We start from the raw sequence: 110,416 nt of genomic DNA, 5'->3' as shown, positions 1-110,416 counted from the left end.
CCGACGATACTGCTCGAAGCCGGCGCCTTGATCTGCTGCCATCGCTAGGGTCTTTTGTCTCATTCAATATAAACGGCCTGCCACCCTGATGCGTTGACCTTTTTCAGCATTGCCTTAGCGCCAGCGCCCCGGCGGCACTCCGAACGCGCGCTTGAAATGCCGCGTGAAATGGCTCTGGTCGGTGAACCCGCTCGCCGCCGCGACCTCCGTCACCGAAGCGCCCGCGCGCAACGCCCCTAGCGAGCGCGTGAGCCGCATCTGATTGCGCCACGCGTGAGGCGCCAGACCCGTCTCGCGCGTGAAGAGCCGCGCCGCATGAAACGTGGACAACCCGACGCTCGCCGCCAGTTCCGCGAGCGTGACGGGCGCGGTGAGATCGTCGGTGAGACGCGCTTTCATCGCTTCGACGCGCACCGCGTCGCTGCCGATTTGCCTGACCGATGGCCGCTCGCCCGCGTGCCGCGCGAGCAGTGTCGAAAGCGCGTCGAGCAGCGCGGTTTCCGCGGCGAGCGGATCGCCGCCGGCTTCGAGCGCGCGATGCGCCAAAGCCAGGCGCCGCGCGAGATCGCCGTCGCGGATGATGTCGGCCGGGAACCACGGCAGCGGCTCGGCGCGCCCCGAGACTTCGCTCGCGATCGATTGCACGAACTCCACCGGCAGATAGAACACGCGATACCGCCAGCCCGCATCGACCGCCCGCGCGCCCGTATGCAACTCGCCGGGGTTGATGACCGGAACCGAGCCCGCTTCCGCGACATAGTGCGAGCCGCGATAGTCGTAGCACTCGGCACCCGCTTCGATGACGGGTACGGTGTACGCGTCGTGCCAGTGCGGCGTGAACGAGTGGTCGTGATACTCGGCGGTCAGCATGTCCGCGCCGGGCGCGAGCGGGGAGCGCCAGTAGCGTGCGGAATCGCTGAATCGGTTGACGGTCATGGGAAAGCGCGGCGACTTTTTGAGATCGAACGAATAATCTTACACGCCGCGCGCTTTTCAGCGGCTGCCTGCAACGCGCGCCGTCATTTGACGGGGATCGTCGTGCCTTCGGGCACCGGAACGGCGGTCACGCTGTTTTTCGCGCTGCCGGTCGTGATCCGGTCGCTATAGGTCAGATAGACGAGCGTGTTGCGCTTCGCATCGACGATCCGCACGACGTGCAGTGTCTTGAAGATGAACGACATGCGATCGCTGAAGACGTCGGCTTTCTGCTTGAGCGGCTCGGCAATCTTGATCGGCGCGACCTGGCGGCACGCGATCGACGCTTCCGTCGGGTCTTCGGCGATGCCGAGCGTGCCCTTCACGCCGCCCGTGCGCGCCCGCGACACGTAGCACGTCACCCCGGCGACTAGCGGATCGTCGTAGGCCTCGACGCTCACGCGATCCGAGCCGGTGAAGCGGAAATTCGTGTTGACGCTCGCGATTTCCTCTGCTTGCGCGCACGGCGCGACAAAGGTGGCGAGCACACTGAGCGAGGCGGCGAAGCTGAGAGCGCGTTTCATCGGATTTCCTCGGGAAAAAGAAAAGGCGTCGTATTGTAACGACGCCTTTCGCGATGACGTGCTTCTTGCAACGCGTTCAATGAAAAATCAAATACAGGATCACGAGGACGATAACCGGTACGCCTAGCAGCCAGCCGAGAAGATAGGGCATTTGAAGTTCCTCCATTCGTTTTCTGATTAGACGGCTTCAGTATCGAGTCAGAACTTTCTTGGCGGTAGTCGAGGCTGTCCGAAACGCGTGTAGGTGTAGTCCTATGCGGAGTATTTTCATGCTTTGCTCATACAGAACGCGCAGTCCTGATCGGCCGCTCGCGATACAGCGTCTGCACATAATCGAGATGCGCGCCCGCCGCCTCGCGGGCGAGTTCGGAATCGCGCGCGACGATCGCATCGAAGATCGCGCGATGCTGCGCGAGGAGGTTCGCTTCGACTTCGTCGTCGTAGTCGACCAAACGGTGCGATGTCAGCATCGATTCGCGGATCAGTTCGTGCAGCCCATGCATCACGTGCGCAAGCGCGACGTTGTGCGTGGCATCGGCGATGGCCAGATGGAACGCCGCGTCCTTCTCCGCGATGCGCGTGCGCTTCGGCTCGGCAGCGGCGGACTGGAGCGCATCGAAGGCGTCGGCGATGCGTTGCAGATCAGCGTCTGTGGCACGCTCGGCGGCATAGGCCGTCGAGAGTGTTTCGAGCCCGCGCCGCAGTTCGAGCACGTCCGCGGACGCGTTCGGATGCTGCTGGAGAAGGGCTGCGAGCGGATCGGAGACGAGCGGCGCCGTCACGTCCGATACGATGAACCCGCCGCGCGCGACCGCCCGGATGAAGCCGTCGGATTCGAGCCGGATCAGCGCTTCGCGCAGCGACGGCCGCGACACGTTCAACTGCTCGGCAAGCTCCCGTTCGGCGGGCAGACGCTGGCCGGGCAAGAGCGCGCCGCTCGAAATCAGCGACCGGATCTGGCCGGAGACGACATCGGACAGGCGCACGCGCGAATAGGAATGGACGGGCTGGAAGGTCATCGATTAGACGAAGCTGGCGGATTTCCCTAGTTTGACACGAAAGAACACAAACTTTAAAGTCTTGGTCAGACCAAGCTGACCAAAGGCGTCGCGAGGCGCGTTCCCTCATATGAAAGTTGCCCTGTTCGTCCCCTGTTTCATCGATGCCTTCTATCCCGAGGTTGGCATCGCCACGCTCGAATTGCTCGAACGGCTGGGCCTCGACGTCGATTACCCGCAGGAACAGACCTGCTGCGGCCAGCCGATGGCGAACAGCGGCGCGCAGAAGGAAGCGTCCGGCGCCGAGCGCGTGTTCGCCCGCAATTTCGCGGATTACGACTACATCGTCGGGCCGTCGGCGAGTTGCGTGCATCACGTTCGCGAGCATTTCAACGCCATCGAGCAGACCGCTGCCGTGCGCAAGGTGCGGGCGAGCGCATTCGAACTAACCGAATTCCTGCACGACGTGCTGAACGTGCGCGAGTTTCCGTGGGCCGAATTCCCGCATCGCGTGGGGCTGCACAACAGTTGCAGCGCGGTGCGGCATCTGCGCGAGGCGTCGGCATCGGAGATTGCCGAGGTGCCGTTTTCGAAGCCGCGCGCGCTCCTGGAGCGCGTGAAGGGCATCGAATTCGTCTCGCCCGCGCGTCCCGACGAATGCTGCGGCTTCGGTGGCACTTTTTCCGTGACGGAGGAAGCGGTATCGGTGAGGATGGGGCAGGACAAGGTGCGCGACCACGTCGGCGCGGGGGCGCAGTACATCGTGTCCGGCGACATGTCGTGTCTCATGCACCAGCAAGGCTGCGCCGAGCGCCTGAAACTCGACGCGCGCTTCATCCATATCGCGCAGATTCTCAACGGAGCACGCGGATGACCAAGACTGTGCGGATCGATCACGCGAAAGCGGCGGGCGCGTTCCTGCAAAAGGAGGATCACGTCGCGTTCCACGACAAGCGTCTCTGGGACCTGCGCACGAAACGCGATGCGCAGGCGCACGGCATCGCCGAATGGGAGACGCTGCGCGATCTGGCGTCGGGGATCAAGGAGCACACGCTCTCGCATCTCGCCGACTACATCGAACAGTTCGTGACACAGGCGGAGAAGAACGGCGTCGTCGTGCATTTCGCGGAGGATGCGGAGGAGCACAACGCGATCGTGCATCGGCTGATGAGCGAGCGCGGCATGACGACGCTCGTCAAGAGCAAGTCGATGCTCACCGACGAATGCAAGATGCGCGAGTTCCTGGAGCCGCGCGGCATCACGGTGATGGAAACCGATCTCGGCGAGCGCATCCAGCAGCTCGATCACCAGGACCCGAGCCATATGGTCGTGCCGGCGGTCCACAAGCTGCGCGCGGACGTCGCGGAACTCTTCGGCCGCACGATCGGCACCGATCCGGCCAACAGCGACATCCACTATCTCGCCGAAAGCCAGCGCATGCATACGCGGCCGTACTTCGTGCGCGAGCAAACAGCGGGCATGACCGGCTGCAACTTCGCGGTCGCGGAGACGGGGACCGTCGTCGTTTGCACGAACGAGGGCAACGCGGATTTGTCGGCGAATGTGCCGCCGCTGCATATCGCGTCGATCGGCATCGAAAAGCTGATTCCGCGGGTGTCCGATCTCGGCGTGTTCGTGCGGATGCTGTCGCGAAGCGCGCTCGGCTCGCCGATCACGCAGTACACGTCGCACTTTCGCGCGCCGCGTCCGGGCACGGAGATGCACTACATCCTCGTCGATCACGGCCGCTCCGAGCGCCTCGCGATGGACGATTTCTGGTACTCGCTCAAGTGCATCCGCTGCGGCGCTTGCATGAATACGTGCCCGGTGTATCGGCGAAGCGGCGGTTTGTCGTACGGCGGGACGTATTCGGGGCCGATCGGCGCGATCATCAATCCGACGTTCGACCTCAAGCGCTACAGCAGCCTGCCGTTCGCCTCTACGATGAACGGCAGTTGCACGAGCGTGTGCCCGGTGCGCGTGAATATCCACGAGCAGATCTACAAATGGCGCGAGGTGATCGCCGAGCGCCACGAAGTGCCGTTCGTGAAGAAGGAAGTGCTCAAGATGGCGGGGCGGCTGCTCGCGAGTCCGACCTTGTACCGCGCGACGGTGGCGTCGCTCGGCGGCGCGCTGAAGCGCTTGCCGAACTTCGTGCTCTACAACCCGCTGAACATCTGGGGCCGTCAGCGCGATCTGCCCGACGCGCCTACTGAAACTTTCCACGAGTGGTATCGCAAAAACCGGAAGCAACCGAAATGACGACTCGCGACGCTTTTCTCTCGAAGATCCGCGCAGCGCAGCCCGCACCGCGCCCGCTTCCCGACGTGCCGCTGTTCAGCGTGCCTGAAGGCGATCGCCGCGAGCGGTTCACCGCCGCGCTCGCGCTGATGGGCGGCACGTGCGTTGAGGCCGAGCGTCTCGACGACGTGCGCGCGCTCTTGACCGGGCGCTTCGGGCCGGATGCGGTGGTGGCATCGGCGGTCGATGGGATCGAGGGCACTCGCGCGCTTGCGGCCGACACGCCGCCGGCGTCGTTGCAGGACGTCGATGTCGGTGTGGTACGGGGGCGGTTTGGTGTTGCGGAAACGGGATCGGTGTGGTTCAGCGAAGCCGAGTACATCGTCAATTCGATCGGTTATCTCGTGCAGCATCTCGTCGTGCTGCTCGATCCGGCGCAACTCGTCGATGGCTTGCAAGAGGTGTATCGACGCGACGATTTTCAGTCGGCGCGCTATGCGGTGCTCGTGACCGGGCCGTCCGCGACTGCCGATATCGAAGGCGTGCTGATTCGTGGCGCGCAGGGCGTGCGGTCGTTGACGGTTGTTTGGCTGGCGTAGAGCGGTCATTGACGATCCACGCTTTCAGCCATTTGCCGACGGTACGCACCGCACATGAATAACTCGAATCGCGATTCGGGCCTCCAGCCCGATTACCGAATTCGTTCGGCGAGGTGACACGCGATCAGGTCTGCTTGAAGGGCGGAAAGCGAAAAACGCGAGCAGAAAAGCAAAAAGCCCAATCTTTCGATTGGGCTTTTTGCTTTGAAACTTTTTGGCTCCCCGACCTGGGCTCGAACCAGGGACCTACGGATTAACAGTCCGGCGCTCTACCAACTGAGCTATCGGGGAACATCTGCAGCACAGAAATGAAATTATATGGAGCGTTTTCTACCCTGTCAACACCCCGCGTCCATCTCGATATCATTTTTTTGACCGAGTCACGCGGCACGCTGACGGCCTCAATCAGCGTTCCAGCAGATTGAGCTTTTCCTTCACGTCTTTGAACTCGTCGGCTTCGGGAAGCGGCGCTTTCGTCTTCGTGATGCTCGGCCAGCCGCGCGCGAGCTCGGCGTTCAGGTCGGTGAAATGCTGCTGGTCGCCCGGGACGTCTTCTTCGGCATAGATGGCGTTCACAGGGCATTCGGCCACGCACACGGCGCAGTCGATGCACTCGTCCGGATCGATCGCGAGAAAGTTGGGACCTTCACGGAAGCAATCCACCGGGCACACGTCGACGCAATCGGTATAGCGGCACTTGATGCAGCTTTCGGTCACAACGTGAGTCATTCAGGCTCCTGCATGCGGAATTCGTGGGGGCGGCGGCGGTGCGGCTACATGGGCCGTGAACAGGGCTTTGCACACGGGCTTGCACCTGACCATACGCTTCGCGCGCCAAAACCAATATTGTAGCGTACCGGTCAATTTCAGCGCGAGCCTTAGCCCGCGGGCTTTATATCGTTTCGTGATTTCTTTATGGGATACGGCGGGCCGCCGATCGCGGTCCGTGACGGCGCTCGCATTCGGGTAACATGAGACGCAGAAGACCCGGCGGTGCGCCCCGTTACGCGTTGGCCGCGTTTCATCGATGTTCCGACCAAGACCATGATCATCAATTCGCTGCTCGATACCGATCTGTACAAGTTCACGATGATGCAGGTCGTCCTGCATCACTTCCCGGCGGCAAACGTCGAGTACAAGTTCCGGTGCCGCACGCCGAACGTCGATCTCGTGCCGTACATCGACGAGATTCGCGACGAAGTGCGCCAGCTCTGCAACCTGCGTTTTCGGGAAGAGGAGCTCGAATACCTGCGGCGCATGCGCTTCATCAAGAGCGATTTCATCGATTTCCTCGCCATTTTTCATCTGAACGAAAGGTCGATCACGATCGCGCCGTCGGCGAAGAAGAACGGCGAGATCGACATCGTGATCGAAGGGCCGTGGCTTCACACGATCCTCTTCGAGATCCCGGTGCTCGCGATCGTCAACGAAGTCTATTTCCGCAACACGCAGGGCAAGCCCGATTACGCGATCGGCCGCGAGCGCCTGCGCGACAAGATCAAGCTGCTCGCCACACCGCCCGAATTCTCCGACTGCAAGATCGCCGACTATGGAACGCGCCGCCGTTTCTCGAAGCAATGGCACGAGGAAGTCGCGCTCACGCTGAAGGAAGGGCTCGGCGCGCAGTTCGCGGGCACGAGCAACGTCTTCTACGCGATGAAACACGGCTTGCGTCCGCTCGGCACGATGGCGCACGAATACCTGCAGGCGTGCCAGGCGCTCGGGCCGCGCCTGCGCGATTCGCAGACCTTCGGCTTCGAGATGTGGGCGAAGGAATATCGCGGCGACCTCGGTATCGCGCTATCGGACGTCTACGGCATGCGGGCGTTCCTGCGCGACTTCGACATGTACTTCTGCAAGCTCTTCGACGGCGCCCGCCACGATTCCGGCGATCCGTTCGACTGGGGCGAGCGGCTCATCAAGCACTATGAAGAGAACCGCTGCGACCCGCGCACGAAGGTGCTCGTGTTCTCCGACGCGCTCGACATCCCGAAAGTCCTGCAACTCTACGAACGCTTTCGCGGCCGATGCCAGCTCGCGTTCGGCGTCGGCACGAACCTGACGAACGACCTCGGCTACCAGCCGCTGCAGATCGTCATCAAGATGGTTCGCTGCAACGGCCAGCCCGTCGCCAAGCTCTCTGATTCACCGGGCAAGAACATGTGCGACGACAAGGCGTATCTCGCCTATCTGCGGCAGGTGTTCGGCATCGAGCAACCGGTCGAGGAAGACTTGCTTTAGCCGTTCGGCAGAGGGCTTGCCGCAGGGACCGCTGGCTATAATCGTGTCCACATCGACGAAGGCCAACGAGGACAGCAACATGGATACATCGGCTGCTCGCCGGAACATTCTCGCGCGGATTCGCAGCGCGCAGGGCCGGCCGACCGCGCCCACGGACGCCGAGCGCACCGCCGCTGATGACTACATCGCGCGTCATCCGGCAGGGCCGCGTCCCGAACTGCCATCGACGCCGGTGGAACTCGTCGCGCGCTTCACGCTCGAGACCGAGCGCCTTTCGACGACCGTTGCCGAAGTGAATGCGCTGACCGACGCGCCCGCCGAAGCGCATCGCTATCTTCAATCATTGAACCTTGGCACCGATGCCGTCGCGTGGCCGTCGCTCGGCGATCTTCCGTGGAGCGCCGCGGGTCTTGACGTGCAACTGCGCAAGCCCGCTGACGCCGATCTCGTCGGCATCACCGGATGCTTTTGCGCGACCGCCGAAACCGGCTCGCTTGCTTTGCTCTCGGGGCCCGGGACGCCTGCGTCGGGCGCGCTCTTGCCGCAGACGCACATCGCGATCGTGCCGGCATCGCGCATCGTCGCGGCGCACGAGGACGCGTTCGCGCTGATGCGCGCCGAACGGGGCGAGTTGCCGCGCGCGGTCAACTTCGTGTCGGGGCCGTCGCGTACCGGCGATATCGAACAGACCATCGTGCTCGGCGCGCATGGGCCGTATCGCGTGCATGTGTTCATCGTGCGCGGGGCGTGAGCACGATGCGGCGTTTGTTATCAGGCGGCGCGCTCGCTGCGCTGCCGATCGGCGCATCGGCCGCGACGCTCGACGGCGCCACTCTCTCCGCGCCGTGGAGCATCCCGTTCGCGGGCATCCTGCTTTCCATCGCGGTGTTTCCGCTCGTCGCGCCGGCGTTCTGGCATCACCATTTCGGCAAGATTTCGGCGGCGTGGGCGGTCGCGTTCCTCGTGCCGTTCGCGCTGGCGTTCGGCGTGGGCACGGCCTTTGGCGCGTTCGTCCACGCAATGCTCGAAGAATATCTGCCCTTCATCATCCTGCTGGCGACGCTCTATACCGTGGCGGGCGGCATCTGCGTGCGCGGCAACCTGCACGGCTCGCCGCGCCTGAACACGGGGCTGCTCGCGCTCGGCACCGTGCTCGCGAGCATCATGGGCACGACGGGCGCCGCGATGCTGCTGATCCGCCCGCTCCTGCGCGCGAACGACAACCGCAAGCACGTCGTTCACGTCGTCGTGTTCTTCATCTTCCTGGTGGCGAACGCGGGCGGGTCGCTGTCGCCGCTCGGCGATCCGCCGTTGTTTCTCGGCTTCCTGAACGGCGTCAGCTTTTTCTGGACGACGGTCCATCTCGCCCTGCCAATGCTCTTCATCTGCGCCGTGCTGCTCGCGCTCTTCTACGCGCTCGACAGCTACTATTTCCGCGTGAAGGAAGAGGCGCGCGCCGCGTTCCTCGATCCGACGCCCGACACGCCGCCGCTCGGCATCGACGGCAAGGTCAACTTCCTGCTGCTCGCGGTGGTGATTGGCCTCGTGCTGATGAGCGGCATCTGGAAGCCTGGCGTTCAATTCGACGTCGTCGGCACGCACGTCGCGCTGCAGAACGCCGTGCGCGATTTGCTGCTCGTCGCGGTGGCGCTCGCGTCGCTCGCACTCACGCCGAAGAGCGCGCGGGCGGGCAACGCGTTCAACTGGGCGCCGATCGAGGAAGTCGCGAAGCTCTTCGCCGCGATCTTTATCACGATCGCGCCGGTCATCATGATTCTGCGCGCGGGCGAAGCGGGCGCGTTCGCGGGCGTCGTGCATCTGGTGACGGACGCCGAAGGCAGGCCGATCGACATCGCGTACTTCTGGGCGACGGGCCTGCTCTCGTCGTTCCTCGACAACGCGCCGACCTACCTCGTGTTCTTCAACCTGGCAGGCGGCGATGCGCAAACACTGATGACGACCGGCGCCTCGACGCTCGCCGCGATCTCGGCGGGCGCCGTCTTCATGGGCGCGAACAGTTACATCGGCAACGCGCCGAATTTCATGGTGAAGGCGATCGCCGAGTCGCGCGGCGTCCGCATGCCGGGCTTTTTCGCCTATCTCGGCTGGGCGGCGGTCGTGCTCTTGCCGATTTTTATCGTCACCGGCTGGCTTTTTTTCTAGGAGCAATCGATGAAGAAGGTTTTCGTTTCGCGCCCCATCTTCCCCGACGTGATCGAGCGGCTGAAGCAGTATTTCGAAGTTGATGCCCACGACGGCCCCGCGCTCCCCGCCGACAAGATCGCCGAGCGTCTCGCCGACAAGGACGGCGCGTTCATCGCGGGTGACCCCGTCGGCGCGAAGGCGATCGAAGGCGCGCCGAATTTGAAAGTGGTGTCGAACATGGCGGTCGGCTACAACAATTTCGACATGCAGGCGTTCAACGCGCACGGCGTGCTCGGCACCAACACGCCTGACGTGCTGAACGAAACCACCGCCGACTTCGGCTGGGCGCTGATGATGGCGACCGCGCGCCGCATCACGGAATCCGAGCATTACCTCCGCGCCGGCAAGTGGCAGGAATGGTCGTACAACGCGTTCACCGGCTCCGACATCCACGGCTCGACGCTCGGCGTGATCGGCATGGGACGAATCGGGCAGGCGCTTGCACGGCGCGCGCGCGGCTTCAACATGCGCGTGATCTATCACAACCGATCACGCGTCGCGCCGGAGATCGAGGCGGAACTGAACGCGGAATATGCGTCGAAGGAAGACTTGCTCGAGCGCGCTGATCACGTCGTGCTCGTCGTGCCCTACAGCCGCGCGAGCCATCACACGATCGGCGCGGCCGAACTCGCGCTGATGAAGCCGAGCGCGACGCTGACCAACATTGCGCGCGGCGGAATCGTCGACGATGCGGCGCTCATCGACGCGCTGCGGCGCGGGCAGATCGCGGCCGCCGGCCTCGACGTGTTCGAAGATGAGCCGAATTTCAATCGCGATTTTCTGACGCTCACAAATGTCGTGCTCACGCCGCACATCGCGAGCGCGAGCGAAGCGACGCGCCGCGCAATGGCGAACCTCGCCGCCGACAACCTGATCGCCGGTTTGGGCGAAGGTCCGCGCGCCGGCAACCCGCCGAATCCAATCAACCCGGACGTTCTCAAGAAATGACGATGCTGTTACCCGGCGCGGTCGCGTTGCTCGCGATCGCGCTTTTGATTGCCCTCATCGTATTGTTCGCGCTGGTGCGCCGTCATGCGCGCGACGACGTCGAGCAGGAATTCGCCGCGCTGACCGACCGCATCAACGACATGGGCGAGGCGCACGCTCGCGCGCAGGAGCGGCTCGAACGCGGCCTGCGCGGTGACATCACCGAAAGTTCGCGCGCGTCGCGCACCGAGGCGAGCAGCGGCTTCGCGCAATTCCAGCAGACGCTCGCGACGCAGCTCGCCAGCATGGCGACCGTACAGAACGCGCAGATCGAAGCGTTTTCGCAGCAACTCGTGAAGCTGACAGAGAGCAACGCGCTGCAACTCCAGCACGCGCGCGACGAGCAGGGCAACGCGCTCAAGCGCTTCGGCGACGCGCTGGCGCTGCAGCTCGCGCAACTCTCGGAGACGAACGACCGGCGCCTCGGCGAAGTGCGCGAGACGCTGGAAGCACGGCTGAAGGACATCGAGTCGAACAACGCGGCGAAGCTGGAAGAAATGCGCCGCACCGTCGATGAAAAGCTCCACGCGACGCTCGAACAGCGCCTCGGCGAATCGTTCAAGCTCGTGTCGGACCGGCTGGAGCAGGTGCATCGCGGGCTCGGCGAAATGCAGACGCTCGCGGCCGGCGTCGGCGATCTGAAGAAGGTGCTGACGAATGTTAAGACGCGCGGCACCTGGGGTGAAGTGCAGCTCGAATCGCTGCTCGAACAGGTGCTCACGCCCGATCAGTACGCAAAAAACGTGGCGACAATTCCAAAGAGCAACGAACGCGTCGAGTTCGCGATCAAGCTTCCCGGTCGTCACGACGCGCCGGGCACGGCCGGCAGCATCGCGACGCCGGTGTGGCTGCCGATCGACGCGAAGTTTCCGCGCGAGGACTACGAGCGCCTGATCGATGCGCAGGAACGCGCGGACGTGGTCGCGGTGGAGGAGGCGTCGCGCGCGCTGGAAGGGCGCGTGCGCGCGGAGGCGAAGGCGATCGCGGAGAAGTACGTCGCGCCGCCGCACACGACCGATTTCGCGCTGCTTTTTCTGCCGACCGAAGGCTTGTACGCCGAAATCCTCCGTCGGCCGGGCCTGACCGATCTTTTACAGCGCGAGTACCGCGTGAGCATCGCCGGGCCGACTACGCTGACCGCGTTGCTCAACAGCCTGCAAATGGGGTTCAGGACGCTCGCGATCGAGAAGCGCTCGAGCGAGGTGTGGCAGGTGCTGGGCGCGGTGAAAACGGAGTTCCGCAAATTCGGCGATGTGCTCGCGAACACAAAACGCCAGCTCGAGACCGTGACGCGCTCGATCGAAGCTGCCGAGACGCGCACGCGTCAGATGAGCAAGAAACTGCGCGACGTGGAAGCGTTGCCGGGCGAGCAGGCGGCGGGGTTGCTCGGGGCGTCGCCGGGGGACGATCCCGACGAGGCGTGAGCTTCAGCTTTGGTGCGCCAGCTTGTCGAGCGACTCGCCGGTGATGCGCACGATGCGCCAGTCGGGCAGCACGGTCGCGCCCATCTTTTCGTAGAAATCGATGGCCGGCTGGTTCCAATCGAGCACCGACCACTCGAAACGGCCGCACCGGCGTTCGATCGCGAGCGCCGCCAGCGTGCGCAGCATCTTCGTGCCGAGGCCGCTGCCGCGCAGCGTCGGGCGCACGTACAGGTCTTCGAGATAGAGGCCGCGCTTGCCGAGGAACGTCGAGTAGTTGTGAAAAAAGAGCGCATAACCGACGATCTGGCCGCTTTCTTCCGCAACGAGCGCTTCCGCAGCCGGGCGCGGGCCGAACAGCGCGTCGCGCACGCCGTCCTCGGTCGCGATGAACAGATGCGTGAGCTTCTCGAACTCGGCGAGCTCCATCATCAGCCTGAAGATCGCGCTGATATCGGCGGGTGCGGCGGCGCGGATCGACGTGCTCATCACGCTTCCTCCGGCGCGTCGGACAGCACGATCTCAATGCCGCCGAAGCGCGACGCCACCCAGTTGTACGCGTGGCACGCGATCCACAGCAGCACGAAGCCGAGGATCGCGTTGAGCAGCAGCGCGCTCGTCACCGTGCTGAGCTCGACGGAGCCGAATCGGAAGAACGCGACCAGCACGCCGATCAGCACGATCGGCACGCTGAACGTCAGGTACACGAGGATCAGCGCCTTGGCCGTCTGACCCGGCGCGATGAAGGAAATCTGCTTTTTCATTGAAGGAAAATCCCCTGCTGTCGATGTATCAAATGCGTTGCTGCGTGGTTCAGATCAGTCCGGCAAACGGCACGATGCGGACCTCGTCGCCCGCGTCGATGTCGCCGCGCTCGTGCTCAAGCACGATGAAACAGTTCGCTTCGCTCATCGAACTCAGCACGCCCGAGCCTTGCGGGCCCGTCGTGACGACGGTGAAGCGCCCGTCCTCGCCGCGGTTCGCGATGCCGCGCTGGAATTCGGTGCGGCCCGCGCGTTTTTTCAGCGGCTCGGTGCTCACGGCTTCGATCACCGGCAGCGCCTCGCGTGCCGCGCCCGACATCGCGAGCAACGCCTCGCGCACGATGAAGTAGAACGTCGCCATCACCGCGACTGGGTTGCCGGGCAAGCCGAAGAAGAGCGCCGATTCGCCGTCGCCCGGGCGCGGACCGGACCACAGCCGGCCGAAGGCGAGCGGGCGGCCGGGGCGCATCGCGATCTTCCAGAATGCGACGTCGCCGAGCGAATTCATCAACTCGCGCGTGAAGTCGGCATCGCCGACGGAGATCCCACCCGAGCTGATGACGACGTCGGCGGCCTCGGTCGCGCGGCGCAGCGCGATCTCGAGCGACGCGCGATCGTCCCGCACGATGCCCAGATCGACCGGCTCGACGTTCAGCCGCCGCAGCATCGCGTAAAGCGTGTAGCGGTTGCTGTCGTAGACACAGCCTGGCGCGAGCGTCTCGCGGACCGAGCGCAACTCGTCGCCCGTCGAAAAGAACGCGACCCGCAGACGCCGCCGCACCGAAACTTCCGCGATCCCGAGCGACGCCAGCAAGCCGAGATCCGACGCGCGCACGATGCGTCCCGCGCGAAGCGCCGGCCGGTCTTTCGCGAGATCTTCTCCCGCGAGGCGGCGGTTTTGTCCTTGACGCAGCGCGCTCGCCGCGAACCGAATCGCGTCGCCTTCGCGCTTGACGAGTTCTTGCGGCACGACCGTGTCGCAGCCGGGCGGAATCAGCGCGCCCGTCATGATGCGCACGCATTGCGCGGTACCCGGCGCATTCGGGTACGGCTGGCCCGCGAGCGCCGTGCCGATCACCGTCAAATCGACTTCCCCCGCGCTTTCGAGCACCGCGCCCGCGAACGCGTAGCCGTCCATCGCGGAATTGTCGTGCGCAGGCACGTCGATCGGCGAAATCACGTCTTCGGCCAGCACGCGATCGAGCGCATCGAAGAGGCTCACGCGCTCGGCTGGCGCGGGTCTCCTTGGCGCGGCCCACTGGCGCACGATTTCCTGCGCCGCGCTGACGGGCAGCGCGTTCGGATCGAAATGGGCGACACAATCGGGAAACGGCCTGGACGTGGTCATGAATCGGGAGGGTCGCGACTGAAGTCGGGCGATTGGATCAGGTGTCTCGCGACGCCGGGTGCGCTCGTCGCGGGCGGGTCGGGAGGAGAAGGCGCTCGGTGAAAACCGGCGTCACTGGAGCGGATGACTACCGGCGTTCCAGCTCGGCGAGCTGCTGCAAATCATTGACATTGTAAAACGCGTGCACATTCGCGAACGCCACTTCCACCGTCCTGTGGCGCGCGTACCACGCGCGCACCTTGCGCTCGCCCGCCCGCAGACTGGCTTCCAGGTCATCGGCGAGCGACGCGCGCAAGAGCGCAAACACGGGATGCAGATCGCGTCGGCCGTTCGCTTCGACGACGGCGGTCGCGATATCGGCGTCGTGCGCGATGAGGGCATCGGCCAGCGTTTGCGCGAGGTTTTCGTCGAGGAAGGGCGCGTCGCAGGGCGCGGTTAGCACGTAGTCGGTCGGCGCGGCACGCATCGCGGCGACGATACCGGCGAGCGGGCCGGGGAAATCGGGCAGCGTATCGGTGACGACTTTCGCGCCGAACGGCTCGCCGAGGCACGCGTACTCATCGACGCTGCGATTCGCGCTGATCAGCATCGCACCGGCCTGGGGCGCGAGGCGCCGCAGCACGTGGAGCGCGAGCGGCGCGCCGTCGAACGGCTGCATGCCTTTGTCGATGCCGCCCATGCGCGACCCGCGTCCGCCGGCGAGCACGACGCCGGTGATGTCCTTGCGGCCGACGCGCGAATGGCCGACGTCAGCCACCTCAGCCGCCGATGTAGGACATCTCGACGCGCGGCGCGTCGGGATCGGCTGCGGGCAACGCGTTGCTGCCGCGCAGTTGCGAATAGCGGTCGGTGCGCCGTTCCCAGATGCGCGCGACGGCGGTCGCGATGGTTTCGTCGCCTGCGCCGCTTCGCATCAGGCCGCGCAGGTCGTGGCCGTAGCTCGCGAAGAGGCAGAGGTAGAGCTTGCCTTCCGTCGATAGCCGCGCTCGCGTGCAGGTGCCGCAAAACGCGCGCGTCACGCTCGAAATCACGCCGATTTCGCCGCTGCCGTCCGCGTAGCCCCAGCGCTGCGCCGTTTCGGCGGCCGAGTGCGCTTCGAGCGGCGCGAGCGGAAAGTGCCGGGCGATGCGCGCGACGACCTCGGCGGAAGGCAGCACTTCGCTCATGTTCCAGCCGTTCGACGCGCCCACGTCCATGTATTCGATGAAGCGCAGCACCGTGCCGCTGCCTTTGAAGTGGCGCGCCATCGGCAGGATTTCGCCGTCGTTCGTGCCGCGCTTGACCACCATGTTGACCTTGAGCGGCGCGAGGCCGGCGGCGTGCGCGGCATCGATGCCTTCGAGCACGTCCGCGACGGCGAAATCGGCGTCGTTCATGCGGCGGAAAAGGGCGTCGTCGAGGGCGTCGAGGCTGACCGTCACGCGCGACAGGCCCGCATTCTTCAGCGACTGCGCCTTGCGCGCGAGGATCGAGCCGTTGGTGGTGAGCGTGATGTCGAGCGGCCGGCCTTCCGGCGTATGCAAGAGCGCCAGGCGTTCGATCAAAAATTCGATGTTCTTGCGCAAAAGCGGCTCGCCGCCCGTCAGCCGGATTTTCTCGACGCCATGCGCGACGAAAATTCGCGCGAGCCGCTCGATTTCCTCGAACGACAGAAGCGCGGCGTGCGGCAGGAACTGATAGTCCTTGTCGAAGACTTCGCGCGGCATGCAATAGACACAGCGGAAGTTGCAGCGATCCGTCACCGAAATGCGCAGGTCGCGCAGCGGCCGCGCAAGGGTATCGGTGAGGAGGCCCGACGGCGTCGTCGCGATCCCCGAGAAATCCGGAATCGTGCTGACATCGGCAACGGGAATGATGCGTCGGGACATGGCGGGTCTTTATATGGTTTTGTGTCGGGCTGCAACGAGTATTTTAGCCCGACGCGGCCGCTAGGGCGCTTATACCTTTTGGTAAGGCTGTCCTACCTATTTGTGCCTTATTCCCAAGAAAAAAGCGCCACGCGGCGTGAGCCGGTGGCGCTTCGTCGTCCCGCTTGGTTCCTGCTGCCGCGCCTAGTGCGCGTCCTTGCCCGTTTCGACTTGCTGCATCGGCGCGGCGTCGAGCGGCGGGAGCGGCTTGCGCTCACGCGGCGCGCGCTTCGGCGCTTCCGCCTGCTCGGCGGCGCTGGCTGCGCGCAGCTTGTCAGCGTCGGTGTTCACCCAGACGAGACCGGCCGTTTCCAGCATCGGCTGCAGGGCTTCTTCCTTTAGCGGCGTCGGCTGGATCGGCGTCTGCGTCGCGACCGGTTCCGGTGCGATTGTCGCCGTCGGTTCGAACGTTTTTACCGGCTCCGATTCGACCAGCGTGGGCGCGGGCGCCTGCGTCACGAGCGGCTCGGCGACAATGTCCGACTCAGGCGTCGCGGCGACTGCAGCCGTTTTCAGAGGCTCGGCTTCAACTGCCGGCTCGGCGACGACTACCGGCGTTTCGGCCGGCCGCTCCGCTTGCGCTGCGACCGTCTCGACCGCCTCGGCCGCTTGCTCTACGGCCTTAGGCGCTTCGTGCCCGACCGGTGCGAAAGGATCGACAGGCTTCGCTTCAGCGAGTTTCGGCTCTGCGCCGAACGGATTCTCGGCGGGCTGCGGCGCGGCAGGCTTTGCGAACAGATCGGGCGTCGGCGCGGCGACTTCCGGCGACGTTTCCGCCTGGACGGCTTCCGCAGGTTGCACCGGTTGCACCGGCTCGACCGCTTCCGCTCGGATTTCCTCGCGCAATTCCGTCACGCTGACCACAGCAGCCGCTGCGACAACCGGCACGGCGACCGCCGCTGCCTCGACAGGCGCAACCGGACGCGTTTCGCGCCGTTCGCCCGATTCCTGCGACGAGCCCGTATCGAACACGCCCGCCTGCGCCGGCATGCTTTCCGCCGAGCCTTCGCTTTCGGCGACATCGGCGGCGTGGTTCACGCCTTCCTCGTCGCGCTCGCGACGTCCGCCACGACGGCCCCGGCGACGGCGGCGGCGTTCTTCACCGTCACGCGCTGCGGCGGCCTGATCGGCGGGCGAGAGAGTCGGATCGATCGTTTCGATCTGCGCATCCGCATTGGCCTGCGCGTTTTCGACGATATCCGATGCCGCCGTTTCGCCCTGCGTCAGTGCTTCGGCGGCTTCCGGCTGCGGCTTCCGGCGTTCACCGCGCTCCGGCCGTTCGCGACGCTCCTGGCGCTCCGCTTCCGGACGCTCGGCGCGCTCGCCACGTTCACGATTCTCACGCGGTTCGCGCGCTTCACGGGGTTCACGCGGCTCGCGAGTTTCACGCGGCTCACGGCCCTCGCGCGGTTCACGCGCCTCACGCGGTTCCCGACCCTCGCGCGGCTCCCGGCCTTCGCGCGTCTCACGTGCCTCGCGCGGTTCACGGCCCGGACGCGCTTCACGCGGCTCCCGTTCCTCGCGACGGCTGCCCGGACGGTCACCCGCGCTCGCGCCATTCGCGCCATTGGCGCTCGCCGGCGCACCGTCGCGGGCGGCTGCACCGCCCCGGCGATTCCGATTCCGATCCCCGCCTGGACGCTCACCGCGTTCCGAGCGCTCGCGCACCGGCCGTGCCGGCGGCGTCGCTTCGACAGGAGCCGGCGCCGGCTTCACTTCGGGCTGCATGCCGAACAGGTTCTTCAACCAGCCGATGAACCCGCCCGCAGCCGGAGCTGCCGCTGCGACAGGCGCGGCCGCCGACGCTTCGACCGGAGCCGGTTTCACGGGCGCGCTCGGCGCCGGGGAAGCCGGCGTGATGCCCTTGACCGCCGCTTCCTGCTTCGGCTTCACTTCTTCGGTGCGCTTGCTGTAGCCCGTCTCCGATTCCATCTCGGTCGCGGCTTCCACGGCCATTTTCCACGAGGCGCGCGGGTCGTCGAGGCGCGCGTCGTCGTGGCGCAGGCGCTCCAGCTTGTAATGCGGCGTCTCGAGGTGCTTGTTCGGAATCAGCACGACGTTGACCTTGAACCGCGACTCGATCTTGTTGATTTCCGAGCGCTTTTCGTTCAGCAGGAAGGCAGTCACTTCGACCGGCACCTGGCAATGGATCGCCGCGGTGTTTTCCTTCATCGCTTCTTCCTGAATGATCCGCAGCACTTGCAGCGCGGACGATTCCGTATCGCGAATGTGACCCGTGCCGTTACAGCGCGGGCAGGTCACGTGGCTGCCTTCGGAGAGCGCCGGACGCAGACGTTGACGCGACAGTTCCATCAATCCGAAGCGCGAAATCTTGCCCATCTGGACGCGCGCGCGGTCGTGCTTGAGCGCATCTTTCAGGCGCTGCTCGACTTCACGCTGGCTCTTGGCTGATTCCATGTCGATGAAATCGATCACGATCAGCCCGCCCAGATCGCGCAGACGCAACTGCCGCGCGACTTCATCGGCGGCTTCGAGGTTCGTGCGCGTGGCCGTTTCCTCGATGTCCGCGCCCTTGGTCGAGCGCGCCGAGTTCACGTCGATGGCGACGAGCGCTTCCGTGTGGTCGATCACGATCGCACCGCCCGAGGGCAGCGGTACCGTGCGCGAGTACGCGGTTTCGATCTGATGCTCGATCTGGAAGCGCGAGAAGAGCGGCACGTCGTCGTGATAGCGCTTCACCTTCGGCAAGTTGTCGGGCATCACGATGTCCATGAAGGCGCGCGCCTGGTCATGGATTTCGGTCGTATCAATGAGAATTTCGCCGATATCCGGCTGGAAATAGTCGCGAATCGCGCGAATGACGAGGCTCGATTCGAGATAAATCAGCATCGGCGTGCCGGCGACGCCGCTCTGCGACGCCGCTTCGATCGCGCGCCACAGTTGCATCAGGTAGTTCAGGTCCCACTGGAGTTCTTCGGCCGAGCGGCCGATTCCCGCCGTGCGCGCGATGATGCTCATGCCGTCGGGCAGGTCGAGCTGCGCCATCGTTTCGCGCAATTCCTGCCGCTCGTCGCCTTCGATCCGGCGCGACACGCCGCCGCCGCGCGGGTTGTTCGGCATCAGGACGAGATAGCGTCCGGCGAGCGAGATGAACGTGGTAAGGGCCGCGCCCTTGTTGCCGCGCTCTTCCTTCTCGACCTGGACGATGAGTTCCTGGCCTTCGCGCAGCGCGTCCTGGATGCGGGCGGAGCGCATGTCGACGCCGTCACGGAAATACTGGCGGGCGACTTCCTTGAATGGCAGAAAACCGTGGCGGTCTTCGCCGTAGTTGACGAAACAGGCCTCGAGCGAGGGCTCGATGCGGGTGACGACTCCTTTGTAGATATTGCCTTTGCGCTGTTCGCGCCCGGCGGTTTCGATGTCGATGTCGATGAGTTTTTGCCCATCGACGATGGCGACGCGCAGCTCTTCCTGCTGCGTCGCATTAAACAGCATGCGTTTCATTGAACGGCTCCAGAGCGGCTCTGCCGTCCCTCATTCAGCGAATTCGCGCGGTTGTCAGGCGCGCAAAGCGGGAGGGCGGGCATGCCGCGCTTATTGTGTGTGTTGTCACAAAGCACGCTGGAGCGGGAGTTCTGGCGGGGAGAATTGCCTGGAGAGAGACTTCGGCCACCACTCGCGACGAAACGCGTCGCGGCGGCCAAGCCCCGGGGGCACATGCGAAAACGGCTTCGACACGCCGTGAATCAGACGCGGCTCGCGGCTCGAACGGCACGGTGGGTGACCGCGCGCGTCCGTGACGACCAGACGCGCCGGACCGCCGGGCGCGAAAAGAGCCGTGTTCCTCCTGATGCGGCTTCGCCGTTGGCGGTCCGCGCGAAAACGGCGCGAATACTCAGTGACCGATGACGTCGAAGCAGCGGCCAGGCCGCGGCGACAGATCGTGGGCGTCGAAAGCTCCCGGTGACCTGCCTTGGGTGTCTCGCCTCATTTGCGACGGTCTTCGCGCTTCGCACGTTTCAGCGCAGCAGCGTTTCCCGTCGACGTTGTTCGCAATCGGCGAGCTTCGATTTTCCGTCCCGCTCGATACCTCTGGATACCCGAGCCGGGTGGGAATGACATCCGGTTTTAGACCGGACGCCTCGCATCTCGCCGATAAAATTCTTGGACCAAAAATCCGTTACCGATCAGCGATCGACCCGACCGAACGCGCCTGTGGGCACCGTCCCTGCCACGCGATATCGCCGTGCGTGCAACTCGTTGCTCGTTTCCCGGGTGAGCAACGGACCCTGGGCGCAAGTAAAATGATGGTTTATCGCTTGCACCTGTACAGTCTGATAAATCGCGACGAAGTTTTTTCGTCTTTTCAGATTGCTCGCAAATTATATTCATAATGAATGAGTTAGGCAAAACATCCCAGAAAAAGGTCGCAAGCGAGCAGGTCTCGATGATCGAAATCGATGAAGGCTCGACCGGTCAGCGAATCGACAATTTCCTCCTGCGCGTCTGCAAGGGCGTGCCCAAGAGCCATATCTACCGGATTTTGCGCAGCGGCGAAGTACGCGTGAACAAGGGCCGTATCGATGCCGCGTATCGCCTCGAACTCGGCGATCTCGTGCGCGTGCCGCCGATTCGCGTCGCACAACCGGATGAAATGCATGTTTCGTCGAACGCGCCCGCCGCCGAATTCCCGATTCTCTTCGAAGACGACCACTTGATCGTCATCGACAAACCGTCCGGCGTCGCCGTGCACGGCGGCAGCGGCGTGGCGTTCGGCGTCATAGAACAGTTGCGCAACGCGCGGCCGCACGCGAAGTTTCTCGAACTCGTGCATCGGCTGGATCGCGAGACATCCGGCGTGCTGATGCTCGCGAAAAAGCGCTCGGCGCTGGTGAACCTGCACGAGCAGATTCGCGAGAATCGCGTCGAAAAGCGCTATTACGCGGTCGGTTACGGCGACTGGGCGAGTGACTGGGGCCGCCGGCGCATCGTGAAGGCGCCGCTGCACAAATACGTCGCGGGGGACGGGGAACGCCGCGTGCGTATCCAGGAAGACGGGCTGCCGTCCCACACGGTGTTCAACCTGCTCGAGCGCTGGGACGACTACGCGTGGGTCGAGGCGGAACTCAAGACGGGGCGCACGCATCAGATTCGCGTTCATATGGCGAGCATCGGCCTGCCGATCGCCGGTGACGCCAAGTACGGCGACTTCGCGCTGAACAAGGATCTGGTGCGTCCGAACGCGAAACCGTCGCTCAAACGCATGTTTTTGCACGCATATCGGCTGAAACTAACGCATCCGGCAACCGGCGACGTGCTCCAGATCGACGCGCCGCTGCCCGCCGAATGCAAACGCTTCATCGACCAACTCAAGCAGCTTTCGAACGAGACCCAATAAATGGCGCGCCAGCAATTCGATCTGATCGTCTTCGACTGGGACGGCACGCTGATGGATTCGACGGCGCACATCACGCGCAGCATCCAGGCGGCCTGCCGCGATCTGGGTCTTCCCGTGCCCTCCAACGAATCGGCCAGCTACGTGATCGGCCTCGGCCTGCGCGATGCGCTGCAGATCGCCGCGCCTACGCTCGATCCTGTCGATTACCCGCGTCTCGCCGAGCGCTACCGCTTCCACTATCTGGTGAAGGACCAGCAGACCGAACTCTTTGACGGCGTGCGCGGCATGCTCCAGGAATTGCGCGACGAGGGATATCTGCTGGGCGTCGCGACGGGGAAAAGCCGCGTGGGCTTGAACCGCGCGCTCGACCAATCACGGCTCACGAGTCTTTTCGACGGCACGCGCTGCGCCGACGAAACCTTCTCCAAGCCCCATCCCGCGATGCTGCACGAACTTACGCGTGAACTGGGGCAGGATCTCGGCCGGACGGTGATGGTCGGCGACACGACGCACGACCTGCAAATGGCCATCAACGCGGGCGCCGCGGGCATCGGCGTGGGCTATGGCGCCCATCCGGCGGATTCGCTCGTGGCGCTCCAGCCGAAATTCTGCGCCGACAGCGTCGCGTCGCTACTCGGCTGGCTGCGGGAGCACGCATGAGCGACGCGGCGGTCCGGATCTGCGCGGCGAGCGATCTCGTCGACGGCGGGATGGGCGTGCGCCGCGATGCCGTCGAAAAGTCGGGCGGGGAATCCGTCGTGTTTTTCGTGCGGTACGAAGGCAAGCCGTACGGCTATCTCAACCGCTGCGCGCACGTCTCGATGGAACTCGACTGGAATGAGGGCCAGTTCTTCGAAAGCTCGGGCCTATACTTGATGTGCGCCACGCACGGCGCGATCTACGAGCCGGACACCGGCAAATGCGTTGGCGGCCCGTGCCGCGGCGCGCGCCTGCGGCAGGTGCAGGTCGAGGAGCGCGACACGCCGGAAGGCCGCGCCGTCTTCTGGGTCCCGGACGACGCGCTGCGCCCCACCTGATTCCTTCCTTCATCCCTAACACTCCAAAAGCAGACCCCGCATGTCCGATCAATTCCCGAACGATCCTTCCGATTCGAAACGCCCGCCTGTTGAGAACTGGGAGCGCGCTGCGCTCGAACGCATCGCGCTCGCGGCGATCACTGAGCAGCGCGCCGCGCGCCGCTGGCGCATCTTCTTCCGCTTCGTGGCGCTGGCACTGGTGGCGCTGGTCGTCTGGGGCCTGTTCGACTTCACCGGCGAAAAGGTGTCGAAAACCACGCGCCATACGGCTCTGGTCGAACTCGAAGGCGAAATCGCCGCGAACAGCAACTCGAGCGCCGACAACATCAACGCGGCGCTGCAAAGCGCGTTCGAGGACGACGCCACCGCAGGCGTAATCCTGCGCGTGAACAGCCCGGGCGGGTCGCCGGTGCAAGCAGGCATCATTTATCGCGAAATCAGGCGCTTGCGGGCTAAATATCCATCGAAGCCGTTGTACGTGGTCGTCGACGACATGTGCGCATCCGGCGGTTATTACGTGGCGGCGGCGGCCGACAAGATCTACGTCGACAAGGCGAGCATCGTCGGCTCGATCGGCGTGCTGATGGACGGCTTCGGCTTCACGGGGCTAATGGACAAGCTCGGCATCCAGCGGCGAATTCACACGTCGGGTGAAAACAAGGGCGCATTCGATCCTTTTTCGCCCGAAACACCGCAAATGACGGCGCACGCCCAGGAAATGCTCGACCAGATCCACACGCAGTTCATCGACGCCGTGAAGCAAGGGCGCGGCGCGCGTCTGAAGAACGATCCGGAACTCTTCACCGGCATGTTCTGGACGGGTGAAAAGGGTGTGGCACTCGGTCTTGCCGATGGCTTCGGCGACGCCAATTACGTCGCGCGCGAGGTGATCAAGCAGCCGGATATCGTCGATTACACGCAGAAGGAGAGCATCGGGGAGCGCGTGGTGCGCAAGTTCGGCGCGGCGGTGGGCAATGCCGCCGTCCATACGATGATGCTTGACGGGAAGATGCAGTTGCGATGATTTTCGGCGGTTGGCGTAGCAAAGGCGCTTAACCGAAGATTTCACGCGCCCAGCAGTAGGAAAATCGCCGGCCGCTTGTGCAAATCAGGCGCCGGCTTTTTTTTCCACTCCGCGACAGTCCGTGTGACGATTGTCTCGGCGGGCAATGTCAGATCGACGGCCACGCACACGAGTGTCGATGGCGCGCACGTCGCGATCAGCGTGTCGAGCAGAGCGCGGTTGCGATACGGCGTCTCGATGAAAATCTGCGTCTGATTCCCCTTGCGCGACACCTGCTCCAGTTCGCGCAGACGCTTCGCGCGCTCACCGGGATCGACGGGCAGGTAGCCGTTGAACGCGAAACTCTGCCCGTTCATGCCCGACGCCATCAGTGCAAGCAAAATCGAACTCGGCCCGACGAACGGCACCACCTTGACCCCGCGCTCATGCGCGCGGCGCACGAGCAGGGCGCCCGGATCGGCGACGGCGGGGCAGCCGGCCTCCGACACGAGGCCCGCGTCGGTGCCCGCGAGGATCGGCGCGAGCAGCTTTTCGACTTCGCCGGGCGGCGTGTTCACGTTCAGCTCGCGAACCTCGATTTCCTGGATCGGCCGCTCGGTGCCGACTTTCTTCAGGAACGCGCGCGTCGTTTTGGCGTTCTCGCCTATGTAATAGGCAAGGGCGGCGGCGCGCGCGCGGACCGGCTCGGGCAGGACTTCGGCGAGCGTGGCGGCGTCGCCGTCGCCGAGCGTGTTCGGGATCAGGTACAGGACGCCGCTCATCGCGCCTCCAGCAAGGGAAAGCCGGCGCGTCGCAACATGCGCGACAGTTCGATCAGTGGCAGGCCGACGAGCGCGGTCGGATCGTTCGAATCGATCGCTTCGAGCAGCGTGATGCCTAAACCCTCGGATTTGGCGCTCCCGGCGACGTCGTAAGGCGTTTCGGCGCGCAGATACGCTTCGATCTCGGCATCGGACAGATCACGGAACTGCACGCGCGTGACGATATCCGCCGATTGGACGCTATCCGTCCGGCTATCGAAAAGACATAGGGCGCTGTGGAAATCGACGCTGCGCCCGCGCATCGACTGCAATTGCGCGACCGCTTTTGCGTGTGTGCCGGGCTTGCCGATCTGCCGGCCGTCGAACGTTGCGACCTGATCCGAGCCGATCGCGAGCGCGCCTGGCGCCTTGACGGCGGCCGCGCGCGCCTTTGCGATCGACAGTCGCACGGCCGTCGCTTCGGGCGTTTCGCCGTCGAGCGGCGTTTCGTCGATGTGGGGCGCGATCACGTCGAAGGAGATGCGCAGGCGTTCGAGCAGTTCGCGTCTATAACGCGAACTCGACGCAAGAACGAGGCGCGGCGGGCTGTTTGGGACATCGGGCATGAGGAAAGTCGACTGAGAAAGCGGTGGCAGGAAGGCGCGGCAGGAACCGTCCCTTAAGTGTTTGACGCGTAAAGACAAAACCGATATAGTTTTGGGCTTTTCATCGGTATGTATCGCTGTAGGGAAAAGCTGTAAGCAAGCCGGCAGTCGTGAACCCCGCGAGCAGAAATGCGGGCAAACCACACCAGCCGGAGCGCAGCGCGCAGTGCATACTGGCGAATCCTTGGCACATGCAGGAAGCGCACATGACCCAAAATCCTGGCAAACCTGCGAGCCCCGCCGATCTGCGCGCGCTCGACATCTTCGAATTCGCCCAGAGCGGAAGGCAGGCGGCCGGCGCCGTGCGCGTCTCGCAACTGCCGCGCATGTTAAACGAAGTCCCGGCGGATGCGCCAGACCGCGACACCGCGTTCACCTGGCAGGGCGAAGGGTCCACGCAGCCCGAGCTGCAGGACGACGGTGCCGAGGCGCCGCAGCCGTATCTAAGGTTGGCGGTACACGGTTCAGTTTGGATCGAGTGTCAGCGCTGCCTTTCGCCGTATTCGCAGCATCTCGATGTCGACGCAACTTATCGCATCGTGAAAACGGAAGAAGAAGCCGACGAGTTTCCGCTCGACGACGATGAAGTCGAAGTGATTGTTGGCTCGCGCCAGTTCGATCTCGTCGACTTGATCGAAGAGGAGTTGTTGTTGTCTTTGCCGCTCGTGCCCAAGCACGAGGTGTGTCCTGAAGTGCACGAGAGCCTGGTTTCGGGCGCCGAAGGCATCGAAGGCGAGCCCGTCGAGGGGAATGGCGAAGGCGCAGCGGGTGACGAACCCGCGCGGCCCAACCCGTTCGCCGCGCTCGAAAAGCTCAAGCAGGGCGGCCCCGGCGACAAGAAGCATTAAATCAGTTGGCGCGACGCGCATTTGGCACCGTGACTGGCCTTTAGGCCTTGGGTCGCCGGCATGTCGAGCTGTGTTAGAATTCGCAAAATTTTTCTGGAGTTATCATGGCAGTTCAGCAAAACAAGAAATCGCCGTCGAAGCGCGGCATGCATCGTTCGCACGACCACCTCACCGCAGCGCCGCTGGGCGTTGAGCCGAGCACGGGTGAAGTGCATCTGCGTCACCACGTGAGCCCGAACGGCTACTACCGTGGCAAGAAAGTCATCAAGACGAAGAACGACTAAGCGTACGACGCTTGCTGCGTCTCGCGTCACCGTCTTGAATTACGGTCGCTCGCGCTTGACATTTCCTCGGTACGACAAGAAGGCGGCATTTCACTGCCGCTTTTTTGTGCCTGAAATTCGTCGCACTCCATGACTGTAAAGATCACCATCGACTGCATGGGAGGCGACCACGGCCCGGCCGTGACGGTTCCCGCTGCCGTCAATTTCGTGCGTTCGCATCCGGACGCGCATCTGCTGCTCGTGGGCATCGAGCCCGCGATCCGCGCGCAACTCAAGAAAAGCAAGGCCGTCGACGAACCGCGCCTGACCGTCGTCCCCGCGAGCGAAGTCGTCGCGATGGACGATCCCGTCGAGGTCGCGCTGCGCAGGAAAAAAGATTCGTCGATGCGCGTCGCGCTGAACCTCGTCAAGGAAGGTGAGGCTCAGACCTGCATCTCCGCCGGCAACACCGGCGCGCTGATGGCCGTTTCCCGTTACGTCCTGAAGACGCTTCCTGGCATCGAGCGGCCGGCGATCGCCTTCGCAATGCCGAGCCAGCGCGGCTACACCACCGTGCTCGATCTCGGCGCGAACGTCGATTGCGAACCGCAGCATCTTTTGCAGTTCGCCGAGATGGGCCACGCGCTCGTGTCCGCGATCGAAGGGCGCGAGCGGCCGACCATCGGTTTGCTCAACATCGGCGAAGAAGTCATCAAGGGCAACGAAACCATCAAGCGCGCTGGCGAATTGCTGCGCGCGAGCACGCTCAACTTCTACGGCAACGTGGAAGGCAACGACATCTATAAAGGCACGACCGATGTCGTCGTGTGCGACGGTTTCGTCGGCAATGTCGCGCTGAAGACGTCGGAAGGGCTCGCGAAGATGCTCACCGACATGATCAAGGAAGAGTTCGGCCGCTCGTTCGCGACGAAGCTGATGGCGCTCGTCGCGATGCCGGTGCTCAAGCGCTTCAAGCGGCGCGTCGATCCGGCGCAGTACAACGGCGCCGCGTTGCTCGGCCTGCGCGGGCTCGTCATCAAGAGCCACGGATCGGCCGAGGCCTACGGGTTTGAGTGGGCCATCAAACGCGGGTATGATGCCGTCAAAAATGGCGTGCTCGAACGCCTCGTGCGCGCGATGGAAGAAAACGCCGCGCCCATGCGGCAGGCGGCACTCGAAGCCGGTCGCGCGAACGGCGCCACCGGATCCGACGCGGTACAGCCGCTGCAAGACGGCGTCGCCGCGAGCCGCACCAATCCGCCCCCGCCGGGCGAGCCCGGCGCCGCGCTACCCTCGAAGGCATAATGGCTCAATCCAATCTCTACTCACGCGTGCTCGGCACGGGCAGCTACCTGCCGGCGGACCGCGTCACGAATCAGGATCTGGCAGACCGTCTCGCAAAGCAGGGCGTCGAGACGAGCGACGAATGGATCGTGGCGCGCACCGGCATCCATGCCCGGCACTTCGCCGCCGCCGACCAGACCACGAGCGATCTTGCGCTGTTCGCCTCGAATAACGCGATCGAAGCCGCGGGCATCGATCCGCAATCGATCGATCTGATCATTGTCGCCACCTCCACGCCGGACTTCGTATTTCCCAGCACGGCGTGCCTGCTCCAGAACAAGCTCGGCATCAAGAACAACGGCGCGGCGTTCGACGTCCAGGCAGTCTGCTCGGGCTTTGCCTACGCTGTCGCGATCGCCGACAGCCTGATTCGCAGCGGCGCGCATCGCACGGCGCTGATCGTCGGCGCGGAAACCTTCTCGCGCATCCTCGATTTCAACGACCGCACGACCTGCGTGCTGTTCGGCGACGGCGCGGGCGCCATCGTCATGCAGGCGTCCGATGAGCCGGGCGTGCTGGCAAGCGCGCTCCACGCTGATGGCAGCTATTCCGACATCCTCTGCACGCCGGGCAACGTGAACGGTGGCGTGGTCGCGGGCAGTGCGTTCCTGCACATGGACGGCCAGGCAGTCTTCAAACTCGCCGTCAACGTGCTGGAAAAAGTCGCGGTCGAAGCGCTCGACCGTGCGCAACTCACCGCAGAAGACATCGATTGGCTGATCCCCCATCAGGCCAACATTCGCATCATGCAGAGCACCTGCCGCAAGCTGCGCCTGCCGCAGGAGCGCATGGTCGTGACGGTCGGTGAGCACGGCAATACGTCGGCGGCGTCGATTCCGCTCGCGCTCGACGTCGCCGTGCGCGACGGCCGCATCAAGCGCGGCCAGAACGTGCTGATCGAAGGCGTCGGCGGCGGCTTCACCTGGGGCGCGTCGGTTTTCCGCTACTGAGCGAAACTGACCGAAGCAGGGCGCCGTCGCGCGCGCTCTGCTGCGCCCGCTTCAGCCTTCCCAATTCATCGAGGACGATATGAAATTTGCGTTCGTTTTTCCCGGACAGGGTTCGCAATCGGTCGGCATGCTCAACGCATTCGCCGATCACGCCGTGGTGCGCGAGACCGTCCAGCAGGCGTCCGACGCGCTCGGCCAGGATCTCGCGAAGCTGATCGCGGAAGGCCCGGCGGAAGAACTCAATCTCACGACCAACACGCAGCCCGTCATGCTGACGGCCGCGTACGCGATTTATCGCGTGTGGGAGCAGGAAGCGGGCGTGAAGCCGGCAATCGTCGCGGGTCATAGCCTCGGCGAGTACACGGCGCTGGTCGCGGCCGGCGCGCTCGCGTTCGCCGATGCCGTCCCACTCGTGCGCTTTCGTGCGCAGGCGATGCAAAGCGCCGTGCCGGTGGGCGTTGGCGGCATGGCAGCGATCCTCGGTCTAGACGACGACACCGTGCGCGCGGTCTGCGCGGAAGCGTCGGCGGCGGGCGTCGTCGAGGCGGTCAATTTCAACGCGCCAGCGCAAGTCGTGATCGCGGGCGCGAAGGCGGGCGTCGAGAAGGCGTGCGAAATCGCCAAGGCGAAAGGCGCGAAGCGCGCGCTACCGCTGCCGGTATCGGCGCCGTTCCATTCGTCGCTGCTCAAGCCCGCGTCGGACCAGTTGCGCGACTATCTTGCGAAAGTCGACGTGAAAGCGCCGCAGATTCCGCTGATCAATAACGTCGACGTCGCGATTGTCTCCGATCCCGCCGCGATCAAGGACGCGCTCGTGCGCCAGGCGGCGGGCCCGGTGCGCTGGGTCGAATGCGTGCAAGCGATGGCGCGCGACGGCGTCACGCACGTAATCGAATGCGGCCCGGGCAAGGTGCTCGCGGGCTTGACGAAGCGGATCGACGGCTCGCTCGTCGGCGCGTCGGTTTTCGATCCGGCTTCGCTCGACGAAGCGCGCAAGCTGCTCACGGCGTAACCAGAAGGACGACAACATGAACTTGGACAAGCAGGTAGCCATCGTCACGGGCGCATCGCGTGGCATCGGGCGCGCGATCGCGCTGGAACTCGCGCGCCAGGGCGCGACCGTGATCGGCACGGCGACGAGCGAAAGCGGCGCCGCGGGCATCACCGAAGCCTTCGGGCAAGCGGGCCTGAAAGGACGCGGCGCGGTGCTGAACGTGAACGACGCAGCCGCCGCCGACGCCTTCATCGACGCCACCGTGAAGGAATTCGGCGGGCTGAACGTGCTGGTGAACAATGCCGGCATCACGAAAGACCAGCTCGCGATGCGCATGAAAGACGAGGAATTCGACGCCGTCATCGATACGAACCTGCGCGCCGTGTTCCGCCTCTCGCGCGCGGTGCTGCGCCCGATGATGAAAGCGCGCGGCGGACGGATCATCAATATCACTTCGGTGGTCGGCTCGTCGGGCAATCCGGGGCAGGCGAACTACGCGGCCGCGAAGGCGGGCGTCGCCGGCATGACGCGCGCGCTGGCCCGCGAGATCGGCAGCCGCGGGATTACGGTGAACTGCATCGCGCCGGGTTTCATCGATACCGACATGACGAAGGTCCTGCCCGAAGAGCAGCGCACGGCGCTGACCGCGCAGATACCACTCGGCCGACTGGGCAGCCCCGACGATATCGCGCATGCTGTGGCTTTCCTCGCGTCGCCGTTCGCAGGCTACATCACCGGGACGACGCTGCACGTGAACGGCGGCATGTACATGTAATAGGCGTTCGTTTAATATGCGCGCCGCGGGCGGCGCGCAAAATGCTTGCAAGCATCGCGCTGGCTCCGGATTGGCGCTGTAATGAAGAAGTCAACGGATCGCGCGTGACCGGCTTCGCGCTTGGTTGCACGCGGTGAAAGCATGAACTCGAAGTGCCGCTTTTTACAGTTGCAAACCTGATAAAATGCGCGCACTCGCAACTTTGAACCTAATTTCCCTCGGAGGGCTGCATGGACAATATCGAACAGCGCGTGAAGAAGATCGTCGCCGAACAACTGGGCGTCGCCGAAGCTGAAATCAAGAACGAAGCTTCGTTCGTCAACGATCTGGGCGCTGACTCGCTCGACACCGTCGAACTGGTGATGGCACTGGAAGACGAATTCGGCATGGAAATCCCCGATGAAGAAGCCGAGAAGATCACGACGGTTCAGCAAGCGATCGACTACGCTCGCGCGAACGTCAAGGCCTAAGGCCCGGACGCGCCAGCGACCTTTCGCACTCGAGCTTGACGCTCTGTCGCGACCGAGACCGATATAACAGCCACAGGGCTAACAGGGCAGTTTCCTGTGGCCGCTGTGGCTTTCGCATTTTTGTCATCTATGGATAAGGGGTTACCGTGAGCCGTCGTCGAGTCGTTGTTACAGGCCTTGGGCTGATTTCGCCTGTTGGCAATACCGTTGCCGACGGCTGGGCCAATCTGCTGGCGGGCAAATCCGGCATTGCCGAGATCACGAAGTTCGACGCGTCGAACTTCTCCACCCGCTTTGCCGGCGAAGTGAAGGGCTTCAATGTCGAGGAATACATGCCCGGCAAGGAAGCGCGCCATATGGATACCTTCATCCATTACGGCATCGCAGCGGGCGTGCAGGCCATGCAGGACAGCGGCCTCGAGATCACCGAGGAAAACTCGGAGCGCGTCGGCGTGGTCGTAGGTTCGGGCATCGGCGGCCTGCCGATGATCGAAGTCACGCAGACCGAGTTGCTCAACCGTGGTCCGCGCCGCATCTCGCCGTTCTTCGTGCCGGCGTCGATCATCAACATGATCAGCGGGCATCTGTCGATTCGCTTCGGTCTGAAAGGCCCGAATCTCGCGATCGTCACCGCGTGCACGACGGGTCTGCATTGCATCGGCGAGGCCTCGCGCCTGATCGAATACGGCGACGCCGACGTGATGATCGCGGGCGGCTCGGAAGCCACTGTGTCGCCGCTCGGCGTGGGCGGGTTCGCGGCGGCGCGCGCGCTGTCGCAGCGCAACGACGACCCCGCGACGGCGAGCCGTCCGTGGGACAAGGATCGCGACGGCTTCGTGCTCGGCGAGGGCGCCGGCGTGATGGTGCTCGAAGAGTACGAGCACGCGAAGGCGCGCGGCGCGAAGATCTACGCGGAAGTGTCGGGCTACGGCATGAGCGGCGACGCGTACCACATGACCGCGCCGCCCGAAGACGGCGACGGCGGCCGTCGCAGCATGATCAACGCGATGAAGAACGCGAAGGTCAATCCGGACGAAGTGAACTACCTGAACGCGCACGGCACGTCGACGCCGCTCGGCGACATCGCCGAGACCACCGGCATCAAGCGCGCGTTCGGCGATCACGCGAAGAGCATGGTCGTGAATTCCACGAAGTCGATGACCGGGCACTTGCTCGGCGGCGCGGGCGGGCTTGAATCGGTGTTCACCGTGCTGGCGATCCACCATCAGGTATCGCCGCCGACCATCAACATCTTCAACCAGGACCCGGCCTGCGACCTGGACTACTGCGCGAACACAGCGCGGGAGATGAAGATCGACGTGGCGCTGAAGAATTCGTTCGGTTTCGGCGGAACGAACGGCACGCTCGTTTTCAAGCGTCACTGAGCGGCAGGCGCTCGGCATCGTAGGGGGAAGGCTTTGCCGGGCGCATTCGACTACCACGACACCTTTGCACTTCGTCCTTCGCGGATGCTGTTCGGCGCGACGCTCGGGTTTATCGGTGTGGCGGTAGCGGCGGTTTCAGTGCGTCGCGCCCAGATCGGGGTTTTTCGATGGCGGTGTCGCGGCGTCGATGTGCCTCGTCGCATTGAGCGCTTGTGCCCACGCGTGGCAGCGCAAGCAGCCGGTCGCATTCCGGCTCGGCGCCGACGGCATCACCACGTGGGACCGTTCGGGCATAGCGCACTATCGGCGGATCACGGGCTGTGCTCAGTGGAGCAACCAACTGCTCGCCCTGACCCTGCTTTCGGCCGACGGTCGCGCGAGCCATCTCCTCTTCGCCGCCGATGCCGTCGAGCGCGACGTCTTCCGGGAACTCGCCGTGCGGGCCCGGCGCGGCGCCCAGGCCTATCTGTAAAGACTGTAACGGCTCATGAGCACCGGAAGTGGTGCATCGGCGGGAACGCTACAATAGCCGTCCGCGTAGCACCCCCAAAGTTAACGGATTTCCCAGGTGAGCGAAAAAGAAATCGACCAGGTTCTGGTCGAACGCGTGCAGAAAGGCGACAAGGCAGCGTTCGAGCTACTGGTTGCCAAATACCACCGCAAGATCATTCGACTGATCTCGCGCCTCGTGCGGGACCCCGCCGAGGTCGAAGACGTCGCCCAGGACGCCTTTATCAAGGCTTACCGCGCGTTGCCGCAATTTCGCGGCGAATCGGCGTTTTATACGTGGCTTTACCGGATTGCGGTCAACACCGCGAAGAACTACCTTGCCACGCAGGGCCGCCGCGCCCCAACTTCTACCGAAGCTGACGCAGAAGAAGCGGAAACTTTCTCCGACGCGGACCAACTAAGGGATATCAACACGCCTGAATCGATGTTGATGAGCAAGCAGATCGCACAGACGGTCAATGCTGCGATGGCGGTTTTGCCGGAAGAGCTGCGCACCGCCATAACCCTTCGAGAGATCGAGGGACTGAGCTACGAGGAAATCGCCGAAATGATGAATTGTCCAATCGGGACCGTCAGATCGAGAATTTTCCGTGCTCGCGAAGCCATTGCGGCAAAATTGCGTCCGTTGTTGGACACTCCTGAAGGCAAGCGCTGGTAAGCGGCGAGAATGCGCGGGACAGGGACGCAATATCTGGGTTAGTTGGTGTCACTACGGGGTGTAGTCAAGATGGGGAGCATCATGGGGTCGGTCTCGATGCAATCGCAAGCGGGCTCGCGCAGCGAGCGTATGTCGGCGTTCGTTGACGGGGAATCGCTCGACGAGCTTGGGAACATCAGTCAGTTTCTGGCGGATTTGAAGAATCAGGACCGCGCGCAGTGGTCCGAATACCACCTGATCGGCGACGCGCTGCGTTCCGACGATCTGGCGGTCAGTCCCGCCACCAGTAGCGCGTTCATGGCGGCGTTCACGCGGCGCTTCGAATCCGAGGTGCATGTGTTCGCGCCCGCCGCGCTGCCAGCAGCGGCGGCGAAGCGCCAGGGCGTCATGCGCCGGCGCGTCATGCCGGCGTTCGCGGTCGCGGCTGCTGCGGCCACGCTCACGTGGATCGTCGTGCCGCAGTTGCAGGGCGTCGATAGTCGCGGCGGCGTGCAGGTCGCGAGCGTTTCGACGGATTCGATGCAGCGGGTGGCGATGGCGTCGATTCCGGCTGCCACGGCGCGCCCGGTGCTGACCGAAGCGAATATCATCCGCGATGCGGACCTCGACCAGTATCTCGAAGCGCATCAGCAGTTCTCGCAGCAGCCCGTCGTGCCCGGCTCGATGCCTCTGATTCGCGCAGCCGCCACCTCGCAAGGCCAATAATCGATGCAGAGATTGCGGTTGAACAAAACGGCGTATTGGGGGCGGCTGCCGGCATTGATGTTCTGTGCAGCCGCGTTGTTGACCGCAGCATCTGGTGCTTTTGCGCAAGGCGACGATCCCGTTGCCGCGCGCCGCGCCGCAGCAGAATTGCTCAACCGCATCCATCTCGCGGCTCTGCAGCAGAATTACGAGGGCACGTTCGTTTATCAGCGTGGCGCGACGGTGCAATCGTCGCGGATCACGCACGCGGCGGCACGCGGCGACGGCGAGTACGAGTCGCTCGAAAGCCTCGACGGCAAGCCGCGCAGAATGCTCCGCCACGACGACGACATGTTCACGTTCGTTCCCGAGCGGCATTTGTGCGTCGTCGAAAAGCGGCAGAACAAGGATTCGTTCCCGGCGCTGCTCGCCACGAGCGGCGATCAGGTTCTTTCCGTCTACGAGCCGAAAATGCTCGGCACGGACCGCGTCGCGGGCCTGGACAGTCAGGTCATCGAGCTCGATCCCAAAGATTCCTATCGTTTTGCCTATAAGCTCTGGGCCGATGCCAAGACCGGCCTGCTTCTGCGCGCCCAGACGCTCGATCCGGACGGCCAGGTGCTCGAGCAGCTATCGTTTTCACAGGTGCGCATCGGCGGCCCGGTCGACAAGGCCGCAATCGCCAACGGCATCCGCAACACGTCGGGCTGGACGATCGTGCGTCCGCCGGTCCAGCCAGTCGACATGGAAGCGCAGGGCTGGCAGTTGACGCCGAATATCGCCGGATTCAAAAAGATTCGCGAACTGCGCCGCCCGATGGCGTCGCGCGAAGAAGGCCAGCCGCCGATTCCCGTCGATCAGGCCGTGTTCTCCGACGGTCTCGCCACCATCTCGATTTTCGTCGAGCCGGTGGAAAAGAATTCGCGCAAGGAAGGCGCGGGAAATACCGGCGCCACGCACGTGCTCGTGAAGCGCCGTGGGGATTTCTGGATTACTTTGCTTGGCGAAGTGCCGCAAGCCACGTTGCAGCAATTTGCTTCTGCCATAGAATACAAGCCTTCCAAGTAATCCCTCGGCCCTCTTGATATGAGCAATTCCTCGCTGCGCAAGTTTTTCGCGGCTGCGGCGCTTGCCGTGTGTCTGCCGTTCGTTTCGAGCGCGGCTGCCGCGGCAACACCAGTAGTGAACTTGCCCGATTTCACGACCCTCGTCGATAAAGTGGGGCCGTCGGTCGTCAATATTCGTACGACCTCGCGCGTCGGCACGAGCAGCGATCTGCGCGGTCTGCCGCCCGGCCTCGACGAAGGCGACATGTCCGAGTTCTTCCGGCGCTTCTTCGGCATTCCGATGCCGGGTCAGCCGGGCGCGCCCCGTGGCGGCGGGGGCGGAGGCGGAGGCGGCGGTGGAAGCGACGGCGGCAAGGGCGGCGGCGGACGCGGCGCGCTCCCCGACGACAGCCAGGACAACTCCGAGCAAAGCAGCGGCGTCGGCTCAGGCTTCATCCTCTCGACGGACGGCTACGTGATGACGAACGCCCACGTCGTCGACGACGCCGACACCATCTACGTCACGCTCACCGACAAGCGCGAGTTCAAGGCGCGGCTCGTCGGCGTCGACGAACGCACGGACGTCGCGGTCGTGAAGATCAACGCGTCGAACCTGCCGGCGATCACCATCGGCGATTCGAACAAGGTGCGCGTCGGCGAATGGGTGCTCGCGATCGGCTCGCCGTTCGGGCTCGACAACACGGTGACGGCCGGCATCGTCAGCGCGAAAGGGCGCGACACGGGCGATTACCTGCCGTTCATCCAGACCGACGTCGCGGTGAACCCGGGCAACTCGGGCGGCCCGCTCATCAACATGGCGGGCGAGGTGATCGGCATCAACTCGCAGATTTATAGCCGCACCGGCGGTTTCATGGGCATCTCGTTCGCGATTCCGATCGACGAGGCGATGCGCGTCGCCGATCAGCTGAAGACGGTCGGCAAGGTCGTGCGCGGCCGGATCGCGGTCGCGATCGGCGAGGTGACGAAGGACGTCGCCGATTCGCTCGGCCTGCCGAAGGCGCAGGGCGCGCTGGTGTCGAGCGTCGAAGCAGGCGGTCCGGCCGACAAGGCGGGCATCCAGCCTGGCGACATCATCCTGAAATACAACGGTCACGACGTCCAGACCGCGACGGACCTGCCGCGCATGGTCGGCGACACGAAGCCCGGCTCGAAAGCGACGATCACCGTGTGGCGCAAGGGTCAGACGCGCGACCTGCCGATCACCATCGCCGAAATGCAGCCGGACAAGGTCGCGAAGACCGAGCAGAAGAAGGCGCCGGTGCCGAAGGAGCGCGCGAGCAACGCGCTCGGCATGGCCGTCAGCGACATTTCCGCCGAGCAGAAAAAGGCGCTGAAGCTGACGAACGGCGTGATGGTCGACGCGGTGGAAGGGCCGGCGGCGCGAGCGGGCTTCCAGAAGGGCGACATCATCCTGCGCATCGGCGACACGGACATCACGAGCGCAAAGCAGTTCGAGGCGGTCGCGCAGAACGTCGATGCGAGCAAGATGGTCGCCGTCCTCGTGCGTCGCGGCGACAACACGCAGTTCGTGCCGCTGCGTCCGCGCGCGCAGCCGCAAAAGTAAGCGCGAGATGGCACCTTTCACGCTCTACGGGCGGGCATGGTGCCATCTTTGCGACGACATGAAGGCCGAACTTGAACCGCTTGCGGCGGAGTTCGGCGCGGACATCGAGTGGATCGACATCGACACGGATCCCACGCTCGAAGCCCGCTACAACGAGCGCGTGCCGGTGCTGGTGCTCCACGGCACGGAGTTGTGCCACTACCGTCTCGACGCCCCCCGCGTGCGCGCAGCGCTCGAAGCGCGCGCCGCGTCATCCTGAAAAAGCGCCCGCCCGCGGGCCCCTGCCGCAAAAAACGCCGGGCAGACCCCGTTTCGGCTAAAATGCTGGGGTTTTTCCCCTATTTTCAAGGCGTGTCCCGCGTTTCGTCAGGGCGCGCCTTTTTTGCTTGATCGGCACTGAATGAATCATATTCGCAACTTTTCGATCATTGCGCACATCGACCACGGGAAATCGACCCTGGCCGACCGCATCATCCAGTTGTGCGGCGGCTTGTCCGACCGTGAAATGGAAGCGCAGGTTCTCGATTCGATGGATCTGGAGCGTGAACGCGGCATCACCATCAAGGCGCAGACCGCGGCGCTCACCTACAAGGCCCGCGACGGCCAGGTCTACAACCTCAACCTGATCGATACCCCGGGCCACGTCGACTTCTCGTACGAAGTCAGCCGGTCGCTGTCGGCGTGCGAAGGCGCGCTGCTCGTCGTCGACGCCAGCCAGGGCGTCGAGGCGCAGACCGTCGCCAACTGCTACACCGCGATCGAACTCGGCGTCGAAGTCGTGCCGGTGCTGAACAAGATCGACTTGCCGGCGGCCAATCCCGAAAGCGCGATCGAGGAAATCGAGGACGTGATCGGCATCCACGCCACCGACGCCACGCGCGTCAGCGCGAAGACCGGCTTCGGCGTCGAGGACGTGCTCGAAGCGCTGATCGCCAAGGTGCCCCCGCCGAAGGGCGACCCGGACGCGCCGCTGCAGGCGCTCATCATCGATTCGTGGTTCGACAACTACGTCGGCGTCGTGATGCTCGTGCGCATCAAGAACGGCACGCTGCGCCCGAAGGACAAAATCAAGATGATGGCGACCGGCGCGCAGTATCCGGTCGAGCATCTCGGCGTGTTCGCGCCGAAGGCGACGAATCTGGCTTCGCTGTCGGCGGGGCAAGTGGGCTTCATTATCGCGGGCATCAAGGAGTTGCAGGCTGCGAAGGTCGGCGATACCGTCACGCTCGCGGCGCGCCCGGCGCCCGAACCGCTGCCGGGCTTCAAGGAAGTGAAGCCGCAGGTGTTCGCGGGGCTTTATCCGATCGAGGCGAACCAGTACGACGCGCTGCGCGAATCGCTCGAAAAGCTGAAGCTGAACGACGCCTCGCTGCAGTACGAGCCGGAAGTGTCGCAAGCGCTCGGCTTCGGGTTCCGCTGCGGGTTCCTCGGGCTCTTGCACATGGAAATCGTGCAGGAGCGACTGGAGCGCGAATTCGACATGGACCTCATCACGACCGCGCCGACCGTGGTCTACGAGGTCCTCCAGCGCGACGGCACGACGATCCAGGTCGAGAATCCGGCGAAGATGCCAGAGCCTCCGAAGATCGAGGAAGTGCGCGAGCCGATCGTCACGGTGAACCTGTACATGCCGCAGGAGTATGTCGGCTCGGTCATCACGCTCTGCACCAACAAGCGCGGCCAGCAGATCAACATGCAATACCACGGCCGTCAGGTGCAACTGACCTACGAAATCCCGATGGCGGAAATCGTGCTCGACTTCTTCGACCGGCTGAAGTCCACGTCGCGCGGATATGCGTCGATGGACTACGAGTTCAAGGAATATCGCGCGGCGGACGTCGTCAAGGTCGACATGCTGATCAACGGCGACAAGGTCGATGCGCTGTCGGTCATCGTGCACCGCTCGCAGAGCCAGCATCGCGGGCGCGAAGTGGCGTCGAAGATGCGCGAACTGATCCCGCGCCAGATGTACGACGTGGCGATCCAGGCGACGATCGGCGCGAACATCATCGCGCGCGAGAACATCAAGGCGCTGCGCAAGAACGTGCTGGCGAAATGCTACGGCGGCGACATCTCGCGAAAGAAGAAGCTGCTCGAGAAACAGAAAGCGGGCAAGAAGCGGATGAAGCAGGTTGGCTCGGTCGAGATTCCGCAGGAGGCGTTCCTCGCCATCCTGCGCGTCGACGACTGACGGCGGCGCTCACGCCGCCGCTCGCCAGAAAACGATAACAACCGGAAACGATTGATGAATTTTGCGTTGATTCTTTTGATCCTCGTCGTCTTGACAGGGATCGCATGGGTGCTGGACAAGCTGGTGTTTCAGCCGCAACGGCGCCGCGCCGCCGACGCCGCAGTCGCGGAATTCGACCGGCAGCAGGAACGCATCGGCGAGCGTTTCGCCGATGAAAACGCCGCGCAGACGCGCGCGCGCTTGCGCGACGACAAGCTGCGGCAACCGTGGTGGCTCGAATACACGGCGAGCTTTTTCCCGGTGATCCTGGTGGTGTTCGTCGTGCGCTCGTTTGTGGTCGAGCCGTTCAAGATTCCGTCGGGATCGATGGTGCCGACGCTGCTGGTCGGCGACTTCATCCTGGTCAACAAGTACGAATACGGCCTGCGTCTGCCGATCATCAACACGAAGCTGACCGACGGCAAGCCGCTCACCCGCGGCGATGTAGTCGTGTTCCGCTATCCGAAGGACGAATCGGTCGACTACATCAAGCGCGTGATCGGCCTGCCGGGCGATACCGTCGCGTATGAGAACAAGAAGCTGACGATCAACGGCAAGCCCGTGCCCGAGACGCAGCAGCCGGATTACTTCGACGACGAACGCATCGGCTACGCGAAGCAGTTCGTCGAAGACCTCGACGGCCGCAGGAACGCGATCCTCAACAACCCGCAAGTGCCGCCGTTCGTCATCGGCGCGGATGATTTCCCGTATCGCGACAACTGCGTCTACAACGCGCAGGGTGTCACGTGCAAGGTGCCGGCGGGCCACTACTTCATGATGGGCGACAACCGCGACAACAGCGCCGACAGCCGCTACTGGGGCTTCGTGCCGGACAAGAACATCGTCGGACGCGCGTTTTTCATCTGGATGAACTTCAGCAACCTGAAGCGAATCGGCGCGTTCCAGTAACGCTCGCTTGAAACGAAACGCGCCGCATCGCCAGCGGCGCGTTTCGCCCGATGTCCGTGCTTCGAAACTGCGTGAAGAAGCGCGGCTAAGGCCTCTACTCCGCGCAGTTTCCTGTGCGTTTTTCCCGGCGGCCGGCCGGATTCGCCGCTCCGGCGCCCGCGTTATACTCTGTCCATGCCCTCAACCCCGTTGGAAAGCCGGCTGCGGTATGAATTTCGCAATGCGGAATTGCTGCGCCAGGCGATGACCCACCGCAGTCACAGTGCCACGCACAACGAACGGCTCGAATTTCTCGGCGATTCCGTTCTAAATTGCGTGGTGGCTGCGCTTTTGTTCCAACGATTCGCAAAACTCGACGAAGGCGATCTTTCCCGCGTTCGCGCCAATCTAGTCAAACAGCAGTCGCTTTATGAGATCGCGCAGGCGCTGAACGTGTCGGAAGCGCTCCGGCTTGGCGAAGGCGAACTGCGCAGCGGCGGTTTTCGCCGTCCGTCGATCCTGGCGGACACGCTCGAAGCGATCTTCGGCGCGGTCTTCCTCGATGGCGGTTTCGATGCCGCGCATACGGTCATCAAGCGTCTCTACACGCCGATCCTCGATCACATCGATCCGCGTACCATCGGCAAGGACGCGAAGACGCTGCTCCAGGAATATCTGCAAGGCCACAAGATCGCGCTGCCTACCTATACCGTCGTCGCAACGCACGGCGCCGCGCACAATCAGCAATTCGAAGTCGAATGCACGGTGCCGAAGCTCGACGTGAAGGTGTCCGGCTCTGGCGCAAGTCGCCGCGCGGCCGAGCAGGCGGCGGCGAAGAAAGCGCTCGACGACGTGATGGCCGCCGCGCCTGCGCTCGTCGTGAAGCCGAAGCGCAAGGGCGCGCGCGCAGCGAAGCACGCCGAGCCGGAAGTCGTGCCGGGCGTCACCGGCGTGCAGACGGCGCTCGATTTGCGCTCCCCCGACAAGAAGGAGCGGCAACGCGTCGCCGATGCAGCGCCGGTCGCCGTGATTCGCGCGGCGCATGTGGAGCCGTCGGCGGGATCGTTTGCTGCTGTGGAGAAGTCCGAGCGGCATACGATTCATCGTGCGGAGAAGGGCGGCGAGGCCCCCGTCAACGCCGAAAAGACGCCCGAAAACGCCGAACCGCAGCAGAACCACGACGAACAGCACCAGGTCGCGCGCGCCGCCGATACCGGCCGCTGACGCGCCATCCCGAGTCCCGGCGCCTGAGCGCGCCTCACGAACTTGCCGCACCGCACATCACTATGAACGCTCCCACTCCCTCTGGTTTTCGCTGCGGCATGGTCGCGATCGTCGGCAGGCCCAATGTCGGCAAGTCGACGTTGATGAACGCGCTCGTCGGCCAGAAGGTCAGCATCACATCGCGCAAGGCGCAGACGACGCGGCACCGCATCACCGGCATCCATACGCTCGAAGACGCGCAGTACATCTTCGTCGATACCCCCGGTTTCCAGACGCGTCACAGCGGCGCGCTGAACCGCTCGCTGAATCGCGCGGTGACCTCGACGCTCAGTTCCGTCGATGCAATCCTGTTCGTGATCGAAGCGGGCCGCTTCGGCCCGGACGACCAGAAAGTGCTCGACCTGATCCCGAAAGGCACGCCCACGCTGCTGATCGCGAACAAGCTCGATCACGTGAGCGACAAGAGCTCGCTCTTTCCCTTCATGCAGAAGACGAGCGCGCTGCACGAATTCAAGGAAATCGTGCCGATGTCGGCGAAAAACCCCGACGACATCAAGCGCCTGATGGACGTCGTGAAGCCCTATCTGCCCGAAGGCGAGCCGATCTACGGCGAAGATGACCTGACCGATCGCAGCGAGCGCTTCCTTGCCGCCGAAATCCTGCGCGAGAAAGTGTTCCGCTGGACCGGCGACGAATTGCCGTACACGAGCACGGTGCTGATCGACAAGTTCGAAACCGAAGGGCGCCTGCGCCGCATCTTCGCGACGATTCTGGTCGAACGCGATACCCACAAGGCGATGATCATCGGCCAGAAGGGCGCGAAGCTTAAGCAGATCAGCACCGAAGCGCGGCTCGATATGGAAAGGCTTTTCGACGGCCCCGTCTATCTCGAAACCTTCATCAAGGTGAAGAGCGGCTGGGCGGACAACGAAGCGGGACTGCGCGCGTATGGGTACGAATGACGCGTGGATGACCCGCAACCCCGACACCGACCCAACCGAACGGCTCGACGACGACAACTTCGACGCTGAGCCGAAGCCTGCCGCGCCGAAAAAGCGACGTGCTCCGTCGTCCGCGGAAACCCCCGTCGCCAAGCGCCCGCGCGCCGCGCCGCGTTCCGACTTCCGCATCGCCGAGCAGCCCGGCTTCGTGCTGCACAGCTATCCGTATCGCGAGACGAGTCTCGTCATCGACGTGTTTTCGCGCGACTACGGCCGGATTGCGCTCGTCGCGAAAGGCGCGAAGCGTCCGCATTCCGCGCTTCGCGGCGTGCTGCAGACGTTCCAGCCGCTCGGCCTCTCGTGGACGGGCAAGGGCGAAGTCCGCACGCTGACGACGGCGGAATGGGTCGGCGGCATGCTGCCTCTCGCGGGCGATGCGCTCCTCTGCGGCTTCTACGTCAACGAACTGCTCGTCAAATTTTGCGCGCGCGAAGACGCGCATGCCGCTCTCTTCAACCATTACGTGCTGACGCTCTCGCGCCTGGCCCACGACGAACCGCCCGTGCAGGTGCTGCGTTCGTTCGAACGCGTGCTCCTGCGCGAAACCGGCTACGCGATGGCGTTGAACAGGACGATCACGCGCCAGCCCGTCGTCGTCGCTCATAAATATGTGTTCGATCCCGAGCGCGGCGTGCGCGAGGCGTCGGACGAACTGCCGTCGCAATGGCCGGTGATCGCCGGCCAGACGCTCCTCGACATGGAGCAGGACGACTACAGCCGCCCGCAAACGGCGGCGCAAAGCAAGACGCTGATGCGTTTCCTGCTCAACGTCTATCTGGGCGGTACGCCGCTCGCCACCCGTCAGATCCTGATCGACCTGCAAAATCTATGAGCTTCTTTCTGTCGTCATCGTCGAATGTGATCGATCTCGGCGTGAACATCGACCACGTCGCCACGCTGCGCAACGCGCGCGGCACGAAATACCCCGATCCGATCCGCGCCGCGCTCGCCGCCGAGGAAGCCGGGGCGGACGTCATCACGCTGCACCTGCGCGAGGACCGCCGTCATATCGTCGACGCGGACGTGCGCACGCTGCGCCCGCTCCTGAAAACGCGCATGAACCTCGAATGCGCGGTCACGAAGGAGATGCTCGACATCGCGTGCGAGGTGAAGCCGCACGATGTCTGTCTCGTGCCCGAAAAGCGCCAGGAACTGACGACCGAAGGCGGCCTCGACGTCGCCGGACAGTTCGAGGCGGTGAAGGCGGCCTGCCGGCAACTCGCCGATGCGGGCGCACGCGTGTCGCTTTTCATCGACGCCGACGAAACGCAGATCCGCGCCGCGCACGAAGCCGGCGCGCCGGTCATCGAGCTGCACACCGGCCGCTACGCCGAGGCGCACGACGAAGCCGAACAGCAGCGCGAGTTCGAACGCGTCGCGAAAAGCGTCGATTTCGGCAATTCGCTCGGGCTGAAGGTGAACGCGGGCCACGGCCTGCACTACACGAACGTCCAGCCGATCGCGGCGCTCGAAGGCATTGTCGAGCTGAACATCGGCCACGCGATCGTCGCGCATGCGATCTTTGCAGGCTGGGACAACGCCGTGCGCGAGATGAAGGCGATCATGGTCGCCTCGCGTCTCGCGGCGTCCCGCTGACCGGGCCCGCATTATGGCGATCTACGGAATCGGCACCGACGTCGTCCAGGTGAGCCGCGTCGCGGCCGTCATGGAGCGCACGAAAGGGCGCTTCGCCGAGAAAGTGCTCGGCGCCGACGAACTACGCATCTACCACGCGCGCCGCGCCCGCTCGGAAGTGCGCGGCCTCGCGTTCCTCGCGACGCGGTTTTCCGCGAAAGAAGCGTTTTCCAAGGCGATCGGCCTCGGCATGCGCTGGCCGATGACCTGGCGCGCGCTCCAGACGCTCAACGAGGCGAGCGGCAAGCCGGTCGTCGTGGCATCGGGCGAGCTGGCCGAATGGCTCGACGCGCGCGGCATCACGGCCAAGGTCACCGTCAGCGACGAGCGCGACTACGCGGTGTCGTTCGTGATCGCAGAAACTCCCGACCCATCCTAAAAAGAAAATCCTTTGGACTCAATGAAACGCACTCCCGGACCCGTCATGCTCGACGTGGTCGGCACCACGCTGACCGACGCGGACACCCGCCGCATCGCCCATCCGATGACGGGCGGCATCATCCTGTTCGCGCGCCATTTCACCGATCGCGCGCAGCTCGTCGCGCTCACCGACGCGATCCGCGCCGTGCGCGACGACATCCTGATCGCGGTCGATCACGAAGGCGGGCGCGTGCAGCGCTTCCGCACCGACGGCTTCACCGTGCTGCCCGCGCCGGGCACGCTCGGCGAGCTGTGGGACCGCGACGTTCTGCTCGCGACGAAAACGGCGACCGCGTTCGGCTACGTGCTCGCGGCCGAACTGCGCGCGTGCGGCATCGACATGAGCTTCACGCCGGTGCTCGACCTGAATTACGGTCAGTCGAAGGTGATCGGCGACCGCGCGTTGCATAGCGATCCGCGTGTCGTCGCGACGCTCGCGAAGAACCTGAATCATGGCCTGCTGCTCGCGGGCATGGCGAACTGCGGCAAGCACTTTCCGGGGCACGGGTTTGCATCGGCGGATTCGCACGTCGCGCTGCCGACCGACGATCGCCCGCTCGACGAAATCCTCGCCGCCGATGTCAAGCCGTACGACTGGCTCGGCATGGCGCTCGCGTCGGTGATTCCGGCGCACGTGATCTACACGCAGGTCGACGAGAAGCCGGCCGGGTTCTCGCGCGTGTGGCTGCAGGACATTCTGCGCGGCCGGCTCAGCTTCGCGGGCGCGATCTTCAGCGACGATCTCTCGATGGAAGCGGCGCGCGTCGGCGGCACGCTGACCGAAGCGGCGACGGCCGCGCTCACGGCAGGCTGCGACATGGTCCTGATCTGCAATCAGCCGGAGGAAGCGGAAAAGGTGCTTGAGCAGTTGCGCTTCACCCAGTCGAAGGCGTCGGTGCATCGTCTCAAAAAGATGCGGCCGCGTGGGAGGGCGACGAGCTGGAGCAAGCTGCAATCGCAGGTGCAGTATCAGCAGGCGAAAGCTTTAGTGAAAAGTGCTTTGGGTTGAACTTCTGGTCGCTCGAAAAAAAAAACGCCACGGCATCGCTGCTGTGGCGTTTTTTTTTGAGCCGCTGGCCTTTTAAGGCTCCAGCTTCATCCGCTGCAACTTGTTATAAAGCGTCTTCGGGCTGATGCCGAGCAACGTCGCCGCGCGATGCCGCGTCCCGCCGACCGCTTCGAGCGTCGCGCGAATCAGCATGTCCTCGACGTCCGCGAGCGCCGTGCCGACGGTCACCTGCACGCTGCTGCCGTTCAGCCCGCGCCCGTTCGGACCGCCTTGCTCGTCGATGCGCAGCGTCTCGATCACGTCGCCCGACGCGTGATACGCGCGCCGCACGCGTTCACGCAGTTCGCGCACGTTGCCCGGCCACTCGTTCGCGAGACATTCGCGGATGAACGCCGGGCTGATGCGCTTCGGCGACCCGCTCGTCACGCCGACGATATGGTTCTCGCGATTGAGCTCGTCGACGAATTGCTCGGCGAAGAGGGCGGCGTCGTCGTCGCGCTCGCGCAGCGGCGGCAGCGCAATCGACGATGCGTTCAGCCGCAGGTACAGATCCTCCCGCAACGCGCCATCGGTGACGGCCTGGCGTACCGGCGTGCGCGTCGCGGCAATCAGGCGGAAGTCGGTCATGATCCGGTTGCTGCCGCCGACGCGCATGAACGTCTGCGAATCGAGCGCGCGTAGCAGCGATTCCTGTTGCGCGTTGGGCAGCGCGTCGATCTGTTCGAGGAAGAGCGTTCCGCCTCCCGCCTGTTCGAGCAGGCCCGGCTCGCGGTTTTCCGCGCCCGCGAACGCGCCGCGCTCGTGGCCGAACAGCAGGCTTTCCATGGTGCGCTGGCCGGAATCGCGCGCGGCGGCGCAGTCGAACGACACGAACGGACCCTTGCGGCGGCGGCTCAGTTCATGCAGCGTGCGCGCCGCGATCTTCTTGCCCGTGCCCGGCTCGCCGCAGATCAAAACGGCGGCTTCGGTCGGCGCGGTTTGCTCGATCAGGTCGTAGACGTGCTGGATCGAGCTGCTGCGACCGAGCATCGGCCCGAAATGGCCGAGGTCGCGCAGCGTCGTGCGCAGTGCCTGTACTTCCTCGGTCAATTCGTACGGACGCGGTATTCGCGCGAGCAGGCTGCGCAGGCGCGGAATGTTCACCGGCTTGAGCAAATAGTCCCAGATGCCGTGCCGCAGGCCTTCGATCGCGCTTTCGACCGTCGCGTTGCCGGTCATTACGATGACGGGTAACGCACCGTCGGGCGCGTGTGCGGGCAGGCTCGGCAGGAGATCGAGGCCGCTGCCGTCGGGCAGGTTCAGGTCGATCAGCACCACGTCGGGAATGAAACGCGTGAGCGCGGCGCGCGCCTCGGCGAGCGTCGTGGCGGTATCGACGGAAAAGCCGTCTGCCGCCAGGATCGCGGACAGGCCGGAGAGGCTATTGGGATCGTCTTCGACAATCAGGGCGTGTGGCATGGCGGACACAACGTATCAAAATGGTCTGTATTTCGCTCGAGGCCCGGCGCCCATACTCGGTAGCCGGCAGCCGGACGCAACTGCCGATGGCGTCGCGTCCGATGCTGCGAGCGGTCGACGCCGCTCCGGTCTCCTGCGTCCTTGCGCTTCCCTTACTGCGGTTTCACGTGCAGATCGTTCTTGACGGATTGCACGCCGGACACGCTTCGCGTCACGGCGACCGCCTTCTGGATCTGCACCTCCGAATTCACGAATCCCGACAACTGAACCGCCCCGCGATACGTTTCGACGCTGACGGCGAGCGACTTCAGTCCGGGATCGGCGAGCAATGCCGTTTTGACCCTGGCGGTGATCGCGCTGTCGGAAGCGTACTCGCCAGCGGATTCGCTCGTCGGCGTCGATGAGCACCCGGCGGTGATCGCGAACGCAGGCGCTGTAAGCGCGGCGGCGATCAGAAGCCGGACAGCAGCGGTATTGTGTTTGAACATGGTTCATTGTCGAGTAGAGACCCACCCTTACAGCAGAATTCATGCCAACGGTACATTTCGAACAGAAGACCTGTTTTCGCTGGCTGCTCCATGACAATATCGCCATCTTTATGGGATGAAGCCGGTAAAGTTTGCCTGAAGATGTCAAAAACTTCACGCAAAAGAAAAAGCGCCCAGAAAGGGCGCTTTTTTTCGTGGCGTCGTAGAGACAATTCCCGACGCGGGCGGCGCTCGCTGCGCCCACCCGCTGCTACGGCTCGCGTTTTAGGCGCGGCTGCGGTACTCGTTGGTACGCGTGTCGATTTCGATCTTGTCGCCGATGTTGCAGAAGAGCGGCACTTGAAGTTCGAGGCCGGTGTTGATCTTCGCGGTCTTGAGCACCTTACCCGACGACGTATCGCCCTTGACAGCCGGCTCCGTGTAGATGATTTCGCGCACGAGCGTGGTCGGCAGTTCGACCGAAATTGCCTTTTCGTTGTAGAACACGACTTCGCACGGCATGCCGTCTTCGAGGTAGTGCAGCGCGTCGCCCATCATTTCGGCTTCGACTTCGTACTGGTTGTAATCGGCGTCCATGAACACGTACATCGGGTCGGCGAAGTACGAGTAGCTCACTTCCTTGCGGTCGAGCAGGACGACGTCGAATTTGTCGTCGGCCTTGTAGACCGATTCCATGTTCGCCGCCGACAGCAGGTTGCGGAACTTCATCTTCACGACGGCCGAGTTGCGGCCCGACTTGTTGTATTCGGCCTTCTGCACGACCATGGCATCGCTGCCGATCATCACGACGTTGCCAACGCGGAGTTCTTGTGCGGTCTTCATATCTAAAACAGTCCTGTGGTTTCTATCTTCAAACGCCCGTTTCAAAGAGCGGACGCCAGCAAAATCTGGACGGTGTTCAACCTTGATTTCGGGCCATGTCTGACGACGCAGCCAGTGGTTCGAGGGTCTCAGCCGTTGGATAACCGCTTATTTTAACTGAGTTTTTGGCTGATCGGCCACATTTGCAGACAAGTTCCCGGCGACGCAGGCGGCCAGATTCGCCGCCAGATTGCCGACTGCGGCAAGCTCCAGTGCCCAATCAGCGGCGCGCGCCTCCAGCAGCGTCCGATGCCGCCAGAAGTCCGCCCAGTCCGGCGATCCGGCCCCGTTCCACGCATGCCAGAACCGCGCGACCGACTCGCGCGTTGTGTCGGGCAGGCCGTTCGTGTAGTGGGCGAGGGCCGCATCGAGCTTCGGGAGATGCGCGTCGTCGGCTTGCGGGTAGATGTGCCAGACGAACGGTTTCTGCGCCCATTGCGCGCGCACGAACGAATCCTCGCCGCGCACGAAATTGACGTCGGACGCCCAGAGCAACGTGTCGAAACGCGGCTGCTCGACAAAACCCAGCGCATGCGCGCGCAGCGATCCGCGGCTCGCCGACGCGCCGGCCGGGAAATGCGGCAGGCCGAAGCCGCGCGCGATCGCGCCCGAGATGCGGCCTTCTGGCACGAGCAGCACGACCGGTGACGGGGCGTTTTGCCACTGCGCGAGCAATTTGTCGATCGCGGGATTCTCGTACGCGAACAGCGAGACGACCGTGCTGTCAGCGGACGGCGCCGGAACACCGACGCGCTCGCGCCACCATGCGTCGCGATCGAAAGCCAGCCGGTCGCGGTCGAGATCGCGCTCTTTCAATACGCCGCCGGTCTTCGGTCCAAGGCCGGGGAAGAAAAACGTCTTGACGAGCGGATAGCGCGGATGCGGCGACGGCCTGAGGTGAAAATCCGCGACCCAATCCTCCGCGCTCAGATATTCCAGGTTGATCCACACTGGTCGCCGCTCGCGCTCGGCCATCGCCGCGACGTAGACATGCGGCAATTCGCAGCCGAACGCCTCGATCACGACATCGGCGATTTCCAGCGTCTCGCCCGCGTGCGACGGCTCGTGCCAGTGCTCGATCACGACGCCCGCCGCCTCCTGCCGCGCGCGCCCCGGTTCGATGTCGCGGCAGAGCGCGTGAAAGGCTTTCAGATCGTCGACGAAGAGGCGCACCTGCCAGCCGCATTCCGCCGCGAGCTGGCGCGCGAGCCGCCAGCAGACGCCGATGTCGCCGAAGTTATCGATGACCTCGCAGAAAATGTCGCAGGCGATTTCCGGAGCGGGCGATGCGTTGAGCGTGGACATGGACGTCTTGCGCGGCGAGAGCGCCGCGTAATGATCTAAACTGGCGATTCTAAGACAGCGCTGATTGCTTGACAGCACCGCGCGTCCGGCATCCGCACCCATCCGCTGCATTCTGCTGCATGACAGACACCGACGTTTTCGATCCCAAGAAGATTCTTGCCCAGTTGCCCCACCTGCCCGGCGTGTACCGCTACTACGACGCCGAGGGCGCCGTGCTGTACGTCGGCAAGGCGCGCAACCTGAAGAAGCGCGTATCGAGCTATTTCACGAAGACGCTGCATTCGCCGCGCATCGCGATGATGGTGACGCGCATCCGCAAGATCGAGACGACCGTCACGCGTTCCGAAGCCGAAGCGCTGTTGCTTGAGAACAATCTGATCAAGGCGCTGACGCCGCGCTACAACATCCTCTTCCGCGACGACAAGTCTTATCCGTATCTGAAGCTGACTGGCCATCGGTTTCCGCGCATGGCGTATTACCGCGGCGCCGTCGATAAAAAGAACCAGTATTTCGGACCGTTTCCGAGCGCGTGGGCGGTGCGCGAGAGCATCCAGATCCTGCAGCGCGTGTTCCAGTTGCGCACTTGCGAGGACTCGGTGTTCACGAACCGCACGCGGCCGTGCCTGCTGCATCAGATCGGGCGCTGCACGGGGCCGTGCGTCGGGCTCGTCAGCGAGGAGGATTACGCCCGCGACGTCGCGAACGCGTCGCGCTTTCTGCTCGGCCGGCAGGGCGAGGTGATGAAGGAGCTCGAGCAAAAGATGCATGGCTTTGCCGCCGAGCTGAAGTTCGAGCAGGCGGCGGCGGTGCGCAACCAGATGAGTTCGCTGTCGACGGTGCTGCATCAGCAGGCGATCGAAGTCGGCGGTGATAACGACGTCGATATCCTTGCGGTGGTCGCCTTGGGCGGCAAAGTCTGCGTGAACCTCGCGATGGTGCGCGGCGGGCGGCATCTCGGCGACAAGGCGTATTTCCCGACGCATGTCGAAGCGGCGCTCGGAATCGGGGATGCTGTTGAGGACGATGAGGACGGCGAGTTGATCGAAGGGATCGCGCCGATCGTGGTGGAGGAGGTGGGGGCGGAGGATATCGAGTCTGCGGGTGCGGGCGCAGGGCGTTTTACCACCGCGGCGGGGCGGTTCGACGCGGCGGACGCAGGCGAAACGCGTTCTTCTGCGACCGAAGAAGTCGGCGCGGAAGCCAAGGCGCGGCAGCCTCTTGCGTCGCACGCGGACGGAGCACCTATCGGAGTCGCCGAGGAAACGGGCACGCAAGCCGTGGCGCGGCAATCCGACGCGGCGAGTGGGAACGATGCATATTCCGGTGCTGCCGCAGAGGCCGGCGCAAAAATGCCGGCGGGGCAACACGATACGACGCTCGGGGACGACGCGCTTTCCAGCGCTGCCGACGAAGTCGACTTGAAATCCAAGGCGCGGAAGCACCTCGCGGCCCGCACGGACAATGCATTTTCCACCGCTGCGGAAGCGCCTCGCCCCGAACCAACGCCTGACGACACAGCCGAGGACGGCGCGCGCGCGCCGAGCGACTCCGCCGACGCCGGCCAGGAACCCACACCCCTCGTCCGCGAAGGCGTCCTCGAATCCGAAGTGCTTGAAGCATTCATCGCGCAGCACTACATCGGCAATCGCGTACCTCCGGTACTGGTCGTGAGCCACGCGCCCGCGAGCCGCGAACTCGTCGATCTGCTGATCGAGCAGGCCGGCCACAAGGTCACGCTACTGCGCCAGCCGCAGGGCCAGAAGCGCGTGTGGCTCTCGATGGCCGAGCAGAACGCGAAACTCGCGCTCGCGCGCTTGCTGTCGGAACAGGGCTCGCAGCAGGCCCGCACTCGCTCGCTCGCGGACACGTTGAGCCTGGAAATGGACGACCTCGCGCAACTGCGCATCGAGTGCTTCGACATCAGCCACACGATGGGCGAGGCGACGCAGGCGTCGTGCGTCGTCTATCACCGACACAAGATGCAGTCGGGTGAGTATCGCCGCTACAACATCACCGGCATCACCCCCGGCGACGACTACGCCGCGATGCGCCAGGTCCTCACGCGCCGCTACGAGAAGATGCTCGCGCAGGCCGCCGCCAACGCCGCCGACGAAGCCACGACGCTCCAGCCCGAAGACGCCGCCGATCCCAACGTCACGCTCGACGCCGCCGAGCCCGTCGCGGCGGGCGGCTTGTTGCCGAACATCGTCCTGATCGACGGCGGCAAAGGGCAGGTCGAAATCGCGCGGCAGGTGTTCGCGGAACTGGGACTTGATCGCGGAATGCTGGTCGGCGTCGCGAAGGGCGAGGGGCGCAAGGTCGGGCTGGAGACGCTGATCTTCGCGGACGGCCGGGCGCCGCTCGAACTCGGCAAGGAGAGCGCGGCGCTGATGCTCGTCGCGCAGATCCGCGACGAAGCGCACCGCTTCGCGATCACCGGCATGCGCGCAAAACGCGCGAAGACGCGGCAGACGTCGCGGCTGGAGGAGCTGGAAGGCGTCGGGGCGAAGCGGCGGCAGCGGCTGTTGTCGCGTTTCGGCGGATTGCGCGGCGTGCAGGCGGCGAGCGTCGAGGATCTGGCGAGCGTCGAAGGGATTTCGCTTGCGCTCGCCGAGCAGATTTATCGGCAGTTGCATTGAGGCGGGGCGGACCGCAGTGCGCCACCGTAGCCAGGCGCCGGCCCGCTCGCCTTGTGACATGAGGGTCGACGCGGCACAATGGCACCTCCCTCACACGATGCCTCGCCTCAGCCGATGCCGTTCAACCTCCCGATTTTTCTGACGTGGCTGCGAATCGTGCTGATTCCGCTCGTCGTGGGCATCTTCTACTTGCCGGACGTGATGATGAGCCCGGAGCATCGCAATCTGCTCGCGATGATCATCTTCGTGCTCGCCGCGCTTACCGACTGGTTTGACGGCTTTCTCGCGCGCAAGCTCAACCAGACGTCATCGTTCGGCGCGTTCCTCGATCCCGTCGCCGATAAGCTGATGGTCACCGCAGCGCTGCTCGTCCTCGTGCAACTGATGCGCCTGAACGCGGTGATCGCGCTTGTCATCGTCGGTCGCGAGATCACGATTTCGGCGCTGCGCGAATGGATGGCGCAGATCGGCGCGTCGAAGAGCGTCGCCGTAAACTCGCTCGGCAAGTTCAAGACCGTCTGCCAGATGGTCGCCATTCCAATGCTGCTTTTCTATGGGCAGTTGCGGATCGCGGGCACGCAGTACGTCATAGATACGCGCGTCTGGGGTCTATGGCTCATCTACGTCGCGGCGTTCCTGACCGTGTGGTCGATGCTCTATTACATGAAGCTCGCGTGGCCGCAAATCCGCGAGCGCGGCGGGATGCTATAAATTGCGTCGCAGAGTGAAAGGGCGCATACAAAACTATTGACAGCGCTTCAGGGCTTCTACATAATCTCGTTTCTGTCGAGTGAGCGCTGAAACGAAGCGAACGCAAAGCAGGAAAAGAAGTAGATGCGGGAGTAGCTCAGTTGGTAGAGCGCAACCTTGCCAAGGTTGAGGTCGCGAGTTCGAGACTCGTCTCCCGCTCCAGATTTGAAGTCGTCGGTGCGTGGCGCATTGGCGCATCGTCGGTGTGGCAGGAAATGCAGGACAATGCGGGAGTAGCTCAGTTGGTAGAGCGCAACCTTGCCAAGGTTGAGGTCGCGAGTTCGAGACTCGTCTCCCGCTCCAATCAAAGGGGAAGCCAAGCTTCCCTTTTTGTTTGGTGGACCGGCTGAATGCTTCTGAACGTCGGCCGACACCAGACACCGCTTACGGCGCGATAGCAAAGCGGTTATGCAGCGGCCTGCAAAGCCGTTTAGACCGGTTCGACTCCGGTTCGCGCCTCCAGTAAGAGAAAAAGCCCTGACAAGTCAGGGCTTTTTCTTTTTGCGCGTCCATTGCGTGCTTCGCCTCGCCAACATCGCGGCATAATTGCAGACTTTCTCATCGGCGGGGCGCGATGATGCCGCCCGGCCCGCGATCGAACTCATGACCGACCCTCTCTCCCGTTTCGACTGGCGCTGGAAACACTTCGACGATCTCTCGAACATCGAGGTCTACGACATGCTCGCGGCGCGCAGCGCCGTGTTCATCGTCGAGCAGGACTGTCTCTATAACGATATCGATGGGCTCGACATCGATGCCTGGCATCTGCTCGTGTACGGCGAAGGCGCGAAGCGTCCCGAACTCGCGGGCTATCTGCGTGTGCTTTTGCCGGGCCAATGGGATCGCTCGGAGACGGATGTCCGCATCGGCCGGGTGCTGACGAGCGCCGGTTATCGTGGCCTGAAGCTCGGCAACGCGATGCTCGAGCGCGTGCTCGGGCACATCGTCGCGCAATGGCCGCAGCAGCCGATTCGTCTGCACGCACAAGCGCACCTGCAGAAGTTCTACGGTGCGTTCGGCTTCGAGCCGATCTCCGATGTCCACGATGAGGACGGCATTCTGCATGTCTGGATGCGGCGTTCGTAGGCCATTGCCGAGGCTCTCCACCACCTCGACCCGCGCCTTGATCATTGCCCCGCGCCCGGAACAAAACACGCCATTTCTGACTCGACTAGATGAGGCGGCGCTGGAGCGGTCCGCTCGTCGTATCGCAAAAAAACGGCCTCAGCACTGTCAGGGTGCATCATCTCGATGATGCGGCCCCTCGAGACCCGCGCGTATCAAGACGCTGTAAGGGACACGCGCAAAAGCAAACCCACCGTTCGCGACTGAACCATCGCCCGCCCGCATCTCGAAATCCCCATCGCTCGCGGTAAGATGCGCAAACTTTTCCGGTCATCTCCGGTGCAAAGGCAACCATCGATGCAAGCTCTCCCTCGCACACTCTCCCTCGCCGAAACCGCTTTCTTCTTCGACTTCGACGGCACGCTCGTCGAACTCGCGCCGACGCCCGATGGCATCGTCGTGCCGCGCATCGTGCCCGACCTTCTGACGACGCTCCGACGCGCGACGAACGGCGCGGTCGCGGTGGTATCGGGGCGGGGCATCGACAGCATCGACGCGTACCTAGCGATTCCCGATCTGCCGGTCGCTGGCCTGCACGGCGCCGAGCGGCGCGATTCGAACGGCGACGTGCAGCGCATCGGCTTCAACGACGAGCGGCTTCTCCGGATGGAGCACGTCCTCGAAGACGTGGTCAGCCGCCATCCCGGCATGCTGCTCGAAATCAAGGGCGCGGCGCTCGCGCTGCACTACCGCAATGCGCCGGATCGCGAGCCGGCCGCGCGCGAGGCCACCGAGCGGCTCGTGCGCGAATACGCCGATGCCTACGTGCTGCAGCCTGGCAAGATGGTCTACGAGATCAAGCCGAAGGACGTCGACAAGGGCCGCGCGGTGCGCGCGTTCCTGAGCGAGCCGCCGTTCACGGGCCGCCGGCCGGTGTTCGTCGGCGACGACCTGACCGACGAAAAAGGCTTCGCGGTCGTCAACGAAACCGGCGGGCTGTCGATCAAGGTCGGTGCGGGCGATACGCTCGCGCACGCGCGCATCGAGTCGGTGCCGGCGTTCCTAGACTGGCTCCAGCAAATCGCGGGCGACGCGGAGCCGCGCGCGTGAGCCGTCTGATCATCGTGTCGAACCGTGTCGCGCCGATCTCCGAGGGCGGCCCGGCGGCGGGCGGGCTCGCGGTCGGCGTCTACGATGCGCTCAAGGAAACCGGTGGCATGTGGTTCGGCTGGAGCGGCGACGTGGTGTCGGCGCCGCCGGACGGCATCACGCTGGAGGAGCGCGGCCCGGTGACCTTCGCGACGATCGGCCTCGTGCGCCGCGACTACGACCAGTACTACCGCGGCTTCTCGAACGCGACGCTCTGGCCCGCGTTTCACTACCGGCCGGATCTGATCCAGTTTGACCGCCACGAATTCGACGGCTATTGCCGCGTGAACCGCTGGCTCGGGCAGCAGCTCGCGCCGCTCCTGAAGCCCGACGATGTGATCTGGGTCCACGACTATCACCTGATTCCGTTCGCGCAGGCGCTGCGCGAAATCGGCGTGACGAACCGGATCGGATTTTTCCTGCACATTCCGTTTCCGGCGTCGCAGATTTTGCTGTCCGTGCCGCGTCATCGCGAACTCGTCGAGGCCCTCTGTTCCTTCGATCTGCTCGGGTTCCAGACCGCGCCTGATCTGCGCGCTTTTTGCGACTACATCGAGTGCGAGGCGAACGGGTCGATCGTGCGTCACGCGTCGAAACCGTGTGAAATCAGCGCGTTCGGCAAGACCTTGAAGGCGGCGGCGTATCCGATCGGCGTCTACCCGGACGAGATCGCCGCGCTCGCGAAGGACGGCGAAAGCGGCCGCGACGTGCGCACCGTCAAGGCGACGCTGCATCAGCGCAAGCTCGTGATGAGCGTCGACCGGCTCGACTATTCGAAGGGCCTCGTCGAGCGATTTCGCGCGTTCGAGCGACTGATCGAACACCAGCCGCAGCAGCGCAACAACGTGTCGTTCCTGCAGATCGCGCCGCCGACGCGCTCCGATGTCGATGCATACCGCGACATTCGTTTGCAACTCGAAGCCGAATCGGGACGGATCAACGGCCGCTACGCCGAACTCGACTGGACGCCGATCCGCTACATCCACCGCCAGTACGAACGGCCGGTGCTCGCGGCGCTGTTTCGCGAATCGCACGTCGGGTTCGTCACGCCGTTGCGCGACGGAATGAACCTGGTGGCGAAGGAATATGTGTCGGCGCAGGACCCGGCCGATCCCGGCGTGCTAGTGCTGTCGCAGTTCGCGGGCGCGGCGCGTGAGCTGAACGGGGCGCTGATCGTGAATCCGCTCGACATCGACGGCATGGCTGACGCCCTCGCAACCGCGCTCGCGATGCCTCTCGCGGATCGGCAGGCGCGTTATCGGGAGATGTTCGATTCGCTGCGGGAGAACAACGTGTCCGTGTGGCGGGACAACTTCATGCGGGATTTGCGGGACTGAGTTGCAAAAAACGGGGCCTTGAAGGCCCCGTTTCTCGTCAAGCGGGCTGTGTCGGCGCAACGACCGCCGGCAGCTTGCCGTGCTGCTTCGACAGCAATTCGCGATACAAACCCGGCCGGTCGCGCAATTCCTGCGGCGTGCCGTCGTCGATGACCTTGCCCGAGCTCATCACGATGATCCGGTCGAAATTCTGCAGCGTCGACAGCCGGTGCGCGATCGCGACCACCGTGCGGCCGACCATCAGCCGGTCGAGCGCCTGCTGGATCGCTTCCTCCGACGAACTGTCGAGCGCGGAAGTCGCTTCGTCGAGCAGCAGGATCGGCGCGTTCTTCAGGATGGCGCGCGCGATCGCGATCCGCTGGCGTTGTCCGCCCGAGAGCTTCACGCCCCGGTCGCCGACGATCGTATCGAAACCTTCCGGCATCGCCTCGATGAAATCGGTGCAGCGCGCTTCGCGGGCCGCCGCGAGCACTTCCTCGCGGCTCGCTTCCGGCCGCCCGTACGCGATGTTCTCGTAGACCGTGCGGTGAAAGAGAGAAATATCCTGCGGCACGAGCGCGATCGACTGGCGCAGGCTGTCCTGCGTGATCGACGAAATATCCTGCCCGTCGACCCGGATCACGCCGCCCTGCGGCTCGTAGAAACGCTGCAGCAGCGCGAGCACGGTCGATTTGCCCGCCCCCGACTTGCCGATCAGTCCGACGCGCTGGCCCGGCTCGATGTGCAGGTGGAAGTTGTCGAGAATCGGCCGGCGGCGCGGATACGCGAACGTCACGCCCTCGAAATCGACGCGCCCGCCCTGCGGCACGAGCTCGGTCGCATCCGACCGGTCCGGCATGCCGTGCGGCTCGAGCAGCGTCTGAACGGCCTCCGACAGCCGCGCGACGTGCTGTGTTACGTCGACGAGTGCGACGGCCAGATCGCGCGTGCCGTGCAGAATCGTGAAACCGAGCGAGCTGACGAGCACGATGTCGCCCGAAGTAGCGCGGCCCAGCGACCACAGCCACAGCGCCCAGCCGAGCAGCCCCGCCGACAGAATCGCCGTCACGACCGCGTGGAACAGCCGCAGCTTTTCGAGATACAGCAGGCTCTGCTGGCGCGCGACCATTTCGGCCTTGACCGTCGAGCCGAAGCGCTTTTGCTCGCGGAACGTCATGCCGAAGGCGCGCACGAGCGCCATGTTGCCGATCACGTCGACGAGTTCGCCATCGACCGACGCCGCCTTCGACGCAAAATTGTGGTGCCGCGCCGAGCCGCGTTTGGCGAGCCGGTAGAGGATTAACGCGAGGATCGCGGAGGCGGTCATCAGGCCAGCCGCCATCAGCGGGTTGACGCTCGTGATCATCACGATCGCGCCGAACACCGCGATGCACGGCGGGAGGACATTCCACGCCATGACGTTTTCAGACGTGTAGATCGCGTTCGACGTCGCGGTGATCCGGCTTGCGAGCATCCCCGGCTGCTTCTCGGAGAAGTAGGTCGGCGAGTGGCCGCTCAGGTACTGGAAAAGGTCGCGCCGCAAGTCGCCCGTCACCGTGACGAACGCGTGTGCGCCGACCCAGCCGCCCACGCGCCACAGCATGTTGTCGGCGGCGATCAGCCCGACCAGGATCATGAATGCGCCCCACAGGGGGCCCGGATGTCCGCGGCCCTGGCCGAGGACGTCGATCAGGTGCTTGATCGCGTACTGCGAGGCGAGGGCGCAACCGACCGCAAGGAACACGCTCGTGAGAACCGTGGCGTGGGCGATCGGATGACGGCGGATGTAACGGAGCAGGAACGCCAGCGGACGATGCGCATAGCTCGCCAGCTTTTCGTTGTGCGCGTTACGTTGGGAGACGGTGAGTTGGTCCAATTGGTCGTTTTTGGTCGTAGATCGGTTGAGCTCGTAGTGCGCCTGAGTCTGGTGTCGCCATCGTCGTGAAAAAGCGGCGCGGCGCCGGCATGCGATCCCTGGCTGAATTGTAGCCAGTTATGAGATGGGTCGAAGCGGCCAAATCGCCGTGTTGCGATGCTTTCGCGTCCCGCCGGCTGTGAAACGCGATGCCCGCGGCCCTCGGCGCGCGCGGCATTGTAAGCAATGCGGGTCGGATTGCGGCACCGCATGCAGCGACTCGCGAACGGGCAGTCGTGAAGCAAAGAGGCATCATCGATCGAGCGACGCAGCACAACGCGGGCCCGCTGCCGGTTGCCGGACCGGCGCGTCGAGAGAGGAGGTGAGGGCGAGAGGCCTGCGGCCCGCCGCCCACGCGAACATTCGTCCTCCAATGTAGAACAGCCTTAATAAACAGGGGTTTGCAAAGTGTTTCCCCTTTGTAACAAGGTAAATAAGTTGAAATGGGTACGCGATAGCCGTGTAAAAAGCTCCATACTTCGCGTCGGGTTTCCACCTAGATTTTTTGACAGGTTTCTGTAGGTTCCGGTCAACCCGCCCGTCACTTGCGCGTTTATTGCAGGTGCGCGGCGAATTTAGAGATGGAATCGAACTTGCTCTAGTCAGCCAATCCGCACGAAACCTGGTGATCAGCGAGCCCACGCTTTTTCACTCGAGCAACAGACACACCGCTGTTTTTCAGCGTGAACTTCCGCCCGAGCCGAGCGATTCGCTTCCGATACTTCGACACGACACGTAGTACTTAGCCTGAATTTTTATTAGGAGTTTCCGATATGCGAATCGCTCAAATCGCGCCCCTTCATGAAGCTGTTCCGCCGAAGCTGTATGGCGGCACGGAACGCGTGGTGTCCTACCTGACCGAGGCCCTGGTCGACGCCGGACATGACGTCACGCTCTTCGCGAGCGGTGATTCGCAAACGTCGGCCAAGCTCGAAGCGTTCTGGCCGCAGGCGCTGCGCCTCGACCCGACCATCCGCGACACGATGGCGCCGCACATGCTGCTGCTCGAAGAAGTCCGCCGCCGCGCCGACGAATTCGACGTGCTGCATTTCCACATCGACTACTACCCGTTCTCGCTCTTCGCGCGCCAGCCGGTGCCGTTCCTGACGACGCTCCACGGCCGTCTGGACCTGCCCGAATTGCAGCCGATCTTCAACACGTTCAGCGACGTGCCGGTCGTCTCGATCTCGGACAACCAGCGCCAGCCGCTGCCGCAGGCAAACTGGCTGTCGACCGTGTATCACGGCCTGCCGGAAAACCTGCTGAACCCGATTCCGAACGTCGAACCGGGCTATCTCGCATTCCTCGGCCGCATTTCGCCGGAAAAGCGCGTCGACCGCGCGATCCGCATCGCGCAAGCGGCGGGCATGAAGATCAAGATCGCGGCGAAGCTCGACAAGGCCGACCGCGCCTATTACGAAGAGCACATCAAACCGCTGTTCGCACTTCCGCACGTCGAATACATCGGCGAGATCAACGAGCAGCAGAAGACTGAATTCCTCGGCAACGCGCACGCGCTGCTGTTCCCGATCGACTGGCCGGAGCCGTTCGGCCTGGTGATGATCGAGGCGATGGCTTGCGGCACGCCGGTGATCGCGTTTAATCGCGGTTCGGTGCCGGAAGTGATCGAGAACGGTGTGTCGGGTTTTGTGGTCGAGGACGAACTGAGCGCGATCGCGGCGGTCAAGCGCCTCGACACGCTGTCGCGCGCCAAGGTGCGCAAGGCGTTCGAAACGCGCTTCTCGTCGAAGGTCATGGCCGGGCGCTATGTCCAGTCGTATGAAGAGTTGCTGCGCCAGAAGCGCCGTACCGTGCTGCGCGAAGTCAACGCGAAGTAAAAGCTGGGTGCATTGACCGCAACAACGCCCCGTGCGCCGTCTGGCGCACGGGGCGTTGTCACAATCGGACGCTTTGCGTGCGGAATACCGCGTGCGCGCACGAAATCGAAAGTTGACGCGGCAATCTTCATATAATGTCCGGGCTCGCGCAAAGCGGGCCGGATCGTCCTTTTCGACGGCCGATTGCCGCGCATCGGACGCGCGGTCCGCATGAATCGTGGACAGGAGCGAATGTTTTGGCGAGAACGAAGCACACCAGCGCGAGCCCGGCACCGGGCGCCGGCACCGTCTTCGCGCTGCGGGCAATCGGACTGGTGCTCGCCGCGCGCTGGATCTTTTCGATGTCGCAGATGGGGTATCTGTCGTCAGTGCGCGCGATGACTTCTTCGCCTTGGGCCTGCGTCAATCTCGTGTTGCTTTTCCTGCTGATTTTTGTGCCCGGCGCGCGAGCCCGTGCCGATCGGCCGCTGCATCCGCTGCCGCAGTGGCTTCGGCAGGCCCTGCGGTTTCTTGCGCTGCTTAGCTTTGGGTTCGCGGTGTTTTCGGTCGGATTGTTCACCTGGCAGGCCGGCTGGCGGCGCGCGGCGCATGCGCTCGGCGAGTCGAACGGCTGGCTTGCTGTGGCGCCCGCGCTGTATGCGGTCGTGATGTGGATCTGCCGGCCGCGCGCGCTGTGGCGCACGAATATCGCGGCGCGGCGCTTCGCGATCGGCCGGTACGCGATTTCGCTCGATCCGCTGACGCGCACCGCCGTCGTCTGGGTCGAGAGCCGCAAGCTCGGGCAGTATGACGCGCGGGAGTTGTCGGTGAAGTGGCCGCCGTCTGGCGATGCGGTTCATGCCGTGCCTGCGCCGTCGCTTGCGCCTGCGCGGCGGCGCGGCTGGCGGGGCTGGTTCCCGAATCGACCGAAGATGGAATTGTTGTGGGATTCGCCGGCCGCAGCCGGGCACAATCGCACGACTGTATTCCGCGCGCCGCTCGTCACCGAGGGCGATCGGAGCGCAGCGCGCGCGCTCGACAGCACGCTGCGACAGGTCGATGCGGGTGCGTCGACGGTGCCGCTCATCACTTTCGACGGCGGGCGGGTCGCCTAGCTTCGTCGTTTCGCGTAGTCACGCAGTCCACGTCTTTCTTGTCGAACGCAGGGAGGAAAGCATGCTGATACGTTGGTTGCTCGCGGCGATTCATCTGCTCGCATTCGGTTTCGCGCTGGCGTCGGTGCTGGCGCGAGCGCGCGCGTTGCGTCGGCTCGATGCGTCGAATTCGGTGCACGCGAACGCAGTGGTTCTGCGCGACGTGTTTCGCGCCGACAGCATGTGGGGCGTCACGGCGCTTTTTCTCCTGATCACCGGCTTGATGCGCGCTTTCAGCGGCTTCGAAAAGGGCGGTTCTTACTACCTGCATGAGCCGCTGTTCCATCTCAAGATGACGGCGCTGGTGCTGATCGTCGCGATCGAAATCTCGCCGATGATGGCGCTGATCCGCTGGCGCGTCGCGGCGGGCCACGGCGGGTCGATCGATCTGGGGCGCGCGCGGCGGTTTGCGTGGATGAGCGATCTGGAAGCGGGGCTGGTGATCGTGATGGTGGTTGCGGCGAGCGGGATGGCGCGGGGGGTTTGGGCGGGGTAGGAATATCGCAAGGTCAATCAATCATGAAAACATCAACCTTCAACGCGGCTGATCACCTCGACAGCGAGGACATGATTGCTGGCTACATCAATCCGTTCTGGAAGAAGATGATCAGGAATTGCTTCTTGCCGCGATTGCCGACGTAGCAAAAGCGCGCGGCATGGCGAAAGTGACCGCCGCTGCAGGCTGGAAAGGGAAAGCGTGTACAAGACGTTGGCGCCGCGCTATGAGACCGTAACGAAGTTATTTCATGCGCTTGGTTTGAAGATCATTGCTGCGCCTGCTCATTCTTGAGAAACGCCTCTGTTTGGTATGACATCGAGTGGGGCAGCACTCATAGCGCGAACGCAAAGAAAAAGGGCCCAGGTCGTTAAACCTGAGCCCTTCCCTTTGCATCTGGTGGGTAGTACTGGGATCGAACCAGTGACCCCTGCCGTGTGAAGGCAGTGCTCTACCGCTGAGCTAACCACCCGAAGAAGCGAAATTATGTCAGAGATATCCGACTTCGTAAAGCGATTGTTTAGAGCATTGCACGAATTTATGCGGCTGCCTCGGCATTTTCCACCACCGGTTCCGTGCGCCACACGCTCGTGCCTTTGACGGCTTTATCGAGATCGTTGAGCACGGAGTCGTGGGCGCTCAGCTCCTCGGCCGATGCCGTGATCACCAGCAAGACGAGATTATCGAGCGCGATACGGGGCGAAAGCGTCGTGCCCGCCGCCGGCACGTCGCCGAGCATGTCGATGACGAGACTTTCCTGGCCGCGCGTCATCGCCAGATAAACTTCCGCGAGCAACTCCGAGTCGAGCAACGCGCCGTGCAGCGTGCGGTGCGCGTTGCTCACGTCAAAGCGGTCGCATAGCGCGTCGAGCGAATTGCGTTTGCCGGGGAACATCTGCTTCGCCTGCACGAGCGTGTCGATCACGCCGCCGCAGCACTCCGTCACGCGCGGCATCCCGAGCAGCCCGAATTCGACGTCCAGAAAGCCAATGTCGAACGGCGCGTTATGAATGATCAGCTCGGCGTCCGCGAGAAATTCGCGCAGTTCGGCAGCGATTTCCGCGAACTTCGGCTTGTCGCTCAGGAATTCGGTCGTCAGGCCGTGCACGGCGAGCGCGCCCGGATCGCTGTCGCGGCCCGGGTTGACGTAAAAGTGCAGGTTGTTGCCGGTGAGCCGTCGATTGATCAGCTCGACGCAGCCGATTTCGATGATGCGATCGCCCGTGCGGGCATTGAGGCCGGTGGTTTCGGTATCGAGTACGAGTTGGCGCATTGGCTTATCAATTGGTTAGCTGTCGGCGAGCGATGTCACGCCGCGATTAGCGAGCGCATCGGCGCGTTCGTTTTCCGGGTGGCCGGCGTGGCCCTTGACCCAGCGCCATTCGATCTGATGCTGCACGACGAGCGCGTCGAGCCGCTTCCAGAGATCGGCATTCTTGACGGGCGTCTTCGCGGCCGTCATCCAGTTCTTCTTCTTCCAGCCGTGAATCCATTCGCTGATGCCTTTTTGCACATATTGCGAATCGGTATGGATCACTGCGTGGACCGGCCGCTTCAGCGCTTCGAGCGCGGCGATCACGGCCATCAGTTCCATGCGGTTGTTCGTGGTGGCGGCCTCGCCGCCAAACAATTCCTTTTCCTGCGTGCCGAAGCGCAGCAGGGCGCCCCAGCCACCGGGGCCGGGATTTCCCTTGCAGGCGCCGTCGGTATAAATGTCGATTACCTTTGCGGAGTCTGGAGTCATCAATGCTCGTTACGAGTGTGCGGTGCCGCGACCGGAGCGAGCCCCGGCGCGAGTGCGGGTTTTTTCAGCTTGCGCGGGCCGATCAGACGCATGCCGCGCACGCGCTTGATCGCCGTGATCATGTAGGCGGCGCCGAAGATCGGCCACCAGCGGTCGCCGGCCGCTTCCATGAACTGATAGCGTTGCAGCCATTTTTCAGCGACGAGCGGCGGACGATAGCAGCCGAAACGCCCGCGTTCAAGGTCGAATCCGAGCAGCTTGATCCAGTCCTTGATCCGCGTGAACGCGATCATGTCGTGCGCATCTGGCACGAACGGCCGTCCAGCCACCTTCCCGAACGATTGCCGCGCGCCCCAGAGGCTCAGCGAATTGAAGCCGAGGATGATCAATTGCCCTTCGGGCATCAGCACCCGTTCGGCTTCGCGCAGCAAACGATGCGGATCGCTCGTAAACTCGAGCGTGTGCGGCAGCACGAGCAGATCGACGCTCTGCGCCTCGAACGGCAGATCGAGCAGGTCGCACCAGACGGTGCTGCGTCCCGCTGGCGCGTGCAAGCCGCGACTGGCCGACGGCAGCGACGCGACGCCCGGCCGTGGATTCGCCGGCGGATACATATAGGGCGCGCTGGCGCCGCTCGCGGGATCGAGGACGATCGCGCGGCCCGTCATCCGGTTTTCGCGCAGCGCGTCGAGCTGCGGCATGCCGAGTTGCAGCGCGTGGTAGCCGAAGATGTCGGACACCACGCGATCGAGCTGCGCCTGCTCCCAGTCGAGGACATAGCGTCCGGGCGCGGAGCCGGTCCAGGCGGGCCAGTCTATAATCGATCGGTCAGACATGTTCGGAATTGCCGCCTTGAAGAGCTCGCTATGAAAACGCTTGAGTACGTGCCGGTGCCGGCTTTCGAAGACAACTACATCTGGCTCGTGTCGGACGGCAGCGACGCCGTGGTCGTCGATCCCGGCGACGCCGCGCCTGTCGAGGCCTATCTCGCGAAACGCGGCTGGAAGCTGACCGCTATTTTACTCACGCACCATCATCACGACCACGTCGGCGGCGTCGAAGACCTGCTCGTTAGCCGTTCGGCCGAGGGCGCGAACGGCGCGATACCCGTCTACGGCCCGGCCGGCGAGCGAATCGACCACCTGACGCAGCGCTTGAAACAGGGCGACCGGGTGAGCATCGCGAGCCCGGCGCTCGACTTCTCCGTGATCGACGTCCCGGGCCACACCGCTGGCCACATCGCTTATTTTCAGGACGCCGATCCGCGCGGCACGCCGCATCTATTCTGCGGCGATACGCTTTTCGCGAGCGGCTGCGGGCGCCTGTTCGAAGGCACGCCGCAACAGATGCTGACCTCGCTCGATGCGCTCGCCGCGCTTCCCGAGACCACGCAGGTTCACTGCGCCCACGAATATACGCTCTCGAACATCCGCTTTGCGCGCGCCTGCGAACCGGCCAACGACGCGCTCGCCCGCTGGCAAGACGACGCCCAAGCCATGCGCGCAGCCGGCCAGCCGACGCTGCCAACGACCATCGGTCACGAGAAATCGGTGAACCCGTTCTTGCGCGTCGACGAAGCCGACATCCAGGCGACGCTCGCTGCTCACTACAATCACCCGGTCACCGACCGTCTCGAAGCGTTTCGATTGATGCGCGGCTGGAAAGATAAGTTCCGCTAACCCCAGCGAACTGGAAGCGAACTTCATCCGAAACGTTGGAAACGTCGCCAGAGGCTGGATTTTGCTGGCTTTTCCGTCTTTTATATTGACGACGGCTGTACGCTTCCGTACCATCGGCTCCAAATTTCCAAGCATATTTTTTGGAATCCCGAGACGTTCATGCGACAGATTCTTAGTGCGCTACTCGTCCTCACGCTAGCCGCCTGTGCCAGCCAAGGACCGACAGCGCCCAATTCCCTTTCCTCACTGCCTTCCGCTTCGAAACAGCAAGCCGTAGCCGACACGATCCGACGAACCGCCGCCGCCAAGGAAACCATCAACGTCGACAAGACGTCGGTCGATTCACTCGCGGGCCGCGACGCCGATCTGTGGGGCCGGATTCGCGGCGGCTTCCAGATTCCCGATCTGCAAAGCGACCTCGTCGACATGCAGGTGTCCTGGTACGCGCAGCGTCCGGACTACGTTGAACGCATGACCGGGCGCTCTCAGAAATATCTGTATCACATCGTCGAAGAACTCGAGCAGCGGCACATGCCGACCGAACTCGCGCTGCTTCCGTTCATCGAATCGGCGTTCAATCCGCAGGCGCTTTCCGTCGCGAAGGCAGCCGGGATGTGGCAGTTCGTGCCGGGCACCGGCCGCGACTACAAGCTGAAGCAAAACATGTGGCAGGACGACCGGCGCGACGTGCTGGCCTCGACCAGCGCGGCGCTCGACTATCTCACGCGCCTGCACGACATGTTCGGCGACTGGCATCTCGCGCTCGCTGCATACAACTGGGGCGAGGGCAACGTGCAGCGCGCGATCGCGCGCAACGAGGCGGCGGGCCTGCCGACCGACTACGAAAGCCTGCGCATGCCCAACGAGACGCGCAACTACGTGCCGAAGCTGCAGGCGGTCAAGAACATCGTCGCGAATCCGCAGATGTACGGCTTGACGCTTCCGGACATTCCGAATCACCCGTATTTCGTGACGGTCACGACGTCGCGCGACATCGACGTGACGATGGCCTCGAAGCTCGCCGGCATGCCGATGGAGGAATTCCGCTCGCTGAATCCGTCGTTTTCGAAGCCGGTGATTCTCGGCGCGACGAACCCGCAGATCTTGCTGCCCTTCGACAACGCCACCGCGTTCCAGCGCAACCTCAAGACGTATAACGGGGCGCTGTCGTCATGGACGACTTATACCGTCACCGAGCGCTCGCGCCCGGCCGCGATCGCGGAGAAGATCGGCGTCGATGCCGACACGCTGATGTCGGTCAACCGCATTCCCGCGGGCATGCGCCTGAAGCCGGGCTCGACGATCGTCGTGCCGCGCAACGACGATGACGACGAAGACATCAGCGCCGACGTCGCCGAAAGCGCCGTGCTGTCGGTCGAGCCAGACGTGCCTGATACGCGCCGCATGGTGATCCGCGTGCGCCGCCAGCAATCGATCGAGACGTTCGCCGATCGTTACGACGTATCGGTCGCGCAGGTGCGGGCATGGAACCGCACGCGTCGCGACGCGATCATGCCGGGTCAGGTGATGGTGCTGCACGTGCCGTACGGGCGCGCGGTGCCGGCCGAGCCTGGTCCGGTGCGTATGCAGACCGTGTCGGCGTCGAGCCGCAACCGGGGCGGCGTGACGAAGATCGGCACGAGCGCGCCGGAATCGAAATCGTCGCGCGGGGGGAAATCGGCAGGAGCGGCTTCAGCCAAGGTGACGAAAGTTTCCTCCAAAAGCGAGGCCAAGCCCGTAGCACCAGCGACCAAAACCGCGACCGCGAAGAGCAAGAAGAAATAACCCGCACGCGATGCCTTTATCCCACGCCGTCACCAAGGTGACGGCGTTTTCAATTGGTCGCGCAGTTAAACTCCCGCTTTAAAGCCAAATTAAGCGCCTGCACCGAATGACGCCCTCCGTCCGTCTGCGTGTTTTTTTTCTGTTCGCCGCCGGTTACTTCGTCTCGTACGTGTTCCGGGGCGTCAATCTGGGCTTCGCGCCGCTCATCACGCACGATCTCGGCCTCTCCGCCGCCGACCTCGGCCTGCTCACCTCGCTCTATTTCATCGGCTTCGCGGCCGCGCAGATTCCCGTCGGCGTGCTGCTCGACCACTTCGGGCCGCGCCGTGTCACTGCCGGCATGCTGATTTTTGCGGCGCTCGGCATCTGGGTGTTCGGCATGGCGCACGGGCTCGCCGGCATGATGGCGGGGCGGCTCCTGATCGGCGTGGGCGTTTCGGTGTGCCTGAGCGCGGCGTTCAAGGCCTCCGCGCAGTATTTTCCCGTCGCGCGGCTACCGCTCGTCAACGGACTGACGATGGCGATGGGCGGACTCGGCGGCGTCGTCGTCGGGTCGCCGCTGGCTTCGCTTCTGGCCGTCGCGAGCTGGCGCGGCGTGTGCGCGGGGCTCGGCGTGTTCACGCTCGTCGTCGCCGGCGCGATTCTGCTGTTCGCGCCCGAGAAACGCGACGCCCATCATCAGGCCGACATCGTCACGCAGTTCAAGGGCACTTGGCACATCCTGCGCAGCGCGGCGTTCTGGAAGATCGCGTCGTTCTCGGTCGTGACCCAAGGCGTCTTCTACGCGATGCAGTCGCTCTGGATCCGCCCCTATCTGCTCGACGTGATGGGCCTCAGCGCCAGCCACGCGGCGGCGCTCGTCTCGGTGCTCGGCTTCGCGATGATGGCCGGCTGCATTGGCTTCGGCGCGGCGGCGCGCAGCCTGGAGCGACGGGGCGTCTCGGTCTACGCGTTCTGCGGCATCGGCATGGGGCTTTTCGTGCTCGTGCAACTGCTGATGGTGTTTCGCGCGCCGCTGCCGCCGGCCGCGCTGCTCGCCGCTTACGGCATCTTCGGGGGCACCGGCATCCTGAGCTACGCCGTCCTCGCCGAATACTTTCCGTCGCACATGATCGGGCGGACCAACACGACGCTCACGCTCGTTATCTTCGTGCTGATCTTCGGCTTCCAGGTGGGAATCGGCGGCGTGCTTTCGCAATGGCCGATCGAGGATGGACATTACCCTGCCGCCGCGCATCTGACTGCATGGGGCGTGCTGATTGCGCTGCAGATCGCGAGCGCGATCTGGTACGTCCTGCCGAGCCGCGTCCTGCAGAAGACGGGGCGCGCCGTCTCGTAATCGAAACGCATGCGCCGTCCGGGCAAGTCCCGAGGCGTTCCTGGAACGCCTCTTGCATCGCGCGAGTCTCAAAATTTGGCGGGAAGTGCGGTTCCGCGCTATAATTCGAAGGTTTGAGCACATCAACCCGCACCCTAGCGCCTACCTCCCACATACCGTTCATCCGCCGCGCCTTGTAGCACGCGCCGCATGCCGCCGACCCTCTGCGCCGACTGTCCCGCTCCATGCGGAAAAAGACCAGGCCAGCCACGCCGCGAACCATGCGCCCCGTCACAAATCACGCGATGCGGGTCTGCGCGCGCCATCAAACAGGCTGCGCGCAACCCCCAGAAGTCGGACAGACAGGTCGGCAACAGGGTGTTCCCCAAGGAGCCTCCCGTGTTGCCGTCATTTTCCCCAGCACTTCTCGCACTCGCCGACGGCACGGTCTTTCGTGGTCATTCGATCGGCGCGGCCGGTTCGACGATCGGCGAAGTGGTGTTCAACACCGCGATCACCGGCTATCAAGAGATCCTCACCGATCCGAGCTACGCCCGCCAGATCGTCACGCTGACCTATCCGCATATCGGCAACGTAGGCGTGAATGCCGAGGATGTCGAAGCCACCAAAGTCCATGCCGCCGGCCTGATCATCCGTGACCTGCCGGTGCTCGCTTCCAATTTCCGCTGCGAGCAATCGCTCGGCGATTATCTGAAGGCGCAGGGCGTCGTCGCGATCGCGGGCATCGATACGCGCAAGCTCACGCGCATCCTGCGCGACAAAGGCGCGCAGAACGGCTGCATCCTCGCCGGCTCGACCGACGAAGCGAAAGCGCTCGAACTCGCGCGCTCGTTCCCGGGGCTCGCGGGCATGGACCTCGCGAAAGTCGTGTCGACGAAGGAAAGCTACGACTGGACGCAGACCGAATGGCGGCTCGAATCCGGCTACGGCAAGCAGGAAGCGCCGAAGTACCGCGTCGTCGCGTTCGACTACGGCGTGAAGTACAACATCCTGCGCATGCTCGCCGAGCGCGGCTGCCACGTCACCGTGCTGCCGGCCGAAGCCACCGCCGTTGACGCCCTTGCGCTCAACCCCGACGGCGTGTTCCTCTCGAACGGCCCCGGCGACCCGGAACCGTGCGACTACGCGATCCGCGCGACGCGCGAATTCATCGAGCGCGGCATTCCGACGTTCGGCATCTGCCTCGGCCACCAGATCATGGGTCTCGCCGTCGGCGCGAAGACGATGAAGATGAAGACCGGCCACCACGGCGCGAACCATCCGGTGAAGGATCTCGAAGACGGGCGCGTCGTGATCACGTCGCAGAACCACGGCTTCGCCGTCGATGCCTCGACGCTCCCCGCAAACGCGAAGGTCACGCACGTTTCGCTCTTCGACGGCACGCTGCAAGGCTTCGCGCTCACCGACAAGCCCGCGTTCTGCTTCCAGGGCCATCCGGAAGCGTCGCCGGGACCGAACGACATCGCGTATCTGTTCGACCGCTTCATCAAGCTGATGGAAACGCAGAAAGTCGCAGCGTAAATAGCACGCAACAGAACCACATTACCGAGAGCAGTTATGCCGAAGCGGACAGACATCAAGAGCATTCTCATCATCGGCGCGGGACCGATCATCATCGGCCAGGCGTGCGAGTTCGACTATTCGGGCGCGCAGGCGTGCAAGGCGCTGCGTGAAGAGGGCTACAAGGTCATTCTCGTCAACAGCAACCCCGCGACGATCATGACCGACCCGAACACGGCCGACGTCACCTACATCGAGCCGATTTCGTGGGAAGTGGTCGAGCGGATCATCGCGAAGGAGCGCCCGGACGCGATCCTCCCGACGATGGGCGGCCAGACCGCGCTCAATTGCGCGCTCGATCTTTTCCATCACGGCGTGCTGGAAAAGTACAAGGTCGAGTTGATTGGCGCATCGCCGGAAGCTATCGACAAGGCCGAGGACCGCCAGAAGTTCAAGGACGCGATGACAAAGATCGGCCTCGGGTCGGCGAAGTCGGGCATCGCGCATTCGATGGAGGAAGCGCTGCAGGTGCAGGCCAATATCGCGGCGCAAACTGGCAGCGGCGGCTATCCGACCGTCATCCGTCCGTCGTTCACGCTGGGCGGCTCGGGCGGCGGCATCGCGTACAACAAGGAAGAGTTCGAGGAAATCTGTCGCCGGGGGCTGGATCTTTCGCCGACGCGCGAGCTGCTGATCGAAGAGTCGCTGCTCGGCTGGAAAGAGTACGAGATGGAAGTGGTCCGCGACACCAAGGATAACTGCATCATCGTTTGCTCGATCGAAAACCTCGACCCGATGGGCGTGCACACGGGCGATTCGATCACTGTTGCGCCCGCGCAGACACTCACCGACAAGGAATACCAGATCCTGCGCAACGCATCGCTCGCGGTGCTGCGCGAGATCGGCGTCGATACGGGCGGCTCGAACGTGCAGTTCGCGATCAACCCGATCGACGGCCGCATGGTCGTGATCGAAATGAATCCGCGCGTGTCGCGTTCGTCGGCGCTGGCATCGAAGGCGACGGGCTTCCCGATCGCGAAGGTCGCGGCGAAGCTCGCCGTCGGCTACACGCTCGACGAACTGAAGAACGAAATCACCGGCGGCCAGACGCCGGCCTCGTTCGAACCGACGATCGACTACGTCGTCACGAAGATTCCGCGTTTCGCGTTCGAGAAGTTCCGCGAAGCCGATTCGCGCCTGACGACGCAGATGAAGTCGGTCGGCGAAGTGATGGCGATCGGCCGCACGTTCCAGGAGTCGTTCCAGAAGGCGCTGCGCGGGCTGGAAGTCGGCGTCGACGGTCTCGACGAAAAGACCACCAGCCGCGACGAAGCGATCCGCGAGATCGGCGAACCGGGGCCGGACCGTATCTGGTTCCTCGGCGACGCGTTCCGTCTGGGCCTCACGGCGCAGGAAATCTTCGAGGAAACGTCGATCGACCCGTGGTTCCTCGCGCAGATCGAACAGATCATTCTCAAGGAAAAGGCGCTGCAAGGCCGCACGCTTGAGAGTCTTTCGAAGGAAGAACTGCTTTATCTGAAGCAAAGCGGGTTTTCCGATCGCAGGCTGGCGAAGCTGACCGGCTCCAATCAGACCGCCGTGCGCAAGCGCCGTCACGAACTGAAGGTGCGCCCGGTCTACAAGCGCGTGGACACCTGCGCCGCCGAATTCGCGACGAAAACCGCCTACATGTACTCGACCTACGAGGACGAGTGCGAAGCGAATCCCACGGACAAAAAGAAGATCATGGTGCTGGGCGGCGGCCCGAACCGGATCGGGCAGGGCATCGAGTTCGACTATTGCTGCGTGCACGCCGCGCTCGCGATGCGCGAGGACGGCTATGAAACCATCATGGTCAACTGCAATCCGGAGACAGTCTCCACCGATTACGACACATCCGACCGCCTGTACTTCGAGTCGCTGACGCTCGAAGACGTGCTCGAGATCGTCGATCTGGAAAAGCCGGTCGGCGTGATCGTGCAGTACGGCGGCCAGACGCCGCTCAAGCTCGCGCTCGATCTGGAAGCGAACGGCGTGCCGATCGTCGGCACGTCGCCGGACATGATCGATGCCGCCGAAGACCGCGAGCGCTTCCAGAAGCTGCTGCAGGACCTGAACCTGCGCCAGCCGCCGAACCGCACGGCACGCGCCGAGGACGAAGCGCTGAAGCTCGCCGAGGAAATCGGCTATCCGCTCGTCGTGCGTCCGTCGTACGTGCTGGGCGGGCGCGCGATGGAAATCGTCCACGAGCCGCGCGATCTCGAACGCTACATGCGCGAGGCCGTGAAGGTATCGAACGATTCGCCGGTGCTGCTCGACCGCTTCCTGAACGATGCGATCGAATGCGATGTCGATTGCATCTCGGACGGCGAAGCGGTGTTCATCGGCGGCGTGATGGAGCACATCGAGCAGGCGGGCGTGCACTCGGGCGATTCGGCCTGTTCGCTGCCGCCGTACTCGCTGTCGCAGGAAACCGTCGACGAACTGAAGCGTCAGACCGGCGCGATGGCGAAGGCGCTCAACGTGATCGGCCTGATGAACGTGCAGTTCGCGATCCAGCAAGTGCCGCAGGACGACGGCTCGAAGAAGGACGTGATCTACGTGCTGGAAGTGAATCCGCGTGCGTCGCGGACGGTGCCGTATGTGTCGAAGGCGACCGGCCTGCCGCTCGCCAAGATCGCCGCGCGCGCGATGGTCGGCCAGAAGCTCGCGGAGCAGGGCGTCACGAAGGAAGTGATTCCGCCGTACTTCAGCGTCAAGGAAGCGGTGTTCCCGTTCGTCAAGTTCCCGGCAGTCGATCCGGTGCTCGGACCCGAAATGCGCTCGACGGGCGAAGTGATGGGCGTCGGCCGCACCTTCGGCGAGGCGCTTTTCAAGTCACAACTGGCGGCGGGCTCGCGCCTGCCGGAGTCGGGCACGGTGCTCCTGACCGTGATGGACGCCGACAAGCCGAAGGCCGTCGAGGTTGCGAGCATGCTTCACGAGCTCGGCTATCCGATCGCCGCGACCAAGGGCACGGCGGCCGCGATCCAGGCGGCGGGCGTTCCGGTGAAGGTCGTGAACAAGGTGAAGGACGGCCGTCCGCACATCGTCGACATGATCAAGAACGGCGAGATCGCACTCGTCTTCACGACCGTCGACGAAACGCGCGCCGCGATTGCCGATTCGCGCTCGATCCGCATGAGCGCGCAGGCCAACAAGGTCACGTACTACACGACGATGTCGGGCGCGCGGGCGGCGGTCGAGGGGCTGCGTTATCTGAAGGACCTGGAAGTCTATGATTTACAAGGTCTGCATGCTCGCCTAAACTAAGGCCTCGATTATTGGTTTTTGGCTTCAAGGGCCGCGGTTAAGCGGCGTCTCCCTTCTTACCGGGAGATGCACTTAACCGCGGTAATTTTTTTACGGCTGTTTTTTGTTCTTCGAGTTGTTTATGAGCACAGTTCCATTGACGAAGCGCGGCGCAGAACTCCTGCGCGCGGAATTGCAACGCCTGAAATCGGTCGAGCGGCCGGCGGTCGTGAATTCGATCGCGGAAGCGCGGGCTCAGGGCGATCTGTCGGAAAACGCCGAGTACGACGCCGCGAAGGAAAAGCAGGGCTTCATCGAGGGCCGCATCGCCGAGCTCGAGTCGAAGCTGGCCGCCGCGCAAGTCATCGATCCGACCACCGTCGAAGCGGACGGCCGCGTGGTGTTCGGGGCGACGGTCGAGCTGGAGGACCTGGAGTCGGGCAAGCCGGTGAAGTACCAGATCGTCGGCGACGACGAAGCCGACATCGATCACGGCCTCGTGTCGATCAGCTCGCCGATCGCGCGGGCGCTGATCGGCAAGACGGATGGCGATATCGCGTCGGTGCAGGCGCCGGGCGGCGCGCGCGAATACGAAATCATCTCCGTCAAGTACGTCTGATGGCACATCGACTCTTCCGCATCGTGGCAATGGCGTGGGTCGGCAGCTTGCTGAGCCTTGGGTTTATCGCCGCGCCGGTGCTTTTTTCGATGCTCGATCGTGCGTCGGCGGGGTCGGTGGCGGCGCAGATCTTCCGCATCGAAGCGATGCTGGGCGTGGTGTGCGCGCTGATTCTGCTCTTGATCGCCAATCGCATGGTGCGCGGCGGTTTCGCCGACTACAAGCGCGTGCGGTGGATCGTCGCAGTGATGCTGCTGTGTGTGCTGATCGGCTATTTCGGCCTGCAGCCGTTCATGAATTCGCTTCGTGTGGCAGCTCAAGAAGCAGGTACGGATCTCGCGAATTCGCCCTATGCCAAGCAGTTCGGCATGTTGCATGGCGTGTCGAGCGCGTTTTATGTCGTCGAAAGCCTGCTGGGTGTGCTGCTCGTGTGGCGACTGCCGGGACCGTCATCGTCCGGGCCGGTCGTCGCCCGGGGACAATCCGCCGCGGTCGCGGCGCGGCGCGCGCGTCGCTGATGCCACCGGCGCCCGGGATGTCCGGGCGCCACGTCTTTCCGGGCGCTGCCCGAAATCAATGCCTTATTTCGACGTCTGATGCTGGCGCTTGGCGCTCGTCTGGCGCTTTTTCGCGCGCTTGACATTGCCGCCAGCCGTCACGCGCTCGTTGCCGCGCACGAGCAGCTTTTCCTTCTTCGGCTTGCGCACGGTTGGCGCATCGCGTGTGATCTTCACCGCCTTCACGATGCGCGGCGCGCGGCCCTTGGTCGTCGGCTCGGCGGCGGCTTCGCGGGCGCTCGGCATCGTGGAGCGGCGGCCCGATGCCTTCACTGGGGTCGTATCTTCGGGCCTCCAGATCACGAGCAGCTTGCCGATATGCTGGACAGGCGCGGCCTTGAGGCTATCGCAGATTTCCTCGTACATTGCAACGCGCGCGTCGCGCTCGTCGCCGAAAACGCGGATCTTGATGAGCTGATGGGCGTCGAGGTGGACTTCGATTTCGGCCAGCACGGCTTCGGTCAGCCCTTCAGCGCCGACGAGAACGACGGGCTTGAGCGCGTGGGCCTGCGAGCGCAGATCGGCACGTTGAGCGGGAGAGAGTTTGAGGGCGGGCATGTGAAGTAACGGACTCGACTAAAATATGAGGGGTGCTGAAGCGCAAAAGGGCGAAAGGCGTCGCGCCGGGCTGCGGCCCGCATCGACGACGCTAGCGCCGACAGTATGTAGGGCCAATAAAGACGCGAGTCACAGCGCGGGGTCAGGGGCTTTCCCGACGGGGCCAGCCGCAAGACGAAAGGCTCGTCGCAAGGCGGTGGAGGAACAAAAAACTTCGCCGACAGCCGGGCGACGAATGCCCGCGAACACCGAAGCCGGCGACAGGTAGAACCGCCGGCCGGCCGAATAAGACGCGTATTATCCGCTAAAAGCATTGCTTGATGCAGCAACTTAATGCAGCAGGATCAGGCAGCACGAGTTCATTATCAATGGCAAAAAACCGCTTCAATCATTCGTGGTTGCACGACCACATCAACGATCCCTACGTGAAGCTCGCGCAGCGCGAGGGCTATCGCGCGCGCGCCGCCTACAAGCTCAAGGAAATCGACGAACAGGACAAGCTGATCCGCCCGGGCCAGATCATCGTCGATCTCGGCTCGACGCCGGGAAGCTGGAGCCAGTACGTGCGCAACAAGCTTGCGCAGGGCGCGAAGCGCGACCAGCAGCGCGAAGGCGGCATCGACGGCACGATCATCGCGCTCGATCTCCAGCCGATGGAGCCGATCGCCGACGTTACCTTCATTCAGGGCGACTTCCGTGAGGATTCGGTGCTCGATCAACTGAGGGAATTGGTCGGCGAGCGTCAAGTGGACCTTGTAATCTCGGACATGGCCCCCAACCTGTCGGGGGTGGCGAGTGCGGATGCAGCGCGGATGGAGCATTTATGCGATCTCGCGCTGGAATTCTCACAAAATCACCTGAAACCGGAGGGCGCGTTGCTGGTCAAGTGCTTTCATGGCAGCGGTTACAGCCAGATCGTCGAGAAATTCAAGCACCAGTTCAAAATCGTCGCGCCACGCAAGCCGAAGGCGTCGCGCGACAAATCGTCTGAAACGTTTATCTTGGGCAGGCAGTTGAAGCGCCCCGCTTAAGGTCAGCGTCGTCGGAAGTGGCAAAAAAACGCCGATTTCCGCCGAATGCGCCTGAAAAAAGGCCTCCATCGCTATTTGCGTGGTAGAGAATGCTTATGGCAGGGGCTAGCGGACTGGATTAGAATGGTTTAGGTGGTGCCGCAAGGTGTATGTAGGCGCCCGTCTATGATTAGGAGTGGTGCTTTGAACAACAATATGTTCTCTAAGGCGGCAGTGTGGCTCGTGATCGCACTGGTGCTGTTCACGGTGTTCAAGCAGTTTGATAAGCCCCGCGTCCAGGAAGGTGTGTCGTATTCGCAGTTCATGGACGACGCGAAGAGCGGCAAGGTCAAGACCGTGACCGTTCAGGGCCGCAATTTGACGGTCACTCCGGCAGACGGCCAGAAGTACCAGATCGTGTCCCCCGGCGACATCTGGATGGTCGGCGATCTGATGAAATACGGCGTACAGGTCAGCGGCAAGGCCGACGACGAACCCAATGCGCTCGTATCGGCGCTGTATTACCTCGGGCCGACGATCCTGATCATCGGTTTCTGGTTCTACATGATGCGGCAGATGCAGGGGGGTGGCAAAGGCGGAGCCTTCTCGTTCGGCAAGTCGCGAGCGCGGCTGATCGACGAAAACAACAACGCAATCAATTTCACCGATGTCGCGGGCTGTGACGAAGCGAAGGAAGAAGTGTCGGAACTCGTCGACTTCTTGCGCGATCCGCAGAAATTCCAGAAGCTGGGCGGTCGCATTCCGCGCGGCGTACTGCTGGTCGGCCCTCCGGGTACGGGTAAGACGCTGCTCGCCCGCGCCATCGCTGGCGAAGCGAAGGTGCCGTTCTTCAGCATTTCGGGTTCGGACTTCGTCGAAATGTTCGTCGGCGTGGGCGCGGCCCGTGTGCGCGACATGTTCGAGCAAGCGAAGAAGCATGCGCCGTGTATCGTGTTCATCGACGAAATCGACGCGGTCGGTCGTCATCGCGGCGCCGGGATGGGCGGCGGTAACGATGAACGCGAGCAGACGCTGAACCAGATGCTCGTCGAGATGGACGGCTTCGAAGCGAATTCCGGCGTGATCGTAATCGCCGCGACCAACCGCTCCGACGTGCTGGACAAGGCGCTCTTGCGTCCGGGCCGTTTCGACCGTCAGGTGTACGTCGGTCTGCCGGACATCCGCGGTCGCGAGCACATCATGAAGGTGCACCTGCGCAAGGTGCCAATCTCGAACGACGTCGACGCATCCGTGATCGCGCGCGGGACGCCAGGCTTCTCGGGCGCCGATCTCGCGAATCTCGTGAACGAAGCTGCGTTGTTTGCGGCGCGTCGCGGCAAGCGGATCGTCGAAATGCAGGATTTCGAGGACGCAAAGGACAAGATTTTCATGGGTCCGGAGCGCAAGTCGGCTGTGATGCGCGAAGAAGAGCGTCGCAATACGGCGTACCACGAGTCGGGTCACGCGGTGGTCGCGAAGCTGTTGCCGCATGCCGATCCGGTGCACAAGGTCACGATCATGCCGCGTGGCTGGGCGCTCGGTGTGACCTGGCAGTTGCCGGAGCATGACCGTGTGAACCTGTATCGCGACAAGATGCTCGAGGAAATCGCGATCCTGTTCGGCGGCCGTGCAGCGGAAGAAGTGTTCCTGAACTCGATGTCGACGGGTGCTTCGAACGACTTCGAGCGCGCGACCAAAATGGCGCGCGACATGGTGACGCGGTACGGCATGTCCGACGTGCTCGGCACGATGGTCTATGTCGATACCGAGCAGGACGGCATGTTCGGAAAGCTGGCATCGAAGACGGTGTCGGAAGCGACGCAGCAGAAGGTCGACGCTGAAATTCGCCGCATCCTCGACGAGCAATACGGGCTCGCCCGCAAGCTGCTCGAAGATCACCGGGACAACGTCGAAGCGATGACGAAGGCGCTGCTCGAATGGGAAACCATCGACGCGGACCAGATCAGCGACATCATGGCTGGCCGTCCGCCGCGTCCGCCGAAGAACCTGCCGCCGCCCTCGGGTGATACGCCGAGCAGCGGCAACAGCGGCACCGAAGTGAAGCCGGGCAACGCTACCGCGCCGGCCTGAGTTTTACTCGATCCGTTCAAGGGCTGGTGTGTTCGACACACCGGCCCTTTTTCTTTGATCGGCCTGATGGTGTTTTTCCGGCTCGCGAACTTCCCAACTCATTCTCCAGTCGAATCGTTGACTTCATCCAATTTGCAATCTTCGGTGCCGCCGTCGCTTCATTGCGGGCGCTTCACGCTGACTTTCGAGCGTCCGCTCGTGATGGGCATTCTGAACGTCACGCCGGATTCGTTTTCCGATGGCGGCCAGTTCCTGTCACGCGATGACGCAATCAAGCGAGCCGAGCAGATGCTCGCCGATGGCGCCGACATGATCGATATCGGCGGCGAATCGACGCGTCCTGGCTCGCTGCCCGTACCGCTGGACGAGGAGTTGCGGCGCGTGATTCCAGTCGTCGAGGCGTTACGGTCGATGAACGTGCCGCTATCCGTCGATACGTACAAGCCGGAGGTCATGCGCGCAGCGCTTCAAGCGGGCGCCGACATGATCAACGACGTCTGGGGCTTCCGGCAGGACGGCGCAATCAATGCCGTCAAAAACAGCAATTGCGGTCTCTGCGTGATGCACATGCTCGGCGAGCCGCGGACGATGCAGGTTGAAGAGCCGGTGTACCGGGATGTCGTCGAGGATGTGCGGGACTTTTTCGCCGAGCGCGTCAATGCGCTGACGAAGGCCGGCATCGCGCGCGAGCGGATTTGTCTCGATCCCGGCTACGGCTTCGGCAAGACAGAGGAGCACAATTTCGCGTTGCTCGCGCATCTCGACAAGACGCGTCCCGTCGCGACGGACTTTCCGATGCTCGTCGGGATGTCGCGCAAATCGATGCTCGGCGCCGCCACCGGCCGCAAGAAGGGCGAGCGGCTCGCGGCGGGCATCGCGGCTGCGGTCTGCGCGGTGGAGCGGGGCGCAGTGATCGTGCGGGTTCACGACGTCGCGCCGATCCTCGATGGTCTGAAGGTTTGGCAGGCAACGAAAGCCGCCGGCCAAAGCAGGCATCATTGACACTTATAAACAGCGGATTGCAGCGCGGGCGTGCGCGCGGTCCACAGTTTCAACAACACATGCGGGCGCACGACACGCGCATCCACGTCCGCGGGGGTAATCAAGTAATGGCACGTCGATATTTTGGAACGGATGGTATTCGCGGGAAGGTCGGCGAGGCGCCGATCACGCCCGATTTCGTGCTGCGGCTCGGCTACGCGGCGGGCAAAGTGCTCGCGGGCGCCGATCGCTGGCAGAAAAAGGGCAGCCGTCCGACAGTGTTGATCGGCAAGGACACTCGGGTGTCGGGCTACATGCTCGAAGCCGCGCTCGAAGCGGGTTTCTCGGCGGCGGGCGTCGACGTGATGCTGGCCGGGCCGATGCCGACGCCGGGCATCGCCTATCTGACTCGCGCGCTGCGGCTTGCGGCGGGCGTCGTGATCAGCGCGTCGCACAATCCGTACTATGACAACGGCATCAAGTTTTTCTCCGCCGACGGCAACAAGCTGCCCGACGACGTCGAGCTCCAGATCGAAGCGCAACTCGAAGAGCCGCTCGAATGCGCGCCGTCGGAGCGGCTCGGCAAGGCGCGGCGGCTCGATGATGCCGGTGGCCGCTATATCGAGTTCTGCAAGAGCACGTTCCCGGCGAGTTTCGACCTGCGGGGCTTAAGAATCGTGCTCGATTGCGCGCACGGCGCCGCGTACGACGTCGCGCCGAACGTGTTCCACGAACTCGGCGCGGAAGTGATCCCGATCGGCATTTCGCCGAACGGCTTCAACATCAACGACGGTGTCGGCGCCACAGCCCCCGACGCGCTCGTGAACGCCGTGCTCGAACATCGCGCGGACATCGGTATCGCGCTCGATGGCGACGCCGACCGCCTGCAAGTCGTCGATTCGGCGGGCCGCCTCTACAACGGCGACGAACTGCTCTATGTGCTCGTCAAGGACCGCATCGCGACGGACGGGAAGGTAGAAGGCGCCGTCGGCACGCTGATGACGAACATGGCCGTCGAAGTGGCGCTCAAGGAAGCGGGCGTGCAGTTCGTGCGCGCGAATGTCGGCGACCGCTACGTGCTCGAAAAGCTCCGCGAGAACGGCTGGCAGCTCGGCGCGGAAGGCTCGGGACACATTCTGTCGCTGGATCGGCATTCCACGGGCGACGGCATTGTCTCCGCGCTGCTCGTGCTCGCCGCGCTGCAGCGCAGTGGCAAGTCGCTCGCCGATCAACTCGACGAAGTAACGCTTTTCCCGCAGAAGCTGATCAACGTGCGCATGAGCCCCGGAGCGAACTGGAAGGAAAGCGACGCGATCGCCAAGGCGATCAGCGGTGCCGAGCGCGCGCTCGAAGGGCACGGACGCGTCCTGATTCGCGCGTCGGGCACGGAGCCGGTGCTGCGCGTGATGGTCGAGGCCGCAGCCGAACGGGACGCGGTTCGTCACGCGGAAACGATTGCGCAAGTCGTAAAAGACGCGACTTCTTAAGTAATCGGCGAAAACACAAAAAAGCCGCTGCGGAGCGATCCGCAGCGGCTTTTTTGCGTTCGTCGAGCGGCTTTCATCGCCGTAAGCGCAATGACACGCGAGCTTCACGAAGAGTCATATTACTGTCACGGACTGTGCCTATGCTTCGGCTTGTCGTGTCATTCGCTTACAACCTGGAGGTCTCATGAAATTGATGCAAACCGCGCTGGCTGGCGTAATCGGCGCACTCGTCGCCATCTCCGCGCAAGCAGCCGATATTACCGGCGCGGGCAGCACCTTCGCAGCACCGATCTACACAAAGTGGGCCGACGCCTACCAGAAGACTGGCGGCGGCAAGGTGAATTATCAGGGCATCGGTTCGTCGGGCGGGATCAAGCAGATCATCGCGAAAACGGTCGATTTCGCGGGCTCCGACGCGCCGCTAAAGGACGACGAGCTTGAAAAGCAAGGGCTTTTCCAGTTCCCGACGGTGGTCGGCGGCGTGGTGCCGGTGATCAACGTGCCGGGCGTGAAGGCAGGTGAAGTGACGCTGTCGGGCGAAGTGCTCGGCGACATCTATCTCGGCAAGATCAAGAAGTGGAACGACCCGGCGATCGCCGCACTCAACCCGAAGGTCAAGCTGCCGGACACGGACATCGCCGTGGTCCGCCGCGCCGACGGCTCGGGCACGAGCTTCATCTGGACGAACTACCTGTCGAAGGTGAACCCGGAGTGGAAGTCGAAGATCGGCGAAGGCTCGACCGTCAACTGGCCGACGGGCACGGGCGGCAAGGGCAACGACGGCGTCGCGGCCTTCGTGCAACGTCTGCCGGGCGCGATCGGCTATGTGGAATGGGCCTACGCCAAGCAGAACAAGATGACCTACGTCGGCCTGAAGAACGCCGCCGGCACGATCGTGCAGCCGAAGACGGAGACGTTCAAGGCCGCTGCTGCGGGCGCGGACTGGTCGAAGTCGTTCTACCAGATCCTGACGAACGAATCAGGCAAGGACGCATGGCCGGTCGTCGGCGCGACCTTCGTGCTGCTGCACTCGACGCAGGAAAAGGCGCCGCAAGGCACCGAAACCCTGAAGTTCTTCGACTGGGCGTTCAAGAACGGCAACCAGGCGGCAAACGATCTGGATTACATCTCGCTGCCGGATTCGGTGGTCGCGGAAATCCGCTCGCAGTGGAAGGCGAAGGTGAAGGACGGGTCGGGCAAGGCGGTCGCGCAATAAACGCGCGGTACGCATGTCCTAAAACGTCCTAAGCTGATGAGGCAGGACAAAAGCAGTAAGTTTCGCCGCGCGGCATGTGCCGCGCGGCCCGACCCAAGGTTCCCATGTCGGACATCAATCTAGCCTCGACACCCCCCGGAAGTCGTACGCAACGCGCGCCGAGCCGTCTCGGCGACATCATTTTCGACGGCGTGACACTGCTTGCGGCCGTCGTTACCTTGCTTCTGCTCGGCGGCATCATCGTTTCGCTGATTTATGCGTCGCTGCCGACCATCCAGAAATTCGGCTTCAGCTTCCTCTGGCGCGGCGAGTGGGATCCGAACACCGACAGCTTCGGCGCGCTCGTCCCGATCTACGGCACCATCGCGACCTCGATCATCGCGCTCCTGATCGCCGTGCCGGTGAGCTTCGGCATCGCGCTCTTCCTGACGGAACTCTCGCCGGCGTGGCTGCGCCGCCCGCTGGGCGTCGCGATCGAACTGCTCGCGGCAATTCCGTCGATCGTCTACGGCATGTGGGGCCTGCTCGTCTTCGCCCCGATTTTCGCGACTTATTTCGAAAAGCCGCTCGGGCGCCTGCTCGGCGACGTGTGGCTCATCGGCCGCTTCTTCCAGGGGCCGCCGATCGGCATCGGCATCCTGTGCGCGGGCGTCATCCTCGCGATCATGATCATCCCGTACATCGCGGCTGTGATGCGCGACGTGTTCGAAGTCACACCGGTGCTGCTGAAAGAATCGGCGTACGGCATCGGCTGCACGACTTGGGAAGTGATGTGGAAGATCGTGCTGCCGTACACGCGTACCGGCGTGATCGGCGGCGTGATGCTCGGCCTCGGCCGGGCGCTCGGTGAAACCATGGCCGTCACCTTCGTGATCGGCAACACGAACCTGCTCGACAACGTGTCGCTCTTCTCGCCGGGCAACAGCATTACGTCGGCGCTCGCGAACGAGTTCGCCGAAGCGAGCCCCGGCCTGCACACGTCCGCATTGATGGAACTCGGCCTGATTCTCTTCGTGATCACGTTCTTCGTGCTCGCGCTCTCGAAGCTGATGCTGCTTCGTCTCGAAAAAGGGGAGGGCGCCAAGTGAGCCAGCCCGCATTCATCGATAGCGACGCGTCGGATGCGACGCGCATCAAACTGCAGCGTCGCCGCCGCGGCAAAAACGCCATCGCGCTGACGATGTCGCTCGCGGCGATGGCCTTCGGCCTGCTGTGGCTCGTGTGGATTCTCTTCACGACGCTGAAGCTCGGCATCGGCGGCCTGTCGATCGATCTCTTCACGCAATCGACGCCCCCGCCGAACACCGACGGCGGCGGTCTCGCGAACGCCATCGTCGGCAGCCTGATGCTCGTCCTGCTCGCGACGTTCCTCGGCACGCCGCTCGGCATCCTCGCGGGCGTGTATCTCGCGGAATACGGCCAGAAGAAGTGGCTTGCGAGCGTCACGCGTTTCATCAATGACATCCTGCTGTCGGCGCCGTCGATCGTGATCGGCCTGTTCGTCTACGCGCTCGTCGTCGCGAAAATGGGGCGCTTCTCCGGCTGGGCTGGGGTGATTGCGCTGGCGCTGCTGCAGATCCCGATCGTCATCCGCACGACCGAGAACATGCTGAAGCTCGTGCCGAATGCGCTGCGCGAAGCGGCGTTCGCGCTCGGCACGCCGAAGTGGAAGATGGTGATGTCGATCACGCTGAAGGCGTCGATCGGCGGGATCGTGACGGGCGTGCTCCTCGCGGTGGCGCGCATCGCCGGCGAAACCGCGCCGTTGCTCTTTACGGCGCTGTCGAACCAGTTTTTCTCGTGGGACATGAACCAGCCGGTCGCGAACCTGCCGGTCACGATCTACAAGTTCGCGATGAGCCCGTTCCCGCAGTGGCAAGCACTCGCGTGGGCCGGCGTATTCCTGATTACGCTCGGCGTGCTGGGTTTGAATATCCTCGCGCGCGTGATCATTTCAAAGAAATAGAGGCGGAGTGATTCCATGAACACGGTCACCAGTGGTGTCAACCACCTGAACGCAAACGCGCTGGAAGAGAAGCCGGCGGCGCCGGTCGAGCGCGGCCCGGTGCCCGGCAGCTTCAAGCCGACGCACAGCGCGAAACCCGCCGATTCGATGAAGCCGAAGATCGAAGTCAACGATCTCAACTTCTTCTACGGCAAATATCACGCGCTGAAGAACATCAACTTGCGCATTCCCGAGAAAAAGGTGACGGCGTTCATCGGCCCGTCGGGGTGCGGCAAGTCCACGCTCCTGCGCACCTTCAACAAGATGTACGCGCTCTATCCGGAGCAGCGCGCCGAAGGCGAGATCCTGATGGACGGCGAGAACCTGCTCGATACGCGCCGTGATATTTCGCTGCTGCGCGCGCGCGTCGGCATGGTGTTCCAGAAGCCGACGCCGTTTCCGATGTCGATCTACGACAACATCGCGTTCGGCGTGAAGATGTTCGAGCAGTTATCGCGTTCGGAGATGGACGATCGCGTCGAATGGGCGCTGACGAAAGCCGCGCTCTGGAACGAAGTGAAGGACAAGCTGCAGCAAAGCGGCTATGGCCTCTCGGGCGGACAGCAGCAGCGCCTGTGCATCGCGCGCGGCATCGCGATCCGGCCCGAAGTGCTCCTGCTCGACGAACCGTGCTCCGCGCTCGATCCGATCTCGACGGGCCGCATCGAAGAGCTGATCGCCGAGCTGAAGAACGACTACACGGTCGTGATCGTCACGCACAACATGCAACAGGCGGCGCGCTGCTCGGACTACACTGCATACATGTACCTCGGCGAGCTGATCGAATTCGGAGACACCGAAAAGATCTTCATCAAGCCCGGCCGCAAGGAAACGGAAGACTACATTACCGGCCGGTTCGGCTAAGCCGCCGGAGAGAGAACGGGATTACAGGAGCAATACATGTCCGATAAACATCTGTCGAGCCAGTTCGACGCCGACCTCAACGCGGTGTCGTCGAAAGTGCTGGAAATGGGCGGGCTCGTCGAGTCGCAGATCATCCACGCGATGCAGGCGCTCAACACGTTCGACATCGCCGTCGCCGACCAGGTGATCGCAGCCGAAGTCCGTTTGAACACGATGGAAGTCGAGATCGACGAGGAGTGCAGCAACATCATCGCGCGCCGGCAGCCCGCCGCGCGCGACCTGCGCCTCCTGATGGCGATCTCGAAGACGATCACGAACCTCGAGCGCGCCGGCGACGAAGCCGAGAAGATCGCAAAGCGCGTGAAGCGTATCAGCGAAGACGGCGCGGGCCGTACGGTGAACATCGCGGAGATCAAGCTCTCGGGCGAGATGGCGGTGACGATCCTGCGCCGCGCGCTCGATGCGTTCGCGCGCCTCGACACCGTCGCGGCCGCGCAGATCGTGCGCGACGACAAGGCCATCGACGAGGAATTCCGCGCGTTCGTCCGGAAGCTCATCACGTACATGATGGAAGACCCGCGCACGATTTCGGCGGGGCTCGACTATCTGTTCATCGCGAAGGCGGTCGAGCGGATCGGCGACCATGCGAAGAACATCGCCGAGTTCATCATCTACATCGTGAAGGGAACCGACGTGCGCCACGTGTCGCGCGACCAGCTCGAACGCGAAGCGCTCAGCTAATTTCACTTCAAGCAAAAAGGTCACAGAGGTGCCGATGCCCAGCAGTATCCTCGTCATCGAAGACGAACCCGCGATTTCCGAACTGATCTCGGTGAATCTGCAACACGCGGGACATTGCCCGATCCGCGCCTACAACGCGGAGCAGGCGCAGAACCTGATGAGCGATGTCCTGCCCGATCTCGTGCTGCTCGACTGGATGCTGCCGGGCAAGTCCGGCATCACGTTCGCGCGCGAGTTGCGCAACAACGAGCGCACGAAACACATTCCGATCATCATGCTGACCGCGCGCGGCGACGAGCAGGACAAGGTGCTCGGCCTCGAAATCGGCGCCGACGACTACGTCACGAAGCCCTTCTCGCCGAAGGAACTGATGGCGCGCATCAAGGCGGTGCTGCGCCGCCGCGCGCCGCAGTTGACGGAAGACGTGGTTGCGATCAACGGCTTGCGGCTCGATCCGGCGACGCATCGCGTAGCCGCGAGCCACTCGGGCAACGACATCAAGCTCGATCTCGGCCCGACCGAATTCCGGCTGCTGCATTTCTTCATGACGCATCCGGAGCGCGTGCACAGCCGCACGCAACTGCTGGATCAGGTGTGGGGCGATCACGTGTTCGTGGAGGAGCGGACCGTCGACGTGCATATCAAGCGCCTGCGCGCCGCGCTCAAGCCGGCGGGCTGCGATGCTATGATCGAAACAGTGCGTGGCAGCGGCTACCGGCTTGCCCGGAGCGCCTGACCCGCCGCCGGTCCCCACTCCTTCTTTCGCCGATCCATGAACATCATCTGGACGCGTTCGATCGTGTCCCTGGCGCTGCTCGCGGCGCTCAGTGCGCTCATCGGCGCTTTCCTCGGCGTGCGCGTGGCGCTCGCGTTCGCGGTCGTCGTGCTCGTCGTGCAGAGCTTCATCAGCACGTTTCATACGCAGCGTCTTTGGCGTCTGCTCGATGCCCCCGTCTATGGCGAAGTGCCCAGCGCGCTTGGCATCTGGGGCGAAATCTACTATCGGCTGCACAAGCTCGCGAAGCGCTGGCATGCGCAGGTGCGTCAGGTCGAGCAGCAGCATTCGCGCTTCATCCAGGCGATCCAGGCATCGCCGAACGGCGTCGCCATGCTCGACGACCGCGATCAGATCGAGTGGTGCAACGCGATCGCCGAGACGCACTTCGGGCTCGATGCGAAGCGCGATCTGCGCCAGCATGTGACGCATCTCGTGCGTCAGCCGGAGTTCGTGCGCTATCTGAATTCGCATCATTACGAGGAGATGCTCGTGATGCGCGGGATGGGCGTGCGGCGGCATTACACGCTTTCCGTGCAGGTGTTTCCCTACGGCGAGAATCGCAAGCTGATTCTGACGCAGGACATCACCGAGCTCGAACGTACCGACTCGATGCGGCGCGATTTCGTCGCGAACGTATCGCACGAATTGAAGACGCCGCTGACGGTGCTTTCCGGCTTTCTGGAAACGATGCGCGAGTTGCCGCTCGACGAAGCGGATCGCGCGCGTTATCTCGAGATGATGGATCAGCAGGCTTCGCGGATGCAGAACATCGTGCGCGATCTGCTCGTGCTCGCGAATCTCGAAGGCGATATGCGTCCGCCGGGCGATGATCTGCTGGATATGCGTGCGGTCTTGCGTCATCTCGAGGACGATGCCAATAATCTTTCGGGCGGGCGGCATCGGATTACGTTCAACGCTGACGAGGCTTTGACGGTCGCGGGCGCGGAGACGGAGATCGTGAGTGCGCTTGGCAATCTCGTGACGAACGCGATTCGGTACACGCCGGATGGCGGGACGATCGATGTCGTCTGGCAGCGTGTGAAGGATCGCGCGGTTTTTTCGGTGCGGGACAGCGGACTCGGGATTCCTGCGGAGCATATTCCGCGGCTGACCGAGCGGTTTTATCGCGTGGATCGCAGCCGCTCACGCGATACGGGCGGAACGGGATTGGGGCTCGCAATCGTCAAGCACGTGCTGCAGCGGCATCATGCGGAGCTTGACGTCAAAAGTGAAGAAGGGCGGGGGAGTACGTTCATCGTACGGTTTCCCGCTGCGCGGACGGCCTTGAGGAAATCGATAGCGGTTTGATTTCCGCTGGCGCTCTTTTAAACCAACCTCAAGCGCCAGCACTCTCAAGAACAAAACTTGGCGAGCAGCCCCAACTGCGCGTTGCGCATCGATTTCCCCGGCCGACGGCGCTTGTAATGTCCATCGCTCTGCATGAGCCATGCCGCCTGATTGTCGCCGAGAAACACCGACAATCCTTCAGCGATCACGCGCCGCTTGAGCCGACGATCACGCACCGGAAACGCCACCTCGACGCGCCGGAAGAAGTTGCGATCCATCCAGTCCGCGCTGGACAGATAGACATCTTCGCGCCCATTGGCATAGAAATAAAAGATCCGATGATGCTCGAGAAACCGCCCGACGATCGATCGCACGGTGATGTTCTCCGACAGATCTTCAACGCCCGGCTTCAAGGAACAAACTCCGCGCACGATCAAATCGATCTTCACCCCCGCCTGCGACGCCTCGTAAAGCGCGGCAATTACAGAAGGCTCCAGCAAAGCATTCATCTTTGCGACGATGCGCGCCTTGCGCCCGGCCCGCGCATGATCGGCCTCCGCGCGAATCCCATCGATCAACCGCGCATGCAGCGTAAACGGCGACTGCCAGATCTGATGCAGCGCGATCTCCCCGCCGATGCCCGTCAATTGCTGGAACACGTGATGCACGTCCTCGCAAAGCTCCTGGTCGGACGTCATCATGCCGAAGTCGGTATAAAGACGCGCCGTGCGCGGATGATAGTTCCCCGTGCCCAGATGCACATAGCGCTTCAACACCATCTTCCCGCCGACTGACACGCGCCGCACGATCAGCATCATCTTCGCGTGGCACTTGTGGCCGACCACGCCGTACACCACGTGCGCGCCCACCGCTTCAAGCTGCGCCGCCCAGTTGATGTTCGTCTCCTCATCGAAGCGCGCGAGCAACTCGACGACCACCGTCACTTCCTTGCCGTTGCGCGCGGCCTGCATGAGCGCGTCCATCAGCGGGGAATCAGTGCCGGTGCGATAGATCGTCTGCTTGATCGCGACGACCTGCGGGTCCTTCGCCGCCTGCAGCAGCAATTCGAGCACTGGCTGGAAACTCTCGTACGGATGGTGCAGCAGGATGTCGCCCTGATCGATCGCATCGAAGAGATTCGCGGCGCTCGCGATCGTCTTCGGGATCGCCGGAATGTGCGGCACGAACTTCAGGTCCGGCCGGTCCACCATCTCGGGCAACTGCATCAATCGCACGAGATTCACCGGCCCGTTCACGCGATAGCAGTCGCGCTCGTTCAGCTGGCTTTCGTCGAGGAGGCGCCGGATCATGTGCGGCGGCGTCTCCGCCGATACTTCCAGCCGCACCGCATTGCCCAGATGCCGCGCCGGCAATTCGCCCTGCAACGCGACACGCAGATTCGTGATTTCGTCTTCGTCGACGAACAGTTCGCTGTTGCGCGTGATACGAAACTGGTTGCAGCTTCGCACGTTCAGGTGTGGAAACAGCTCGGCGACGAAGTGTTGCATCAGCGAGCTCAGCAGCACGAAGCCGTGCGGATACCCCGACAGCGCCTCGGGCATCCGCACGAGGCGCGGCAGCGCGCGCGGCGCCTGGACGATGCCCATCATCGCCTGACGGCCGAACGCGTCCTTGCCCTCCAGCTCGACGACGAAGTTCAGGCTCTTGTTGAGCACGCGCGGAAACGGATGCGCGGGGTCGAGCCCGATCGGCGTCAGGACGGGCAGCAGTTCGTCCTGGAAGTAAGCGCGCGCCCAGGCGGTCTGCTGCTGCGACCAGCCATCGACGCCATGAAAGAAGATGCCTTCGCTCTCGAGCGCGGGCAGCACGATGTCGTGCAGCATCGCGTACTGCTGGTGCACGAGCCGGTGCGCGCGCTCGACGACGAGGTCGTACACGTGCTGCAGCGACATGCCGTCGGGCGAGAGCGAACCGGGGTTGTCGCGCATTTGTTCCTGCAGGCCCGCCATGCGGACTTCGAAGAACTCATCGAGATTGCTGCTGGTGATGCAGATGAAACGGAGCCGCTCGAGAAGAGGGACGGCGGTGTCGGCGGCTTGCGCGAGCACGCGCTCGTTGAATCCCAGTATGCCCAGTTCGCGGTTGAAAAGCGGATAGCGTATGGACATCGGCGAGGAGCGGTGGGGGTCGATCGGGAGGGCAAACGGAGGCTCGGATACTCTCACAGTAAGATTAAATTTTCGTGACAGACTCAGTGTCACAAATTCTACGCAGATTGGGAATAGCGTCGCGAGAGGCGCGGCCGCGTGGCGCGTGCTGCCCGGAGCGCTTGCATTAGAATTGGTGCGGCGCCGCGATGCGGTTTTTTGCGTTCCCTTTCTTACGAATCCTGGACAACCGATGGTCACTCACCCGCATCTTCTCGCCGCCGTAGACCTGGGTTCGAACAGCTTCCGGCTGATCGTCGGGCGCGTCGAGGAAACCGACGCCGGCAGCCAGATCTATCAGGTCGATGCGCTGCGCGAGCCGGTGCGCCTGGGCGCCGGCCTGTCGCGCGACAAATATCTCGACCGCGCGTCGCAACTGCGTGGCTGGGATGCGCTCAAGCGCTTCGGCGAACGGTTGCGCGATTTTCATCCGGACCACGTGCGCGCAGTCGCAACCAACACGCTGCGTGTTGCAAAAAACGCGAACGAATTCATCGCCGAGGCGGAAGCGGCGCTCGGCTTCCCGATCGAAGTGATCGCGGGCCGCGAGGAAGCGCGGCTCATCTATGCGGGCGCCGCGCATTCCGTGCCCGCGAGCGCGGGCAAGCGCCTCGTGGTGGACATCGGCGGCGGCTCGACGGAATTCATCATCGGCTCGCATTACACGCCGATCCATATGGAAAGCCTCTACATCGGCTGCGTGAGCCACAGCCGGCAGTTTTTCGCGGCGGGCAACGTCGACGAATACACGATGCGGCAGGCCGAGCTCGCCGCCAAGCGCGAGATCCAGATCATTTCGAGCGAATACAAGCAGACCGGCTGGGACCAGGCGATCGGTTCGTCGGGCACGGCGCGCGCGCTCGCGGAACTCGTCGAGGCTAACGGCTTCAACGATCCGCACATCACGCACGGCATTTCGCGCGGCGGCCTGGAGCGCCTGAAACGCGCGCTGATCAAGGCGGAGAACGTGAACCGGCTGAAGCTCATCGCGCTGAAGCCGGACCGCATTCCGGTGCTGGCGGGCGGGTTGTCGATCATGCTCGGCGTGTTCGAGGAACTGGGCATCGATTACGTCGATACAACGGACGGCGCGTTGCGTCTCGGCGTGCTCTACGACCTGCTCGGGCGCTCGCAGCATCAGGATATGCGCACGGTCACGGTGGAGGGCTTCAAGCGGCGCTATGCCGTCGATGCCGCGCAGTCCGATCGCATCGCCGAGCTCGCGATCAGCTTCTACGATCAGCTCGACGAACCCGACGACGAGCGTCGCGAGGAGAACCGCATGTTCCTCGCGTGGTCGGCGGCGCTGCACGAGATCGGGCTGTCGATTGCGCACAGCGCGTATCACAAGCACTCGGCGTACATCGCGAGCCACGCGGACATGCCCGGCTTCTCGCGCACCGATCAGGCGCGGCTCGCGGCGCTCGTGCTTGGCCACGCGGGCAAGCTCGGCAAGCTCGCGCACGCACGCGACGTCGACTGGACGCTCCTGTTCTGTCTGCGGCTCGCGGCGCTTTTGTGCCGCCGGCGCACCGATGCCGGCCTGCCGGCCATTCGCGTGAAGCAGGCGGGCAGCGGTTTCGACGTGCGCCTGCCGAACGACTGGGTCGCGAACAATCCGCTCACCGATTACAGCCTCGTGCAGGAAGCGGCGGAGTGGGAGAAGATCGGGCGGCCGTATCGGGTTGTCTATACGGACGATTGAGAAAAAATCGGAGACCTTGCCGCGTGCGAGCGCAGCAGGGTTTTCCAACGCCGGTCATGCCATGAAATGGCGTGCGTAGCGAGCGTTGATGTCGGAAAGGCGGAACAGCGTGAGGAAATCGGCCGTGTTGAAATCCGGGTCCCACGCGGGCGCGCCGCAAATCTTCGCGCCGAGCCGCAGATAGCCCTTCACCAGCGGCGGCGGGCTCACCTCGGCGCCGGTGCGCAATTCCTCGACGGGCAGCGGCGTATGGGGGAACGCGCGGTATTCGGGCGCGGTCAGCGAATCGCCTTGCAACGAGCAATACAGGTTCGCCGCGTAGTGCCCGCCATCGATCATGCCGACACTCGCGCAGCCGAGCATCGTTTCGTAGCCGTTTTGCTTCATGTAGGCGGCGAGGCCGCCCCATAGCGACATGATGACGGCGCCGTTGCGATAGTCGGGATGCACGCACGAGCGGCCCACTTCGACGAGCTTCGGCCGCAAGTGCGCGAGACGCGACACGTCGAATTCGCTTTCCGCGTAGAGCCGCCCGATGCGCGCCGCCTGATGCGGCGGCAGTACGCGATACGTGCCGACCACTTTCAGCGTATCGAGATCGCGCACGAGCAGGTGATCGCAAAAGGCGTCGAACCGGTCGACGTCGAGGCCGGCCGGGCCCGAGAGGCGCGCGCCCATCTCGTCGGAGAACACGCGATAGCGCAGGCGTTGCGCCTCGCGCAGTTCGCCCTCGGAGCGCGCCCACGCGACTTGCAGACGATGCTGTCCGGTAACCGTTTCCGCCGCACGCGGCAGACGGCGGCGCGAGTCGAGCGCAAGCGGCGGGCGCGCTTTGGATGATGAATCTTGCATTGGCGTTCCTCGGTGGGATTCTCTTGAATCCCCGCCAATGTAGTAATCGCGCGTGACGCTCGCATGGCGTGCACGTGACGCTTCGGTGAAACGCCGGCTCAGTGGCTCAGAGGAGATCCGGATTCGTCACGGCGCGCAGGACGATCTGGTCGACGCCGCGTGCGCGTTGCTGGAACCACCAGATGCCGGCCTTTTTCACCGACCACTCCGCTTCCTGCCCGCTGAGGAGCAACGCGGCGACGCGGCCGATCGTCGGCTGATGGCCGACCACGACGACCGTTTCCGCGATGCCTTCGGGCCAGCCCGCGGCATCGAGCACGGCTTGGGCGCTCCTGCCGGGCGCGAGCTGTTCCACCACGCGATAGCGGTCGCCGAACGCCTCCGCGGTCTGGATCGTCCGCGTCGCGGGGCTGACGATGAATACGGCGTCATCGTCGATGCGCGCCTTGAGCCACTTCGCGACCGCCTGCGCCTGCTTGCGCCCGCGCGGCGTGAGTTGCCGCACGAGATCGCTTGCGGCGTGGTCTTCGGCTTCGGCGTGGCGCCAGAGAATGAGGTTCATTGCGTGTCTCCATGAGCTTCGAATTGCGTTCGACAATACTTCGACCGTCGGTTGCATCTCGCGTGCCAACTCCTTCGATGCTTTTTATTGCGCGTGGTGCGGGAAAACGCTATCATCTGCGGCTTGTCGGAGCGTAGCGCAGCCTGGTAGCGCATCTGATTTGGGATCAGAGGGTCGAAGGTTCGAATCCTTTCGCTCCGACCACCGTACATGAAGGGGTTACAAGTTTCGGCTTGTAACCCCTTTGTCTTTCCAGGCCGACTTCCGGACATTTCATGCCGCGTATCGTTTTCATTACCGCTCTCGCGCTTACGCTTGCGGCTTGCGCCGATTCATCGACGAGTCAAAAGCACAAGCCGCCGCAGGACCCGCCAGACTACCAGGGCGTTCCCACCGATACGCGTCCGCCCGTCATGTTGAATACGCCGGAGCAGGTGAAGTAGGCGGCTTTCGAATTTGCGCTGCCGGAAAAGGCGAAGCCCCGACGCGGGCACATCGGGGCTTCTGACCCGCACTAACTGTTCGCGCAGAGAATGAGCGGGCTGAGAACGATCATAGAGGTGAGGGCGGCGCGGGGTTGTATGCGCTTGTATCGGAGCGTAACGAGTTGATAGCGGTTACGCGATCAAGCGCGAAAGCGCTCCGCGTAAAAAATGCCCCGTAACCGCCAGCGACATCCCGTAATCGGCGAAATTCTTGCCGCGCCGTTATGATCGGAGCATTCGCCGCCTACGCTTCGATCATGATTCTGCTGTGGATTTGCCTCGCTGTTTGTCCCGTCGCGATCGCATTGCTGATCGCGTTCGCGGCGCATATCGATCCGCTATCGGGCCGCTGGCGCACCGCGCAACCCTTGGCTCAGCGCACCGCTCGCTGGCGCGCGCCGAACGCATCGGTCATTGCTTGCAGCGAATCACCATCGAGCGGTTCTTGATGTTCGCGCCGAAAATCCCGCCTACCGTTCCGCCTGTGGTCGCGCCCCCGTCGGTGTCCTTCGATACGACTTCGTAGCCGTAAGCCCCGCACGTCTCGCCTGCCTTTTTGTAACACTCCGCCCAGCTCGTGCTCGCATCGCCGCCGCTGCAGTTGATGGCGAAACCGGTGTCGCCCGAAGGCAGGTAGGTCATCGTCGACGTATTCGCGCAGCCGCCGAGCGCCGCTACGGCGCCAAGCGTCGCAAGGCACGCAGCTCGGTTCATCATCTTCATCAGTTCTTTCCTCATGACTTCAGTGTTAGCGCGGCGGCAGGTAGCGCGACGGATCGGTCGAACGGCCCAGATAGCGCAGCTCGAAGTGCAGCATCACGCGATTCGAGTCCGTATCGCCCATTTCCGCGATCTGCTGCCCTTGCGTGACCGTCTGGCCTTCCTTCACCAGGAGCGCGCGGTTGTGCGCGTAGGCGGTCAGGTATTCCGAATCGTGCTTGACGATCAGCATGTTGCCGTAGCCGCGCAGGCCGTTGCCCGCGTAGACGACCGTGCCGCCCGCGGCCGCGACGACCTTCGTGCCCGGCGCGTTGCCGATGTCGATGCCTTTCGACGTCTTGCCGTCGAAACCGCGGATCAAATCGCCCTGCGCCGGCCAGATGAGCGAGACGGCGGGCGTTTTTGCGGGCGCAGGATCGGGCGTCGTGTCACGATTTGCCGATGAAGCAGGAGCCGGCGCAGCCCGTAACCCGCCGGTCGAGGCGGTCGCCGTGCCAGCGGGCGGCGCGACGCGCAAAACCTGTCCGACTTCGATCGAATCGGCGTTCGGCAGGCTGTTCCAGCGCGTGATGCTCTGCACCGAGGTCCGGTTCGCCCGCGCGATCTTCGAAACCGTGTCGCCCTGTTCCACGCGATAGAAACCCGGCCCGACCGGCGCCGAGCCGCAAGCGGCGAGCACTGCGGCCAGCGAGGCGCAGAGGAGCCGTCGAATTCTTGTTGCCAACTTTAAACCTCGCGAAGCGCCGCCACGTGCAAAGGTGCGCGGCGGTCCAAACATCGGATTTTAACGTCATCGACTATTTGGACGCGAAAACCCGGCGCGCCGCGTTCAGTCGAGGGGCGAAACAGAGAGCCTGAGCGACGCCGCTTCCGTCTTCCCCGGCGCGAGCCAGCGCAGGCCGCGCCCGTTGTGGATCGCGTCCGGCAGGCCGATCCACGGCTCGACGCAGTAGAAATCCGAGGTATCGGCTTCGGTCCAGGTGGTCACCGCGTACCACGGCACCGAGTCCGGCTGGTCGAGCTCGAAGCTCACCACGCGCCTCAGCCCCGGCATGAAGACCCGCACCGGCTGGTCGGACGGGCCCGTAAAGCAATGAAACCGGTCGACGATGCCCGGATCGTCGAGCGTGTAGCGGGGCGCGCCCGGCTGCGCCTCGCTGATCGAGCCGTCGTCGAGCTGATGACGGCGCTCCGTGCGCGGCAGCTCGACGCTGCTGATCGCGCGCTGGTCGTGAGGCAGGTGAAAGTAGAAATGGTGGCCCGCGTAGTACGGCAGCGCGATTTCGCCCGGATTCGACGTGGTCAGCTCGACTTCGAGCGTCGTGGCATCGACGAGCCGGTAGGCCGCCTCGAAGCGGAACGCGAACGGATAACCCGCCCGGGTGGCGTCGCCATCGACGAGCGTCATGCGCAGGCCGTGGCCGTCCGCGTCCTTCGTACAGGTGAAGGGCAGGTTGCGGGCGAAGCCGTGCGTCGGCAGCGCGTGGATCTTGCCGTCGGGATCGCGCCACTTGCCGATCTCGCCGTCGACGAAATGGCGGCCCAGAAACGGAAAGAGCAGCGGATTGCCGCCGCGGATCTTCGCGAATTGCGACCAGTCGGGCGATGCTGGCCAGTGGATCACCGGCTCGCCGCCGAGCCGCCACGTCATGAGCCGGCCGCCCGCGCCGGGCGCGAGCGAGATCGAGGCGCCGTCGCGCGTGATGTCGATGATGTCTACGTCGGATGACATGATGGGGCGCTCCGGGAGGCGTATTGACGGCGGGATGGTCGGAACAGACTCGCAGATTCTGCCTTGCTTTATGGTACGGGGAAACCCTTTGGGGGAAATCGCGACTGACGCCCGCGCGCGCGATGTGTTGTTATTGGGCCCTATGTTGGCAACCAGACAGAGCGAGGAGAAGGAATGGATTTGGCGATGACAATGGCTCTGGCGATGTTCGGTCTCTTCGGCGCGAGCACACTGGTTTTCCTCTATAAGCTGTGACGCGCGAAATCGTCGGTCGGCGTGGCTGAAAACGCGCCCACGCTTTCGATTTCATTCGTTTTTGCTTACCTCGATATCCGTTTTGCCGACGTTTGACTGTCGGTTCATCCCGCTTGCCTTAAACGCTTGGCGCCCGATTTCGCCACCGGCATAATCGGTCCGGTTTCGCGCGCCGTGCCGTTTCAAATCCCCTCGTAACGTCAATCCGGTCGGCTCCCGCAGTCCCGATCGATGGCAAAAGCACGACGCGTCCTCCCCGTAACGATAAAAGGATCGACGCGTGACTTTGTGGTTTCTGGTTTTTCTTAGCGTCCTGCAGGGCGTGACCGAGCTGTTTCCGGTCAGCAGCCTCGGACATACGCTGCTCGTGCCCGGCCTGATCGGCATGCATATCGACAAGCACGCGCCGCAGTTGCTGCCGTTTCTGGTCGCGCTGCATCTCGGCACCGCGTTCGCGCTCCTCTGGTATTTCCGCCGGCGCTGGATAGATCTGATCGGCGGCTGGTTCGCCTCGCTCGGCGGCCGTCGCAACGAGCACGGCCACATGATGTGGGCGCTGATCATTGGCACGATTCCGACGGGGATCGTCGGCTTGCTGCTCGAAAAGCGGCTTGAAGCGATTTTTCACGACCTGCGGATCGTTGCGGCCGCGCTGATGGTGAACGGCGTGCTGCTGTGGTTCGGCGACCGTCTGCAGCGCGCCCGCGCGACCCGGACGCCGGAAAGCCTCACGTTCAAGCAGGCGTTTCTGGTGGGTCTCGCGCAGATCGGCGCGCTCGTGCCCGGTTTTTCGCGTAGCGGGCTGACGATGATTGCGGGCGTCGGGGCGGGTCTCACGGCAGAGAAGGCGGCGGAGTTCTCGTTCCTGCTCGGCACGCCGATCATTTTCGCGGCGGGCGTGCTGGAGTTGCCGAAGCTCTTTCACGCGCCCGGTCAATTGGGCGATGCACTGCTCGGCGGCGTGCTGACCGGCATCGCGGCTTATCTGAGCATCCGCTTCCTGATGCACTACTTCGAAGGGCGCGGACGGCTGGCTTCGTTCGGCGTGTATTGCGTGATCGCGGGGGCACTGTGCCTCGGCTGGTTCATGCTGCATCCGCAACCGGTTTGATCGTCATCTCGATGGCGCTCAGGCGCCGTCGATGAGGTAAAATCCTCGCTCTCTTGCGACGCGGCAGTAGCTCAGCTGGATAGAGCATCGGCCTTCTAAGCCGAGGGGCGGGGGTTCGAGTCCCTCCTGCCGTGCCAGAGACTTCTTCAAGCTTCTTCCAACGCCGCAGTCCGCGTCACCTTCTCCGCATTTCCCCGCATCGCCCGCTCGTAGCTTCTGGGCGCAAATACCAGCGTCAATCCGGTCATCGCGACGACGCTCGTCGCGAGCATCGTCCACGACAGCGAGAAACCGCCCGTCACGTCGCGCACGATGCCCGCGACGATCGGCGCCACCGCCGCGATCACGAACCCCACGCCCTGCACGAACGCGACGAGCCGCGCGGCGAGCCTCGGGTCGTCGGTGTGATCGAGCGTGAGGACGAGCGTCAGCGCGAACACGCCGCCAAGGCCGCCGCCCAGCAACGCGACGATCATAATGGGCGCGGCCATCGGCGCGACGAGCAGCGCTGCGAACCCCGTCAGCTGCGCGACGAGGCCGGCGGCGAGCCACGGCCGCCGGTCGCGAAAGCGCGCGGCGGCCATCGGCAGCAGCAATGCCGACGACGCCTGGAACACCGTCATGATCGCGAGCAGCGCGCCGCTCGCCGTCACGCTGCGTCCGAGCTGCTGGTAGTACGCCGGCAGCCACGCGACAAGGCACGTATAGCCGCCGTTCACCAGCCCGAAGTACACGCCGAGCGCCCACGCGCGCCGGTTGAGAAAGAGCGTCGGTTGGCTGCCCGTCGCGCTGGAACGCTGCGACGCGTGCACGCCCTGACCGCGCGTCAGCAAGCGCCACGACACGAGCGCGACCAGCGCGGGCAGCGCCCAAACCGCGAGCCCCGCGTGCCAAGAGAAGCGCGCGGCGACGCCCGGCGTGATGCTCGCGCCGAGTCCGCCGCCCGCCATGATCGATGCCGAATAGAGGCCCATCGCGAAAGGCAGGCGCGCGGCGAAGCGCGTCTTCATGACGCCCGGCAACAGCGCCTGGATCACCGCGACGCCCACGCCCGCGACCGCCGCGCTCGCGATCAACACGCTGCCGCTGTCGATGAAAAGCCGCGACCCGCACGCGATCACGATCGCGACGAGCCCCGCCGCCACGCCGCGCGCCTCGCCGACGAGCCGCGCGAGCGCGCTCGCCCCGAACGCACAGACGCCCATCGCGACGACCGGCAGCCCGGTGAGCAGCGACGCGTCGTGAAACGTGAGCCCCGTTGATTCCAGGATCACGCCGGCGAGCGGGCTGATCGACGTGAGGAGCGGCCGCAGGTTCAGCCCGATCGCGACGATGACGACGAGCCACGCGAAATTGGAGCGTGGTTTCATCGCACGAAATCCGGTGCGATGACGCTGCCGTTCGCCATCACGAGCCGGCGTGCCGGCCGCGACGTGATCGCGTGCGCGACGGTCTCGGCATCGACGAGCACGAGGTCCGCACGCGCGCCGTGCGCAAGGCCATATCGATCGAAACCGCAGCCGCGCGCGCCTTCGGTCGTGACGCAGGCGAGGGCGGTGGCGAGGTCGTCGTCGCGTCGCAGGTCGTAGCGCATCGCGATCAGCATCGCGCGCTCGAGCATGTCGGGCGAGCCGTAGGGCGTCCATGCGTCGCGGATGCCGTCGTTGCCGCCGAATAGCGTGACGCCCGCCGCTTGCGCCGCGCGCAACGGCGGAACGGGCGTGGACGCGGGCGCGGTCGTCAGCAGCGCAACGCCCGCGCGCGCGATTCGTTCTAGCAGCGCATCGCGCTTTGTAGCTGCCAATTCGCCGAGGCAAAACGCATGACTCACGACGACGCGCCCGCCGAATCCATGCGCCTCGACGCGATCGAGCAGCAGGCCGAACGTAAACGCGCCGAGTTCGCCGGGTTCGTGCAGATGGATGTCGATGGGCTTCTGGTGTTTCGTCGCGAGCGCGAAGGTGATGTCGAGCGAAGCGGCCGGATCGCCGTCGATCGCGGCGGGATCGAGCGCGCCTAGCACGTCGGCGCCGGCTGCGAGCGCGGCGTCGAGCAATTCGCGCGTGCCCGTACGGCCGGTCACGCCCGACTGCGGGAACGCGACGATCTGCATGTCGAGCACGTCTTTCAGCGCATCGCGCGTGGCGAGGACGCCTTCGAGATGCCGCAGGCCCGCGTCGGTATCGATGTCGACGTGCGTGCGCAGACGGGTCGTGCCCGCACGCAGGAACGCGAGCGCGAGCGCACGGGAGGCGCGCGCCGCATCGTGGCCGCTCGCCGCGCGCCAACGCCGCTCGTTCTCGATGCGATCGACGAGACGCGGCCCGACTTCGTTGCGATACCACGGCATGCCCCACGTGGTCTTGTCGAGGTGCGTGTGGCCTTCGACGAAACCCGGCAAGAGCAGCGCGCCCTCGCCATCGATGACGGTATCGCCGCTCGCCGGCTGCGCGCTCCCATGCGGCGCGAGTGCGGCAATCGAGCCGTCGATCACCTCCACGTCGACCGATGCCGCTCCGAGCGGCCGCACGTTCCTGATCCAGACAGACGATTTCATATGATGCAATCCCTCGGTGTTTGGTTGACCATTCTAGCTAAATTTGGTCAACCATCGACGAGAGAGTAACTCAGCCGATACAATGAGAACCGTCCAAATACGGCGTATAACAAGCGCTTTTTCTCATTCATGTCCTCGCCCGAGCAACTTCCCATCGACGAACGCATTCACGCCGCGCTCACTTCAGCGTTGCTTCAGGGCAAGCTCGCGCCGGGCTCGCAGCTCGTGGAGCGCGATCTCGCCGCCGCGTTCGACTGCACGCGCGGCACGATCCGCAAAGTGCTGACGCGGCTCGGCTTCGAGGGAAAAGTTGTGCTAGAGGCCAATCGCGGGGCGTTCGTGCCGTCGCCGTCGGAAGACGATATCCGCGCGGTGTATCGCGCGCGGCAACTGCTGGAGGCGGGGATCGTCGTGACGCTGTGCGGCGCGCTCACCGCGCAGCAGAAGCGCCGTCTGCGCGCGCATGTGAAGAGCGAGGAGCGTGCGTCGAAGGCGGGTAAGGTCGAGGATTGCGTGCGGCTCGCTGGCCAGTTTCATCTGCTGCTCGTGGAACTGGCCGGCGCGCCGGAATTGCATGTTTTCTTCGCGCAACTCGTCGCGAAGACGGAGTTGTACAAGGCGCTGTTCGATCCGTCGAAGGCGTCGATCTGTGCATCGGACGATCACACGCAGCTCATCGACGCCCTCGAATCTGGCGACCTGGACACCGCGCTCGCCGCGATGCGCGAGCATTTGAAGGAACTGGAAGAGCGCGTCGTCGCGCAGGCGGGCGCGCGCGGCGGCGCGGATCTCGTGTCGATCTTCAGCGGTGCGTGACGCTCAATTCGTCGCAGCAGTGCGCGCAGGCGTCTCGTCACGCCACACGTTGTCCTTCACCGTGACCTGCTTCGGAATCAGCTTCGCCTGGTAGAACGCGTCGGCGACGGTCTGCTGCGTCGCGATGATCTTGTCGTCGATCGGCGTCGCGGCGTACGGCACGCGGCGCACCCATTTCTCGACCGTCGCCGTATCCAGCCCGATCTTCGGCGCTAGCAGCGCGGCGGTCTCCGCCGGATGCGCGCTGACCCACAGCCCGCCCGCGCGCAACTGCTCGATCAGCGCGCGCACCGCCTGCGGATTGTTCTGCGCGAATCCACGCGTCGCCTCGTAGAAGTTGTACGGCTTCGGCAGGCCCGCGTAGTCAGCGAGGGTGCGCACCTTCAACGCTTGCTGCGCCGACGCGTAGTACGGGTCCCACACGATCCACGCATCGACGTCGCCGCTTTCGAAGGCGGCGCGCGCATCGGCGGGCGGCAGGTAGACGGGCTTGATGTCGTCGGGCTTGAGACCCGCCTTCTTCAGCACCTGGAGCAGCAGGAAATTGGAGCTCGATCCCTTCTGCAACGCGATCCGCTTGCCCTTCAGGTCGGCGAGCGAGCGCACGGGAGAATCGGCCTTGACGAAGATCGCCTCGTTGCTCTCGGCACCCGGCTCCGCGCCGACATAGACGAAGTTCACGCCCGCGGCCTGCGCGAAAACGGGCGGCGGCGCGCCGGTATAGCCGAAGTCGACGCTGCCGCTATTGAGCGCTTCGAGCAATTGCGGACCGGCGGGGAACTCGAACCACGACACGGTGTAGCCGAGCGGCTTGAGCTTCTGCTCGATCGCGCCCTGCGCCTTTAGGATCGCCAGCAGCCCGGCCTTCTGATACCCGATGCGGACTTGCTTGTTCTCGGCGAGCGCCGAGGTGGACGAGGCGACGAACGCGACGAGCGCTGCCGCCGAAAGAATCTGGCGAATGGTGTGTTTCATGACGACCGTTATGTTCGATGGAAAGACGTGATTCCGTCGAACATAACGGCGCGTAAGCTTCGCGTCGACCAAGCGATCGAGCGAAGCTTTTCACGCGGCGCGTAATATCGAAAGCAGAAGGCGGTTACTGGGAGAAGTCGAGCGCGTTCGTCAGGTCGCCCATCGGCTTGCCACCGTTGGCGACGAGCGCGGCATCGCGTGCGGCGAGACCGGGCAGCGTCGGCAGCGAGAAGCGGTGCGTGATGAGACGCAGGATCGAGGTCGTGTCGTATTGCGTGTGATCGAGGAAACCCTTCTTCGCGTACGGCGAAATCACGAGCGCCGGAATGCGCGAGCCCGGACCCCAGCGATCACCCTTCGGCGGGCCGACGTGATCCCAGAAGCCGCCGTTTTCATCGTAGGTCACGACGACGACCATGTTCTTCCACTGCGGGCTCTTCTGCAGATGCGCGATCAGACTGGCGATGTGCGCGTCGCCCGAAGCGACATCGGTGTAACCCGCGTGCTCGTTCAGGTTGCCCTGCGGCTTGTAGAACGCCACTTGCGGCAGCGTGCCGGCATCGATCGCCGCGATGAACCCGGCGCCGTCGGTGCCGCCGTCGAGCAGATGCTGCGAACGGTTGGCCGTGCCCGGCGCGAGATCGGCGAAGTAGTTGAACGGCTGGTGATGCGTCTGGAAGTTCGGCACCGAATTCGTCGAGCCGTAGATCTTCGTCGGGTCGGTAAGTGCCGCGCCCCACGAGCCGCCGTACCACGCCCACGACACACCCGCATTGTTCAGCAGGTCGCCGATGTGCTGCTGCGTTTGCGGCGGCAGCGTCGTCGCCACCGACGGATCGGCGTACGCGGGGTCGCCTCCCGTTGCCGCCTTGTTGCCGCTCGGCTGGTAGGGCGGCTGCATCGTGTTGATCGCGAAGAAATCCGGCGTGAGGTTGCCGGAGTTCACGAACTTCGGGATACCGGAGAGCGCCGACGCCGGCGAGTTCGACGCGACTTTCAGCGAGACGCCATCCGTATCGACGGCAGAGATCGAGCTGGCCGCCGGGCTCTTGTCGGCGTTCGGATAGAGCGGCGTGCACGCGCACACGAGCCACTGGTGGTTCAGGAACGAGCCACCGAACGCGCCCATGAAGAAGTTGTCGGCGAGCGTGTATTGCTGCGCGATCTTGTAGAGCGGCAGCTTGTCGGCGTTCGTGTTGTAGTGGCCCATCACGAGGCCGCCCGAGTCGGCCCACGCGGCGAACTTGTCGTTCTTGCCGCCGTCGATTTGCATCTGATTCTCGTAGAAGCGGTGATACAGGTCGCGCGTCGTGACCGAGAGCGACGTGTTGAAGCCAGCCGCATCGTCGATCGCGAACGGTCCGTTCGGCAGCTTCACCGTCATCGCCTCGGTGACGGCCGGCGTGATGCCCTTCGCCGTCAGTCCGCCCCAGACCGCGGGCAGGGTGGCGAGCACGCTGCCGTCACGATCGAGCTGCTGGTAGTTCGCAGTCGCGACGTTCTGCAGGCCGTTCGCGCCGGGGAAATTGCCGTACAGGTTGTCGAAGCTGCGGTTCTCCGCATAGATCACGACGACGTTCTTGACCGACGACAGATCCGCATGAGTGCTGCCATTGCCGCCGCACGCGTAGAGGCCGAATGCGAGCAGCGCTACGAGAGGCGTTGCGCACACGAGTTTCTTGTTCATTGAATGGTCTCTGATGTTGGGGAGCCGGCGCCCGCCGGGAGCGCGAGGAAGCGCCGCCGTACGTTGCCGGCGCGGGAAGTGTCGCAAGCGCGTTTGACGTGGCCGTGTAATAACGCTTTCGAATACGTAAGGTCGGACGGCGTTCTTGCAGTGACACGCAATCGACATCTTTACGTCATACGCTTCGGCTTCTTTTCATTCGCCTGTCCGCTCATGTCCCCGATGCGCTTGTCTTTTTCTTTTGTCGCAGCCGCGCTGGCGGCGATCGCGTTGACCGGTTGCGACTCGCATGCAGCCAACCCGTCCCCCGTTCACGAGACGGCGAGTGCATCGCCACAAGCGCAATCGCGGGCGCAAGTCTTCGCTGCAGTGAAGGAGATGACGTCTGTCGGCACGAAGCTGTTCTCCGATCCGTCACTCTCGGGATCGGGCAAGCTCGCGTGCGCGTCGTGCCACAGCCCGAGTCACGCGTTCGGGCCGCCGAACGCGCTATCGGTGCAATTCGGCGGCAGCGACATGCATCGGCCGGGCTTTCGCGCGGTGCCGTCGCTCACGTATTTGCAGGCGGTGCCCGCGTTCAGCGAGCATTTCCACGACTCCGACGATGAAGGCGACGAAAGCGTCGATGCCGGTCCGACCGGCGGCCTCACGTGGGACGGACGCGTCGATCATGGCGCGGACCAGGCGCGCATTCCTTTGCTGTCGTCGTTCGAAATGGGCAGCTCGCCTGCGACGGTGGCGGCGGCGGTGAAGGCGGCGCCCTACGCGGACGACTTCCGCCGCGCGTTCGGCGCAAACGTCTTCGATAGCGACGAAAAGACCTTCGCCGCCGTGCTGCGCGCGCTCGAAGCGTTCGAGCAGGAGCCGAAGAAGTTCTACCCGTACACGAGCAAGTTCGACGCCTTTCTCGCAGGCAAGGCGACGCTGACCACGGCTGAGATGCACGGCCTGGAACTATTCAACGACGAACGCAAGGGCAATTGCGCGGCGTGCCACATCAGCCAGCGTGCGAAGGACGGCACGCCGCCGCAGTTCAGCGACTTCGGCCTGATCGCGATCGGCGTGCCGCGCAACCGCGCGCTGCCGATCAACAAGGACGCGCGTTTTCACGACCTGGGCGCCTGCGGCCCCGAGCGGACGGATCTTTCGGGACGCGACGAATTCTGCGGATTGTTCCGCACGCCGTCGCTGCGCAACGTCGCGCTGCGCAAGACCTTCTTTCATAACGGGATCTACCACTCGCTCGAGGACGTGGTGCGGTTCTATGTCGAGCGGGATACGAATCCGGAGAAGTTCTATCCGGTATCGAAGGGCGTGGCGCAGAAGTTCGACGACTTGCCGAGGCGTTACTGGGGCAACGTGAATATGGAGCCGCCGTTTGATCGCAAGCGCGGCGAGAAGCCGGCGCTGGACGAGGCGGAGATCAGGGATATCGTCGCGTTTCTGAATACGCTGACGGATGGTTATGAGCCGGCGGCGAAGGCGCCGGCGAAAACAGCAGCGAACTAAGCCGTAGCAAGCGAGCGGCAGAGCAGCACGAGCGCGACGAACGACGCGAGCAAAAGCGTCATGCCGCTCCACGCGACGACGCGCGGCCAGTCGCAGACGTCGTCCCGCTGCTGCCAAACCGGTCCGCGCGCGAGCACCCGGTCGACGAGAAGGACGGCGCCGGGGATACCCGCCGCGCACGCCACGCTGACGATCGAGAGCAACCAGTAAATAGCGGGCGACTGGGGGGAAAACAGAAGTTCGGACATGATCGGATGAGCGGAGAAAGGACAATCCCACCATGCTAGACACCGCCGGATGAGCGGGCCATTGGACCAATCTTAAAATTCCCCCGATACTTTCTTATAGGACTCTCATAAGCGTCGGGACGGCCTTCTGGCGGCCCGCCCAAACGATCCTCGGCGATCGCCTCATGCTATTCTCGTCGGACCCGGCCGCGCTCTAGTCTGCTTCGAGCGCGGCCATCGAATTCGACCTTGAGGAGGATGTTCCATGCCGATGCAATCCCGTGCGTTCACCCGTCGCTGTGTCCAGTCGATGGCGGCTGTCGCGCTCGTCGCCGGGACGGCGGCCGCATCCGCCGCGAACCTCGGCTTTCTCAACGACACGCCGATCAGCTACATGAAGCAGCGCGACCTGCAGGCGCTCAACAAGGCGGCGAGCGCGGCGCTCGAAAGCAACAAGAACGGCGAGTCGTCGGACTGGAACAACCAGGGCACGGGCAATCCGGTATCGATCAAGGGCACCGTGACGCCGCACGAATCCTTCGAGGAGGGCGGGCGCACCTGCCGCAAGGTAACGCTCGTCGCGGTCGCGAAGGGGCAGACGCAAAGCTGGACGCCCACCGCCTGCAAGCCGAGCGGCGGCGGCAAGTGGCAATTGAAGAAGCAATGATGGCGGCGCGCGCCGTGAGCCGGAGCGAACGCGGATGACCGGTCGTACCGTCTCGTGCGGCGTCGTCATCTTGAACGCGCAGGGCGACGTGCTGCTCTGCCATGCGACCGAAACCTCGCACTGGGACGTGCCCAAAGGCCAGGCCGATCCCGGCGAGGAACCGGTCGAAGCGGCGTTGCGTGAGCTCGTCGAGGAGACGGGCATCGTGCTGCCCGCCGCGCGCCTGAAAGACCTCGGGCGCTTCCTGTATCGCCGCGACAAGGATTTGCACCTCTTCGCCGTGCGCGTGACCGAAGAAGAAGTGCAGCTCGACAAATGCGTCTGCGAATCCTATTTCCCGCGCCGCGGCGACGGCACGATGATCCCGGAAATGGACGCCTACCGCTGGGTCAGCCCCGCCGAAGTCGACGAATTCGCGAGTCGCAGCCTAGCGCGGCTCTTCCAGACGACGCTCTCGCTCGCCGATCTCCACGAAGCCCTCGATTAATCGAGCGTGCGGTCGTTCGGATTGGCGAAGAGCGCCTTCATCTCCGCCGACATCGGGAACTGCAGATTGATGCCGTCCGGCGGGATCGGCTGCATGAACCAGGTGTCGTAGAGCTTCGCGGCTTCGCCCGAGCGCTGCATGTTGGCGATCACTTCGTCGACGATGCGCTTGAACACTGGGTCGCCCTTGCGCATCATGCAACCGTAGGTTTCGAACGCGAGCGGCGCGCCCGTCACGACGTAATCGCGCCGCGCAGCGCCTTCCTGCGCGATCTTGCCGTAGAGCAGCGGATCGTCCATCACGAACGCGACTGCGCGATCGGTCTTCAGCGCCTGGAACGCCTCCGCGTGATCGCGCGCGCTAATGATGCGCAGGTTCAGCTTCTTCTCCCGTGACATTTCCCGCAGCATGCGCTCGTCCGATGTGCCGGCGGTCGTCGAGACGGTCTTGTTGGCGAGATCGGCGTAGTCCGTGATACCGGACTTGCGCTTCACCGCCATGCGGATGCCGTACTGAAAAAAGCTGTTCGAAAACGAGACGAGCGGGTCGCGCTCGGCGATATGCGCGGTCGAGCCGCATTCTAGATCGACCTGATTGTTGACGACGAACGAAATCCGGTTCGCCGAGGTCACGAGGACGGTCTTGACGGCGAGATTGGGGAGCTTCAGGCGCTTCTTTATGTCCTCGACGATCTTGAGCGCGATGTCGTGCGAATAGCCGATCGGCTGCTGCTGGCGGTCGAGGTACGAAAAAGGCACCGACGATTCGCGCACGCCGAGCACGATCGCGCCATTCTCGACGATCTTGCGCAGCGTGGCCGACGGCGGCAACTGGTCGACGGCGGCCTGCGCCGAAGCGATCTCTCCCGCTGCGTGGGCGGTCGTGGCGGCGCACAGCAAGGCAGCGGCGATCCAGCGAATGCGGCTCAGCGGGGGAGCATGCTGCGATTTCATGGTGTCCTCGCTCGTTGCGGCAGGATGCGGCGTTCGGGCGCTACGTAGATGTGAGAAACGCGCGCGGACCCTAAAGTCCGCGCACGACGCGCGTGATGGGCAAACCCAGCGAACGCGGTGGGCCCCGTCAGGCGGGCTTGCCCCAACTGTCGCGCAGGCTGACGATCCGGTTGAACACCGGCTTGCCCGGCTGCGAATCGAGGCGATCCGCGACGAAATAGCCGTGACGCTCGAACTGGAAGCGGTCTTCCGCTGCGGCATCGCGTGCGCTCGGTTCGAGGAACGCGTTCACGATGCGCTTCGAATCCGGATTGAGCGCGTCGAGGAACTCCGCGCCGCCCGCGCCCGGTTGCGGTTCCTTGAAGAGGCGGTCGTAGAGACGCACTTCGGCCGCGTACGCGTGCTCGGCGCTGACCCAGTGGATCGTGCCCTTCACCTTGTAGCCGTTCGCGCCTTCCGTGCCGGACTTGCTGTCGGGGAAATAGTTGCAGTGGACGGCGGTAACGTTGCCGTTTTCGTCCTTGTCCGCGCCCGTACATTCGACGACGAAGCCGTACTTCAGACGCACCTTGTTGCCCGGAAACAGCCGGAAATAGCCCTTAGGCGGCGTTTCCTGGAAGTCCTCGCGCTCGATCCACAGTTCGCGCGAGAACGGGAACGTGCGCGTCCCACGCTCCGGATGATGCGGATGCACCGGCGCGCTGCAATTCTCGCTCGTGCCTTCGGGATAATTGTCGATGATGAGCTTGAGCGGATCGAGCACGGCGATCGCGCGCGGAGCCTTGGCGTCCAGATCGTCGCGCAGCGCGCCTTCCAGCACGCTCATGTCGATCCACGAATCGACCTTCGTCACGCCGATGCGGTCCGCCATCAGGCGAATGCTCTCCGGCGTGAAGCCGCGCCGCCGCACACCGACGATAGTCGGCATGCGCGGGTCGTCCCAGCCGTCGACGTGGTTTTCCTGCACGAGTTGCAGCAGCTTGCGCTTGCTGGTGATCGCGTAGGTCAGGTTCAGGCGCGAAAACTCGATTTGCTGCGGCAGCGGGCGCGTAAAGACGCCGTCGTCGGCGAGTTGGGCGAGGAACCAGTCGTAGAGCGGGCGGTGATCCTCGAATTCGAGCGTGCAGAGCGAATGCGTGATGTTTTCGAGCGCGTCCGACACGCAGTGCGTGTAGTCGTACATCGGGTAGATGCACCACGTATCGCCCGTGCGGTAGTGATGCGCGAAGCGGATGCGATAAATGACCGGGTCGCGCATGTTGAAATTCGGCGACGCCATGTCGATCTTCGCGCGCAGGACGTGCTCGCCTTCCTGGAACTCGCCCGCCTTCATGCGGCGGAAGAGGTCGAGGTTCTCTTCAGGCGAGCGGTCGCGGAACGGCGAATTCGTGCCGGCTTCAGTGGCGGAACCGCGGTTCGCGCGGATTTCCTCCGCCGACTGGCTGTCGACATACGCCTGGCCGCGCTGGATCAGCGTTTCGGCGAAGTCGTAGAGCTTGTCGTAATAGTCGCTCGCGAAGTAGAGGTGCTCTTCGCCGTCCTTGTTCCAGTCGTAGCCGAGCCATTTCACGGCGTCGATGATCGATTCCACGTACTCGACGCTTTCCTTCTCCGGATTGGTGTCGTCGAAACGCAGGTGGCAGACGCCGCCGTAGTCGCGCGCGATGCCGAAATTCACGCAGATGCTCTTCGCGTGGCCGATGTGCAGATAGCCGTTCGGCTCGGGCGGGAAGCGCGTCTCCACCCGCTGCGACCATTTGCCGTTGCGATTGTCTTCTTCGATGATGTTGCGGATGAAATTGGATACCGCCGGGGCGTCGTTGCGATCGGTGTTCATGCGAAAAAAGAGAGCGGACGAGGGCGCCAGGACGTTCCGAAGCGTTCGGAAGCGTGCAAAAAGCGTTCGAAAAGACCTGATTTATCTGTCGATTCTACCTTAGGCACCGCCCGGCGATGGCCACACCGGGACTTTTGTCACTCGGACATTGCCTGTATGTCCCGGTGTGTTGCGAATACCCGTCGAAAATGGGGGCGTAGGCCGTGGATGCAAGGCGCGCGGCCTTTCGCGAGCTTTTGGGGATTCTCCACAAGATTTGTTTCGGGCGTAACGGGACGTAAATCGAGTTGTTCCGGCTTCTGCGCAGCCCGTAAGATTCACTCGCCTTTCGGGGCCATCGATTAAAACAAGGAAAGCACCCACATGAACAAGATTGCCTGCACGACCATCAAGCTCGCCGTTGCCGGCGCCCTCATCGCAAGTCTTGCCGCGTGCTCCGGGATGAGCCGCCAGCAGGCGCACGCCGCCATCGGCGCGGGTGCGGGCGGCGCGCTCGGCTATGTGCTCACTGGCGGCCCGATCGGCACGATCGCCGGGGCGGCCGCGGGCGGGCTGATCGGCGCGGGCACGCGTTAAAAAGCGCGGCGCTTTTGATCGCCGCCGCGCCGCGCGCTCAAATTACCTTCGATTCCCGTAACCGCGCGATCCGCGCATCGTCGTAATCCAGCAGGTCGCGCAGCACGCTGTCCGTGTGTTCGCCGAGCATCGGCGGATGCAGGCGCGCCTCGGGCGGCGTCGCGCTCATGCGGATCGGGCTCTTGACCAGCTTCACGTTCGCGCCCGTCGGATGCGGCAGCTCGACCTGCATCCCGCGCGCGATCACCTGCGGGTCCTCGAACACTTCGCCGAGATCGTTGATCGGCCCGCACGGCACGCCCGCCGCCTCCAGCGACGCGAGCCATTCGTGCTTGCCGCGCTCGCGCACCATCGCGGCGAGGATCGGCACGAGCGTGTCGCGGTTGCGCACGCGCGACGGGTTCGTCGAGAAGCGCGGATCGTCGGCGAGCTCCGGGCGGGCGCCTGCATCGACGAACTTGCGGAACTGACCGTCGTTGCCCACCGCGACGATGATCCAGCCGTCGCTCGTCTGGAAGGTCTGATAGGGCACGATGTTCGGATGCGCGTTGCCCCAGCGCACCGGCGGCTGGCCGCTCGCGAGGAAATTCGTGTTCATGTTCGCGAGCATCGCGACCTGCACGTCGAGCAGCGCCATGTCGACGTACTGCCCTTCGCCTGTGCGGTCGCGGTGCGCGAGGGCCGCCATCACGCCGACTGTCGCGTACATGCCGGTCATCAGGTCGGCGATCGCGACGCCCGCCTTCTGCGGTCCGCCGCCCGGCTGGCCGTCGCGCTCGCCGGTGATGCTCATGAACCCGCCGATCCCCTGAATGATGAAGTCGTAGCCCGCGCGCGATGCGTAGGGGCCGGTCTGTCCGAAGCCCGTGACCGAGCAGTAGACGAGGTCCGGTTTGACCGTTTTCAGCGATTCGTAGTCGAGCCCGTACTTCTTCAACTGGCCGACCTTGTAGTTCTCCAGCACGACATCGCTTTGCGCCGCCAGTGCGCGGACGATACGCTGGCCTTCGGGCGTCGCGATATCGACCGTCACCGAGCGCTTGTTGCGGTTCGCCGCGAGGTAGTAGGCGGCTTCGTGCGTGTCTTCGCCCGTAGGCGTCTTGAGGTAGGGCGGGCCCCAGTGGCGGGTGTCGTCGCCGCTTTCGGGGCGTTCGATCTTGATGACGTCGGCGCCGAAATCGGCGAAGGTCTGCGCGCACCAGGGGCCCGCGAGCACGCGGGTCAGGTCCAGGACGCGGATATGGCTGAGCGCTCCCATGCGGGTTTTCTGTCTCCATGTAGGGCGGAATCCGGCTAGGGACGCGGATTCCGCCGTTTCGGAGCATGGTAAGGCATTCGGCAGGCCTCGCGGGCCGCCGAGGCTTTAACGCGGTGCGGTCACGACGATGTACTGCGTCTGCGATCCGGCGATCTGCGGCTGATACCACGTACTGCCGCATTGCTGGTAAGCGACATTGCCGACCATCACGGGCGCGCAGCCCGAAGGCAGCGAGCGCGTGATCGACCCGACGACCGCCGCTGTCAGGCCGACGGTGGCGGTCACTGCGGCGGCGGTTGCAACGGGGTGATAGTCGTCGCGGCCGTGCACGTCGACATCGACGTTGCGGTTGACGTTCACGTTATGCCGAGAGTTGTC

General features: G+C 63.9%; 106 protein-coding genes and 7 tRNA genes (1 of these 113 cut by a window edge). 75 read left to right on the top strand and 38 right to left on the bottom strand.

The features are described 5' to 3' along the window. Positions 1–114 precede the first annotated feature (114 nt). The 3 genes from AWB67_RS08110 to AWB67_RS08100 form a co-directional block, all read right to left on the bottom strand. The gene (locus AWB67_RS08110) at positions 115–936 is read right to left on the bottom strand and encodes a helix-turn-helix transcriptional regulator (protein ID WP_087655711.1); all 822 of its coding nucleotides are present in this window, start codon (positions 934–936) and stop codon (positions 115–117) included. A gap of 83 nt (positions 937–1,019) precedes the next feature. Beyond that, positions 1,020–1,499: a CreA family protein gene (locus AWB67_RS08105; RefSeq protein WP_087655710.1), complete on the bottom strand. Its 480-nt coding sequence runs from the start codon at positions 1,497–1,499 to the stop codon at positions 1,020–1,022. 278 nt (positions 1,500–1,777) lie between these two features. Beyond that, on the bottom strand, positions 1,778–2,518 hold the full coding sequence (locus AWB67_RS08100) for a FadR/GntR family transcriptional regulator (protein ID WP_087655709.1): 741 nt from the start codon (positions 2,516–2,518) through the stop codon (positions 1,778–1,780). A gap of 109 nt (positions 2,519–2,627) precedes the next feature. Here AWB67_RS08100 and AWB67_RS08095 point away from each other — a divergent pair, with 109 nt between their 5' ends. From AWB67_RS08095 to AWB67_RS08085, 3 genes are read left to right on the top strand one after another with little or no spacing between them, the layout of a single operon-like run. Further along, complete coding sequence (locus AWB67_RS08095; protein WP_087655708.1) at positions 2,628–3,371, top strand: (Fe-S)-binding protein; 744 nt, start codon at positions 2,628–2,630, stop codon at positions 3,369–3,371. Beyond that, entirely contained in the window at positions 3,368–4,759 is a 1,392-nt protein-coding gene (locus tag AWB67_RS08090) for a lactate utilization protein B (protein WP_087655707.1), read from the top strand. The genes AWB67_RS08095 and AWB67_RS08090 overlap by 4 nt, the downstream gene beginning before the upstream one ends. After that, positions 4,756–5,337, top strand: coding sequence for a LutC/YkgG family protein (locus tag AWB67_RS08085; RefSeq protein WP_087655706.1), 582 nt, complete (start codon positions 4,756–4,758; stop codon positions 5,335–5,337). Before AWB67_RS08090 ends, AWB67_RS08085 begins: the two co-directional genes overlap by 4 nt. 215 nt (positions 5,338–5,552) lie before the next feature. On the opposite strand, the gene AWB67_RS08080 is transcribed toward AWB67_RS08085, so the two are convergent. Both AWB67_RS08080 and fdxA read right to left on the bottom strand, forming a co-directional pair. Continuing rightward, positions 5,553–5,628: transfer RNA gene (locus tag AWB67_RS08080), tRNA-Asn, on the bottom strand. A 114-nt stretch (positions 5,629–5,742) separates the two neighbouring features. Then, on the bottom strand, positions 5,743–6,066 hold the full coding sequence (gene fdxA, locus AWB67_RS08075; RefSeq protein WP_087655705.1) for a ferredoxin FdxA: 324 nt from the start codon (positions 6,064–6,066) through the stop codon (positions 5,743–5,745). 315 nt (positions 6,067–6,381) lie between these two features. Between fdxA and pncB the strand changes: the two genes are divergently transcribed. The 5 genes from pncB to AWB67_RS08050 all read left to right on the top strand — a co-directional run bounded on the left by pncB (position 6,382) and on the right by AWB67_RS08050 (position 12,194). Further along, entirely contained in the window at positions 6,382–7,578 is a 1,197-nt protein-coding gene (pncB, locus tag AWB67_RS08070; RefSeq protein WP_087655704.1) for a nicotinate phosphoribosyltransferase, read from the top strand. Between the two features lie 79 nt (positions 7,579–7,657). Further along, positions 7,658–8,329 (top strand): LutC/YkgG family protein, encoded by a 672-nt coding sequence (locus AWB67_RS08065; RefSeq protein ID WP_087655703.1) that lies wholly within the window; start codon positions 7,658–7,660, stop codon positions 8,327–8,329. Between the two features lie 5 nt (positions 8,330–8,334). Beyond that, positions 8,335–9,741, top strand: coding sequence for a sodium:proton antiporter (locus tag AWB67_RS08060; RefSeq protein WP_087655728.1), 1,407 nt, complete (start codon positions 8,335–8,337; stop codon positions 9,739–9,741). A 9-nt stretch (positions 9,742–9,750) separates the two neighbouring features. Continuing rightward, entirely contained in the window at positions 9,751–10,731 is a 981-nt protein-coding gene (locus AWB67_RS08055; RefSeq protein WP_087655702.1) for a 2-hydroxyacid dehydrogenase, read from the top strand. After that, a complete protein-coding gene (locus tag AWB67_RS08050; RefSeq protein WP_087655701.1) occupies positions 10,728–12,194 on the top strand; it encodes a DNA recombination protein RmuC in 1,467 nt (488 codons plus the stop codon). The genes AWB67_RS08055 and AWB67_RS08050 overlap by 4 nt, the downstream gene beginning before the upstream one ends. Positions 12,195–12,197: 3 nt before the next feature. Here the strand turns inward: AWB67_RS08050 and AWB67_RS08045 are convergent, their stop codons facing one another. From AWB67_RS08045 to AWB67_RS08020, 6 genes are all read right to left on the bottom strand, one after another. Then, positions 12,198–12,680: a GNAT family N-acetyltransferase gene (locus AWB67_RS08045; RefSeq protein ID WP_087655700.1), complete on the bottom strand. Its 483-nt coding sequence runs from the start codon at positions 12,678–12,680 to the stop codon at positions 12,198–12,200. Further along, positions 12,680–12,955, bottom strand: coding sequence for a hypothetical protein (locus AWB67_RS08040; protein WP_087655699.1), 276 nt, complete (start codon positions 12,953–12,955; stop codon positions 12,680–12,682). Before AWB67_RS08040 ends, AWB67_RS08045 begins: the two co-directional genes overlap by 1 nt. 49 nt (positions 12,956–13,004) lie before the next feature. Continuing rightward, positions 13,005–14,303, bottom strand: a complete 1,299-nt coding sequence (gene moeA, locus AWB67_RS08035) for a molybdopterin molybdotransferase MoeA (protein ID WP_087655698.1) — start codon at positions 14,301–14,303, stop codon at positions 13,005–13,007. A 127-nt stretch (positions 14,304–14,430) separates the two neighbouring features. Next, entirely contained in the window at positions 14,431–14,982 is a 552-nt protein-coding gene (gene mobA / locus AWB67_RS08030; protein WP_235025074.1) for a molybdenum cofactor guanylyltransferase MobA, read from the bottom strand. Positions 14,983–15,061: 79 nt separating this feature from the next. Then, a complete protein-coding gene (gene moaA / locus AWB67_RS08025) occupies positions 15,062–16,171 on the bottom strand; it encodes a GTP 3',8-cyclase MoaA (RefSeq protein WP_087655696.1) in 1,110 nt (369 codons plus the stop codon). A gap of 183 nt (positions 16,172–16,354) precedes the next feature. Then, complete coding sequence (locus AWB67_RS08020; protein ID WP_087655695.1) at positions 16,355–19,675, bottom strand: Rne/Rng family ribonuclease; 3,321 nt, start codon at positions 19,673–19,675, stop codon at positions 16,355–16,357. A gap of 889 nt (positions 19,676–20,564) precedes the next feature. On the opposite strand from AWB67_RS08020, the gene AWB67_RS08015 reads away from it, so the two are divergent. Genes AWB67_RS08015 through AWB67_RS08000 form a run of 4 tightly spaced genes read left to right on the top strand, consistent with a single transcriptional unit; the run spans position 20,565 to position 23,630 of the window. Continuing rightward, positions 20,565–21,569: an RluA family pseudouridine synthase gene (locus AWB67_RS08015; RefSeq protein ID WP_087655694.1), complete on the top strand. Its 1,005-nt coding sequence runs from the start codon at positions 20,565–20,567 to the stop codon at positions 21,567–21,569. After that, entirely contained in the window at positions 21,570–22,229 is a 660-nt protein-coding gene (locus AWB67_RS08010; RefSeq protein WP_087655693.1) for an HAD-IA family hydrolase, read from the top strand. Then, positions 22,226–22,606, top strand: a complete 381-nt coding sequence (locus tag AWB67_RS08005) for a Rieske (2Fe-2S) protein (RefSeq protein ID WP_087655692.1) — start codon at positions 22,226–22,228, stop codon at positions 22,604–22,606. The genes AWB67_RS08010 and AWB67_RS08005 overlap by 4 nt, the downstream gene beginning before the upstream one ends. A gap of 40 nt (positions 22,607–22,646) precedes the next feature. Beyond that, positions 22,647–23,630: a S49 family peptidase gene (locus tag AWB67_RS08000; RefSeq protein WP_087655691.1), complete on the top strand. Its 984-nt coding sequence runs from the start codon at positions 22,647–22,649 to the stop codon at positions 23,628–23,630. 41 nt (positions 23,631–23,671) lie between these two features. Here the strand turns inward: AWB67_RS08000 and AWB67_RS07995 are convergent, their stop codons facing one another. Continuing rightward, positions 23,672–24,391 carry an SAM-dependent methyltransferase gene (locus AWB67_RS07995; RefSeq protein ID WP_087655690.1) on the bottom strand — a complete coding sequence of 240 codons (720 nt, stop codon included), beginning with the start codon at positions 24,389–24,391 and terminating at the stop codon, positions 23,672–23,674. Next, on the bottom strand, positions 24,388–24,996 hold the full coding sequence (locus AWB67_RS07990) for a Maf-like protein (RefSeq protein ID WP_087655689.1): 609 nt from the start codon (positions 24,994–24,996) through the stop codon (positions 24,388–24,390). Before AWB67_RS07990 ends, AWB67_RS07995 begins: the two co-directional genes overlap by 4 nt. A 245-nt stretch (positions 24,997–25,241) precedes the next feature. Between AWB67_RS07990 and AWB67_RS07985 the strand changes: the two genes are divergently transcribed. The 22 genes from AWB67_RS07985 (at position 25,242) to nagZ (ending at position 44,954) form a co-directional block, all read left to right on the top strand. Continuing rightward, positions 25,242–25,883 carry a DUF177 domain-containing protein gene (locus AWB67_RS07985; RefSeq protein ID WP_087655727.1) on the top strand — a complete coding sequence of 214 codons (642 nt, stop codon included), beginning with the start codon at positions 25,242–25,244 and terminating at the stop codon, positions 25,881–25,883. Between the two features lie 104 nt (positions 25,884–25,987). Then, positions 25,988–26,167, top strand: a complete 180-nt coding sequence (gene rpmF, locus AWB67_RS07980) for a 50S ribosomal protein L32 (protein WP_087655688.1) — start codon at positions 25,988–25,990, stop codon at positions 26,165–26,167. A gap of 129 nt (positions 26,168–26,296) precedes the next feature. Beyond that, the gene (gene plsX, locus AWB67_RS07975) at positions 26,297–27,451 is read left to right on the top strand and encodes a phosphate acyltransferase PlsX (RefSeq protein ID WP_087655687.1); all 1,155 of its coding nucleotides are present in this window, start codon (positions 26,297–26,299) and stop codon (positions 27,449–27,451) included. Then, positions 27,451–28,440 (top strand): beta-ketoacyl-ACP synthase III, encoded by a 990-nt coding sequence (locus tag AWB67_RS07970; protein WP_087655686.1) that lies wholly within the window; start codon positions 27,451–27,453, stop codon positions 28,438–28,440. Before plsX ends, AWB67_RS07970 begins: the two co-directional genes overlap by 1 nt. Before the next feature lie 79 nt (positions 28,441–28,519). Beyond that, positions 28,520–29,452 (top strand): ACP S-malonyltransferase, encoded by a 933-nt coding sequence (fabD, locus tag AWB67_RS07965; RefSeq protein ID WP_087655685.1) that lies wholly within the window; start codon positions 28,520–28,522, stop codon positions 29,450–29,452. Positions 29,453–29,468: 16 nt separating this feature from the next. Beyond that, on the top strand, positions 29,469–30,209 hold the full coding sequence (gene fabG, locus AWB67_RS07960; protein WP_087655684.1) for a 3-oxoacyl-ACP reductase FabG: 741 nt from the start codon (positions 29,469–29,471) through the stop codon (positions 30,207–30,209). A gap of 230 nt (positions 30,210–30,439) precedes the next feature. After that, positions 30,440–30,679, top strand: coding sequence for an acyl carrier protein (acpP, locus tag AWB67_RS07955; RefSeq protein ID WP_004197638.1), 240 nt, complete (start codon positions 30,440–30,442; stop codon positions 30,677–30,679). A gap of 146 nt (positions 30,680–30,825) precedes the next feature. Then, the gene (fabF, locus tag AWB67_RS07950; protein WP_087655683.1) at positions 30,826–32,064 is read left to right on the top strand and encodes a beta-ketoacyl-ACP synthase II; all 1,239 of its coding nucleotides are present in this window, start codon (positions 30,826–30,828) and stop codon (positions 32,062–32,064) included. Positions 32,065–32,251: 187 nt separating this feature from the next. After that, entirely contained in the window at positions 32,252–32,536 is a 285-nt protein-coding gene (locus AWB67_RS07945) for a hypothetical protein (protein WP_087655682.1), read from the top strand. 96 nt (positions 32,537–32,632) lie between these two features. Further along, positions 32,633–33,232, top strand: coding sequence for an RNA polymerase sigma factor RpoE (gene rpoE / locus AWB67_RS07940; RefSeq protein WP_087655681.1), 600 nt, complete (start codon positions 32,633–32,635; stop codon positions 33,230–33,232). An 81-nt stretch (positions 33,233–33,313) separates the two neighbouring features. Then, on the top strand, positions 33,314–33,937 hold the full coding sequence (locus tag AWB67_RS07935; protein ID WP_087655680.1) for a sigma-E factor negative regulatory protein: 624 nt from the start codon (positions 33,314–33,316) through the stop codon (positions 33,935–33,937). 3 nt (positions 33,938–33,940) lie between these two features. Next, complete coding sequence (locus AWB67_RS07930; RefSeq protein WP_087655679.1) at positions 33,941–34,984, top strand: MucB/RseB family sigma factor regulatory protein; 1,044 nt, start codon at positions 33,941–33,943, stop codon at positions 34,982–34,984. A gap of 18 nt (positions 34,985–35,002) precedes the next feature. Then, complete coding sequence (locus AWB67_RS07925) at positions 35,003–36,547, top strand: DegQ family serine endoprotease (RefSeq protein WP_087655678.1); 1,545 nt, start codon at positions 35,003–35,005, stop codon at positions 36,545–36,547. Between the two features lie 7 nt (positions 36,548–36,554). Further along, entirely contained in the window at positions 36,555–36,806 is a 252-nt protein-coding gene (locus tag AWB67_RS07920; RefSeq protein ID WP_087655677.1) for a glutaredoxin family protein, read from the top strand. 141 nt (positions 36,807–36,947) lie between these two features. Beyond that, positions 36,948–38,738: a translation elongation factor 4 gene (gene lepA / locus AWB67_RS07915; RefSeq protein ID WP_087655676.1), complete on the top strand. Its 1,791-nt coding sequence runs from the start codon at positions 36,948–36,950 to the stop codon at positions 38,736–38,738. A 54-nt stretch (positions 38,739–38,792) separates the two neighbouring features. Then, positions 38,793–39,686: a signal peptidase I gene (gene lepB / locus AWB67_RS07910; RefSeq protein WP_087655675.1), complete on the top strand. Its 894-nt coding sequence runs from the start codon at positions 38,793–38,795 to the stop codon at positions 39,684–39,686. Between the two features lie 174 nt (positions 39,687–39,860). Continuing rightward, positions 39,861–40,889, top strand: a complete 1,029-nt coding sequence (gene rnc, locus AWB67_RS07905) for a ribonuclease III (protein ID WP_235025070.1) — start codon at positions 39,861–39,863, stop codon at positions 40,887–40,889. A 62-nt stretch (positions 40,890–40,951) separates the two neighbouring features. Then, complete coding sequence (era, locus tag AWB67_RS07900; RefSeq protein ID WP_087655674.1) at positions 40,952–41,851, top strand: GTPase Era; 900 nt, start codon at positions 40,952–40,954, stop codon at positions 41,849–41,851. Between the two features lie 7 nt (positions 41,852–41,858). Next, positions 41,859–42,722 carry a DNA repair protein RecO gene (recO, locus tag AWB67_RS07895; RefSeq protein WP_374729802.1) on the top strand — a complete coding sequence of 288 codons (864 nt, stop codon included), beginning with the start codon at positions 41,859–41,861 and terminating at the stop codon, positions 42,720–42,722. Further along, complete coding sequence (gene pdxJ, locus AWB67_RS07890; RefSeq protein WP_087655672.1) at positions 42,719–43,486, top strand: pyridoxine 5'-phosphate synthase; 768 nt, start codon at positions 42,719–42,721, stop codon at positions 43,484–43,486. Before recO ends, pdxJ begins: the two co-directional genes overlap by 4 nt. Positions 43,487–43,499: 13 nt before the next feature. After that, a complete protein-coding gene (gene acpS, locus AWB67_RS07885; protein WP_087655671.1) occupies positions 43,500–43,904 on the top strand; it encodes a holo-ACP synthase in 405 nt (134 codons plus the stop codon). Between the two features lie 21 nt (positions 43,905–43,925). After that, the gene (gene nagZ / locus AWB67_RS07880) at positions 43,926–44,954 is read left to right on the top strand and encodes a beta-N-acetylhexosaminidase (RefSeq protein WP_087655670.1); all 1,029 of its coding nucleotides are present in this window, start codon (positions 43,926–43,928) and stop codon (positions 44,952–44,954) included. Positions 44,955–45,026: 72 nt separating this feature from the next. Here nagZ and AWB67_RS07875 read toward each other — a convergent pair whose 3' ends face one another. From AWB67_RS07875 to earP, 4 genes are all read right to left on the bottom strand, one after another. After that, positions 45,027–46,412, bottom strand: a complete 1,386-nt coding sequence (locus AWB67_RS07875; RefSeq protein WP_087655669.1) for a sigma-54-dependent transcriptional regulator — start codon at positions 46,410–46,412, stop codon at positions 45,027–45,029. A gap of 152 nt (positions 46,413–46,564) precedes the next feature. After that, positions 46,565–46,900 (bottom strand): BON domain-containing protein, encoded by a 336-nt coding sequence (locus tag AWB67_RS07870; protein WP_087655668.1) that lies wholly within the window; start codon positions 46,898–46,900, stop codon positions 46,565–46,567. Positions 46,901–47,164: 264 nt separating this feature from the next. After that, entirely contained in the window at positions 47,165–47,722 is a 558-nt protein-coding gene (gene efp / locus AWB67_RS07865) for an elongation factor P (RefSeq protein WP_087655667.1), read from the bottom strand. Positions 47,723–47,869: 147 nt separating this feature from the next. After that, positions 47,870–49,066, bottom strand: coding sequence for an elongation factor P maturation arginine rhamnosyltransferase EarP (gene earP / locus AWB67_RS07860; RefSeq protein ID WP_087655726.1), 1,197 nt, complete (start codon positions 49,064–49,066; stop codon positions 47,870–47,872). 119 nt (positions 49,067–49,185) lie between these two features. On the opposite strand from earP, the gene uvrC reads away from it, so the two are divergent. The 8 genes from uvrC (at position 49,186) to otsA (ending at position 56,006) form a co-directional block, all read left to right on the top strand. Beyond that, entirely contained in the window at positions 49,186–51,705 is a 2,520-nt protein-coding gene (gene uvrC / locus AWB67_RS07855) for an excinuclease ABC subunit UvrC (RefSeq protein WP_087655666.1), read from the top strand. 114 nt (positions 51,706–51,819) lie between these two features. Next, entirely contained in the window at positions 51,820–52,416 is a 597-nt protein-coding gene (pgsA, locus tag AWB67_RS07850) for a CDP-diacylglycerol--glycerol-3-phosphate 3-phosphatidyltransferase (protein WP_087655665.1), read from the top strand. Between the two features lie 125 nt (positions 52,417–52,541). After that, a tRNA-Gly gene (locus AWB67_RS07845) sits at positions 52,542–52,617 on the top strand. Positions 52,618–52,682: 65 nt separating this feature from the next. Continuing rightward, a tRNA-Gly gene (locus tag AWB67_RS07840) sits at positions 52,683–52,758 on the top strand. 85 nt (positions 52,759–52,843) lie between these two features. Next, a tRNA-Cys gene (locus AWB67_RS07835) sits at positions 52,844–52,917 on the top strand. Positions 52,918–53,058: 141 nt separating this feature from the next. Continuing rightward, entirely contained in the window at positions 53,059–53,541 is a 483-nt protein-coding gene (locus tag AWB67_RS07830; RefSeq protein ID WP_087655725.1) for a GNAT family N-acetyltransferase, read from the top strand. A gap of 336 nt (positions 53,542–53,877) precedes the next feature. Beyond that, on the top strand, positions 53,878–54,630 hold the full coding sequence (gene otsB / locus AWB67_RS07825) for a trehalose-phosphatase (RefSeq protein ID WP_087655664.1): 753 nt from the start codon (positions 53,878–53,880) through the stop codon (positions 54,628–54,630). After that, the gene (otsA, locus tag AWB67_RS07820) at positions 54,627–56,006 is read left to right on the top strand and encodes an alpha,alpha-trehalose-phosphate synthase (UDP-forming) (protein ID WP_087655663.1); all 1,380 of its coding nucleotides are present in this window, start codon (positions 54,627–54,629) and stop codon (positions 56,004–56,006) included. The genes otsB and otsA overlap by 4 nt, the downstream gene beginning before the upstream one ends. A 37-nt stretch (positions 56,007–56,043) precedes the next feature. On the opposite strand, the gene AWB67_RS07815 is transcribed toward otsA, so the two are convergent. Then, a complete protein-coding gene (locus AWB67_RS07815; protein WP_087655662.1) occupies positions 56,044–57,861 on the bottom strand; it encodes an ABC transporter ATP-binding protein in 1,818 nt (605 codons plus the stop codon). 812 nt (positions 57,862–58,673) lie between these two features. Here AWB67_RS07815 and AWB67_RS07810 point away from each other — a divergent pair. The 5 genes from AWB67_RS07810 to AWB67_RS43320 all read left to right on the top strand — a co-directional run bounded on the left by AWB67_RS07810 (position 58,674) and on the right by AWB67_RS43320 (position 61,605). Beyond that, positions 58,674–59,738: a glycosyltransferase family 4 protein gene (locus tag AWB67_RS07810; protein WP_087655661.1), complete on the top strand. Its 1,065-nt coding sequence runs from the start codon at positions 58,674–58,676 to the stop codon at positions 59,736–59,738. A 236-nt stretch (positions 59,739–59,974) separates the two neighbouring features. Next, positions 59,975–60,832, top strand: coding sequence for a hypothetical protein (locus AWB67_RS07805; protein ID WP_087655724.1), 858 nt, complete (start codon positions 59,975–59,977; stop codon positions 60,830–60,832). A 61-nt stretch (positions 60,833–60,893) separates the two neighbouring features. Then, positions 60,894–61,367 carry a DUF2214 family protein gene (locus tag AWB67_RS07800; protein WP_200822194.1) on the top strand — a complete coding sequence of 158 codons (474 nt, stop codon included), beginning with the start codon at positions 60,894–60,896 and terminating at the stop codon, positions 61,365–61,367. A 23-nt stretch (positions 61,368–61,390) separates the two neighbouring features. Continuing rightward, positions 61,391–61,513: a hypothetical protein gene (locus AWB67_RS42985; RefSeq protein WP_268807984.1), complete on the top strand. Its 123-nt coding sequence runs from the start codon at positions 61,391–61,393 to the stop codon at positions 61,511–61,513. Next, on the top strand, positions 61,486–61,605 hold the full coding sequence (locus AWB67_RS43320; protein ID WP_374729801.1) for a hypothetical protein: 120 nt from the start codon (positions 61,486–61,488) through the stop codon (positions 61,603–61,605). The genes AWB67_RS42985 and AWB67_RS43320 overlap by 28 nt, the downstream gene beginning before the upstream one ends. 159 nt (positions 61,606–61,764) lie before the next feature. Here AWB67_RS43320 and AWB67_RS07790 read toward each other — a convergent pair. The 4 genes from AWB67_RS07790 to AWB67_RS07775 form a co-directional block, all read right to left on the bottom strand. Beyond that, positions 61,765–61,839 (bottom strand) — tRNA-Val (locus AWB67_RS07790). 66 nt (positions 61,840–61,905) lie between these two features. Next, positions 61,906–62,640, bottom strand: a complete 735-nt coding sequence (dnaQ, locus tag AWB67_RS07785) for a DNA polymerase III subunit epsilon (RefSeq protein WP_087655660.1) — start codon at positions 62,638–62,640, stop codon at positions 61,906–61,908. Between the two features lie 15 nt (positions 62,641–62,655). Beyond that, a complete protein-coding gene (rnhA, locus tag AWB67_RS07780) occupies positions 62,656–63,111 on the bottom strand; it encodes a ribonuclease HI (protein ID WP_087655659.1) in 456 nt (151 codons plus the stop codon). Then, positions 63,111–63,947, bottom strand: coding sequence for a class I SAM-dependent methyltransferase (locus AWB67_RS07775; protein WP_087655658.1), 837 nt, complete (start codon positions 63,945–63,947; stop codon positions 63,111–63,113). The genes rnhA and AWB67_RS07775 overlap by 1 nt, the downstream gene beginning before the upstream one ends. A 30-nt stretch (positions 63,948–63,977) precedes the next feature. Between AWB67_RS07775 and gloB the strand changes: the two genes are divergently transcribed. The 7 genes from gloB (at position 63,978) to AWB67_RS07740 (ending at position 73,842) form a co-directional block, all read left to right on the top strand. Continuing rightward, positions 63,978–64,790 (top strand): hydroxyacylglutathione hydrolase, encoded by an 813-nt coding sequence (gene gloB / locus AWB67_RS07770; protein ID WP_087655657.1) that lies wholly within the window; start codon positions 63,978–63,980, stop codon positions 64,788–64,790. 159 nt (positions 64,791–64,949) lie between these two features. Continuing rightward, positions 64,950–66,575 carry a transglycosylase SLT domain-containing protein gene (locus tag AWB67_RS07765; RefSeq protein ID WP_087655656.1) on the top strand — a complete coding sequence of 542 codons (1,626 nt, stop codon included), beginning with the start codon at positions 64,950–64,952 and terminating at the stop codon, positions 66,573–66,575. A 106-nt stretch (positions 66,576–66,681) separates the two neighbouring features. Further along, on the top strand, positions 66,682–67,914 hold the full coding sequence (locus AWB67_RS07760; protein ID WP_087655655.1) for an MFS transporter: 1,233 nt from the start codon (positions 66,682–66,684) through the stop codon (positions 67,912–67,914). A 378-nt stretch (positions 67,915–68,292) separates the two neighbouring features. After that, positions 68,293–69,435 carry a glutamine-hydrolyzing carbamoyl-phosphate synthase small subunit gene (gene carA / locus AWB67_RS07755; protein ID WP_087655654.1) on the top strand — a complete coding sequence of 381 codons (1,143 nt, stop codon included), beginning with the start codon at positions 68,293–68,295 and terminating at the stop codon, positions 69,433–69,435. A gap of 36 nt (positions 69,436–69,471) precedes the next feature. Then, positions 69,472–72,726 carry a carbamoyl-phosphate synthase large subunit gene (gene carB, locus AWB67_RS07750; RefSeq protein WP_087655653.1) on the top strand — a complete coding sequence of 1,085 codons (3,255 nt, stop codon included), beginning with the start codon at positions 69,472–69,474 and terminating at the stop codon, positions 72,724–72,726. A gap of 121 nt (positions 72,727–72,847) precedes the next feature. Next, positions 72,848–73,324: a transcription elongation factor GreA gene (gene greA / locus AWB67_RS07745; RefSeq protein ID WP_087655652.1), complete on the top strand. Its 477-nt coding sequence runs from the start codon at positions 72,848–72,850 to the stop codon at positions 73,322–73,324. Further along, complete coding sequence (locus AWB67_RS07740) at positions 73,324–73,842, top strand: DUF4149 domain-containing protein (protein ID WP_087655651.1); 519 nt, start codon at positions 73,324–73,326, stop codon at positions 73,840–73,842. Before greA ends, AWB67_RS07740 begins: the two co-directional genes overlap by 1 nt. Before the next feature lie 63 nt (positions 73,843–73,905). Here AWB67_RS07740 and AWB67_RS07735 read toward each other — a convergent pair whose 3' ends face one another. Next, the gene (locus AWB67_RS07735) at positions 73,906–74,439 is read right to left on the bottom strand and encodes a YhbY family RNA-binding protein (RefSeq protein ID WP_087655650.1); all 534 of its coding nucleotides are present in this window, start codon (positions 74,437–74,439) and stop codon (positions 73,906–73,908) included. A gap of 368 nt (positions 74,440–74,807) precedes the next feature. Here AWB67_RS07735 and AWB67_RS07730 point away from each other — a divergent pair, with 368 nt between their 5' ends. The 11 genes from AWB67_RS07730 (at position 74,808) to phoR (ending at position 86,920) form a co-directional block, all read left to right on the top strand. Further along, on the top strand, positions 74,808–75,470 hold the full coding sequence (locus tag AWB67_RS07730) for an RlmE family RNA methyltransferase (protein ID WP_087655649.1): 663 nt from the start codon (positions 74,808–74,810) through the stop codon (positions 75,468–75,470). Between the two features lie 183 nt (positions 75,471–75,653). Next, positions 75,654–77,540, top strand: a complete 1,887-nt coding sequence (gene ftsH / locus AWB67_RS07725) for an ATP-dependent zinc metalloprotease FtsH (protein WP_087655648.1) — start codon at positions 75,654–75,656, stop codon at positions 77,538–77,540. Between the two features lie 117 nt (positions 77,541–77,657). After that, a complete protein-coding gene (gene folP, locus AWB67_RS07720) occupies positions 77,658–78,542 on the top strand; it encodes a dihydropteroate synthase (protein ID WP_445344241.1) in 885 nt (294 codons plus the stop codon). A 107-nt stretch (positions 78,543–78,649) separates the two neighbouring features. Beyond that, positions 78,650–80,008, top strand: a complete 1,359-nt coding sequence (gene glmM / locus AWB67_RS07715; protein ID WP_087655647.1) for a phosphoglucosamine mutase — start codon at positions 78,650–78,652, stop codon at positions 80,006–80,008. 184 nt (positions 80,009–80,192) lie between these two features. Beyond that, positions 80,193–81,224, top strand: a complete 1,032-nt coding sequence (pstS, locus tag AWB67_RS07710) for a phosphate ABC transporter substrate-binding protein PstS (RefSeq protein WP_087655646.1) — start codon at positions 80,193–80,195, stop codon at positions 81,222–81,224. Positions 81,225–81,328: 104 nt separating this feature from the next. Then, on the top strand, positions 81,329–82,312 hold the full coding sequence (gene pstC, locus AWB67_RS07705) for a phosphate ABC transporter permease PstC (protein ID WP_087655645.1): 984 nt from the start codon (positions 81,329–81,331) through the stop codon (positions 82,310–82,312). Then, on the top strand, positions 82,309–83,190 hold the full coding sequence (pstA, locus tag AWB67_RS07700) for a phosphate ABC transporter permease PstA (RefSeq protein WP_087655644.1): 882 nt from the start codon (positions 82,309–82,311) through the stop codon (positions 83,188–83,190). Before pstC ends, pstA begins: the two co-directional genes overlap by 4 nt. Positions 83,191–83,205: 15 nt before the next feature. Beyond that, complete coding sequence (gene pstB / locus AWB67_RS07695; RefSeq protein WP_125477565.1) at positions 83,206–84,093, top strand: phosphate ABC transporter ATP-binding protein PstB; 888 nt, start codon at positions 83,206–83,208, stop codon at positions 84,091–84,093. 36 nt (positions 84,094–84,129) lie between these two features. After that, a complete protein-coding gene (gene phoU, locus AWB67_RS07690; RefSeq protein WP_087655643.1) occupies positions 84,130–84,834 on the top strand; it encodes a phosphate signaling complex protein PhoU in 705 nt (234 codons plus the stop codon). A 34-nt stretch (positions 84,835–84,868) separates the two neighbouring features. Then, positions 84,869–85,570, top strand: coding sequence for a phosphate regulon transcriptional regulator PhoB (phoB, locus tag AWB67_RS07685; RefSeq protein WP_087655642.1), 702 nt, complete (start codon positions 84,869–84,871; stop codon positions 85,568–85,570). Positions 85,571–85,606: 36 nt separating this feature from the next. Further along, positions 85,607–86,920, top strand: a complete 1,314-nt coding sequence (gene phoR, locus AWB67_RS07680) for a phosphate regulon sensor histidine kinase PhoR (RefSeq protein ID WP_087655641.1) — start codon at positions 85,607–85,609, stop codon at positions 86,918–86,920. Between the two features lie 44 nt (positions 86,921–86,964). On the opposite strand, the gene ppk1 is transcribed toward phoR, so the two are convergent. Beyond that, a complete protein-coding gene (gene ppk1, locus AWB67_RS07675) occupies positions 86,965–89,028 on the bottom strand; it encodes a polyphosphate kinase 1 (RefSeq protein WP_087655640.1) in 2,064 nt (687 codons plus the stop codon). A 232-nt stretch (positions 89,029–89,260) separates the two neighbouring features. Here ppk1 and ppx point away from each other — a divergent pair, with 232 nt between their 5' ends. Continuing rightward, positions 89,261–90,772, top strand: a complete 1,512-nt coding sequence (gene ppx / locus AWB67_RS07670; RefSeq protein WP_087655639.1) for an exopolyphosphatase — start codon at positions 89,261–89,263, stop codon at positions 90,770–90,772. A gap of 54 nt (positions 90,773–90,826) precedes the next feature. On the opposite strand, the gene AWB67_RS07665 is transcribed toward ppx, so the two are convergent. Next, positions 90,827–91,624 carry a GNAT family N-acetyltransferase gene (locus AWB67_RS07665; RefSeq protein ID WP_087655638.1) on the bottom strand — a complete coding sequence of 266 codons (798 nt, stop codon included), beginning with the start codon at positions 91,622–91,624 and terminating at the stop codon, positions 90,827–90,829. A gap of 106 nt (positions 91,625–91,730) precedes the next feature. After that, positions 91,731–92,186, bottom strand: coding sequence for a SixA phosphatase family protein (locus AWB67_RS07660; RefSeq protein WP_087655637.1), 456 nt, complete (start codon positions 92,184–92,186; stop codon positions 91,731–91,733). Between the two features lie 127 nt (positions 92,187–92,313). Between AWB67_RS07660 and AWB67_RS07655 the strand changes: the two genes are divergently transcribed. Then, a tRNA-Pro gene (locus AWB67_RS07655) sits at positions 92,314–92,390 on the top strand. A gap of 71 nt (positions 92,391–92,461) precedes the next feature. Continuing rightward, positions 92,462–92,629 (top strand): hypothetical protein, encoded by a 168-nt coding sequence (locus AWB67_RS41385; protein ID WP_200822193.1) that lies wholly within the window; start codon positions 92,462–92,464, stop codon positions 92,627–92,629. Positions 92,630–93,082: 453 nt separating this feature from the next. Here the strand turns inward: AWB67_RS41385 and AWB67_RS07650 are convergent, their stop codons facing one another. Genes AWB67_RS07650 through AWB67_RS07640 form a run of 3 tightly spaced genes read right to left on the bottom strand, consistent with a single transcriptional unit; the run spans position 93,083 to position 95,123 of the window. Next, positions 93,083–93,388, bottom strand: coding sequence for a hypothetical protein (locus AWB67_RS07650; protein ID WP_087655720.1), 306 nt, complete (start codon positions 93,386–93,388; stop codon positions 93,083–93,085). A gap of 31 nt (positions 93,389–93,419) precedes the next feature. Further along, the gene (locus AWB67_RS07645; protein WP_200822192.1) at positions 93,420–94,169 is read right to left on the bottom strand and encodes a peptidoglycan DD-metalloendopeptidase family protein; all 750 of its coding nucleotides are present in this window, start codon (positions 94,167–94,169) and stop codon (positions 93,420–93,422) included. Between the two features lie 51 nt (positions 94,170–94,220). Then, entirely contained in the window at positions 94,221–95,123 is a 903-nt protein-coding gene (locus AWB67_RS07640; protein ID WP_087655636.1) for an aldose epimerase family protein, read from the bottom strand. A 535-nt stretch (positions 95,124–95,658) separates the two neighbouring features. Here AWB67_RS07640 and AWB67_RS07635 point away from each other — a divergent pair. Together AWB67_RS07635 and AWB67_RS07630 are read left to right on the top strand one after the other, a co-directional pair. Beyond that, on the top strand, positions 95,659–96,489 hold the full coding sequence (locus tag AWB67_RS07635; RefSeq protein ID WP_087655635.1) for an undecaprenyl-diphosphate phosphatase: 831 nt from the start codon (positions 95,659–95,661) through the stop codon (positions 96,487–96,489). Between the two features lie 60 nt (positions 96,490–96,549). After that, positions 96,550–96,626: transfer RNA gene (locus AWB67_RS07630), tRNA-Arg, on the top strand. Between the two features lie 9 nt (positions 96,627–96,635). On the opposite strand, the gene AWB67_RS07625 is transcribed toward AWB67_RS07630, so the two are convergent. Together AWB67_RS07625 and AWB67_RS07620 are read right to left on the bottom strand one after the other, a co-directional pair. Then, positions 96,636–97,859, bottom strand: coding sequence for a cyanate transporter (locus AWB67_RS07625; protein ID WP_087655634.1), 1,224 nt, complete (start codon positions 97,857–97,859; stop codon positions 96,636–96,638). Next, positions 97,856–99,046, bottom strand: a complete 1,191-nt coding sequence (locus AWB67_RS07620) for an amidohydrolase family protein (RefSeq protein ID WP_087655633.1) — start codon at positions 99,044–99,046, stop codon at positions 97,856–97,858. Before AWB67_RS07620 ends, AWB67_RS07625 begins: the two co-directional genes overlap by 4 nt. Positions 99,047–99,175: 129 nt before the next feature. On the opposite strand from AWB67_RS07620, the gene AWB67_RS07615 reads away from it, so the two are divergent. Then, positions 99,176–99,862 carry a GntR family transcriptional regulator gene (locus AWB67_RS07615; protein WP_087655632.1) on the top strand — a complete coding sequence of 229 codons (687 nt, stop codon included), beginning with the start codon at positions 99,176–99,178 and terminating at the stop codon, positions 99,860–99,862. Between the two features lie 3 nt (positions 99,863–99,865). Here the strand turns inward: AWB67_RS07615 and AWB67_RS07610 are convergent, their stop codons facing one another. Beyond that, on the bottom strand, positions 99,866–100,837 hold the full coding sequence (locus AWB67_RS07610; protein ID WP_087655631.1) for a sulfonate ABC transporter substrate-binding protein: 972 nt from the start codon (positions 100,835–100,837) through the stop codon (positions 99,866–99,868). A gap of 124 nt (positions 100,838–100,961) precedes the next feature. Then, a complete protein-coding gene (locus AWB67_RS07605) occupies positions 100,962–102,524 on the bottom strand; it encodes an acid phosphatase (protein WP_087655630.1) in 1,563 nt (520 codons plus the stop codon). A 213-nt stretch (positions 102,525–102,737) separates the two neighbouring features. Here AWB67_RS07605 and AWB67_RS07600 point away from each other — a divergent pair, with 213 nt between their 5' ends. After that, positions 102,738–104,033 carry a cytochrome-c peroxidase gene (locus AWB67_RS07600; RefSeq protein ID WP_087655718.1) on the top strand — a complete coding sequence of 432 codons (1,296 nt, stop codon included), beginning with the start codon at positions 102,738–102,740 and terminating at the stop codon, positions 104,031–104,033. Here the strand turns inward: AWB67_RS07600 and AWB67_RS07595 are convergent. After that, on the bottom strand, positions 104,030–104,281 hold the full coding sequence (locus tag AWB67_RS07595; protein ID WP_087655629.1) for a hypothetical protein: 252 nt from the start codon (positions 104,279–104,281) through the stop codon (positions 104,030–104,032). The two genes, AWB67_RS07600 and AWB67_RS07595, sit on opposite strands and share 4 nt — an antisense overlap. Before the next feature lie 244 nt (positions 104,282–104,525). On the opposite strand from AWB67_RS07595, the gene AWB67_RS07590 reads away from it, so the two are divergent. Together AWB67_RS07590 and AWB67_RS07585 are read left to right on the top strand one after the other, a co-directional pair. Beyond that, positions 104,526–104,927: an RT0821/Lpp0805 family surface protein gene (locus AWB67_RS07590; RefSeq protein WP_087655628.1), complete on the top strand. Its 402-nt coding sequence runs from the start codon at positions 104,526–104,528 to the stop codon at positions 104,925–104,927. 34 nt (positions 104,928–104,961) lie between these two features. Next, positions 104,962–105,414 carry an NUDIX hydrolase gene (locus AWB67_RS07585; RefSeq protein ID WP_087655627.1) on the top strand — a complete coding sequence of 151 codons (453 nt, stop codon included), beginning with the start codon at positions 104,962–104,964 and terminating at the stop codon, positions 105,412–105,414. Here AWB67_RS07585 and AWB67_RS07580 read toward each other — a convergent pair. Together AWB67_RS07580 and AWB67_RS07575 are read right to left on the bottom strand one after the other, a co-directional pair. Continuing rightward, the gene (locus tag AWB67_RS07580) at positions 105,411–106,367 is read right to left on the bottom strand and encodes a transporter substrate-binding domain-containing protein (RefSeq protein ID WP_087655626.1); all 957 of its coding nucleotides are present in this window, start codon (positions 106,365–106,367) and stop codon (positions 105,411–105,413) included. The genes AWB67_RS07585 and AWB67_RS07580 overlap by 4 nt on opposite strands. A gap of 127 nt (positions 106,368–106,494) precedes the next feature. Next, positions 106,495–108,204 carry a glutamine--tRNA ligase/YqeY domain fusion protein gene (locus AWB67_RS07575; RefSeq protein ID WP_087655625.1) on the bottom strand — a complete coding sequence of 570 codons (1,710 nt, stop codon included), beginning with the start codon at positions 108,202–108,204 and terminating at the stop codon, positions 106,495–106,497. Between the two features lie 363 nt (positions 108,205–108,567). Here AWB67_RS07575 and AWB67_RS07570 point away from each other — a divergent pair, with 363 nt between their 5' ends. Continuing rightward, the gene (locus AWB67_RS07570) at positions 108,568–108,780 is read left to right on the top strand and encodes an ornithine carbamoyltransferase (RefSeq protein WP_087655624.1); all 213 of its coding nucleotides are present in this window, start codon (positions 108,568–108,570) and stop codon (positions 108,778–108,780) included. A gap of 37 nt (positions 108,781–108,817) precedes the next feature. Here the strand turns inward: AWB67_RS07570 and AWB67_RS07565 are convergent, their stop codons facing one another. Both AWB67_RS07565 and AWB67_RS07560 read right to left on the bottom strand, forming a co-directional pair. Further along, positions 108,818–110,038, bottom strand: a complete 1,221-nt coding sequence (locus AWB67_RS07565) for a CaiB/BaiF CoA transferase family protein (protein WP_087655623.1) — start codon at positions 110,036–110,038, stop codon at positions 108,818–108,820. A gap of 105 nt (positions 110,039–110,143) precedes the next feature. Continuing rightward, positions 110,144–110,416, bottom strand: the 3' portion of a protein-coding gene (locus AWB67_RS07560) for a DUF6515 family protein (RefSeq protein ID WP_087655622.1). The gene runs 114 nt beyond the window's last position; 273 of the gene's 387 nt are visible here — the last part of the coding sequence; its start codon lies beyond the right edge, outside the window — the gene reads right to left on this strand; the stop codon is at positions 110,144–110,146.

Origin of the sequence: Caballeronia terrestris (assembly GCF_001544515.1) — a bacterium.
Lineage (GTDB): Bacteria > Pseudomonadota > Gammaproteobacteria > Burkholderiales > Burkholderiaceae > Caballeronia > Caballeronia terrestris.
This window is presented reverse-complemented; position numbering and strand designations above follow the sequence as displayed.

Coding starts and splice junctions, on each gene's coding strand:
- AWB67_RS08100 (WP_087655709.1), bottom strand. CDS start 2,518: ATGACCTTCCAGCCCGTCCATTCCTATTCGCGCGTGCGCCTGTCCGAT.
- AWB67_RS07565 (WP_087655623.1), bottom strand. CDS start 110,038: ATGGGAGCGCTCAGCCATATCCGCGTCCTGGACCTGACCCGCGTGCTC.
- pstC (WP_087655645.1), top strand. CDS start 81,329: ATGTCGGACATCAATCTAGCCTCGACACCCCCCGGAAGTCGTACGCAA.
- AWB67_RS08015 (WP_087655694.1), top strand. CDS start 20,565: ATGAATGAGTTAGGCAAAACATCCCAGAAAAAGGTCGCAAGCGAGCAG.
- AWB67_RS07990 (WP_087655689.1), bottom strand. CDS start 24,996: ATGCCCGATGTCCCAAACAGCCCGCCGCGCCTCGTTCTTGCGTCGAGT.
- otsB (WP_087655664.1), top strand. CDS start 53,878: ATGCAAGCTCTCCCTCGCACACTCTCCCTCGCCGAAACCGCTTTCTTC.
- AWB67_RS08000 (WP_087655691.1), top strand. CDS start 22,647: ATGTCCGATCAATTCCCGAACGATCCTTCCGATTCGAAACGCCCGCCT.
- phoR (WP_087655641.1), top strand. CDS start 85,607: ATGAACATCATCTGGACGCGTTCGATCGTGTCCCTGGCGCTGCTCGCG.
- pgsA (WP_087655665.1), top strand. CDS start 51,820: ATGCCGTTCAACCTCCCGATTTTTCTGACGTGGCTGCGAATCGTGCTG.
- moaA (WP_087655696.1), bottom strand. CDS start 16,171: ATGTCCCGACGCATCATTCCCGTTGCCGATGTCAGCACGATTCCGGAT.
- phoB (WP_087655642.1), top strand. CDS start 84,869: ATGCCCAGCAGTATCCTCGTCATCGAAGACGAACCCGCGATTTCCGAA.
- greA (WP_087655652.1), top strand. CDS start 72,848: ATGAGCACAGTTCCATTGACGAAGCGCGGCGCAGAACTCCTGCGCGCG.
- rnc (WP_235025070.1), top strand. CDS start 39,861: ATGCCCTCAACCCCGTTGGAAAGCCGGCTGCGGTATGAATTTCGCAAT.
- AWB67_RS07920 (WP_087655677.1), top strand. CDS start 36,555: ATGGCACCTTTCACGCTCTACGGGCGGGCATGGTGCCATCTTTGCGAC.
- AWB67_RS08110 (WP_087655711.1), bottom strand. CDS start 936: ATGACCGTCAACCGATTCAGCGATTCCGCACGCTACTGGCGCTCCCCG.
- AWB67_RS07660 (WP_087655637.1), bottom strand. CDS start 92,186: ATGAACCTCATTCTCTGGCGCCACGCCGAAGCCGAAGACCACGCCGCA.
- AWB67_RS07870 (WP_087655668.1), bottom strand. CDS start 46,900: ATGTTCAAACACAATACCGCTGCTGTCCGGCTTCTGATCGCCGCCGCG.
- AWB67_RS07995 (WP_087655690.1), bottom strand. CDS start 24,391: ATGAGCGGCGTCCTGTACCTGATCCCGAACACGCTCGGCGACGGCGAC.
- pncB (WP_087655704.1), top strand. CDS start 6,382: ATGATCATCAATTCGCTGCTCGATACCGATCTGTACAAGTTCACGATG.
- AWB67_RS07735 (WP_087655650.1), bottom strand. CDS start 74,439: ATGCCCGCCCTCAAACTCTCTCCCGCTCAACGTGCCGATCTGCGCTCG.
- AWB67_RS07595 (WP_087655629.1), bottom strand. CDS start 104,281: ATGTCCGAACTTCTGTTTTCCCCCCAGTCGCCCGCTATTTACTGGTTG.
- AWB67_RS07620 (WP_087655633.1), bottom strand. CDS start 99,046: ATGAAATCGTCTGTCTGGATCAGGAACGTGCGGCCGCTCGGAGCGGCA.
- AWB67_RS08045 (WP_087655700.1), bottom strand. CDS start 12,680: ATGAGCACGTCGATCCGCGCCGCCGCACCCGCCGATATCAGCGCGATC.
- pstS (WP_087655646.1), top strand. CDS start 80,193: ATGAAATTGATGCAAACCGCGCTGGCTGGCGTAATCGGCGCACTCGTC.
- AWB67_RS07775 (WP_087655658.1), bottom strand. CDS start 63,947: ATGTCTGACCGATCGATTATAGACTGGCCCGCCTGGACCGGCTCCGCG.
- plsX (WP_087655687.1), top strand. CDS start 26,297: ATGACTGTAAAGATCACCATCGACTGCATGGGAGGCGACCACGGCCCG.
- AWB67_RS07810 (WP_087655661.1), top strand. CDS start 58,674: ATGCGAATCGCTCAAATCGCGCCCCTTCATGAAGCTGTTCCGCCGAAG.
- AWB67_RS07930 (WP_087655679.1), top strand. CDS start 33,941: ATGCAGAGATTGCGGTTGAACAAAACGGCGTATTGGGGGCGGCTGCCG.
- AWB67_RS08010 (WP_087655693.1), top strand. CDS start 21,570: ATGGCGCGCCAGCAATTCGATCTGATCGTCTTCGACTGGGACGGCACG.
- acpP (WP_004197638.1), top strand. CDS start 30,440: ATGGACAATATCGAACAGCGCGTGAAGAAGATCGTCGCCGAACAACTG.
- AWB67_RS08085 (WP_087655706.1), top strand. CDS start 4,756: ATGACGACTCGCGACGCTTTTCTCTCGAAGATCCGCGCAGCGCAGCCC.
- efp (WP_087655667.1), bottom strand. CDS start 47,722: ATGAAGACCGCACAAGAACTCCGCGTTGGCAACGTCGTGATGATCGGC.
- ppk1 (WP_087655640.1), bottom strand. CDS start 89,028: ATGTCCATACGCTATCCGCTTTTCAACCGCGAACTGGGCATACTGGGA.
- AWB67_RS41385 (WP_200822193.1), top strand. CDS start 92,462: ATGCCGCGTATCGTTTTCATTACCGCTCTCGCGCTTACGCTTGCGGCT.
- AWB67_RS07625 (WP_087655634.1), bottom strand. CDS start 97,859: ATGAAACCACGCTCCAATTTCGCGTGGCTCGTCGTCATCGTCGCGATC.
- AWB67_RS08050 (WP_087655701.1), top strand. CDS start 10,728: ATGACGATGCTGTTACCCGGCGCGGTCGCGTTGCTCGCGATCGCGCTT.
- AWB67_RS07830 (WP_087655725.1), top strand. CDS start 53,059: ATGACCGACCCTCTCTCCCGTTTCGACTGGCGCTGGAAACACTTCGAC.
- AWB67_RS07605 (WP_087655630.1), bottom strand. CDS start 102,524: ATGAACAAGAAACTCGTGTGCGCAACGCCTCTCGTAGCGCTGCTCGCA.
- AWB67_RS07575 (WP_087655625.1), bottom strand. CDS start 108,204: ATGAACACCGATCGCAACGACGCCCCGGCGGTATCCAATTTCATCCGC.
- AWB67_RS08020 (WP_087655695.1), bottom strand. CDS start 19,675: ATGAAACGCATGCTGTTTAATGCGACGCAGCAGGAAGAGCTGCGCGTC.
- acpS (WP_087655671.1), top strand. CDS start 43,500: ATGGCGATCTACGGAATCGGCACCGACGTCGTCCAGGTGAGCCGCGTC.
- AWB67_RS42985 (WP_268807984.1), top strand. CDS start 61,391: ATGAAAACATCAACCTTCAACGCGGCTGATCACCTCGACAGCGAGGAC.
- AWB67_RS07985 (WP_087655727.1), top strand. CDS start 25,242: ATGACCCAAAATCCTGGCAAACCTGCGAGCCCCGCCGATCTGCGCGCG.
- fdxA (WP_087655705.1), bottom strand. CDS start 6,066: ATGACTCACGTTGTGACCGAAAGCTGCATCAAGTGCCGCTATACCGAT.
- AWB67_RS07640 (WP_087655636.1), bottom strand. CDS start 95,123: ATGTCATCCGACGTAGACATCATCGACATCACGCGCGACGGCGCCTCG.
- lepA (WP_087655676.1), top strand. CDS start 36,948: ATGAATCATATTCGCAACTTTTCGATCATTGCGCACATCGACCACGGG.
- AWB67_RS07580 (WP_087655626.1), bottom strand. CDS start 106,367: ATGAAATCGCAGCATGCTCCCCCGCTGAGCCGCATTCGCTGGATCGCC.
- AWB67_RS07765 (WP_087655656.1), top strand. CDS start 64,950: ATGCGACAGATTCTTAGTGCGCTACTCGTCCTCACGCTAGCCGCCTGT.
- phoU (WP_087655643.1), top strand. CDS start 84,130: ATGTCCGATAAACATCTGTCGAGCCAGTTCGACGCCGACCTCAACGCG.
- AWB67_RS07570 (WP_087655624.1), top strand. CDS start 108,568: ATGAACAAGATTGCCTGCACGACCATCAAGCTCGCCGTTGCCGGCGCC.
- carB (WP_087655653.1), top strand. CDS start 69,472: ATGCCGAAGCGGACAGACATCAAGAGCATTCTCATCATCGGCGCGGGA.
- AWB67_RS08005 (WP_087655692.1), top strand. CDS start 22,226: ATGAGCGACGCGGCGGTCCGGATCTGCGCGGCGAGCGATCTCGTCGAC.
- AWB67_RS08095 (WP_087655708.1), top strand. CDS start 2,628: ATGAAAGTTGCCCTGTTCGTCCCCTGTTTCATCGATGCCTTCTATCCC.
- AWB67_RS07760 (WP_087655655.1), top strand. CDS start 66,682: ATGACGCCCTCCGTCCGTCTGCGTGTTTTTTTTCTGTTCGCCGCCGGT.
- rnhA (WP_087655659.1), bottom strand. CDS start 63,111: ATGACTCCAGACTCCGCAAAGGTAATCGACATTTATACCGACGGCGCC.
- fabG (WP_087655684.1), top strand. CDS start 29,469: ATGAACTTGGACAAGCAGGTAGCCATCGTCACGGGCGCATCGCGTGGC.
- AWB67_RS07615 (WP_087655632.1), top strand. CDS start 99,176: ATGTCCTCGCCCGAGCAACTTCCCATCGACGAACGCATTCACGCCGCG.
- AWB67_RS07600 (WP_087655718.1), top strand. CDS start 102,738: ATGTCCCCGATGCGCTTGTCTTTTTCTTTTGTCGCAGCCGCGCTGGCG.
- AWB67_RS07730 (WP_087655649.1), top strand. CDS start 74,808: ATGGCAAAAAACCGCTTCAATCATTCGTGGTTGCACGACCACATCAAC.
- pstB (WP_125477565.1), top strand. CDS start 83,206: ATGAACACGGTCACCAGTGGTGTCAACCACCTGAACGCAAACGCGCTG.
- lepB (WP_087655675.1), top strand. CDS start 38,793: ATGAATTTTGCGTTGATTCTTTTGATCCTCGTCGTCTTGACAGGGATC.
- AWB67_RS08040 (WP_087655699.1), bottom strand. CDS start 12,955: ATGAAAAAGCAGATTTCCTTCATCGCGCCGGGTCAGACGGCCAAGGCG.
- AWB67_RS07875 (WP_087655669.1), bottom strand. CDS start 46,412: ATGCCACACGCCCTGATTGTCGAAGACGATCCCAATAGCCTCTCCGGC.
- nagZ (WP_087655670.1), top strand. CDS start 43,926: ATGAAACGCACTCCCGGACCCGTCATGCTCGACGTGGTCGGCACCACG.
- AWB67_RS07610 (WP_087655631.1), bottom strand. CDS start 100,837: ATGAAACACACCATTCGCCAGATTCTTTCGGCGGCAGCGCTCGTCGCG.
- AWB67_RS07590 (WP_087655628.1), top strand. CDS start 104,526: ATGCCGATGCAATCCCGTGCGTTCACCCGTCGCTGTGTCCAGTCGATG.
- pdxJ (WP_087655672.1), top strand. CDS start 42,719: ATGAGCTTCTTTCTGTCGTCATCGTCGAATGTGATCGATCTCGGCGTG.
- AWB67_RS07650 (WP_087655720.1), bottom strand. CDS start 93,388: ATGATGAACCGAGCTGCGTGCCTTGCGACGCTTGGCGCCGTAGCGGCG.
- rpmF (WP_087655688.1), top strand. CDS start 25,988: ATGGCAGTTCAGCAAAACAAGAAATCGCCGTCGAAGCGCGGCATGCAT.
- moeA (WP_087655698.1), bottom strand. CDS start 14,303: ATGACCACGTCCAGGCCGTTTCCCGATTGTGTCGCCCATTTCGATCCG.
- gloB (WP_087655657.1), top strand. CDS start 63,978: ATGAAAACGCTTGAGTACGTGCCGGTGCCGGCTTTCGAAGACAACTAC.
- AWB67_RS07925 (WP_087655678.1), top strand. CDS start 35,003: ATGAGCAATTCCTCGCTGCGCAAGTTTTTCGCGGCTGCGGCGCTTGCC.
- uvrC (WP_087655666.1), top strand. CDS start 49,186: ATGACAGACACCGACGTTTTCGATCCCAAGAAGATTCTTGCCCAGTTG.
- AWB67_RS07740 (WP_087655651.1), top strand. CDS start 73,324: ATGGCACATCGACTCTTCCGCATCGTGGCAATGGCGTGGGTCGGCAGC.
- AWB67_RS08055 (WP_087655702.1), top strand. CDS start 9,751: ATGAAGAAGGTTTTCGTTTCGCGCCCCATCTTCCCCGACGTGATCGAG.
- AWB67_RS07800 (WP_200822194.1), top strand. CDS start 60,894: ATGCTGATACGTTGGTTGCTCGCGGCGATTCATCTGCTCGCATTCGGT.
- AWB67_RS07935 (WP_087655680.1), top strand. CDS start 33,314: ATGGGGTCGGTCTCGATGCAATCGCAAGCGGGCTCGCGCAGCGAGCGT.
- AWB67_RS08090 (WP_087655707.1), top strand. CDS start 3,368: ATGACCAAGACTGTGCGGATCGATCACGCGAAAGCGGCGGGCGCGTTC.
- mobA (WP_235025074.1), bottom strand. CDS start 14,982: ATGGGCGGCATCGACAAAGGCATGCAGCCGTTCGACGGCGCGCCGCTC.
- AWB67_RS07665 (WP_087655638.1), bottom strand. CDS start 91,624: ATGCAAGATTCATCATCCAAAGCGCGCCCGCCGCTTGCGCTCGACTCG.
- earP (WP_087655726.1), bottom strand. CDS start 49,066: ATGTCCACGCTCAACGCATCGCCCGCTCCGGAAATCGCCTGCGACATT.
- era (WP_087655674.1), top strand. CDS start 40,952: ATGAACGCTCCCACTCCCTCTGGTTTTCGCTGCGGCATGGTCGCGATC.
- fabD (WP_087655685.1), top strand. CDS start 28,520: ATGAAATTTGCGTTCGTTTTTCCCGGACAGGGTTCGCAATCGGTCGGC.
- glmM (WP_087655647.1), top strand. CDS start 78,650: ATGGCACGTCGATATTTTGGAACGGATGGTATTCGCGGGAAGGTCGGC.
- AWB67_RS08065 (WP_087655703.1), top strand. CDS start 7,658: ATGGATACATCGGCTGCTCGCCGGAACATTCTCGCGCGGATTCGCAGC.
- AWB67_RS07945 (WP_087655682.1), top strand. CDS start 32,252: ATGTGCCTCGTCGCATTGAGCGCTTGTGCCCACGCGTGGCAGCGCAAG.
- recO (WP_374729802.1), top strand. CDS start 41,859: ATGACCCGCAACCCCGACACCGACCCAACCGAACGGCTCGACGACGAC.
- dnaQ (WP_087655660.1), bottom strand. CDS start 62,640: ATGCGCCAACTCGTACTCGATACCGAAACCACCGGCCTCAATGCCCGC.
- AWB67_RS08060 (WP_087655728.1), top strand. CDS start 8,335: ATGCGGCGTTTGTTATCAGGCGGCGCGCTCGCTGCGCTGCCGATCGGC.
- AWB67_RS08105 (WP_087655710.1), bottom strand. CDS start 1,499: ATGAAACGCGCTCTCAGCTTCGCCGCCTCGCTCAGTGTGCTCGCCACC.
- AWB67_RS07585 (WP_087655627.1), top strand. CDS start 104,962: ATGACCGGTCGTACCGTCTCGTGCGGCGTCGTCATCTTGAACGCGCAG.
- AWB67_RS07970 (WP_087655686.1), top strand. CDS start 27,451: ATGGCTCAATCCAATCTCTACTCACGCGTGCTCGGCACGGGCAGCTAC.
- ppx (WP_087655639.1), top strand. CDS start 89,261: ATGGTCACTCACCCGCATCTTCTCGCCGCCGTAGACCTGGGTTCGAAC.
- AWB67_RS07645 (WP_200822192.1), bottom strand. CDS start 94,169: ATGTTTGGACCGCCGCGCACCTTTGCACGTGGCGGCGCTTCGCGAGGT.